Origin of the sequence: Bacillus sp. OV166 (assembly GCF_900177675.1) — a bacterium.
Taxonomy (GTDB): domain Bacteria; phylum Bacillota; class Bacilli; order Bacillales; family Cytobacillaceae; genus Neobacillus.
This window is the reverse complement of the sequence record NZ_FXWM01000001.1, coordinates 1,716,101-1,831,443: the sequence shown is the minus strand read 5'-3', so window position 1 is coordinate 1,831,443 and position 115,343 is coordinate 1,716,101. Positions and strand designations below refer to the sequence as shown.

Annotated in this window: 118 protein-coding genes, 5 pseudogenes and 2 riboswitches (2 of these 125 running past the window's edge); of the genes and pseudogenes, 32 read left to right on the top strand and 91 right to left on the bottom strand. The window is 37.8% G+C overall.

Features of this window, described 5'->3' with window-relative positions:
- Positions 1-337 carry the end of an aminotransferase A gene (locus CCK98_RS08745; RefSeq protein ID WP_088086221.1) on the top strand. The gene continues 818 nt to the left of window position 1, outside the view, so only the last 337 of its 1,155 coding nucleotides appear in the window; its start codon lies beyond the left edge, outside the window; it ends in the stop codon at positions 335-337.
- A 46-nt stretch (positions 338-383) separates the two neighbouring features.
- Here the strand turns inward: CCK98_RS08745 and CCK98_RS08740 are convergent, their stop codons facing one another.
- The 9 genes from CCK98_RS08740 to CCK98_RS08705 all read right to left on the bottom strand — a co-directional run bounded on the left by CCK98_RS08740 (position 384) and on the right by CCK98_RS08705 (position 6,830).
- A complete protein-coding gene (locus CCK98_RS08740) occupies positions 384-563 on the bottom strand; it encodes a hypothetical protein (protein WP_088086220.1) in 180 nt (59 codons plus the stop codon).
- Between the two features lie 67 nt (positions 564-630).
- Positions 631-1,485 (bottom strand): NAD(P)-dependent oxidoreductase, encoded by an 855-nt coding sequence (locus tag CCK98_RS08735; protein ID WP_256942540.1) that lies wholly within the window; start codon positions 1,483-1,485, stop codon positions 631-633.
- A gap of 198 nt (positions 1,486-1,683) precedes the next feature.
- Positions 1,684-2,157 (bottom strand): hypothetical protein, encoded by a 474-nt coding sequence (locus CCK98_RS08730; protein WP_088086218.1) that lies wholly within the window; start codon positions 2,155-2,157, stop codon positions 1,684-1,686.
- Positions 2,158-2,248: 91 nt separating this feature from the next.
- Positions 2,249-3,034, bottom strand: a complete 786-nt coding sequence (locus tag CCK98_RS08725; RefSeq protein ID WP_088086217.1) for an SDR family oxidoreductase — start codon at positions 3,032-3,034, stop codon at positions 2,249-2,251.
- Positions 3,035-3,155: 121 nt separating this feature from the next.
- Positions 3,156-3,791: an FMN-dependent NADH-azoreductase gene (locus tag CCK98_RS08720; RefSeq protein ID WP_088086216.1), complete on the bottom strand. Its 636-nt coding sequence runs from the start codon at positions 3,789-3,791 to the stop codon at positions 3,156-3,158.
- A gap of 106 nt (positions 3,792-3,897) precedes the next feature.
- Positions 3,898-4,044, bottom strand: a complete 147-nt coding sequence (locus tag CCK98_RS35195; protein WP_179195749.1) for a hypothetical protein — start codon at positions 4,042-4,044, stop codon at positions 3,898-3,900.
- A 229-nt stretch (positions 4,045-4,273) separates the two neighbouring features.
- The gene (gene ptsP / locus CCK98_RS08715; protein WP_088086215.1) at positions 4,274-5,986 is read right to left on the bottom strand and encodes a phosphoenolpyruvate--protein phosphotransferase; all 1,713 of its coding nucleotides are present in this window, start codon (positions 5,984-5,986) and stop codon (positions 4,274-4,276) included.
- Entirely contained in the window at positions 5,986-6,252 is a 267-nt protein-coding gene (locus tag CCK98_RS08710) for a phosphocarrier protein HPr (RefSeq protein ID WP_088086214.1), read from the bottom strand. The genes ptsP and CCK98_RS08710 overlap by 1 nt, the downstream gene beginning before the upstream one ends.
- Before the next feature lie 383 nt (positions 6,253-6,635).
- Entirely contained in the window at positions 6,636-6,830 is a 195-nt protein-coding gene (locus CCK98_RS08705; RefSeq protein ID WP_088086213.1) for a hypothetical protein, read from the bottom strand.
- Positions 6,831-7,077: 247 nt separating this feature from the next.
- Here CCK98_RS08705 and CCK98_RS08700 point away from each other — a divergent pair, with 247 nt between their 5' ends.
- Positions 7,078-7,266: a DUF2187 family protein gene (locus CCK98_RS08700; protein WP_066252404.1), complete on the top strand. Its 189-nt coding sequence runs from the start codon at positions 7,078-7,080 to the stop codon at positions 7,264-7,266.
- Positions 7,267-7,321: 55 nt separating this feature from the next.
- On the opposite strand, the gene CCK98_RS36100 is transcribed toward CCK98_RS08700, so the two are convergent.
- Complete coding sequence (locus CCK98_RS36100) at positions 7,322-7,441, bottom strand: DUF6254 family protein (RefSeq protein WP_246869713.1); 120 nt, start codon at positions 7,439-7,441, stop codon at positions 7,322-7,324.
- A 144-nt stretch (positions 7,442-7,585) separates the two neighbouring features.
- On the opposite strand from CCK98_RS36100, the gene CCK98_RS08695 reads away from it, so the two are divergent.
- On the top strand, positions 7,586-8,197 hold the full coding sequence (locus CCK98_RS08695) for a CPBP family intramembrane glutamic endopeptidase (RefSeq protein ID WP_088086212.1): 612 nt from the start codon (positions 7,586-7,588) through the stop codon (positions 8,195-8,197).
- A gap of 32 nt (positions 8,198-8,229) precedes the next feature.
- Here CCK98_RS08695 and CCK98_RS08690 read toward each other — a convergent pair whose 3' ends face one another.
- On the bottom strand, positions 8,230-9,279 hold the full coding sequence (locus CCK98_RS08690) for a hypothetical protein (protein ID WP_088086211.1): 1,050 nt from the start codon (positions 9,277-9,279) through the stop codon (positions 8,230-8,232).
- 192 nt (positions 9,280-9,471) lie between these two features.
- Here CCK98_RS08690 and CCK98_RS08685 point away from each other — a divergent pair, with 192 nt between their 5' ends.
- On the top strand, positions 9,472-11,625 hold the full coding sequence (locus CCK98_RS08685; protein WP_088086210.1) for an ATP-dependent Clp protease ATP-binding subunit: 2,154 nt from the start codon (positions 9,472-9,474) through the stop codon (positions 11,623-11,625).
- Positions 11,626-11,672: 47 nt separating this feature from the next.
- Here the strand turns inward: CCK98_RS08685 and CCK98_RS08680 are convergent, their stop codons facing one another.
- Together CCK98_RS08680 and CCK98_RS08675 are read right to left on the bottom strand one after the other, a co-directional pair.
- A complete protein-coding gene (locus CCK98_RS08680) occupies positions 11,673-13,367 on the bottom strand; it encodes a M3 family oligoendopeptidase (protein ID WP_088086209.1) in 1,695 nt (564 codons plus the stop codon).
- 104 nt (positions 13,368-13,471) lie between these two features.
- Entirely contained in the window at positions 13,472-13,912 is a 441-nt protein-coding gene (locus CCK98_RS08675) for a MarR family winged helix-turn-helix transcriptional regulator (protein WP_088086208.1), read from the bottom strand.
- A gap of 355 nt (positions 13,913-14,267) precedes the next feature.
- Between CCK98_RS08675 and CCK98_RS08670 the strand changes: the two genes are divergently transcribed.
- Positions 14,268-15,503: an MFS transporter gene (locus CCK98_RS08670; protein ID WP_088086207.1), complete on the top strand. Its 1,236-nt coding sequence runs from the start codon at positions 14,268-14,270 to the stop codon at positions 15,501-15,503.
- A 26-nt stretch (positions 15,504-15,529) separates the two neighbouring features.
- On the opposite strand, the gene CCK98_RS08665 is transcribed toward CCK98_RS08670, so the two are convergent.
- Positions 15,530-16,054, bottom strand: coding sequence for a hemerythrin domain-containing protein (locus CCK98_RS08665; protein ID WP_256942292.1), 525 nt, complete (start codon positions 16,052-16,054; stop codon positions 15,530-15,532).
- A gap of 212 nt (positions 16,055-16,266) precedes the next feature.
- Between CCK98_RS08665 and CCK98_RS08660 the strand changes: the two genes are divergently transcribed.
- Positions 16,267-16,614 carry a hypothetical protein gene (locus tag CCK98_RS08660; protein ID WP_088086206.1) on the top strand — a complete coding sequence of 116 codons (348 nt, stop codon included), beginning with the start codon at positions 16,267-16,269 and terminating at the stop codon, positions 16,612-16,614.
- A 140-nt stretch (positions 16,615-16,754) separates the two neighbouring features.
- Here CCK98_RS08660 and CCK98_RS08655 read toward each other — a convergent pair whose 3' ends face one another.
- From CCK98_RS08655 to CCK98_RS08640, 4 genes are read right to left on the bottom strand one after another with little or no spacing between them, the layout of a single operon-like run.
- The gene (locus tag CCK98_RS08655) at positions 16,755-17,039 is read right to left on the bottom strand and encodes a ferredoxin family protein (RefSeq protein WP_066252392.1); all 285 of its coding nucleotides are present in this window, start codon (positions 17,037-17,039) and stop codon (positions 16,755-16,757) included.
- Positions 17,039-18,334 (bottom strand): FAD-dependent oxidoreductase, encoded by a 1,296-nt coding sequence (locus CCK98_RS08650; protein WP_088086205.1) that lies wholly within the window; start codon positions 18,332-18,334, stop codon positions 17,039-17,041. Before CCK98_RS08650 ends, CCK98_RS08655 begins: the two co-directional genes overlap by 1 nt.
- On the bottom strand, positions 18,327-19,358 hold the full coding sequence (locus CCK98_RS08645) for an electron transfer flavoprotein subunit alpha/FixB family protein (RefSeq protein WP_088086204.1): 1,032 nt from the start codon (positions 19,356-19,358) through the stop codon (positions 18,327-18,329). The genes CCK98_RS08650 and CCK98_RS08645 overlap by 8 nt, the downstream gene beginning before the upstream one ends.
- A 34-nt stretch (positions 19,359-19,392) precedes the next feature.
- Positions 19,393-20,217 carry an electron transfer flavoprotein subunit beta/FixA family protein gene (locus CCK98_RS08640; RefSeq protein ID WP_088086203.1) on the bottom strand — a complete coding sequence of 275 codons (825 nt, stop codon included), beginning with the start codon at positions 20,215-20,217 and terminating at the stop codon, positions 19,393-19,395.
- A 386-nt stretch (positions 20,218-20,603) separates the two neighbouring features.
- On the opposite strand from CCK98_RS08640, the pseudogene CCK98_RS08635 reads away from it, so the two are divergent.
- Positions 20,604-21,188: pseudogene (locus tag CCK98_RS08635) on the top strand (ZIP family metal transporter); the annotation flags it as partial.
- A 66-nt stretch (positions 21,189-21,254) separates the two neighbouring features.
- Here CCK98_RS08635 and CCK98_RS08630 read toward each other — a convergent pair.
- The 6 genes from CCK98_RS08630 to CCK98_RS08605 form a co-directional block, all read right to left on the bottom strand.
- A complete protein-coding gene (locus CCK98_RS08630) occupies positions 21,255-21,497 on the bottom strand; it encodes an aspartyl-phosphate phosphatase Spo0E family protein (RefSeq protein ID WP_088086201.1) in 243 nt (80 codons plus the stop codon).
- A 271-nt stretch (positions 21,498-21,768) separates the two neighbouring features.
- A complete protein-coding gene (locus CCK98_RS08625) occupies positions 21,769-22,302 on the bottom strand; it encodes an acireductone dioxygenase (RefSeq protein WP_088086200.1) in 534 nt (177 codons plus the stop codon).
- A 30-nt stretch (positions 22,303-22,332) separates the two neighbouring features.
- Entirely contained in the window at positions 22,333-22,962 is a 630-nt protein-coding gene (locus tag CCK98_RS08620) for a methylthioribulose 1-phosphate dehydratase (RefSeq protein WP_088086199.1), read from the bottom strand.
- Positions 22,956-23,630 carry a 2-hydroxy-3-keto-5-methylthiopentenyl-1-phosphate phosphatase gene (locus CCK98_RS08615; RefSeq protein WP_088086198.1) on the bottom strand — a complete coding sequence of 225 codons (675 nt, stop codon included), beginning with the start codon at positions 23,628-23,630 and terminating at the stop codon, positions 22,956-22,958. The genes CCK98_RS08620 and CCK98_RS08615 overlap by 7 nt, the downstream gene beginning before the upstream one ends.
- A complete protein-coding gene (gene mtnW, locus CCK98_RS08610) occupies positions 23,627-24,838 on the bottom strand; it encodes a 2,3-diketo-5-methylthiopentyl-1-phosphate enolase (protein WP_088086197.1) in 1,212 nt (403 codons plus the stop codon). The genes CCK98_RS08615 and mtnW overlap by 4 nt, the downstream gene beginning before the upstream one ends.
- Before the next feature lie 72 nt (positions 24,839-24,910).
- Positions 24,911-25,019: riboswitch (SAM riboswitch) on the bottom strand.
- A gap of 83 nt (positions 25,020-25,102) precedes the next feature.
- Positions 25,103-26,278, bottom strand: a complete 1,176-nt coding sequence (locus CCK98_RS08605) for a pyridoxal phosphate-dependent aminotransferase (RefSeq protein WP_088086196.1) — start codon at positions 26,276-26,278, stop codon at positions 25,103-25,105.
- 118 nt (positions 26,279-26,396) lie between these two features.
- Between CCK98_RS08605 and CCK98_RS08600 the strand changes: the two genes are divergently transcribed.
- Together CCK98_RS08600 and mtnK are read left to right on the top strand one after the other, a co-directional pair.
- Positions 26,397-27,182, top strand: coding sequence for a carbon-nitrogen family hydrolase (locus CCK98_RS08600; protein ID WP_088086195.1), 786 nt, complete (start codon positions 26,397-26,399; stop codon positions 27,180-27,182).
- 68 nt (positions 27,183-27,250) lie between these two features.
- A riboswitch (SAM riboswitch) is annotated at positions 27,251-27,404 on the top strand.
- Positions 27,405-27,507: 103 nt separating this feature from the next.
- Entirely contained in the window at positions 27,508-28,692 is a 1,185-nt protein-coding gene (gene mtnK / locus CCK98_RS08595; RefSeq protein ID WP_088086194.1) for an S-methyl-5-thioribose kinase, read from the top strand.
- A gap of 34 nt (positions 28,693-28,726) precedes the next feature.
- Here mtnK and CCK98_RS08590 read toward each other — a convergent pair whose 3' ends face one another.
- From CCK98_RS08590 to CCK98_RS08560, 7 genes are all read right to left on the bottom strand, one after another.
- Positions 28,727-29,311: a metalloregulator ArsR/SmtB family transcription factor gene (locus CCK98_RS08590; protein WP_088090348.1), complete on the bottom strand. Its 585-nt coding sequence runs from the start codon at positions 29,309-29,311 to the stop codon at positions 28,727-28,729.
- 128 nt (positions 29,312-29,439) lie between these two features.
- A complete protein-coding gene (locus CCK98_RS08585; RefSeq protein ID WP_088086193.1) occupies positions 29,440-31,734 on the bottom strand; it encodes a transketolase C-terminal domain-containing protein in 2,295 nt (764 codons plus the stop codon).
- A complete protein-coding gene (locus CCK98_RS08580; RefSeq protein ID WP_088086192.1) occupies positions 31,734-32,747 on the bottom strand; it encodes a 2-oxoacid:acceptor oxidoreductase family protein in 1,014 nt (337 codons plus the stop codon). Before CCK98_RS08580 ends, CCK98_RS08585 begins: the two co-directional genes overlap by 1 nt.
- Positions 32,748-33,025: 278 nt before the next feature.
- Positions 33,026-33,745, bottom strand: a complete 720-nt coding sequence (locus tag CCK98_RS08575; RefSeq protein ID WP_088086191.1) for a lactate utilization protein C — start codon at positions 33,743-33,745, stop codon at positions 33,026-33,028.
- A gap of 2 nt (positions 33,746-33,747) precedes the next feature.
- Positions 33,748-35,172, bottom strand: a complete 1,425-nt coding sequence (locus tag CCK98_RS08570; RefSeq protein ID WP_088086190.1) for a LutB/LldF family L-lactate oxidation iron-sulfur protein — start codon at positions 35,170-35,172, stop codon at positions 33,748-33,750.
- Positions 35,173-35,218: 46 nt separating this feature from the next.
- Positions 35,219-35,938, bottom strand: coding sequence for a (Fe-S)-binding protein (locus tag CCK98_RS08565; RefSeq protein WP_088086189.1), 720 nt, complete (start codon positions 35,936-35,938; stop codon positions 35,219-35,221).
- A 309-nt stretch (positions 35,939-36,247) separates the two neighbouring features.
- Positions 36,248-36,976 (bottom strand): FadR/GntR family transcriptional regulator, encoded by a 729-nt coding sequence (locus tag CCK98_RS08560; protein ID WP_088086188.1) that lies wholly within the window; start codon positions 36,974-36,976, stop codon positions 36,248-36,250.
- A gap of 328 nt (positions 36,977-37,304) precedes the next feature.
- Between CCK98_RS08560 and CCK98_RS08555 the strand changes: the two genes are divergently transcribed.
- Both CCK98_RS08555 and CCK98_RS08550 read left to right on the top strand, forming a co-directional pair.
- Positions 37,305-38,999: an L-lactate permease gene (locus CCK98_RS08555; protein WP_088086187.1), complete on the top strand. Its 1,695-nt coding sequence runs from the start codon at positions 37,305-37,307 to the stop codon at positions 38,997-38,999.
- Between the two features lie 125 nt (positions 39,000-39,124).
- The gene (locus CCK98_RS08550; RefSeq protein WP_088086186.1) at positions 39,125-40,870 is read left to right on the top strand and encodes a B12-binding domain-containing radical SAM protein; all 1,746 of its coding nucleotides are present in this window, start codon (positions 39,125-39,127) and stop codon (positions 40,868-40,870) included.
- A 20-nt stretch (positions 40,871-40,890) separates the two neighbouring features.
- Here the strand turns inward: CCK98_RS08550 and CCK98_RS35190 are convergent, their stop codons facing one another.
- Together CCK98_RS35190 and CCK98_RS35185 are read right to left on the bottom strand one after the other, a co-directional pair.
- Positions 40,891-41,028, bottom strand: coding sequence for a hypothetical protein (locus CCK98_RS35190; protein WP_179195748.1), 138 nt, complete (start codon positions 41,026-41,028; stop codon positions 40,891-40,893).
- The gene (locus tag CCK98_RS35185; RefSeq protein WP_166257651.1) at positions 41,028-41,189 is read right to left on the bottom strand and encodes a hypothetical protein; all 162 of its coding nucleotides are present in this window, start codon (positions 41,187-41,189) and stop codon (positions 41,028-41,030) included. Before CCK98_RS35185 ends, CCK98_RS35190 begins: the two co-directional genes overlap by 1 nt.
- A 136-nt stretch (positions 41,190-41,325) precedes the next feature.
- On the opposite strand from CCK98_RS35185, the gene CCK98_RS08545 reads away from it, so the two are divergent.
- From CCK98_RS08545 to CCK98_RS08530, 4 genes and pseudogenes are all read left to right on the top strand, one after another.
- On the top strand, positions 41,326-41,679 hold the full coding sequence (locus CCK98_RS08545) for a DUF3905 domain-containing protein (RefSeq protein ID WP_088086185.1): 354 nt from the start codon (positions 41,326-41,328) through the stop codon (positions 41,677-41,679).
- Positions 41,680-41,818: 139 nt separating this feature from the next.
- Positions 41,819-42,273: pseudogene (locus CCK98_RS08540) on the top strand (sugar diacid recognition domain-containing protein).
- Positions 42,240-42,528: pseudogene (locus CCK98_RS08535) on the top strand (heterodisulfide reductase-related iron-sulfur binding cluster); the annotation flags it as partial. The pseudogenes CCK98_RS08540 and CCK98_RS08535, both read left to right, overlap by 34 nt.
- Before the next feature lie 153 nt (positions 42,529-42,681).
- Positions 42,682-42,885 carry an alpha/beta-type small acid-soluble spore protein gene (locus CCK98_RS08530; RefSeq protein ID WP_088086184.1) on the top strand — a complete coding sequence of 68 codons (204 nt, stop codon included), beginning with the start codon at positions 42,682-42,684 and terminating at the stop codon, positions 42,883-42,885.
- 43 nt (positions 42,886-42,928) lie between these two features.
- Here CCK98_RS08530 and CCK98_RS08525 read toward each other — a convergent pair whose 3' ends face one another.
- From CCK98_RS08525 to CCK98_RS08510, 5 genes and pseudogenes are all read right to left on the bottom strand, one after another.
- Entirely contained in the window at positions 42,929-43,891 is a 963-nt protein-coding gene (locus tag CCK98_RS08525; RefSeq protein ID WP_256942291.1) for a hypothetical protein, read from the bottom strand.
- 117 nt (positions 43,892-44,008) lie between these two features.
- Positions 44,009-44,116: pseudogene (locus CCK98_RS37000) on the bottom strand (anti-sigma factor domain-containing protein); the annotation flags it as partial.
- A gap of 14 nt (positions 44,117-44,130) precedes the next feature.
- Positions 44,131-44,877 carry an RNA polymerase sigma factor SigI gene (sigI, locus tag CCK98_RS08520; RefSeq protein ID WP_088086182.1) on the bottom strand — a complete coding sequence of 249 codons (747 nt, stop codon included), beginning with the start codon at positions 44,875-44,877 and terminating at the stop codon, positions 44,131-44,133.
- 244 nt (positions 44,878-45,121) lie between these two features.
- Positions 45,122-45,598 (bottom strand): hypothetical protein, encoded by a 477-nt coding sequence (locus CCK98_RS08515; RefSeq protein ID WP_088086181.1) that lies wholly within the window; start codon positions 45,596-45,598, stop codon positions 45,122-45,124.
- A gap of 232 nt (positions 45,599-45,830) precedes the next feature.
- On the bottom strand, positions 45,831-47,411 hold the full coding sequence (locus CCK98_RS08510) for a peptide chain release factor 3 (RefSeq protein ID WP_088086180.1): 1,581 nt from the start codon (positions 47,409-47,411) through the stop codon (positions 45,831-45,833).
- Between the two features lie 201 nt (positions 47,412-47,612).
- Here CCK98_RS08510 and CCK98_RS08505 point away from each other — a divergent pair, with 201 nt between their 5' ends.
- The 3 genes from CCK98_RS08505 (at position 47,613) to CCK98_RS08495 (ending at position 50,296) form a co-directional block, all read left to right on the top strand.
- Complete coding sequence (locus CCK98_RS08505) at positions 47,613-47,873, top strand: hypothetical protein (protein WP_088086179.1); 261 nt, start codon at positions 47,613-47,615, stop codon at positions 47,871-47,873.
- 142 nt (positions 47,874-48,015) lie between these two features.
- The gene (locus CCK98_RS08500; RefSeq protein ID WP_256942290.1) at positions 48,016-49,749 is read left to right on the top strand and encodes an AAA family ATPase; all 1,734 of its coding nucleotides are present in this window, start codon (positions 48,016-48,018) and stop codon (positions 49,747-49,749) included.
- A gap of 124 nt (positions 49,750-49,873) precedes the next feature.
- Positions 49,874-50,296, top strand: coding sequence for a YkvA family protein (locus CCK98_RS08495; protein ID WP_256942289.1), 423 nt, complete (start codon positions 49,874-49,876; stop codon positions 50,294-50,296).
- Positions 50,297-50,322: 26 nt separating this feature from the next.
- Here CCK98_RS08495 and CCK98_RS08490 read toward each other — a convergent pair whose 3' ends face one another.
- Together CCK98_RS08490 and CCK98_RS08485 are read right to left on the bottom strand one after the other, a co-directional pair.
- Complete coding sequence (locus tag CCK98_RS08490) at positions 50,323-50,463, bottom strand: YjcZ family sporulation protein (RefSeq protein WP_088086178.1); 141 nt, start codon at positions 50,461-50,463, stop codon at positions 50,323-50,325.
- Positions 50,464-50,496: 33 nt separating this feature from the next.
- A complete protein-coding gene (locus CCK98_RS08485; RefSeq protein ID WP_026566235.1) occupies positions 50,497-50,592 on the bottom strand; it encodes a YjcZ family sporulation protein in 96 nt (31 codons plus the stop codon).
- 254 nt (positions 50,593-50,846) lie between these two features.
- On the opposite strand from CCK98_RS08485, the gene CCK98_RS08480 reads away from it, so the two are divergent.
- On the top strand, positions 50,847-51,653 hold the full coding sequence (locus tag CCK98_RS08480; protein ID WP_088086177.1) for a glycerophosphodiester phosphodiesterase family protein: 807 nt from the start codon (positions 50,847-50,849) through the stop codon (positions 51,651-51,653).
- 64 nt (positions 51,654-51,717) lie between these two features.
- Here CCK98_RS08480 and CCK98_RS08475 read toward each other — a convergent pair whose 3' ends face one another.
- From CCK98_RS08475 to phaQ, 5 genes and pseudogenes are all read right to left on the bottom strand, one after another.
- The gene (locus tag CCK98_RS08475; RefSeq protein WP_088086176.1) at positions 51,718-52,146 is read right to left on the bottom strand and encodes a CotY/CotZ family spore coat protein; all 429 of its coding nucleotides are present in this window, start codon (positions 52,144-52,146) and stop codon (positions 51,718-51,720) included.
- A 221-nt stretch (positions 52,147-52,367) separates the two neighbouring features.
- Positions 52,368-53,198 (bottom strand): undecaprenyl-diphosphate phosphatase, encoded by an 831-nt coding sequence (locus CCK98_RS08470; protein ID WP_088086175.1) that lies wholly within the window; start codon positions 53,196-53,198, stop codon positions 52,368-52,370.
- Positions 53,199-53,431: 233 nt separating this feature from the next.
- Positions 53,432-53,815: pseudogene (locus CCK98_RS08465) on the bottom strand (C40 family peptidase); the annotation flags it as partial.
- Between the two features lie 465 nt (positions 53,816-54,280).
- Positions 54,281-54,880 carry a hypothetical protein gene (locus CCK98_RS08460; RefSeq protein WP_179195747.1) on the bottom strand — a complete coding sequence of 200 codons (600 nt, stop codon included), beginning with the start codon at positions 54,878-54,880 and terminating at the stop codon, positions 54,281-54,283.
- Positions 54,861-55,298 (bottom strand): poly-beta-hydroxybutyrate-responsive repressor, encoded by a 438-nt coding sequence (gene phaQ / locus CCK98_RS08455; RefSeq protein ID WP_088086172.1) that lies wholly within the window; start codon positions 55,296-55,298, stop codon positions 54,861-54,863. Before phaQ ends, CCK98_RS08460 begins: the two co-directional genes overlap by 20 nt.
- Positions 55,299-55,510: 212 nt before the next feature.
- Between phaQ and CCK98_RS08450 the strand changes: the two genes are divergently transcribed.
- Complete coding sequence (locus CCK98_RS08450) at positions 55,511-56,227, top strand: alpha/beta fold hydrolase (protein WP_256942288.1); 717 nt, start codon at positions 55,511-55,513, stop codon at positions 56,225-56,227.
- A 75-nt stretch (positions 56,228-56,302) separates the two neighbouring features.
- Here CCK98_RS08450 and CCK98_RS08445 read toward each other — a convergent pair whose 3' ends face one another.
- The 8 genes from CCK98_RS08445 to CCK98_RS08415 form a co-directional block, all read right to left on the bottom strand.
- Positions 56,303-57,370 (bottom strand): alpha/beta fold hydrolase, encoded by a 1,068-nt coding sequence (locus tag CCK98_RS08445; RefSeq protein WP_256942287.1) that lies wholly within the window; start codon positions 57,368-57,370, stop codon positions 56,303-56,305.
- A 2-nt stretch (positions 57,371-57,372) separates the two neighbouring features.
- Entirely contained in the window at positions 57,373-58,101 is a 729-nt protein-coding gene (locus CCK98_RS08440) for a hypothetical protein (RefSeq protein ID WP_088086170.1), read from the bottom strand.
- A 19-nt stretch (positions 58,102-58,120) separates the two neighbouring features.
- Complete coding sequence (locus CCK98_RS08435; protein WP_256942286.1) at positions 58,121-58,720, bottom strand: hypothetical protein; 600 nt, start codon at positions 58,718-58,720, stop codon at positions 58,121-58,123.
- A 69-nt stretch (positions 58,721-58,789) separates the two neighbouring features.
- On the bottom strand, positions 58,790-58,963 hold the full coding sequence (locus tag CCK98_RS34750; RefSeq protein ID WP_179195675.1) for a hypothetical protein: 174 nt from the start codon (positions 58,961-58,963) through the stop codon (positions 58,790-58,792).
- Positions 58,953-61,553: a bifunctional acetaldehyde-CoA/alcohol dehydrogenase gene (gene adhE, locus CCK98_RS08430; RefSeq protein WP_088086168.1), complete on the bottom strand. Its 2,601-nt coding sequence runs from the start codon at positions 61,551-61,553 to the stop codon at positions 58,953-58,955. Before adhE ends, CCK98_RS34750 begins: the two co-directional genes overlap by 11 nt.
- Positions 61,554-61,858: 305 nt before the next feature.
- The gene (gene ppc, locus CCK98_RS08425) at positions 61,859-64,618 is read right to left on the bottom strand and encodes a phosphoenolpyruvate carboxylase (protein ID WP_088086167.1); all 2,760 of its coding nucleotides are present in this window, start codon (positions 64,616-64,618) and stop codon (positions 61,859-61,861) included.
- Between the two features lie 177 nt (positions 64,619-64,795).
- Positions 64,796-65,986, bottom strand: a complete 1,191-nt coding sequence (locus CCK98_RS08420) for a cadherin-like beta sandwich domain-containing protein (RefSeq protein WP_179195746.1) — start codon at positions 65,984-65,986, stop codon at positions 64,796-64,798.
- Between the two features lie 91 nt (positions 65,987-66,077).
- Entirely contained in the window at positions 66,078-66,527 is a 450-nt protein-coding gene (locus CCK98_RS08415) for a CoxG family protein (protein WP_088086165.1), read from the bottom strand.
- Between the two features lie 420 nt (positions 66,528-66,947).
- Here CCK98_RS08415 and CCK98_RS08410 point away from each other — a divergent pair, with 420 nt between their 5' ends.
- Positions 66,948-68,309, top strand: a complete 1,362-nt coding sequence (locus tag CCK98_RS08410) for an IS1182 family transposase (protein WP_088085959.1) — start codon at positions 66,948-66,950, stop codon at positions 68,307-68,309.
- Between the two features lie 133 nt (positions 68,310-68,442).
- Here CCK98_RS08410 and CCK98_RS08405 read toward each other — a convergent pair whose 3' ends face one another.
- On the bottom strand, positions 68,443-69,624 hold the full coding sequence (locus CCK98_RS08405) for an LL-diaminopimelate aminotransferase (RefSeq protein ID WP_088086164.1): 1,182 nt from the start codon (positions 69,622-69,624) through the stop codon (positions 68,443-68,445).
- 183 nt (positions 69,625-69,807) lie between these two features.
- On the opposite strand from CCK98_RS08405, the gene CCK98_RS08400 reads away from it, so the two are divergent.
- On the top strand, positions 69,808-70,452 hold the full coding sequence (locus tag CCK98_RS08400) for a YitT family protein (RefSeq protein WP_088086163.1): 645 nt from the start codon (positions 69,808-69,810) through the stop codon (positions 70,450-70,452).
- A 55-nt stretch (positions 70,453-70,507) separates the two neighbouring features.
- On the opposite strand, the gene CCK98_RS08395 is transcribed toward CCK98_RS08400, so the two are convergent.
- The 6 genes from CCK98_RS08395 to pabB all read right to left on the bottom strand — a co-directional run bounded on the left by CCK98_RS08395 (position 70,508) and on the right by pabB (position 76,978).
- Positions 70,508-71,086, bottom strand: a complete 579-nt coding sequence (locus CCK98_RS08395) for a hypothetical protein (RefSeq protein WP_088086162.1) — start codon at positions 71,084-71,086, stop codon at positions 70,508-70,510.
- 447 nt (positions 71,087-71,533) lie between these two features.
- Entirely contained in the window at positions 71,534-73,183 is a 1,650-nt protein-coding gene (locus CCK98_RS08390; RefSeq protein ID WP_256942285.1) for a copper resistance CopC/CopD family protein, read from the bottom strand.
- A gap of 161 nt (positions 73,184-73,344) precedes the next feature.
- The gene (locus CCK98_RS08385) at positions 73,345-74,115 is read right to left on the bottom strand and encodes a nucleotidyltransferase domain-containing protein (protein WP_088086161.1); all 771 of its coding nucleotides are present in this window, start codon (positions 74,113-74,115) and stop codon (positions 73,345-73,347) included.
- A 2-nt stretch (positions 74,116-74,117) separates the two neighbouring features.
- Positions 74,118-74,984 (bottom strand): aminodeoxychorismate lyase, encoded by an 867-nt coding sequence (pabC, locus tag CCK98_RS08380; protein WP_088086160.1) that lies wholly within the window; start codon positions 74,982-74,984, stop codon positions 74,118-74,120.
- The gene (gene pabA, locus CCK98_RS08375) at positions 74,978-75,580 is read right to left on the bottom strand and encodes an aminodeoxychorismate/anthranilate synthase component II (protein WP_088086159.1); all 603 of its coding nucleotides are present in this window, start codon (positions 75,578-75,580) and stop codon (positions 74,978-74,980) included. Before pabA ends, pabC begins: the two co-directional genes overlap by 7 nt.
- Positions 75,581-75,586: 6 nt before the next feature.
- On the bottom strand, positions 75,587-76,978 hold the full coding sequence (gene pabB / locus CCK98_RS08370) for an aminodeoxychorismate synthase, component I (protein WP_088086158.1): 1,392 nt from the start codon (positions 76,976-76,978) through the stop codon (positions 75,587-75,589).
- A 181-nt stretch (positions 76,979-77,159) separates the two neighbouring features.
- On the opposite strand from pabB, the gene CCK98_RS08365 reads away from it, so the two are divergent.
- From CCK98_RS08365 to CCK98_RS08350, 4 genes are all read left to right on the top strand, one after another.
- Positions 77,160-77,855: a response regulator transcription factor gene (locus CCK98_RS08365; protein ID WP_088086157.1), complete on the top strand. Its 696-nt coding sequence runs from the start codon at positions 77,160-77,162 to the stop codon at positions 77,853-77,855.
- A 124-nt stretch (positions 77,856-77,979) separates the two neighbouring features.
- Positions 77,980-79,206 carry a cell wall metabolism sensor histidine kinase WalK gene (locus CCK98_RS08360; protein WP_306298924.1) on the top strand — a complete coding sequence of 409 codons (1,227 nt, stop codon included), beginning with the start codon at positions 77,980-77,982 and terminating at the stop codon, positions 79,204-79,206.
- 69 nt (positions 79,207-79,275) lie between these two features.
- Positions 79,276-80,058 carry a PepSY domain-containing protein gene (locus tag CCK98_RS08355; protein ID WP_088086156.1) on the top strand — a complete coding sequence of 261 codons (783 nt, stop codon included), beginning with the start codon at positions 79,276-79,278 and terminating at the stop codon, positions 80,056-80,058.
- 130 nt (positions 80,059-80,188) lie between these two features.
- Positions 80,189-80,590 carry a hypothetical protein gene (locus tag CCK98_RS08350; protein ID WP_088086155.1) on the top strand — a complete coding sequence of 134 codons (402 nt, stop codon included), beginning with the start codon at positions 80,189-80,191 and terminating at the stop codon, positions 80,588-80,590.
- A gap of 79 nt (positions 80,591-80,669) precedes the next feature.
- On the opposite strand, the gene CCK98_RS08345 is transcribed toward CCK98_RS08350, so the two are convergent.
- The gene (locus CCK98_RS08345; RefSeq protein WP_088086154.1) at positions 80,670-80,864 is read right to left on the bottom strand and encodes an IDEAL domain-containing protein; all 195 of its coding nucleotides are present in this window, start codon (positions 80,862-80,864) and stop codon (positions 80,670-80,672) included.
- A 363-nt stretch (positions 80,865-81,227) separates the two neighbouring features.
- On the opposite strand from CCK98_RS08345, the gene CCK98_RS08340 reads away from it, so the two are divergent.
- On the top strand, positions 81,228-82,076 hold the full coding sequence (locus CCK98_RS08340; RefSeq protein ID WP_088086153.1) for an alpha/beta fold hydrolase: 849 nt from the start codon (positions 81,228-81,230) through the stop codon (positions 82,074-82,076).
- 52 nt (positions 82,077-82,128) lie between these two features.
- Here CCK98_RS08340 and CCK98_RS08335 read toward each other — a convergent pair whose 3' ends face one another.
- From CCK98_RS08335 to CCK98_RS08325, 3 genes are all read right to left on the bottom strand, one after another.
- Positions 82,129-83,361 carry a multidrug effflux MFS transporter gene (locus tag CCK98_RS08335; protein ID WP_088090343.1) on the bottom strand — a complete coding sequence of 411 codons (1,233 nt, stop codon included), beginning with the start codon at positions 83,359-83,361 and terminating at the stop codon, positions 82,129-82,131.
- Between the two features lie 238 nt (positions 83,362-83,599).
- Complete coding sequence (locus CCK98_RS08330; RefSeq protein WP_088086152.1) at positions 83,600-84,199, bottom strand: response regulator transcription factor; 600 nt, start codon at positions 84,197-84,199, stop codon at positions 83,600-83,602.
- A complete protein-coding gene (locus tag CCK98_RS08325; RefSeq protein WP_088090342.1) occupies positions 84,196-85,335 on the bottom strand; it encodes a sensor histidine kinase in 1,140 nt (379 codons plus the stop codon). Before CCK98_RS08325 ends, CCK98_RS08330 begins: the two co-directional genes overlap by 4 nt.
- A 334-nt stretch (positions 85,336-85,669) precedes the next feature.
- Between CCK98_RS08325 and CCK98_RS08320 the strand changes: the two genes are divergently transcribed.
- Positions 85,670-86,449 (top strand): alpha/beta fold hydrolase, encoded by a 780-nt coding sequence (locus tag CCK98_RS08320; RefSeq protein ID WP_088086151.1) that lies wholly within the window; start codon positions 85,670-85,672, stop codon positions 86,447-86,449.
- A gap of 77 nt (positions 86,450-86,526) precedes the next feature.
- Here the strand turns inward: CCK98_RS08320 and CCK98_RS08315 are convergent, their stop codons facing one another.
- From CCK98_RS08315 to CCK98_RS08290, 6 genes are read right to left on the bottom strand one after another with little or no spacing between them, the layout of a single operon-like run.
- Positions 86,527-87,600: an alpha/beta fold hydrolase gene (locus tag CCK98_RS08315; protein ID WP_088086150.1), complete on the bottom strand. Its 1,074-nt coding sequence runs from the start codon at positions 87,598-87,600 to the stop codon at positions 86,527-86,529.
- A gap of 21 nt (positions 87,601-87,621) precedes the next feature.
- The gene (locus CCK98_RS08310; RefSeq protein ID WP_088086149.1) at positions 87,622-88,188 is read right to left on the bottom strand and encodes a polyhydroxyalkanoate biosynthesis repressor PhaR; all 567 of its coding nucleotides are present in this window, start codon (positions 88,186-88,188) and stop codon (positions 87,622-87,624) included.
- A gap of 22 nt (positions 88,189-88,210) precedes the next feature.
- On the bottom strand, positions 88,211-88,834 hold the full coding sequence (locus CCK98_RS08305; protein ID WP_088086148.1) for a hypothetical protein: 624 nt from the start codon (positions 88,832-88,834) through the stop codon (positions 88,211-88,213).
- Complete coding sequence (locus CCK98_RS08300) at positions 88,818-89,300, bottom strand: hypothetical protein (protein ID WP_088086147.1); 483 nt, start codon at positions 89,298-89,300, stop codon at positions 88,818-88,820. The genes CCK98_RS08305 and CCK98_RS08300 overlap by 17 nt, the downstream gene beginning before the upstream one ends.
- Before the next feature lie 36 nt (positions 89,301-89,336).
- Positions 89,337-90,116, bottom strand: a complete 780-nt coding sequence (locus tag CCK98_RS08295; RefSeq protein ID WP_088086146.1) for an SDR family oxidoreductase — start codon at positions 90,114-90,116, stop codon at positions 89,337-89,339.
- An 18-nt stretch (positions 90,117-90,134) separates the two neighbouring features.
- On the bottom strand, positions 90,135-91,367 hold the full coding sequence (locus CCK98_RS08290) for an AMP-binding protein (protein WP_088086145.1): 1,233 nt from the start codon (positions 91,365-91,367) through the stop codon (positions 90,135-90,137).
- Between the two features lie 253 nt (positions 91,368-91,620).
- On the opposite strand from CCK98_RS08290, the gene CCK98_RS08285 reads away from it, so the two are divergent.
- Both CCK98_RS08285 and CCK98_RS08280 read left to right on the top strand, forming a co-directional pair.
- Positions 91,621-92,391, top strand: coding sequence for an alpha/beta fold hydrolase (locus tag CCK98_RS08285; RefSeq protein WP_256942538.1), 771 nt, complete (start codon positions 91,621-91,623; stop codon positions 92,389-92,391).
- Positions 92,392-92,484: 93 nt separating this feature from the next.
- The gene (locus tag CCK98_RS08280; protein WP_088086143.1) at positions 92,485-93,288 is read left to right on the top strand and encodes an alpha/beta fold hydrolase; all 804 of its coding nucleotides are present in this window, start codon (positions 92,485-92,487) and stop codon (positions 93,286-93,288) included.
- Between the two features lie 206 nt (positions 93,289-93,494).
- Here CCK98_RS08280 and CCK98_RS08275 read toward each other — a convergent pair whose 3' ends face one another.
- The 6 genes from CCK98_RS08275 to CCK98_RS08250 form a co-directional block, all read right to left on the bottom strand.
- Positions 93,495-94,115: a YitT family protein gene (locus CCK98_RS08275; protein ID WP_088086142.1), complete on the bottom strand. Its 621-nt coding sequence runs from the start codon at positions 94,113-94,115 to the stop codon at positions 93,495-93,497.
- Positions 94,116-94,283: 168 nt separating this feature from the next.
- Positions 94,284-95,447: a tryptophan synthase subunit beta gene (gene trpB, locus CCK98_RS08270; RefSeq protein ID WP_088086141.1), complete on the bottom strand. Its 1,164-nt coding sequence runs from the start codon at positions 95,445-95,447 to the stop codon at positions 94,284-94,286.
- Between the two features lie 184 nt (positions 95,448-95,631).
- Complete coding sequence (locus tag CCK98_RS08265; RefSeq protein WP_088086140.1) at positions 95,632-96,825, bottom strand: ABC transporter permease; 1,194 nt, start codon at positions 96,823-96,825, stop codon at positions 95,632-95,634.
- A complete protein-coding gene (locus CCK98_RS08260) occupies positions 96,822-97,514 on the bottom strand; it encodes an ABC transporter ATP-binding protein (RefSeq protein ID WP_088086139.1) in 693 nt (230 codons plus the stop codon). Before CCK98_RS08260 ends, CCK98_RS08265 begins: the two co-directional genes overlap by 4 nt.
- Positions 97,511-98,641 (bottom strand): efflux RND transporter periplasmic adaptor subunit, encoded by a 1,131-nt coding sequence (locus tag CCK98_RS08255; RefSeq protein ID WP_088086138.1) that lies wholly within the window; start codon positions 98,639-98,641, stop codon positions 97,511-97,513. The genes CCK98_RS08260 and CCK98_RS08255 overlap by 4 nt, the downstream gene beginning before the upstream one ends.
- Positions 98,641-99,312, bottom strand: a complete 672-nt coding sequence (locus tag CCK98_RS08250; protein WP_179195744.1) for a Yip1 family protein — start codon at positions 99,310-99,312, stop codon at positions 98,641-98,643. Before CCK98_RS08250 ends, CCK98_RS08255 begins: the two co-directional genes overlap by 1 nt.
- A 364-nt stretch (positions 99,313-99,676) precedes the next feature.
- Here CCK98_RS08250 and CCK98_RS08245 point away from each other — a divergent pair, with 364 nt between their 5' ends.
- Positions 99,677-100,777 (top strand): AI-2E family transporter, encoded by a 1,101-nt coding sequence (locus CCK98_RS08245; RefSeq protein WP_088086137.1) that lies wholly within the window; start codon positions 99,677-99,679, stop codon positions 100,775-100,777.
- An 85-nt stretch (positions 100,778-100,862) separates the two neighbouring features.
- On the opposite strand, the gene CCK98_RS08240 is transcribed toward CCK98_RS08245, so the two are convergent.
- The 9 genes from CCK98_RS08240 to CCK98_RS08205 form a co-directional block, all read right to left on the bottom strand.
- A complete protein-coding gene (locus CCK98_RS08240; protein WP_088086136.1) occupies positions 100,863-101,618 on the bottom strand; it encodes a YgcG family protein in 756 nt (251 codons plus the stop codon).
- A complete protein-coding gene (locus CCK98_RS08235) occupies positions 101,618-102,178 on the bottom strand; it encodes a LemA family protein (protein WP_373408526.1) in 561 nt (186 codons plus the stop codon). The genes CCK98_RS08240 and CCK98_RS08235 overlap by 1 nt, the downstream gene beginning before the upstream one ends.
- A 173-nt stretch (positions 102,179-102,351) precedes the next feature.
- Positions 102,352-102,909, bottom strand: a complete 558-nt coding sequence (locus CCK98_RS08230) for a hypothetical protein (protein WP_179195742.1) — start codon at positions 102,907-102,909, stop codon at positions 102,352-102,354.
- Between the two features lie 2 nt (positions 102,910-102,911).
- Positions 102,912-103,544: an SCO family protein gene (locus tag CCK98_RS08225; protein WP_088086134.1), complete on the bottom strand. Its 633-nt coding sequence runs from the start codon at positions 103,542-103,544 to the stop codon at positions 102,912-102,914.
- Between the two features lie 105 nt (positions 103,545-103,649).
- On the bottom strand, positions 103,650-105,332 hold the full coding sequence (locus CCK98_RS08220) for a cbb3-type cytochrome c oxidase subunit I (protein WP_088086133.1): 1,683 nt from the start codon (positions 105,330-105,332) through the stop codon (positions 103,650-103,652).
- Between the two features lie 14 nt (positions 105,333-105,346).
- Positions 105,347-105,814 (bottom strand): cytochrome c oxidase subunit II, encoded by a 468-nt coding sequence (locus CCK98_RS08215; protein ID WP_088086132.1) that lies wholly within the window; start codon positions 105,812-105,814, stop codon positions 105,347-105,349.
- 15 nt (positions 105,815-105,829) lie between these two features.
- On the bottom strand, positions 105,830-105,979 hold the full coding sequence (locus tag CCK98_RS34740; protein WP_142292138.1) for a cytochrome c oxidase subunit 2A: 150 nt from the start codon (positions 105,977-105,979) through the stop codon (positions 105,830-105,832).
- A 217-nt stretch (positions 105,980-106,196) separates the two neighbouring features.
- Positions 106,197-107,138 (bottom strand): heme o synthase, encoded by a 942-nt coding sequence (gene cyoE / locus CCK98_RS08210; RefSeq protein ID WP_088086131.1) that lies wholly within the window; start codon positions 107,136-107,138, stop codon positions 106,197-106,199.
- Between the two features lie 245 nt (positions 107,139-107,383).
- Positions 107,384-108,367, bottom strand: coding sequence for a D-glycerate dehydrogenase (locus tag CCK98_RS08205; protein WP_088086130.1), 984 nt, complete (start codon positions 108,365-108,367; stop codon positions 107,384-107,386).
- A 206-nt stretch (positions 108,368-108,573) separates the two neighbouring features.
- Here CCK98_RS08205 and CCK98_RS08200 point away from each other — a divergent pair, with 206 nt between their 5' ends.
- A complete protein-coding gene (locus tag CCK98_RS08200) occupies positions 108,574-109,470 on the top strand; it encodes a DNA glycosylase (protein WP_373408525.1) in 897 nt (298 codons plus the stop codon).
- 101 nt (positions 109,471-109,571) lie between these two features.
- Here the strand turns inward: CCK98_RS08200 and CCK98_RS08195 are convergent, their stop codons facing one another.
- From CCK98_RS08195 to CCK98_RS08170, 6 genes are all read right to left on the bottom strand, one after another.
- Entirely contained in the window at positions 109,572-111,074 is a 1,503-nt protein-coding gene (locus tag CCK98_RS08195) for an amino acid permease (protein ID WP_088086129.1), read from the bottom strand.
- 102 nt (positions 111,075-111,176) lie between these two features.
- On the bottom strand, positions 111,177-111,455 hold the full coding sequence (locus CCK98_RS08190; RefSeq protein WP_088086128.1) for a YokU family protein: 279 nt from the start codon (positions 111,453-111,455) through the stop codon (positions 111,177-111,179).
- 2 nt (positions 111,456-111,457) lie between these two features.
- Complete coding sequence (gene ablA, locus CCK98_RS08185; protein ID WP_088086127.1) at positions 111,458-112,867, bottom strand: lysine 2,3-aminomutase; 1,410 nt, start codon at positions 112,865-112,867, stop codon at positions 111,458-111,460.
- 70 nt (positions 112,868-112,937) lie between these two features.
- The gene (locus CCK98_RS08180; RefSeq protein WP_088086126.1) at positions 112,938-113,417 is read right to left on the bottom strand and encodes an N-acetyltransferase; all 480 of its coding nucleotides are present in this window, start codon (positions 113,415-113,417) and stop codon (positions 112,938-112,940) included.
- A complete protein-coding gene (locus tag CCK98_RS08175; protein ID WP_088086125.1) occupies positions 113,405-114,925 on the bottom strand; it encodes a M81 family metallopeptidase in 1,521 nt (506 codons plus the stop codon). The genes CCK98_RS08180 and CCK98_RS08175 overlap by 13 nt, the downstream gene beginning before the upstream one ends.
- A 21-nt stretch (positions 114,926-114,946) precedes the next feature.
- Positions 114,947-115,343, bottom strand: partial view of an aldehyde dehydrogenase gene (locus CCK98_RS08170; protein ID WP_088086124.1) — the end only. It continues 1,064 nt past the right edge of the window; the window shows 397 of its 1,461 coding nt (coding positions 1,065-1,461); its start codon lies off the right edge, out of view; it ends in the stop codon at positions 114,947-114,949.

Genomic DNA, 115,343 nt, shown 5'->3' with positions numbered 1-115,343 from the left:
GGCGGCCGTTACAACAGGTATTGATGATGCGATTGTGATGAAAAAGGAATATTTAAAAAGAAGGGATTATGTTTTCAAGCGATTATCTACTATGGGACTTGATGCCGTCAAACCGGACGGAGCGTTTTATTTCTTTGTGAAAATTCCTGATACCATCGCATTAAACAGCTTTGACTTTGCCCTTAATCTTGTTCAAGAAACAAAAGTGGCCGTCGTACCTGGCAGTGCTTTTTCTGAATATGGAGAAGGTTATTTCCGGTTATCGTTTGCTTGTTCTATGGAATTATTAGAACTTGGCCTAAATCGGCTGGAACAATATTTACGAAATTGGAATTAAACGAATTTTACCCTCACATTTAATGTGAGGGTATTAATTTTAAAAATTATTGGCCTTTATATTTCCCATTGTTTTTAGGAGCCTTTTCTTTTTTAGCTTTTTCTTTATGTGCTTGATTTGCTGCAGCTGATCCAAATTCATTGGCGAATTCTTCGTTCGCTACTGCAGAATCAAACCCCTTTTTGTTTTTTTGTTCCGCGTCGTTCTTTTTTGTCCGTTTAGCCATTAACAATTCCTCCTAATTCAAGGTTTCTCTTATAGTTTCAAGAAGATGGGAGGAATTTATTCAACTATTAGTTCTTCCAATATTTATAAAGCGCATGTGTGCCGCTATTTTCTTCTCCCATTTCGGATAATTGGTCGTATAAAGATTTAGCTAATGAGAGACCTGGTACTTCCATTCCCATTCGTTCAGCTTCATCTATCGCTATTTTCATATCCTTTATAAAATGCTTTATGTAAAAACCAGGTCCAAAATTTCCGGCTAACATTCTTGGTGCAAGATTGCTTAGAGACCAGCTTCCAGCAGCTCCAGTTGTTATACTTTTCAGGACATTTTCTGGATCCAGCCCAGCTTTTTCAGCATATATAATTGCTTCACAAACACCTATCATGTTAGAAGCAATTGCAATTTGATTGCACATTTTTGTATGCTGGCCAGCACCTGGTTTGCCTTGGTAAACCACGTTAGTTCCAAGCATCTCCAATATAGGACGAACCCCTTCAAATGCTTCACTTTCACCGCCAACCATGATGGAGAGTTTAGCTTCCTTTGCGCCTACATCTCCACCAGAAACAGGTGCATCAATCGCCTGAATTCCTTTCCTTTTAGCCTGTTCATAAATTTTAATGGCAAGTGACGGAGAAGAGGTTGTCATATCGATAAGATAGCTTCCAGATGTCCCATTGTGAATTAAGCCATTTTCGCCGAAATATATTTCCTCCACATCGGTTGGATAGCCGACCATTGTGAAAGTTACAGATGCTTTTTCAGCTACCTCTTTCGGCGTTGCGGCCCAGACTGCGCCATTATCCAATAGGTCTTGTGCTTTTTCCTTTGTCCTTGAATAAACAACTGCAGAGTAGCCCGCCTTTAATAAATGTCCTGCCATACTTTTTCCCATTACGCCTGTGCCAATAAATCCAATTACCGTATTTCTGGAGTAAGCAAATTAATCTTCCCTCTCTTTGGAATTTTCCTTATATATTTTAGCATTTAAATTTAGTTTGATAAAAAATTATGCATAAAAAAACCGGAACGTCCCAGTCGCTCCGGTTTTCGTGCTCCATCTCCAAAATTATGCACAAATATATTTTGCCCTTTCAACCGAGAACATAATCACTTTTTATAACTCTGAAGAAAAATTTGTTAAATAAGCTCGACCGAATACTTCTTGATTATTAAACACTTCAATCGAAACAGCATTATCCTTTTCAATCATGTTTTTAAGGTCAAGAATATGTAAATCTTCTCTTAGGGGCAACGGATCCATAAAAATATATTTCTCACCTTTTCCTTTTACTTCTAAATATTCACCGTTCAACACTTGATCTTCTCCGTATACTATTTCTCGTTTACCGATTGCGGCAGCTAATTTATCATCGTGAATCGTAACTTTCACTTTATATAATTGTTGCCCTGCTAATATTTCATTGTTAATTCGAAAACGGAATTGAAGTTCATTATTTTTTGTTAACAAGGCGTCGGCATAGCGGTTTACAATTAATTCATTGGAAAAAAGCAAACTACAGCCGCTTAGCAGAGAAGAACTGCATACTATTAAGATCAATACAGTAATGAATCGAATATTTTTCAGCATCTATAACACTCCCTTAATATTTTTACCATAGCCATAATACATCGGTAATAAACGTAAAGAAAGGTTAATATAGGAAAAAACAATTGGCTTATTATATCGCTTTGATCATCCCTCCATCTACTAAAAACGAACTGCCTGTCATATAGGAATTAGCATCAGATAATAGGAAAGCTGCAACATTTGCAAATTCCTCTGGTGTTCCGTATCTCTTTAATGGAATTCCCTCCTTTGCTTGCAATGCGATAGTTTCCCGATCGACTCCAAGTTTATCTGCATTTACTTGATCTAAATGATTGACACGGTCAGTTGCAATCCGGCCAGGAGCAATGGTATTAATAAGAATATTATATTGAGCCAGTTCTGAAGCAAGAGTTTTTGCTAGTCCAACTATTCCCGTCCGAAATGTATTCGAGAGTATTAAGCCTGGAATTGGTTCTTTAATCGAAGTAGAGGCGATGTTCAAAATTTTCCCGCCCTGCTCTTTTAAATAGGGCAATGAAGCCCGGATCATTCGAACATATGATAATAAATTCAATTCAAAGGACTTCTGCCATTCCTCATCTGATAACTCCTCAAACGCCCCTGCAGGAGGGCCTCCAGCATTATTAACTAGTAAATCAATTCTTTGAAACGATTCTGCTGTTACTTTTACCAGCTGATTAATATCATTTACATTAGTTATATCAGTTTTTTGGTAGGCTATCTTTCCCATACCAAGAGATTCAAGCTGACTTGCTTTTTGTTTCAGCGTTTCCTCTTCCCGGCCAGAAATCATAACATTTGCTCCCTCTCTTACTAATCGTTCAGCTATTGCAAACCCTAAGCCCTGGCTGGAAGCAACCACCAAAGCTGTTTTACCAGTTAAATTCAACTCCATTGTTTACAATTCCTCCTTCATAAATATATTCTTAGTATACAGGATAAATTGAGGAAATACTTGCCAAAAAATCATACAAAAAGAGACAGATTTAATCTGCCTCTGTACCTATACTGAGTTTTTAGAATGAATGTGCAAAATCCCTTGCACGTGCAATCGCATTTTCTTTTATTTCTTCAGCCTTGTCAGGCATTGCATTATGGCCTTCCACAAACAGCCCCTCCAGGGATGGAACTCCAAAGAAACTCATCATCACACTGATATATCGGTGTCCCATTTCCATCTGTGCTGCAGGCCCCTCTGAGTAAAATCCACCCCGGGCTTGAATATGCAATGCTTTTTTATCCGTTAAAAGTCCTATTGGGCCCTGTTCCGTATATTTAAATGTCTTGCCCGCAACTGATACAGAATCAAGATATGCCTTCATAATTGGCGGAAATGAGAAATTCCATAAAGGCGTGACAAACACATATTTATCCGCACTAACAAACTGCTCACTTAACTCGTTAAGCCGGCCAACCTTTTGCTTTTCTTCCGCTGTTAATTCATCAAAGCTTTGACCAGAACGAAGTTTTCCCCAGCCGCTAAAGACATCTGCATCAATGTGAGGTATATGTTCTTTATACAAATCTAGATGTATTACCTCATGGCTGGAATTGATTTGTTTATAGCTATCAATAAATTCCTTACCTACCGCCATACTATAGGACTGTGTTTCATTGTGAGGATGTGCCGTGATATACAAAACACGTACCATTTAAGCTCCACCTTTCCTTTGAATAAAGACAATAATATTATTAGTTAAAATAAGAGAAAATAATCAAAAAGGATTTGCCCGAAGACAAATCCTTTTCATGCATCATTTATTCATTTGTATCAAGAGAGTAAGGGTTGTGACCAATGTTAATTCTCATTTCATCAGTCAACTGGAATGGTTCATTTAACAATGCCTCATTGGTTGCTTGACCTAGTAGTGAACTTCCATCAAAATGTACAGGTTTTTGTTCCATACTTTCATTCACCTCCACCATTTCAAATTTACCATGTCCAATAAAATACTTGCCTATTCCTGTCCATCTATCATTCTAAAGTACTGGTCGAAAAATAGGTACTATGTATTAGTTATTATTATACTCAAAAATCCATAATAAAAAAGAAAATACTGTGAAAAATCAAAAAATAAATGAACGACAGAAAAAGACCGGCTAATCATCAGCCGGTCTTTTTTGAGTATTGTGTTTACTTTGTGGCACCATTTACTGCTTCAATAACCTGCGCAGTTGTTTGCATATTTAAAACTTGTTGAGCTAGCTTCTCCATATCAGATTTTTTCAAATTCCTGATTTGTGAGCGAGCTTTTAAAATTGAAGTTGCACTCATAGAAAATTCATCAAGTCCAAGACCTAAAAGAACCGGAATGGCCGTTTCATCTCCTGCCATTTCGCCACACATCCCTGTCCATTTTCCTTCTGCATGTGCTGCATCAATAACCATTTTTACTAATCGTAAAATGGATGGGCTATAGGGCTGATACAGATATGAAACACGTTGGTTCATGCGGTCGGCAGCCATCGTATATTGAATCAAATCATTAGTTCCAATACTAAAGAAGTCTACTTCTTTTGCAAATTGATCAGCTAAGATAGCAGTTGAAGGAATTTCAACCATTATTCCAAGTTCAATTTCATCGGAAACTTTTTGACCTTCAGCAAGAAGCTTTTGCTTTTCTTCTTCAAGAATCGTTTTTGCCGCACGGAATTCATCCAGTGTTGCAATCATCGGGAACATGATTTTTAAATTCCCAAAGGTACTTGCCCGTAACAAGGCTCTCAACTGGGTGCGGAATATATCCTGCTCTTCTAAGCATAATCGAATTGCCCGGAAGCCTAAGAATGGATTCATTTCCTTTGGTAAGTCCAAATATGGCAGTTCTTTATCCCCGCCAATATCTAAGGTACGAACTACAACAGGTTTTCCTTTTAATCCTTCTAAAACGGCTTTATAGGACTCAAACTGTTCTTCCTCAGTTGGAAGCTGGTCTCTTCCCATATATAGGAACTCGGTCCTGTAAAGACCAACACCTTCCCCGCCATTTTCAATTACTCCCTTTAAATCCTTGGGAGTACCAATATTGGCGACCAATTCTACATGATGATCATCATTCGTTACCGTTGGTTCGTTAACAAGCTTGGCCCATTCAGCTTTTTGTACCTCATACTCATCATGAACTTTACGGTATTGTTCAACAAGCTCTGGAGTAGGATTTATATGTACTTCACCTTTTAAACCGTCAACAATAACTAGATCCCCATTATTGATTTCCTCAGTAGCCGTTTTTGTTCCAACTACTGCTGGAATTTCCATAGAGCGAGCCATAATTGCTGAATGTGAGGTACGTCCACCAATATTTGTTGTAAATCCTAAGACATATTGTCTGTTTAATTGTGCTGTATCTGAAGGTGTTAAGTCCTCTGAAACAATGATAACTTCCTCAGCAATCATGCTTGGATTAACCAGTTGAACACTTAATAAATGGGCTAATACACGCTTCGTTACATCACGAATATCTGCTGCACGTTCTTTCATATATTCATTATCCATTTGTTCGAACATCATAATGAACATATCTGCCGTTTCCTTTAAAGCAGATTCAGCATTCACTTTATCAGACTGAATTTTTTCTTCAATAGGTGTATTTAATTCAGGATCACTTAGGACAAGTAAATGTGCTTCAAAAATTGCAGCTTTATCCGCACCCAAGTCAACTTTGGCACGGTCACGAATTGCTTCGAGTTCTGCTTTAGATTTTTCCATTGCCCGTCGAAAACGGTCAACCTCTGCAGCAGCATCGTCAATTGTTTTTTGTTCAAAAGATAAATCTGGTTCAACAAGACGGTAAGCTTTCGCAATTGCGATACCGTTTGATGCTGCGATCCCATGTAAAAAAGTCATTATTCAGCCAATCCTTCTTTTTTCAATGTCTCTTCAAGGCTATTTAAAGCATCGTTTGCATCGTTTCCTTCTGCTGAAATCGTAATATCTGCACCTTGGCCAACACCTAGAGACATAACACCCATAATTGATTTTAAATTAACTTTTTTACCTTTATATTCTAAATGAATCTCAGAATCAAATCGGCTAGCCGTTTGTACTAATAAAGTTGCTGGTCTTGCATGTATCCCTGTTTCTGCGATTACCTTAAATTGCTTTTCTGACATGATCATCAAACTCCTTTAATATATATAAAAATATAAACTTGCTTCATTAAAAATAAACATTTCTCATCATTTAGTCAACTAAATCTTTAATTGGCTAAAGAGTTAAATTCAAATCTTTTTCGCTTATTTTTTCCAAAAGGAAAACAAATATGTTATGAATTTACACCCTCATGATAATGTTTTTTGTTTATTCAATTGATAGAATAGCACTTTCCACTTTATCAAACAACTGAAAAATCAATTTTATATCATTTGTCACAATTCTGTCAAAAACATTCATAAACTATCATATCCCCCCCAAGAAAAACATTAAAATCTGTCACTTTCGACAGCTTTTGATTATTTCAACAATTCTAATGGAAAGATCTTGGAAAAAATTGCGATTAGCTTCTAGGTTCTTTTAGATAATGATACAAAACATCCCCGCCCCTCTGACCAATTCCGCGGAAATACTTAAAATCATTCCTTTTTACCAGGACCTGACGAAATTCCATGAAATCGTCATTTGTTACATAATACTCTGAAATTTCACCTGTCATTAGTCGATCCAAGATTTCAGTGATCATTTCTTCCTTCATTCTGTCGCACCACCTTTACCTGTTTATATTAACGTATATGACTTTTATTAAGCCAATTTTCGAAACTTACGATAACTTTTGAAAGCGTTACCGATTCTTTTATGGCCTATTTTCTCATATAATTAAAATGTTTATAAAGAATTAACATAATTGTCAAATAAAAGCCTTTACGAAATGAATAAAGTAGTGCAAACTGTTATTTAACTGGATTTTATTATAGTTTTTGAGGTAAAGGAGAGAGACTAAAATGAGAAAAGCAGAAGTAGGAAATATCATAGAATTCCGCGGTGGTCTAAAGGGGATTGTTGAAAAGGTAAATGAAAATTCTGTCATAGTCGACCTAACATTTATGGACAATTATCGTGATTTAGAATTGGATCAACGAACAGTTGTTAATCACAAAAACTATAAGGTTGTAAAAGAAAGCGCTTATTAATTAATAGAATTATAGAAAAGGCAGTCTAACCATGGCTGCCTTTTTTTTTAAACCGTTATTCGCCTTTTCCAGCTTCCTTTGATAACTGCTTTAAACTTTTGACTTTCCCATGAGGATTTTGATCTTGTTTCCTAACTGTCCATTCTCGTTCTTGTTCACTCTTTGATTTGCTCATCCCTTTCACTCCCTTCTTTATTATTTTTTTCTTTTCTTGGTGTTCTAACCTATAAAAATGGGGAAAGGGGTGATGTAATGATTTCCATTTGAAAAACTAATTTGATAAAATAAATTTTATTGTTTCGAAAAGGAGATCGCGATAATGAAAAAATTCTTCCTAGACCCTCGCATACTTATTGGTTTTATTATTGCTCACGTTCTTTTATTTTTTTCATTTCATGATAGAGCGATCTTTTGGTATATATTTTCAGGATCAGTTCTGGTACTCATCGCATACTCAACCTTTCAAGACGAGGTGGATGATGAAGTATCATTTATTCAATTTATCCTAATAGGATCAATATCCGGTTTCTTATTATATTTTGTCTTTCGGGCTGGTATATGGGGAATGGAAATACTTCAGCTGCCAATTGGTACAAGCATTAAAAATCTCTATTATTGGTATGCCCCATCCTTATTTTGGCAGTACCTTGCGCTTGTTTTAGTTGCGGCACCTGGCGAAGAACTTTTCTGGCGTGGATTTATCCAAAAAAGACTCTCGAAATACTTAAATCCGGTTGTAAGTATTTTGTCTGCATCAATTCTGTACGCTTCCGTCCATATTTATTCGGGCTCATTTTTATTAGTTCTTGCTGCCTTTATTTCTGGTTTTGTGTGGGGATATCTTTATTTTTTAAAAAAGAGTATGCCTTTGGTTATTGTTTCTCATATCATTTTTGACCTTTTGATTTTTATTATTTTGCCTTTTAATTAGAAAAGCAGTGTGTCTGGTGGACACCTGCTTTTCTATTTTCTTATACATGGTGTAAATGGTTTCATCCATAGTAAAATAAAAAAAATCATGCAGATGTAACCAAACAATGGATACAAATAGGATAGCAACGTACCGTAATTCACAAGACTAATCAGGTAGGAAACAATAAAAATAAGCGTAACCGACACCATTGTCGGAATGGGCAAATATTGCTTCAATTGTCGGTCCAGTCCAAAGACATTTCCAATCACAGAAGTAAAAATCTCTCCATAAATAACGAGAACAAAAATCCAATAAAAAAAAGGGGCTAAGTTTTTCATAACAATTGCCATTGGAATATTATACTGTTCCAAATTAGGAAGCATGATTAAAGTGAAATGACCAGCAATCAATATCACGGTTAAAGCAGCACCCCCAAGAATCCCTCCCCATTTGATCGTCCAATCATCCTTTACCTCTGTTGCAATCGGTACTAAAACGGCTTGTGATAGCCCCAGATTCAATGCCACATATGAAAATGGTGCTATCACACTTTTCCAGCCATCGTTGGAATGAGGAACAAATAATAATTGATTGAGAAAGTTGGGCATTTGAATGGAATAGAACATTAAAATTATGCTGAATGTGATCATTACCGGAACAACAAACGTGTTGACAGCAAAAAGACCTTTTGTTCCAACTAGCATGACTAAAAAGGATAAAAAAATTGTCAGGAAAACACCGACTGCTTTGGGCAGATTTAACTGTTCCTCAAAAATTGCCCCAGCCCCTGAAAGCATCACTGCACTAACACCAAGAAGCATAAATAGCATAAAGACGTTAATGACACGACCAGGCCATTTGCCAAACAAGTACTCATTAAACTCTTGATAAGATTTTGCATCTATAAGTGCAGCCATTCTCATTAATTTTGAACCCAATGAAATAAAGAGATATCCGCTCATCAATATACTTATTAAGCCAAAGAAACCAAACCGCGAAAAAAATTCAACGATTTCTTTTCCCGTGGCGAATCCAGCGCCTACTACAGTGCCTACATAGACCGCCGCAATCTGAAATGCTTGAGTCCAATCCCTTTTCACATCATCTCCTCCTTAACATCAATATATGATGATAAGGACAAACAAAGACGAGCTTTTTTCCTGAAATAGCAAGCATTACCAAAAACAAATTTCTTGAAAGTCAAAAAAGGTCAGAGTATACTATCGTCATAAGGTCAAATATAGTCAAAGTCAAAGTGAAAATATGAATCTTTACAAGGAGGTAATTTGCTTATGCTTTGTCAAAAATGTAATGAGAACCATGCAAACATTCAATTAAATATGATTATTAACGGACAACGTAAGGAAATCAAACTCTGTCACGAATGCTATACAAAAGAAAAGCAAACTTTAGGTGCAGGTTTTGGTCCAAAGATGAATTCTTATCCAAGCTTCCCATTTGAAAATCTGTTCATGAATAACGCTTCTCATGATAAGGATGATAGCATTCATCCTCCACAACAAACGGGAAGAAAAACCGGAAAAGGTGGCTTTATTGAGCAATTCGGACGTAATTTAACCCAAATGGCAAAAGCGGGGTTGATAGATCCTGTCATCGGCCGCGATGGAGAAGTAATGCGTGTCATTGAAATACTAAACAGACGAAATAAGAATAATCCGGTATTAATTGGTGAACCAGGGGTCGGGAAGACTGCAATTGCTGAAGGTCTTGCCCAGAAAATTTCTGAAGGAGATGTCCCAGGTAAGTTACGGGGGAAAGAGGTATATTTGCTTGACGTCGCTTCTCTTGTTGCCAATACAGGAATCCGTGGCCAATTTGAGGAAAGAATGAAGCAAATCATTTCCGAATTACAGGAGCGGAAAAATATTATCCTTTTCATCGATGAGATTCATCTGCTAGTAGGTGCTGGCTCTGCTGAAGGCTCTATGGATGCCGGCAACATTTTAAAGCCTGCCCTTGCTCGTGGAGAACTTCAGGTGGTTGGTGCAACCACATTAAAAGAATATCGCCAAATCGAAAAAGATTCTGCTCTGGAACGGCGCTTCCAACCAGTTCATGTACTTGAACCGACTGCCGAAGCTGCGATTGATATATTAAAAGGGATACAAAAGAAGTATGAGGATTATCATGAAGTCGTCTATTCTGATGAAGCAATCCTTTCCTGTGTTCAATTGTCTCAGCGCTATATTCAAGACCGCTTTTTACCTGACAAAGCCATCGATTTGCTTGATGAAGCTGGCTCGAAATTAAACCTAGTTTCGGATTATAAGAGCAATGAACAAATTGAAATACGTCTAAAAGAGATTGCTGCTGAGAAGGAAGAAGCACTTAAAAATGAGCAGTATGAAAAGGCAGCATCCCTTCGCGATGAAGAAACAAACCTTGAAAAGTCTTTACATTTAATATCAAGCTCTGAAAGACCCATCGTTGATGTAGGGCTTATACAAGAAATCATCGAACAAAAAACAGGGATACCTGTTGGAAAGCTGCAACAAGATGAGCAGCTAAAAATGAAGGCATTAGAAGTAAATCTTAACCAAAAGGTTATTGGCCAGGAAAAGGCTGTAAATAAAGTTGCTAAAGCGATTAGACGTAGTCGAGCCGGCTTAAAATCAAAGCATCGCCCAATTGGTTCCTTTTTATTTGTTGGACCAACCGGCGTCGGAAAAACAGAGTTGACCAAAACCCTTGCTGAGGAATTATTTGGATCTAAGGATTCGATGATCCGCCTTGATATGAGCGAATACATGGAAAAACACAGCGTCTCCAAATTAATCGGCTCACCTCCTGGCTATGTAGGTCATGAAGAGGCTGGACAGCTAACCGAAAAAGTGAGGAGAAATCCATATAGCATTATTTTATTAGATGAAATTGAAAAGGCACATCCAGATGTCCAGCATCTGTTCCTGCAAATTCTTGAAGATGGCCGACTCACAGACAGTCAAGGAAGAATTGTCAGCTTTAAGGATACTGTTATCATTATGACAAGCAATGCTGGTGTGGGCCACAAGACAGTTCATGTTGGATTTGGTACAACAGAGGCGATCGAAGAAGCAAGTATACTTGACTCGTTAGGCGGCTTCTTTAAGCCAGAATTCTTAAATCGTTTCGATAGTATCATTGAATTCAATTCACTCGGTAAAGAGCATATCCTCTATATTGTCGATTTAATGATTAGTGAATTACAAGTAACACTTACTGAGCAAAAGATTGAATTAACCATTACAACAGAAGCAAAAGAAAAGCTAGCTATGCTTGGGTACCACCCCGCATTTGGGGCACGCCCGCTCCGCCGCGTAATCCAAGAAGAACTTGAAGATAAAATTGCTGATTTTATCTTAGAGGAACCAGATACTAAAAAATTATCTGCCGTTGTTGAAGAAAATCAGCTCAAAGTAGTTTCTAAAGTAACTTCTCTTAAATAGGTCAAAAGCGAAGCCATTTCTTGAACGGCTTCGCTTTTTTCATTTAACTATAGATTTTTATCATCCACAGATTTTAACCAATCATCAATTACACCCACAACTGACTCTACACAACCAACTTCAAAAGGAGAGATTAGATTTGCTGCCTCGACTAACTTTGTGAATGACATACTCCCGCCTAGCTTACAAAGCTTCACATAATCTGCCCAAGCTTCATCTTGATTCTCTCTTGAACGCTTCCAGAATTGGAAAGCACAAATTTGGGCGAGCGTATAATCAATATAATAAAATGGCGAATTATAGATATGCCCTTGGCGCTGCCAGAAGCCGCCATTCTCTAGGTATTCATTTCCGTCATAATCTTTATGCGGCAAATATTTTTTCTCAATCTCACGCCACTGGAGCTTACGCTCTTTTGGAGTAGCTTCTGGGTTTTCATAGACCCAATGTTGAAATTCATCAACCGAAACCCCATATGGCAAGAATAATAGGGCATCACTTAAATGTGAAAACTTGTATTTATCGGTGTCTTCCTTAAAGAACAAGTCCATCCATGGCCATGTGAAAAATTCCATACTCATCGAATGAATTTCACATGCTTCATAGGTTGGCCATGCGTATTCGGGAATCTCAAAATGACGGCTTGAATACACTTGGAAAGCATGACCTGCCTCATGTGTCAGGACATCAATATCCCCGGACGTTCCGTTAAAATTAGAAAAAATGAAAGGTGCTTTATAATTTTCTATAAACGTACAGTAGCCTCCGCCGGCTTTACCCTTCTTGGCAACAAGATCCATCAAATGATTATCTTGCATATAGCGAAAAAATGCCCCCGTATCTTCTGAAAGATCTTCATACATTTTTTGCCCATTTTCTATGATCCATTCCGGAGTACCTTTTGGAGTGGCATTACCAGTTTGAAAATTAAAGCTTTCATCATAGTACTTTAATTTATCCAGTCCGATTCTTTCTTGTTGACGTACTTTTAATTTTGTCGCAATCGGAACAATGAAATCCTGCACTTGACTGCGGAAATTGGCGACCATCTCAGCATTATAATCTGTTCTCATCATTCTGTAATAACCAAGTTCAACAAAGTTATTAAATCCAAGTGATTCGGCAATTTCTGTCCTTACTTTCACCAGATCATCATAAATTCGATCAAACTCTGCTTCATGTTCAACCATAAAACCAAATTTCGCTTCATTGGCTCGTTTTCTCATTTTTCTGTCAGTCGACTGCGCGAATGGTTCTAATTGTGCTAATGTTCTCTCTTCCCCTTCAAATTCTATCTTTGCCGAAGCCATTAGCTTCGTATATTCCGTTGATAGGCGATTTTCCTTCTGAAGTAAGGGCACAATTTCAGGTTTAAATGTTTTAAGTTGTCCTTCAGCTAGGGCAAATAGCTGCTTTCCCCATTTCTCTTCTAATTCAGGACGGAACTTAGAATTTACAAGCACTTGATAATACTTAGTTACTAACCCTTCAACTTCAGGCTGGATTTCATCCATAAAATCCTGTTCATCCTTATAAAACTCATCATTTGTATCAATAGAATGACGAATATAACAAAGGTTGAACATAGTACCTAGATCATTTCTTAGCTTATTAATCTCATTCATTACCCTGCTTTGTTCTTCAACCGATTCAGCATTTTTTAGGCTCTCAAGTGCCAAATGAAATTTTTCAGTTACTTCATCTAAATCCGGTCGTGTGTATGTATAGTTCTCAAACCCCATTGAACCATCCCCTTTTTGTACTTTGCTAATATTTCCAATCTATTTTATTATATACTATCCACTAACATTCCTAACAACAAAAAAAATACGACCCAATGGCCGTATTAGAACTTTCCAGCAGGCAACCCTAGTTTTTTCAACAGGTCAATTGCTTCCAGTTTTTCAGTTTCAGTCAGTGATGACATGAGTTTATCAATTTGCTCAGCATGTTCAGGAAAAATATCCTGGATAAACTTTTTCCCATCTTCAGTTATTTGTGCATAAGTGACTCGTCGGTCCTTCGGACAGGCAATTCTTCTTAACATCCCTTTTTGTTCAAGTTTGTCGACCACGTAAGTAATGCTTCCGCTTGCAAGTAATATTTTCCCGCCTATTTGCTGCATTGGCTGATCACCTTTATGGTAAAGGAGCTCCAAAACTGCAAATTCAGTTGGATTTAAACCACTGGCCTGGATTACTTTATTTACATGCTCGTTAATTGCTTTATACGCTCTTGAAAGGACTATAAAAAGCTTTAATGAATTAGCAGTTGAATTATTTTCCATAAAAAACTCATCCTTTTAGGTTTATAAATTAGACTTACTTTGAGGTATCAATATGAATAAAATATCTTGATTTCAAGATTATTATAAAAAAATTTTTAAGAAATGTCAATTCACTCTAAAAAAATCAGGAATATTTCGTATCCAAGAGAAATAGATGCATGATAGGAATTTTTTAATTAGATGGCTTGTTAAAGGTCATTGTTGATTTTAAGACTACGTTGATCGGAGCCGAAATCAACGGCCAAGTTAGACAGAGCCTATAAAATAATTAAAATAAAATATTTCTTATTTTTATGGTTCGGTAGTAAGATATGGTTATAAAAACATTTAGTCTTTTAATAAAGAAGGGATTATTATGAGTTCACAAGCTGTTTTACCTGCAAAGGCTCCAAAGTCTTCTGAATCAACCATGTATAAAATTCTTTTTATTATTGGATTGTGCCATTTATTGAATGATGCAATTCAAGCTGTGGTGCCAGCCATGTTCCCTATTTTAGAAAAATCAATGGGGCTAAGTTTTACCCAGCTTGGTATTATTGCTTTTTCCCTAAATATGGTCTCATCTGTTTTGCAGCCAATGGTCGGCTACATAACTGACAAGAAACCCATGCCTTTCGCACTGCCGATCGGACTGACTTTCACTCTAGTCGGTATTCTTGGATTAGGGTTTGCTTCAAACTTTGGACTAATTGTCTTGTCAGTCCTTTTCATCGGTCTTGGTTCAGCAGTATTTCACCCGGAAGGTTCCCGGGTTGCGTATATGGCTGCAGGAAATCGACGCGGACTGGCACAGTCGATTTATCAGGTCGGTGGAAACACGGGTCAAGCATTGGCTCCACTAATAACTGCACTAATATTGGTTCCATTGGGGCAGATTGGTGCATCCTGGTTTACGATTGTCGCAGCACTAGCAGTGATTTTATTAATTTATATTGCAAATTGGTATAATCACAGGTTGATAGCTTCACCAAATATACTAAAGAAAAAGAGAACTAGCTTGTCTAACAATGTAGCAATAACTAAAGAGGTAAAAAATACCTTAGCATTGATTTTATTATTAATTTTTGCAAGGACTTGGTATTCTTCTGGAATTACCAACTTTTATACCTTTTATGCGATAAAAGAATATGCCCTTACGATTAAGCAATCCCAATTATTCCTGTTCGCTTTTTTAGTTTCCGGTGCCGTCGGTACTTTTTTTGGAGGTCCTCTTTCAGATCGGTTTGGTAAAAAAACAATCATTTCCTTTTCAATGTTAGCAACGATTCCTTTTTCAATTTTAATTCCACAGGTACCACCAACGTTGGCATTTATTTTCTTAATACTTACTGGGTTTATTTTAATGACTAGTTTTTCTGTAACGGTAGTATATGCACAGGAATTAGTCCCGGGGAAAATTGGGACGATGTCTGGGTTAACAGTAGGACTTGCGTTTGGAATGGGTGCAATTGGTTCTGTAGGACTCGGCTATATAGCAGACTGGATTGGATTACAGTCGATGATTACATGGCTCGGTGTACTTCCGATTCTAGGCTTAATTGCGTTTCTCCTTCCAACTGACCAAAAGGTTAAAGAATGGAATCAAAAGTAAAATAGGATGGGCCAGAGGCCCATCCTTTATTTTATGTCTTGGATTTTACGGTATAATTCTTCCTTTTCCTCTTCTGTAAGCATTCTTTCTGCCATTGGGAACAAAACATTTTCCTCTTTGGAGAAATGCTCTGTTAAAATAAAGTAGGCATTTTGAATTAGTTCAGCTGTTTTTTTAGTTTCTTCCGTAGACGCAAGACCACTTTCTGCTTTTCCAAGAAATTCTCCAATATTTGCTTTTGCCTGCTCATGTTCATATTCCATAACAGCTATTGGTCCAGATGTCGTCCCGATATATACACCCATCATAGGAAAAAGAACGCCTTCTTCTCTTCCTGAATGAGGGTCCAATGCTGCTTTAAATTCTTTTACTTTTGTAATTAATGCAGCAAAGTTAGTTTCTACATCTATTTCTTGATCAATTTTTTGTGTTAGGTCATACAATCCTTCTAATTGTCCTAATAACGGAGGATGTTCACTTTTTAATTGCTTAAGTCCTTTACTTAGTTCAGCTTGGGGCATTCCACCAAGAGCACTCATACAGCCACTCATCAACAATCACCTCTATCTCATTCTATTGCTTCAAGTATAAAATCAACCATAAATTTATGTAGTGACTTAGCTCACAATTACGATTAGGTTATGAATTTTTGTCAGTTTCATGAAAACTCGTTAATTTTTTTAAAATTTTAACATTTATCACACAAAAAAAGTTTAAATGTTTCATATAATAGAGATAGAACATAAAAGGGAGGGAAAAAAATATGAAAACCCCAAATTATCACGACTTTTATCAAAAGGCATTAATACCCATTGGTGTAAATGACCTAATTTCCTTACAGGAATCCGCAGCATACTACCCTAACTCACCTTCGACACATTGGCTTATTGCCGTAGAAGGGGTACAACTCCCACAGTCAAAAATATACTATCATTGGAAAGTAAGTATATATCCTGCCGATAGTGAAGGTGATTTCAATTGGAAAAAACCATATTATTGCTCACCGAGTATGGAGTTAATGGATCATGCGAACTCATTTGCATCTTCGCTTGTCACAGCCAGCAAAAACGATAAACTTTCCTCAGCTACCATACTAGAGAAAATAAGCTAACCCCCTAAAAACTTACCTTCTGCTTCACCTTCTTTTTACGTTCACTTGTGAAATAACCCACATATAGTATTATTAAAATATCTACATAAATTAAGGAGCTGTTTGCATAAAACGCAAACAGCTCCTTTTTTATTTCCAATTTACGCTAAGCGGAATACAATCCCATGTCCGCCTTTTGGATATTCCCATTTAATGTTCTGGTATGGGCAGCCGATCCGGCAGCTTCCACATTCATGGCATCCTTCGTAGCCTACCTGCATCCGTGTTCCTTCCCACTTATAAACCTCAGCAGGGCAAAATACTGTACAAATTTTATCGGGACATTTTGTCATGCATACATCATGATCCAGTACGGTCAAATGAGACTTTGTATCACACTTAAAACGGAGGAGATACTGTTTTTCCTCGATATTCTTCGTTGACATTATTTCACCGCCTTCCAAGCACGATAGATATCTTGCAATACTCTAATTGTTCCTCTTTCCGCAGTTACACTCTTCATTATTTGTTTTTGTTTTTCACGCTTAGGAGTCCCATCAACTGTAAAGAATTTGCTCATCGCTTTATTCATCATTGGAACATAGTCATTAAAGTATTGTGGGTATTTCTCAAACGTATGTGCAGCATCCTTGTACTTCTCTAAATCCTTCATTATGAAACTACTATTAAGCGCATCACGGTAGCTATTTAAGCTTGATTCACTGAAGTCCCCACTTTTATGTGCCTGAACTACGGCTTCAGCAGCCATCTTTCCTGATGACATCGCCATGTTCGAACCTTCCCGATGAATGGCATTTACTAGCTGTGCTGCATCACCGACGACAATAACTCCATTACCAGCTACTTTCGGTACCGAACGATAACCACCTTCAGGAATAAGATGAGCAAGATACTCAGCAGATTCCCCACCTGCAAGCATTGGCTTGACCATCGGGTGAGTTTTTAAGTAGTCTAGAAGCTCATATGGCTTGATTTTCGCTTTTATCATGCTCGATAGTGTTGTACCAACTCCGATATTCAAGCTCTCTTTATTCGTGTAAACAAAAGCGGTTCCAAGATTACCCTTTGTTGAATCACCAAAGATTTCAATTGTACAACCCTGGTTATCTTCCAAATTAAAACGGTCATTTATTTTTTCTTTTGGTAAATTAACAACTTCCATTACTGTTAAGGCTACTTCATCTGGACGAAATTCTTTATGAAAGCCTAACTGTTTTGAAAGAAGAGAGTTAACACCGTCGGCAAGCACCACGACATCCGCATATACCTCTCCATTCGGACGATCGGTACGAACCCCGACAACCTTGCCATTTTCAACGATACATTCAGTTACTACCGTTTCATTAATAAGTAATGCCCCAGCGTCTACTGCCTTTTTTGCAAACCATTGGTCAAACTGAGCCCGAAGGACTGTAAAGTTATTATATGGTTCCATACCCCATTCAAGACCTTTATAGCCGAATTGAACGACAGATTCCTTATCCATCATCCAAAAGCGCTGTTCAATGACAGGTCTCTCAAGTGGTGCTTCCTTCCAAAATTCAGGAACTAATTCTTCCATTTGTTTGCGGTACAATACCCCGCCCATTACGTTTTTTGCTCCTGGGTATTCTCCACGTTCAATAAGCAAAACGTTTAGTCCATTTTTGGCACACGTGAGGGCACATGCACTTCCTGCTGGACCTGCCCCAACGACAATCACATCAAATTTTTCATGCATAGCTTATTTCACCACCTTTTTCAGTTCTAAGCTGCTTAAATTCCTCGATAAGTTTTGGGAGAATTTCCATTGCATCTCCTACGATTCCATATGTTGCAACATCAAAAATTGGTGCATTTGGATCTTTGTTTATAGCGATAATTAAATCCGAATTTTTCATGCCGACAACGTGCTGAATTGCACCAGAAAGTGCAATAGCAAAATAAATTTTTGGTGTAACTGTTTCACCAGTTTGGCCAATTTGAAGATGGTGTGGCAGCCAGCCTGCTTCAACCACATCACGAGTACCTCCAACAGTCGCTCCAATCGTTTCCGCAAATTCATATAGGCGCTGGAAGTTTTGCACATCTCCCATTCCTTTTCCTCCACAGACGATAACATGTGCATCAGCTAAATTGGCCTTTTTTGTTACGTCATTCACAATTTGTAACACTTTTGTACGCATATCTTCTTCTTGCAGTGATATTTTTTCTTCAATAATTTTACCTGTTCTTCCTGATACCGGTTCTAGTGCCTTCATTACCTTTGGTCTAACGGTTGCCATTTGCGGGCGATGTTTTTTACATAGGATTGTCGCCATGATATTACCGCCAAAGGCAGGTCTGCTTGCTTCTAGTAATCTATTATCAACATCCACATCAAGCATTGTAGTATCCGCAGTTAATCCTGTGTTTAAATCTGTTGCTACGGCACTAGCTAAATCTTTACCGTTTGGTGTTGCGCCATAAAGGATAATTTCTGGCTTATATTTTTCAGCGAGGAGCATTACGCCCTTCATATATGATTCAGTACGGTAATTTTTCAATACAGGGTGGTCGACCATGTATACGATATCTGCACCATAAAAAATAATTTTATTTGCTAAAGGTTTAACTTCATTGCCTAGTAAAAAGCCCGCTAAAGGAACTTGTAATTTATCCGCTAGTTTCCTTCCAGCACCAAGTAATTCCATAGAAACGCCTTCTACTTTACCATCGTTTTGTTCGATGAATACCCAGACTCCCCGATAATCGTCTAGATTCATGTATATTCCCCCCCATGACAAAAGATAATCGTTATTATTTAGATGATTGGATTGTTAACAGGTCCTTTTTCTCCATCAACAGCGCCATTAGCTGGTTAACCTGTTCATCACTAGTACCCTCTAGTCTTTTCCCGCCTTCTGGACGTGGTGGCGTAAACATTTTTCCAACAATGGTTGGTGAACCTTTTAGTCCTAGTTGTGACCGTTCTACATTTTCAAAGTCACTTACTGCCCAAATAATTGGTTCGTACCTTGCCGCTTTAATCATGTTCGGCATTGGCGAATAGTCGATGTCATTAATTTCTTTTTCAACCGTCAATAAACATGGAAGATTGGATTGAATCAATTCATAGCCATTGGTTAATTTCCGTTTAATGAGAACGGTGTTTTCTTTCTGATTGACTTCAGACACTTCAATTACATTAGTTATTGGCGGGATATCCATTCTTCTTGCAATACCAGGTCCAACTTGTCCCGTATCACCATCAATCGCGTGCTTCCCACAAATAATCATGTCAACTGGGTGTTCCTTATTGATTTTTTCTAAAGCTTTCGAAAGCGCATAACTAGTTGCCAGTGTATCTGCCCCTGCAAAGGCACGGTCAGAAATTAAATATCCTTTATCAGCACCTATTTCCACACTCTTCTTGATAATATCAGTCGCTTGGGGCGGTCCCATTGATAAGACGGAAATGGTACCTCCTGTTTTTTCCCTAATTTTTACGGCCTCCTGAACTGCATGGGCATCGTAAGGGTTCAAGATGGCTGGTGCACTGCGACGGTCGAGTGTGTTGGTTTTAGGATTAATTTTAATAATTTTTGTATCTGGTACTTGTTTGACACATACGACAATATGCATGTAGGACTTTCCCTCCTCGATATGATCTGAGATTATTGAAAGCGTTTGCTTCCTATGGTTTAAAAATGCTTTTATTTACGATATATGAATCGCAACACAAGCATAGTACCAAACATTGTTAGTTTTCTTTTTTTCTTTCTCGATTTAACCTAAAACTAGTGATCATTTAACATTCTTAAAAATCTTATGCAGTAGCTAAGCAGTGGTTTGTAAAAGTTGAAGTTATTACAGTTTGTGGTAAGATATGAAGTTAATCGTGATGTGAATATTAGATAAAGTAGTACTAATATAACTATATGAAATATTAAGATATAAACAATGATAAAAATCACAGCTACTGTCTAATATTGTAGATATTTGATTTGGATTAATTGGACAAGAAAGGAGTTGGGTTGATCCCTGAGGCATTAAGAACAGGAGGCTTTGGTTCACTTTTTGTAGGAGTTTGTTTAGGAGTATGGGTGCTGACTACTTTGGAAAAAAATATCCCTCATATTGACTTACAGCATAACAAAAAGGGAATTCAATTTGATGAGAAGGCGTTGTTAATTATATCTGCAATTACCCTTCATAATATTCCTGAGGGATTGTCAGTTGGCGTAAGCTATGCATCCGAACAGGGGGATACTGGAAATTTAATTGCTTTAGCTATTGGGTTTCAAAATGCGCCGGAAGGCCTACTTGTCGCATTATTTTTAATCAATCAGCGAATTAGTAAACTGAAGGCCTTCATTATTGCAACCTTAACTGGAGCCATTGAAATCATTACTTCCTTATTAGGGTATTTTTTAACCTCATTTGTTCAAGGGCTAGTCCCCTATGGTCTATCATTTGCTGCTGGTGCCATGTTATTTATTATTTATAAAGAATTAATTCCTGAAAGCCATGGCGACGGAAATGAGCGCGTTTCCACCTATGCGTTTATCTTGGGGTTGCTTGTCATGGTGTACATAATTGATATTTTTTCATAAGAAATTTTTATCTTTAACTAAGCGGCTGAACAAATTTAAACTTATCACTCTCTTACTTAATTATCGTTAGACTAAAATCTTCGGCCAAACCATGATCATTTGTTTAAAGGCAAATTTAATTTCTTCATTTGGCCTAGAGATTTGGTCCATTACTTTTTGATACTCATTTATTAATTCATCTAGCTCCTGGCTATATCTTATTGTCATCTCATTGGTAAACCCCTGTGTATTCGCGCTATTTATCATTAATTCCCTTTTAGCCTTTATCTCTTCAATCATTTCAATCTGTGTATTACTATACTCGCACACGATTATCCCCCTACCTCTTACTCTATTACTGTAAACAACAAAAAATTAGACTACTTGATGAATTATGACAAGAATTATTATAAAAGTAAACACAATCGCAAAAGTAGACAAAACATCCTATTTCTTTCGTTATTCGACAAATCCCTCAAATAAATTCTTGTTTTTACGACAAAATCCTTCTAGTTTGCAAGCGTTTTATTCCATTTCACCATTCTTATAGACACAATAAAAAAACTGGCTTGCAATAATCTACAGCCAGTTTTAGTATCCGTTATTGATTTACTTCTTCTTTTTCGTAAATAGGTACCCATCCCTCGGTGGTAACAAAAATCCTTACAGCAACCACTTTCCGATCTTCTTCAAGGGTAAAATAGTGCCTTGTATTTTCAGGTACAGAAATCAAGTCTCCTGGATTGAGATGTACTTCAAAGAACTCACCATCTTTACCTTGGATGACAAAGACACCGTGGCCGCTGACTATGAAACGAACTTCATCATCTGTATGATGATGCTCATTTTTAAAGTTTGTCAGTAATACATCCAAATTTGGAGTATTTTCTGATAAAGAAATGACATCTTGAGCTTTGTAGCCACGTCTAGCAGAAATATCTGCGATTTCGCCTTCAAATGCAGCTAGAATTTCTACCTTTTCTTCATCGCTTAAAAGATACTTTTCTACGAGTTCAGCGGGAAGCTTACTAATATCCCAATTTTCATAAATAACTTCCTGCGACTCCAGAAAGCTTGCAACCTCTTCTAGTTCATGAATTTGCTCTTCTCTGGTTTGAAAAGTAATATAAGCCATTCTTCATCATCCTCTCATTTTTAATATTTTTTACACGACTTTAAATAATTGATATGGTTTATGCTCTAGTAAACGTAACTGGTAGCGGAATAAAAACTCTGAGGCTTCAAGGATTTTTTTAGCCTCAAAGGCATTTCTACCCCATACCGTTATTCCATGGTTGCGAATCAAGATAGCTCCAGTATCTCCTGAAACATGTTCAGAAAACTTATTAGCAAGTGTCGGGATATGGGCATAATTGTGAATAATTGGTATTGTTAAGACTGCGTCCTCTTCCCACTTATCAAAGGCCTTGATTAACTCTTGACCTTTAAATGTGACCTCACCATTATCACCATAAACTTCTGAGATCACATTATTATCAATCGTATGCACATGGAGACTGCAGCCAGCATTGGTTCGACGGTAAATTTCGACATGAAGAAGTGTCTCTGCTGAGGGCTTTAAATGTGTTTCTTCAACTGCACGGCCAAATTCATCAACGAGTAAAAAATCTTCATCTGTTCGCTTGCGTTTATCTTTTCCACTTGCTGTTACTAAAAATTGAAGCGGATGATTACTTACTTTAATCGCCAGGTTACCGCTCGTACCCATAAACCAATCACGCTCAGCTAACTCATCCTTTACATCGGCTAATTCGTTCCATCTTTCATTTAGCATGTTAGTTCATCCACCTCAATTCTTTTGTTAATTTCCTCGATACAGTCGAAAAAAGATGTAAATCCTTGATGATTGATTCCCCATTCCACACATTTTTCCTGAAGTAAATCTCTTGCTAACACAAAGTCCGCATGTTTTGCTGCCTCGAGATCAGTTACCGAATCTCCAATAACAATTTTGAAACGGTTTTCCTGAGTGTTTAATTTACGAATAATACTTGGTTTACAACATCCGCAATCATTGTTACATAATGAATCACATTCATTCGGCCATAGAATTTTTATTCTCTCGTCTGTAAAATCCGATTCATTGCAATAAACTCCATCAAATGGACCATATTTCTCCAAGATTGGATAAACAAAGAAGTCAATACCGCCACTAACAATATAAAATGGAATACCTTTTGCACGCGCAAATTCAACAAACTCTCCAAATCCTGGGCGAATCTTTGCATTTTCAATCGCAAACTCAGTCAGTTCATCCTTTAACTTACTTGGTAATAAGGAGAAAAGTTTCCCGACTCCTTCATTGATCGAAATCTCACGTGAGAGGATTTGATCTTTGATCCGTTCCCACCCTTGAGGAGCAAACTTTTCCATTATGCTAATGATGTTATCACTTTCAGTTACCGTTCCGTCAAAATCACAAAAAATCACTGGTTTTGTCATACGGTCACCTCTGCATTACCCCATAGTTTTAGTGCCATATGGAGCTCAGGATGCTGTTTTGCACCTTCGGCTAATAACTTTCCTTTAAGGTTGGTATCAATCGCTTGACGGAACGCAAGGCCCCCTCCGCGTGCACCATCTGGATGGCCATGGACCCCTCCGCCTGCATTAATGACAGAATCAATACCGAAGTCATGAATTAATAAAGGAACCAAGCCTGGATGAATTCCCGCTGATGGAACTGGGAATGACTTTTTAAAGACATCTTCTACGGTTAACTCACTTGCAATCGACAGTGCTTTCGTCTTCTCTAACGCCACGGTTCCATATGGGGATGGGAACAACGACAAATCAGCACCAGCATAACGAAGCAACTTTCCAAGCAATAATGAATGGGATAATCCATAAACTGGAGATGATGTAAAAGCACCACTAACTGCAGGGTGTGCCATAAGCGGTAAGGCAATTTCATCGTCTTCTCTTAATTCCTGCAGGACGTCTATGCCATAGGAAAACACATTAAACAGTAAGAGGTCCGCTCCAAGCTCTGCAGCCTTCCTTGCTTTTTCCTTCAGCTGCGATGTTCTACCCGTTAGGTTAACTGCATACAAAGTTCGATGTCCTGTTTGGTCAAATACTTCTTGCAATGCCTTTTTTCCTTCGACAATTCTTTTTTCAAATGGTGTTAGCTCATTTTCAAAAAGGATTTCATCATCCTTCACAAAATCTACACCACCAAGGGCTTGTTGCTTTAATTGCTCAACTAAAAATGCGAGATCTTTACCGAGCACTCCTTTAAAGATACTCATTAAAAGCGGTCTATTATAAACGTTTAATTTCTTCCGAAGACCTTCAATTCCAAACCTTGGGCCAGGGAACTGACTCTTTAATCCATCATCAAACTGTAAATCTAGTAATTTTATTTTTCCATCTAATGAAAGCTTACCGAAAACGGTTGTTAAAATAGCAGGCAGGTCATTAGAAAAATTAATCGCTGGATAGGATATGCGGATTAAAGATTGGTCACCTTTTTCTGCAGGAATCGTTTCAACTGATACCACACTGCCTTTATGCTTGCGTAATTGGCTTTGCTCTAGTTCAGGCAAGTTCGTCCATGAACCTACAGTTAATCCAAGTGCAATCGCTTCAGCCTTTTTGGTTGGCTTTTTTTCATCATGCAGTAAATATGTAGCAATTATTTTAGACATTCAAAAACACGTCCTTTCAAAAAACATAAAAAACCTCTTCAACAAAGAAGAGGTTAGCCGCAAACTAACATCTTCTCATCTATCAGCTTGTTGCTGCAAGAATTAGCACCGTGCCTAAAACTGGTTTAAGTCGGTTGCCGGGCTTCATCGGGCTTTTCCCTCCGCCTGCTCTTGATAAGAAAACGATTCGTATTTTATTAAATTTATAATGTTGTTTAACTTTAATTTGCATTATCGCAAGAAAAATAAAAAATGTCAATCGATTTAACAGAATATTTCCAAACGACTAATTCTTTCAACAGCTTCGGCTAATCGTTGTTCTGATGTTAATAACCCAACACGGACATATCCTTCTCCAAATTCTCCAAAGCCAATTCCCGGTGCAACCATGATATGTGCTTGTTCAAGTAAAATGTTAGCAAATTCCTCAGATGTTTTGCCCTCAGGAACTTTGAGCCACGCGAAAAAGGAACCCTTTGGCGCGGTGACATTCCATCCCAATGAACGAAGCCCATCAATCAATACATTACGTCTTCGCTCATAAAGATCGTTTAGTTCCCGTACACAATCCTGAGGGCCCATTAAAGCCTCAGCCGCTGCCTCTTGTACAGCCCCAAATAAACTAACATAAAGATGGTCCTGTAAAAGTTCGATGCTTGAAATCACACTCTCATTCCCAACAGCAAAACCAACACGCCAGCCTGCCATATTAAAGGTTTTTGATAAAGTATATATCTCTATCCCAACCTCTTTAGCCCCTTCAACCTGCATAAAACTTATTGGTTTTTCACCATCGAAACCAATAGCACCATAGGCAAAATCATGAACAACACAAATATCATGATCACTCGCTAGCTTAATAGTCTCATCAAAAAATTCATGAGTAGCTGTAGCTCCTGTTGGATTATTAGGATAATTGAGGAACATTAACTTTGCTTTTGATAAAACAGACTTATCCAGTTCGCAATAATCCGGCAGAAAGTTATTTTCCTCTCGTAACGGCATCGTAACCATTTCAGCTTTTGCAAGAGCAACCCCAGACCAATAATCCGGGTAACCGGGGTCAGGTACAAGGATGGTATCCCCCGGATTTAATAAGCATTGAGGGATTTCGACAAGTCCTGCTTTACCCCCAAACAAAATTGCCACTTCTTTATCCGGATCAATGGTCACTCCATATTCTCTTAAATAAAAATCAGCGGCAGCCTGTTTTAAATAACGATGTCCCTGAAAAGGAGAATATTTATGATTTAATGGATTCACTGCTGCATCTTGAAGTTTTTTAACAATATGAGAAGGCGTTGGCTGATCGGGGTTGCCTTGCCCTAAATTAATCACATCAAACCCTTGTGAAATATACTCCCCTACTTTTTTAACAAGTGAAGCAAAAAATTGCTTCGGAAGACTAGTTAATAGTTCTGATGGTGGAAATTGCTTCATTATTCTCACCTGCTTAATTATTTATAAGAATCATTATGAATTTCTAGTCACAAATGATATAACTTTTATAATGGCTTGTAAAGAAAAAATTCCGAAATTTCAAACGAGGTGAAGATTCGTGAAATTAAAAATTTCATGTCTGCAAATGGATATCGTCTTTGGCAATCCCAATAAAAACTACCAAACTGCCGAAAGACTCATTGAAAAAGCACTGATTGAACAACCCGATATCATTGTCCTTCCAGAACTATGGACAACGGGTTATGACTTGACCCGCCTTAATGAAATTGCAGACCCAAAAGCAGTACAAACGATTGAATTTCTGAGAAATGCAGCACAAAAAAATCAGGTTCATTTCGTTGGCGGCTCAGTTGCAAACCGAGAAGAAACAGGAGTAAAAAATACTCTCCTCATCATTAATAAAGATGGCACGCTTGTACACCAGTATAGTAAACTACATCTTTTTAAACTCATGAATGAGCATGTTTTCTTAGAGCCTGGCGCTGAGAAGGGACTTTTCCAACTTGATAATCACCAGTTTGCTGGGTCGATCTGTTATGATATCCGGTTTCCAGAGTGGATACGCGCTCACACATCAGAAGGTGCAGAAGCACTGTTTGTTGTGGCCGAATGGCCTGCACCCAGATTGTCCCACTGGAGGGCCCTTTTAATTGCAAGAGCAATTGAAAATCAATGTTATGTAATTGCCTGTAACCGTTCTGGAAATGACCCAAATAACCATTTTGCTGGTCACTCAATGATTATTGACCCGTGGGGTGAGGTCATTGCTGAGGCTGGAATGAAGGAAGAAATCCTATCGGCTGAAATTGAGATGGACTTAGTCAAGGAGGTCCGTAAGCAAATTCCTATTTTCACGGATAGAAAACCAGAATTCTATAAATAATAATTTTCAAAAAATATTGACACTTTCTCTTTGTTACTGATATGATTTTTACCAGTTAAATAGATTTTCTCTTATCACGAGCTGGCTGAGGGATTTGGCCCTTTGAAGCCCAGCAACCGACCGGAAACCCATTGAAATGGGGCGCTTTTTGCGCTGGGGATCCCCCCCTTTAAGGCACGGTGCTAATTCCAACAGAAGGATTATCTTTCTGAGAGATAAGAGGTGCGACAGACAATATTGTCTATCAGCCTCTTTCAGATGAGAAAGAGGCTTTTTTAGTGCCTGCGTGCATAACTAAGCCTCCCTAAAACGAGGAGGAACCATAATGAGTCTACTAAAACAAAAAACATACCAGCCTTTAACAAACGAGAGTGCAGTTGAACTGGCACTTGAATTGAAAATTTTTGACCAGCATGCAAAACTTTCCTGCAAGGAGATTGGCGATGGGAATCTCAATCTAGTCTTTCATATTGTTGATAAATTAGAAGGAAAAAGTGTTATTATCAAACAAGCTCTCCCTTATGCAAAGGTAGTTGGCGAAAGCTGGCCATTAACTTTGAAAAGAGCAAAGATTGAAGCGGATGCCTTAAAAATTTTCGGACAGATTGCTCCAGATTATGTGCCCCAAGTTTTTTTCACAGATGATGTCCTAGCTGTAACCGTAATGGAGGACCTTTCCCATCTTTCGATCGCAAGAACTGGCTTTATCAAAGGAGAAACCTATCCATTAATTTCAAAGCATCTAGGTGAATATCTTGCAAAAACACTATTTTACACTTCTGATTATGGATTAGGCCCTTCCTTAAAAAAGGAATATGTACAACAGTTTATCAATCCCGAGCTTTGCAAAATAACTGAAGATTTAATCTTTACCGATCCTTTTATTGATGCAGAAACCAACGATTTCGAGGAAGGACTGCGTCCTGGAGTCGAAGAGCTTTGGCAGGATGAAGAACTAAAATTTCATGTAAATATTTTGAAGAAACGCTTTTTAACAGAGGCTGAAGTTCTCCTCCATGGTGATCTTCATACCGGAAGTGTTTTTGCCGATAATTATGAAACAAAAGTAATCGATCCTGAATTTGCTTTTTACGGACCAGCTGGATTTGATATCGGCCAAGTATTTGCAAATCTTCTCTTTCAGGTAATAGCAAATGTTGAACAACGTGATCTTTTCCTCAATCATATTGAAACGGTATGGAATGTATTTGAGGATCAATTTACACAATTATGGAATACGGAGAATAAAGACGATTACGCTAAATCCACTACATATTTAAACTATAATTTAACTAAGTTTTTTGAGGACTCGATCGGCTTTGCAGGCTGCGAATTAATCAGAAGAACAATTGGTCTTGCTCATGTTGCTGATTTAGATGGGATCGAGGAAGATCAACCTAGAATTACTGCTAAGCAGAGAACATTAGATCTCGGTACAATCCTAATTAAACAGCGAAAAGAAATAAAGAACCTTTCTTCTTTCATAACGACTGTAAAAGAAGCATTATAATAGGAAAAGCAATCTGAACTTTCGGATTGCTTTTCTAGTCAAGTTTTGCCCACATTTCTTCTGGATTTAGTTCATAAATACCATTTTCGCGGAACATGTAATGATTTATGATAAACTCTCTGCGAATAGTTGCATAATCATCATGGAATTGTTTTATATACTCGTTTAATTGTTTTTCTTCGTACTTTTCACCTATTTTTAACTCACGTACCATGTGTTCGAACACGATTAATTTCTTCTTCCGTTGGGCAGGAATGTTCTTTAGTTTCCCATTTTTCATAAAGAAGTTCTCGATAATTTTTTGTCTCTCGATACTTGACTCGACCATTTCATCCAACTCCTTCCCCTTTTTTTCTAACAGCTCTGTAAACACCTTTGCCTGCTGGTTAATCAACGATTCATTTAGGTAAAAGTAAATCGTATTCTTGACTCTTCTGTCATACACCACATGGATCTCTCGTAATTTCTTTAAATGATGGGTAATCGTAGGTGCGGACAAGCCAAGCTTTCCTGCTATTGCCTGCCCATGGAGTGGACCTTTTGCTAATATAGCAACGATTCTAATCCGTGTGGGATCCCCCATCGTTTTATAAAACGCAACAACACGGTCTAATTGTATCAATGCACTACCTCCGCTTCATTCTAATTCGATATACATCTAATTAGATATATATCAAATTTAAAAAGCCCTGTCAATGACCAACAAAAAAACACATCCCAAAGGAAGTGTTTTTTGATTTGCTTTTTTTACAGCATAGGATTTTCATTCTTTGCTTTGAGTCTCTGCCATCTTTTCTCAACTTCTGCCTCAAATTCTTCTAGCATTGGCTTGTTTTCATCTTTAAGTAGGTGTTTTGTTTTCCCCATATATTTTAACCAATCAGAAAGTGGAATTCGCTTGTTCTTCTCTTCTGGATTGTAAGTTATGGTTGTAACACCTTGTTCTACCTCATAAAGCGGGAAGAAGCAAGAATCTACAGCAGCTTCGATAATCTTTGCACCAAAACGGTCATCAGATTTCCAGTTTAGTGGGCATGTGATGAGAAGTTTTCCATATACTGTTCCAACATTTTGTGCGTACCATTGTGCTTTTGCACCTTTTTTAACTAAGTCCTGTGGAAAGGCTTCCGAACCAGTAAACACATAAGGAATATTGGTAGCAGCCATAATTTGCGGAGTATCCTTATGGTGGAAAGCTTTTCCTCGCTGTGCTTTTCCAACTCCTGATGTACTTGTCATATGACCCAGTGGTGTTGAATAAGACATTTGTGAACCTGTATTCATGTAGCCCTCATTATCATATTCAAGCATAATCAGTTTATGTCCGCGAAGAGCAGTACCAATCGCTGAACCCATACCAATATCCATACCACCATCACCAGTAATCATAACAAATGTGGCGTCATCCGATACTTCAATTTCGCCGCGTCGTTTTAATTCCATGAATGCTTCAACAGTACCTGAAAGCGTAGCGGCACCGTTTTGGAACAAATTGTGCATCATCGTTTGCTTATGGGAGGTGCTAGGATAAGATGTTGTTGTTACATAAGCGCATCCCGTTTGGAATAGAGTAACAATGTCTCCCTCAATCCCTTTAAAGAATAACTCGAGTCCAGCAAAAATTCCGCACCCTGGACATGCCCCGTGACCGGAGGCAATCCGTTTCGGTTTACCAGTTAAAGCACGTAACGGCGGGACTTTCACCTTTAATTTTTTGGTTTCTTCATCCATTTTCACATCAATTAAACCTGTTTTAAAAACATCCCCGTGCTGTGGCAAAATAACAGGCTTAAGGATTTTTTCAGGATTACCTGGAATATGACCATAGTAATCAAATGGCTTTTCAGCATAGCCTTTTTCCTTTGCATCAAGTGCCATTTCAAAGAAAGCCTGCGCATCAGTTGCATAGAAATCCTTACCGCCGAGACCAAATACGCGGCTTAACACGATCGTCTGGTTGTCTTTGTCATCTTGAAGTGCAGATTTCACTTCATGTGTAAGGTTAGGACCATTTGCTCCGTAAGAATCCGCACGTTCCCCAACTAATAATGATTTTACATTCTTAAGGGCTTCACGAATTTCCTTTGCAGGGAATGGACGGATAATATTCGGGCTAATTACACCTGCATTAATTCCTTTTGCACGAAGCTGATCCACTACATCTTTAGCAGATTCTGCCGCAGAGTTTAATAGGAATAATGCTACATCTGCATCTTCCATTTTATATAAATCTAGAACTGGATATTCTCTTCCAGAAAGCTTAGCATATTCCGCAGCCACTTCCTTAAATACCTCACCAGCATTGTACATTGCTTCTGATTGTTGGTAGTGATTGTTAATGAAGTCATCACCACTCATATGAGCACCAATCGTTACTGGCTTCCTCAAGTCTCTAACAAAGTTGTAATCGGTTGGACATTCACCTACAAATTGCTGTACAACACTGCGGTCCTTAAAGAATTCCACTCGACGCTTTTGGTGGGATGTAAAGAAGCCATCATAAGCAACAATAACTGGTAAGCGAACCTTTGAATGTTCGGCAATTTTAAGCGCCATAATATTCATATCATATACAGCTTGCGGTGTTTTTGCTGTTAAGATTACCCAGCCTGTATTTAATGCATAATAGAGATCAGAGTGATCGCCACGAATATCAAGCGGACCACTGACGGCACGAGTAACTAGATTCATAACCATTGGAAAACGAGTCCCTGATTGGACAGGCATTTGTTCAAGCATATATAAGAATCCATTTGCACTGGTTGCATTGATAACACGTGCACCAGTTGCCGCAGCACCGTAGCAAATACCTGCTGAACCGTGCTCGCCATCTGCAGGAATCAGTTTAATATCATGCTCCCCGCGCGTTTTCATTTGATCTAAAAATTGAGCAACCTCTGTTGAAGGTGTAATTGGAAAATATCCCATAATATGATAATTGATTTGTGCTGCCGCCATAGCAGCCATTTCATTTCCAGATTCAAAAGTTGAAATTTGTTCTGCTACACCTTTTGTTGTTAATTTATCTTCTAAAATAGCCATTATTGGATTCCTCCTGCAATATAAGGAAAGTTTTGCTTTACGCGGTTATTATCTGCATACCCAAGCATTTCACGAAGATCACCGAGTGCGTCGGTTGGGCAAGCTTCCACGCATTTCAGGCAGCCTTTACAGTATTGGTAATCAATACCTTGAAGGAACATTTGTTTTCTTCCACGCTTATCTTCTCCTTCTTCCCAAACGAAGCAAAAGTCAGGACAAACGTTGTCACATGCAGCACAGTGAATACATTTGTCTTGTTGGAACTCCGGAAGGAATCCTTGGCGTGAACCACTTAAATCTTTAAAAATACTATTTGCTTGAGAAACCATGACACCACCGATATCCTGAGTCAAGTATCCAAGCTGTGGAAGTGGACGTGTGAAGGCTTTTCCTTCAGCCTCCTCTGGCACTTTATATGTTTTAAATTGAACCTCATTATAACCGTGGTCAAAAGTGCGGATATTTGGTTCAACAAGATGCGGGTATTTCTTCGTAAACGTTTTCCGAATCACGTCTCTCATGGATTCAGGATCTAAAAAATCACAAATACGATATAATGCTCCGAGCATTGCCGTATTTACTTTAGTTTTTTCCTCTACGGCTATCTGTAGGGCATCAACAATCGCTAGTGTACCGTAATCTAATTGTAAATCCGTTTTAACTTCATCAAAATCCCTTGCTGTATTTACTAAGACTATACTATCAGCATTCAAACCGCTAACAACATCAACCGTTCTATATAAGGCTTCATGGAAAACACCAACAATATGTGGTTGTTCAATTGGACTATGATCTCTAATTTCTACATCTGGTTCACAAAAGCGAATGAAACTCTTTACTGGAGACCCTTTTTTCTCAGAGCCGTAGGATGAAAAATTGGATCCTTTCAAGCCAAGACTTAAAACACCAGCCTCCGCTAACATTTTTCCAGCTAAGTTAGCTCCCAGCCCCCCAATTGATTCAAGACGGATTTCAAAAAATCCTAATTCATTTTTTTTCGGTAAAATAGACATAATGTCCCTCCCTAACTTCGTTCAATAAACTAACACGAAATAGACATAAAAATTTAACTTCCCAAAAACTATTGTAAGACAACTATTTTTATTACGCTGTGATAAAAGTCAAACATAATGATAATTATTTTGAAACAGATAAAATTTTTATTGAATAAGCGTTATCATATATGACTTTAAAGAGCTTTCATAATTATATAACAGGTATATTTATGTTATATAACAGATTAAAAAAAATGATCTGCATCCATTTCCGGATACAGACCATTTCATTTTGTTTAAAGATCGTTAATAATAATATAGGAAGCTTTTACTGGCCCATGGACACCAACAACTAGATTCAATTCGATATCCGCAGAGTTACTTGGTCCGGTAATAAAATTGATGCAGGAAGCAACATGCCCCGTTTCCTTGTGAATCTCCCTCATCTTTTGAGCAGCTTGCGTAATCCGTGGAACTAAAGTGCTTTTCGGTACAAGTGCAATATAGGTTGCTGGTAAAAAGCTAATCGTTCTTCCTTTATTCTCATTGCTAAACAAAACCACCGTTCCGGATTCTGCAAGTGTTATTTCACTTATGGTAATCCCGACATTAGCCTTTTCCGCTTTCGCGATATTTTCTTTCCCTTTGGTGTGATTCCATTCATATACTTCCATTTTCCGGCTAGGCCATTCTTGCTTAAAGAGAGGATCCAGCCCCCACTGAGAAAAGCGCTCATCTTTCCAGGTTACAATTGGACCGCCACCATAGCCTGAAACCACTTTGTTAAGAGTAGTTGCTAAATCTTTGCTGTCTGTTACATAGAGGTTTGTATGGATTTTCTTACATTGTTCTGTTAATACCTCTAACAAATCGTCCTGAGTAGCATCCTTTAACACCTCATATTGGGGCTGGAATTTCCAAGTCGGCCTTTCAACCGCAGAGGAAATTCGTGGGCGTTCAAGGCGGTCGGCAATTTGATTTAAAAATTTATCCCGATTTTGAATCGTCCCTACCATGATTATTTGCCTCCTTTTTCACGGTTTTTAAACCAATCTCTGAATCGCTCTTTATTTGGTGCCGGAAACTCACGAATATCTGTCCAAGCCTTTAATGGACCTGGCCCTTTTGATATTTTCTCTCCAACCGTAAACGGGTTCAATGCAGCTGGTGCCATTTTCGAACCAAGCTTATACAAGAGTGGTGATGCTGCCCCTAAACCAAAAGCCTTCATTGCCAGTTTCTCGGAAATAGGTGCTTTTCCTTCTTTTTCGACAATGATTTCACGGTGTTTGTGGAGAAGGTTATGTAACGGTATTTTTACCGGACATACCTCAGTGCAAGCACCACATAGAGTTGATGCGTAAGGCAATTCTTTGAATTCGTCATATCCACCTAATAAAGGAGACAGAACCGCACCTATTGGGCCAGAATAGATCGAGCCGTAGGAGTGTCCGCCCACATGACGATACACTGGGCATACATTAATACAAGCAGCACAACGGATACATTGCAATACCGACTGGAATTCCCCGCCAAGAATGTTGGATCTGCCATTATCGACAATGACAAGGTGGAATTCCTCCGGACCATCCGTATCCAACGCTTCTTTGGGTCCTGTTAGCACGGTAATATAACTGGTTAATTTTTGCCCTACGGCGCTTCTCGTTAATAAACTAACAAGAACTTCCATCTCTTCAAAGGTAGGGACAAGTCTTTCCATACCCATAACGGTAATTTGTGTTTTTGGTAACGCGGTAACTAAATCAGCATTTCCTTCATTCGTCACTAAACTAAAAGACCCGGTCTCTGCCACTGCAAAGTTACATCCGGTTATACCAATATCGGCTGATAGGTATTCCTTCCTAAGCATTTCACGTGCATGCCAGGCTAATTCTTCTGGTTTTGAAGTTTTTTTATAACCAAGTTTTTCAGTAAACACGTCGCGAATTTGCTCTTTATTTTTATGCAGGGCCGGCACGACAATATGAGATGGCGGATCATGATCATCAACTTGAAGAATGTATTCACCTAGATCCGTTTCAATTACCTCACAGCCTTCTTGTTCCAGCATTGCATTTAAGCTGATTTCTTCTGTTACCATTGATTTGGATTTAACAATTTTCTTTGCTTCTTTTTTCTTAACTATTTCACGAATATAATCATTAGCTTCTTCCTTAGTCTGAGCAAAAAATACATGCCCACCCCGCTTAGCTACATTCTCACTTAATTGCTCTAAGTAATAATCTAAGTGCTCTAACACATGTTGACGGATTTCTTCTCCATGTGAGCGCCATTCTTCCCAGTTTCCTAATTCTTCTGTTGCAACACGCCTTTTTACGCCCATACCGTCCTGTGCTCCTGCAACGGCACCCCGCATGAAGTCATCATGGATCCCTTTATCAACACGTTCTTTAAACTGATCCGTGCTAATCTTCATTGACATACGACCATTCCTCCACTCAAGTAAATTTTATTAAGCAAGTAAATAACTATCCACGACTATTTAATACCTCAGCAATATGCAGCACTTTGATTGGCTTTCCTACTCGATCTATCCGTCCACCGATATTCATTAAGCACGCTGCATCAGCACCGATAAGGTATTCAGTACCAGTTTCTTCAACATGGCGAACTTTTTCATCGACCATTTGCTCTGAGATTTGTGCCATTTTAACAGAAAAAGTTCCGCCGAAGCCACAGCATTGTTCCTTTCCAGGCAATTCAGTAAACTTAAGGCCTTTTACATTGCTTAATAGAATCATAGGAGCTTTTTTAACTCCTAACAATCTCGTCATGTGACAAGAGGTATGGTATGTTACACTTCCTTCAAAACGGGCACCAACATCTTCAATTTTCATGACATCTACAATAAATTGTGTAAGTTCAAATGACTTTTCCGCCAATTTTTTTGCTTTTGGTTCCCAAACAGGGTCGCCCTTAAATATATGTGGATATTCGTGGAACATTGTGATGCAGGAACCGGATGGAGATACTATGTACTCGGCATCTATAAAAGTATCAATCATACGCTTCATTGCTTCTTTTGATTCTTTAACATAACCACTATTATATGATGGCTGTCCACAGCATACTTGGGATTCTGGAAAATCTATCTCACATCCAAGCCTTTCAAGCAATTCCACTGTTGCTTTTCCTACATTACTTTGAAACATATCTACAATACATGTCGCAAAAAGTGTAACCTTCATGTTTGTCTTCCTCTCCTAAATATCTGTTTTTCGTCAAATCATACAGGTGAACTGGTCATCAGATGACTTGAATAAAAAATATATATTACTTAATCTCTACTTTACTACAATACAAAAAAACACGCTGTAAAGAAAGTGCTTTCAAAAAAAATTTTATTATTTAAAGGCTATTTTATACTTGGCTGTTGTTTTCCGCTTCAATCAACATAGTGCCAAAATCAACATTTAGCTTTAACAGCGCTATTAAAAAAACATGCGTTCCTAATAAATTGGAGCCACATGTTTTTAATAAATCACTTTGCCAAAATACTACCTAGATAAATTGGTGGATTGGAAATATTTTTGTAGTAGAGCCTCAACATTTTCTAAGTGAATAAGCATAAACTTGCTTGCCTTATCTACATCTTGCTCTTTTATTGCTTCATAAATAGCAATATGTTCATTATAAAGACGTTCTACCGTTGTTTGCTTAGAAAAAAGCCATACTCTTCTAGTTTCCTTCATTGTTTCTTCCATTAATCCAGAAACATGATTCATTAAGCTAAGCAGCAGTGGGTTCTGTGCTGCATCTGCCAAAGCAAGATGAAATTGTAAATCAGCTTTTTCACCGAGTTCCTCATCCCCATTTGCATGTTTCATTTCTTCCAATGCACTCTCCATAGTTATGAGCTGCTGATTGGTTCTCTTTTTAGCAGCTGCAGCTGCTGTACCTATTTCAATGATCTTACGAACCTCTAATAATTGAGCTATATCCTCTTTATTCATTAACATAGCTGTTGATAGTGGAAAGGTTATTTGATCTGTTTCAAACTCATTTACAAATGTACCTTCTCCTTGCTTCATTTCAATGAGGCCCATCGCTCTTAAAGAGGTTAATGCTTCGCGAATGGCAGACCTCCCCACTTGAAAATTTTCCGCCAGCTGTTGTACTGAATCCAGTTTTTCACCTGGTTTTACTTGACCCGTTCGAATCATTTCATAAATAGCTTCTGCTACTTCTTCATATATCTTCTTTGGTTTAATCTTTTTATAATTCACCCATCCAGCCCCTAACAACCATTTCGTAATTTGGACGCATCTTTATTATACATTTTTTTGATAGAACTGCATCTAACATCTACGCTATCTTAAATAATAAAGTTTTTTATCTTCTTTACCGTAAAAATAATAAAAAGTCATATTTTAAAAAAAAAAGATTGAATTTCTTCCAAATCGTCCATATAATTCATTTTAGCACCAAGAGACATCTAGTCATCAGATGACCATAAAGCTATTTGAAAGCGGTTGCTAAAATTAAGGAGGGTAGATACCATTTCTTGGGGGAAGAAAAAATCAAAAAAAGCTAATTTGGGGGGATTAAGCTATTATGACATTTACTCAAAATTTTACAGCAGTGGGAGATAATCTCGTGCTTTCCGCAGTTGTTGCACTAATTCCAATTCTATACTTCTTCTGGGCATTAGCAATTAAACGGATGAAAGGCTATCTTGCTGGATTATCAACTCTAGCCATTGCCTTAGTAATTGCAATTGTTGCCTATAAAATGCCAGCAGGGATGGCATTTATGTCTGCATCCCAAGGAGCTGTATATGGTATCCTACCAATTGGCTGGATTATCATTACTTCAGTATTCTTGTACAAACTTACTGTAAAGACAGGACAATTTGATATTATCAGAACTTCTGTTGTATCTATTACTGAGGATCGCCGTTTACAAGCACTATTGGTAGCGTTTTCCTTTGGTGCGTTCCTTGAAGGTGCAGCCGGTTTCGGAGCACCCGTCGCCATATCAGCGGCTCTTTTAGTCGGTTTAGGATTTAATCCTTTATATGCTGCTGGGCTTTGTCTAATTGCAAATACTGCGCCTGTCGCATTCGGAGCAATTGGTGCGCCAATCATTGCCATGGAAGGTCCAACTGGAGTTGCTGCTACTGAAATCTCCAAGATGGTGGGCCGCCAGTTGCCATTTCTATCTGTCTTTATCCCATTTTACTTAGTATTTATTATGGCAGGCTGGAAAAAAACAAAAGAAGTAATGCCAGCCATTCTTGTTTCGGGAGTTGCCTTTGCCGTGACACAGTTTTTTACTTCTAACTTTATGGGACCAGAGCTTCCAGATATCTTATCAGCACTTGTTTCATTATTCGCACTTGCCATCTTCTTAAAATTCTGGAAGCCAAAAACTATTTTCCATTTTTCTTCTGAACAAGAGCTTGCTGCTACATCAACCGCAAAGAAATTAAAAACCCAAGACGTAAAACATACGGGAGGGCAAATTTTCAAGGCATGGTCCCCTTTCTTATTGTTAACAGGAATCATAACTTTATGGGGCATGCCTACTATTAAACTAGCATTAACTGGTCATTATGAAGGTGCAAATGCTATCTTAAAAGCTATTAATTCCATCGGACATGCATTAACCTTTATTCCAAATGTACCATTAATCAATAATAAAATTATTAACAGTGCTGGTGCTCCAATTCCTGCCATTTATAAACTTGAGATTCTTGGTGCCGCAGGTACAGCAATTTTAATCGCTGCGTTCTTGACAAAATTCATTGTTGGTATCTCTTGGAAAAATTGGCTCGTTACATTTGGTGAAACCATTAATGAATTAAAGTATCCAGTTATTACAATTGCTGCTGTTGTTGGTTTTGCGTATGTCACGAATGCCTCTGGAATGAGCACTACTCTTGGAATGACTCTTGCCAAAACAGGTTCATTACTATTTCCGTTTTTCTCACCTTTCCTTGGCTGGCTTGGAGTGTTTATTACTGGTTCTGATACTTCTGCAAACTTATTATTCGGTAACCTGCAAAAAATCACAGCAACTTCCGTCGGAATGGACCCAGTACTTGCCCTTGCAGCTAACTCTTCAGGCGGGGTAACTGGAAAAATGATTTCACCACAATCTATTGCAGTTGCCTGTGCAGCTGTAGGATTAGCAGGAAAAGAATCCGAGTTATTCCGCTTCACTATTAAACATAGCTTTTTCCTTGTCATTATAGTAGGAATTCTTACCTTCCTACAAAACGGTGTATTATCTTGGATGATATCTTAACCTTTTCAACACATGAAAGCTCATGCCCAAGCGGCATGGGCTTTTTGATTGTTTGCTTCCTATCCTTTTGGTCTAAAATAAGTTATAATAATATATTGTTTTCATTTATGTAAAGGAGTTTTTTTATGAATGTTATTTGTTCTACTTTGAATGCTAAGTATATACATACTAACTTAGCGATTCGATATTTAAAGGCTTATGCAGCACCAGAATTCAATATACAGATTAAAGAATATACAATAAAGGACCCGGTCTTAAATATCGTAACAGATCTTTATCAACTGAATCCTGAAGTCATTGGATTTAGCTGTTATATATGGAACATCGAGGAAACCATTAAAGTTGTAAATTTGATAAAAAAAGTAGATCCATCGATAATTATTGTTCTAGGCGGCCCGGAAGTAACTTATGATACCCGTGAATGGATGGAGAAAATACCTGAGGTTGACTTTATTGTTATGGGTGAAGGAGAACAAACCTTTAAACAGCTTCTGGCTGAAATCCAAAAAAACCGTAACTATAAAAAAGTACCTGGTGTCGCCTTCCGTGATAATCAGCAAGTTGTCATTACTCCCCAAATGAATAAGCTAGACCTTAAGGAATTACCGTCACCCTATCGCTTCCCTGAAGATATCGCTCATTTAGGCAAAAGAGTCACCTATATTGAAACTAGTCGCGGTTGTCCATTTAGCTGCCAATTTTGTTTGTCGTCTATTGAAGTGGGTGTCCGTTATTTTGATCGTGAAAAAATTAAAGACGATATACTTTATTTAATGACTCATGGAGCAAAAACCATCAAATTTGTGGATCGAACATTTAATATTAGCAGGAGCTATGCTATGGAAATGTTCCGGTTCTTAATTGATGAACATCTTCCCGGTACCGTCTTTCAGTTTGAAATCACTGCAGATATTATGCGGCCTGAAGTAATTGAATTTCTCAACCAAGAAGCACCTAAGGGACTTTTCCGCTTTGAAATCGGAGTCCAATCAACTAATGACTTTACAAATGAACTTGTGATGCGCAAACAAAATTATTCAAAACTTTGTAGAACCGTCACAATGGTAAAGGAAGGTAAAAAAATTGATCAGCATCTTGATTTAATTGCTGGTTTACCAGAAGAAGATTACGCTTCTTTTCGAAAAACGTTTAATGATGTTTTTGAGTTACGTCCTGAAGAACTGCAGTTAGGTTTTTTAAAAATGCTTCGAGGAACAGGAGTCCGACTACGTGCTGCTGAACAAAAATATGTTTATATGGATCATTCTCCATATGAAATATTAAGTAATAACGTACTCTCATTTAATGATATCGTTAGAATCAAGCAAGTCGAGGATGTTTTGGAAAAGTATTGGAATGATCACCGGATGGATGAAACAGTTGAATTCTTAATAACAAATGTTTTTCCATCCCCTTTTGATTTCTTCCAACAGTTTGGTTCCTACTGGGAAAAACAAGGCTGGTCCAGAATTGGTCATCAGCTTGAGGATTTATTCCGCAGACTTCATGCGTTTTTGGGCCATCAAAAGGTTAATGACCTAGATGTAATAATAGGCCTGATGAAATATGATTACCTAAAGAACCATAAATATAAACCGAGAAAACCTTGGTGGGAAGCTAGCTTTGATAAGGAAAAGAGAACACAAATTTACAAACAAATTTCTGAACACCCTTCGATGTTAGGACCATCGTTTATTGATTTAGGCCTTGATGAAAAGGACTTATATAAACATACCATGTTGGAAGAAATATCCTTCGATATAGCATTGTATCAAACAACTGGTAAGATTAATAAACAGCCTTCCAGTGTATTAGCTTATTTTGACCCCATGAAGGGCCGAACACTAATATTTTCATTTCTTGAGAACTAACTAAAGCCGGCATTGCCGGCTTATTTCTTTTTATTGTTTTTCTTCTCTTTATGTGAGACCTGGAGAATATCATATAATTTTGTGCCGTTAACATCGCCAAATTCAATGCTGAATTCTTCAGTCGGAATACGGGGTGGAGTTTTACGGCGGCTTTTCATTAGCTTCTTCCCTTTTTTCCTAATTTTGAATTTCGATTTTGAAACCTTATAGCATTGTTATTATCGGTAAATTCCGCAGAAAATTCACTTTCCTGAACATTTTTATGTGGTGTTTTTGTATATTTTTCTACTGCATCAAATTCTGCTTTGCGCTTAGCCATGGAATAATCCTCCCTTAAAAATTAATCTTACTACCATAGTTTTGAACAAATATAGAGTTATCATTCCTTTCCTTATTTTTCATAAATAAAATCCCATGACTCGAAGAAAATAAGAAAAAACAGGAGTGATGCAAAAATGAAAAATGCGAAGAATACACAGTCTGCGGATCAGGTAAGCATGAATGAAACGATGCCACATCAAATTAATGCCCCAAGCTTTGAAGGTACTGGAATAAAGATGGAGCCTCCTTTTGTAAATAAACATGGTGTGACAATTGGTGATAGTATATACGCCTCTTCTAATTCACCATTAGAAACCTGGACAAAAGATACAGACCCCGCTATCATGGCTGGAGATGAATGGGTTCACCCTACAAACGATATCGGCTGGAACACAGCCGAAAATCGTGATTTATTAGAAAGTAAAAAGAAACCACAAGCTTACCCTTTTATGCATCCCACAAAAGATGTTAGTAAAGGAAGCGATTAATTTATAATTTGATCACACTCTGGGATATCCACCCAGAGTGTTTTTTTTAACATACACCTCAAAATAAACATTGATATAATAAAAGTGAGCATTTTTCGCGTTGCTATTACCTGAGTTAGCAGAAAAAATAGTTAAAGAAGTGAGAAAATTAATCGGTGAAGATATTATTGTTGTTAACACAGACGGGTATATCATTGCAAGTACAGACTTAGAACGTGTCAGGACCTTCCATGAAGGGGCATTGGTTACTGCACAAAAAAGCAAAAGCAGATTATTACAGAAGAAGATCAATTAAAGTTAACAGGTGTGAAAGCAGGGATTAATTTACCAATCTTCTTTCAACATGATGTAATTGGAGTTATTGGAATCACAGGTGAACCAGATAAAGTCACCCCTTTTGGTGAAGTGATCCGAAAAATGACGGAACTCCTCATAAGTGAAAATTATTATACTGAGCAGTTTGATTGGCACACGCGTGCTGTAGAATCATTCATTATGGATTGGGTTCAAGCTAAAGAATGGAACGACTCATTTTTAAGCAGAGCAAAGCTTTTATCTATCCAAGACGGCTTCTCCAGTCTATTAAAGGTGTAGAGTATGCAGAAAATGAAAGACGCCGACCGTTGCTGTGGTTCGGCAGGAATATATAATATTATTGAGTCAGAAATGTCGATGAAAATGCTTGATTACAAAATGGTACAAGCAAAAGACACACATCCATCAACTATTGTTACTGCCAACCCTGGCTGCTTATTGCAAATGAAAGTTGGGATTGAAAAAGAAGGACTCTCTGAGAAAATGAGAGGTGTACACATCGTTGACCTGCTATTAGAAGCAGTTAAAAAATAATGAAAGAGGAGCCGAAGGGCTCTTTTTTTATTCTTATCAAAATTTAAAATCCAAAACCGAAAAACATTACCACTTATAAATCACAAAAATAAATAAATAATACTTATACAGAGCTGAAATTATCTCTGTACCGAAAAGAAGGAGTTGAATAAAATGGCCAATAGCAGTAACAAGTTGTTAGTGCCTGGGATTGAACAATATTTAGACCAGGTAAAATACGAAATTGCCCAAGAATTCGGCGTTAATTTAGGTTCAGATACTGTTTCAAGAGCAAACGGGTCTGTAGGTGGCGAAATTACAAAACGCCTTGTTCAACAAGCCCAAGCACAAATTTCTGGACAATTCACTCAAAAATAATTTAATAAATATGGAAAAAAGTCCGGGATAATATATCCGGACTTTATTTATCCTTTTGATTGTGATTATATTTTTGGTAACTTTTCCCATTTTGTTTTTCGCTGTTTTTCTCTTTATACTTTTGGTTATATTCCCCTTGATGTTCTCCGATATTTCTGCCTTTCCATTTTTGACTGTCTTTCTCTTTTTGACTGTCTTTCCATTTTTGACTGTCTTTCTCTTTTTGACTGTCTTTCTCTTTTTGACTGTCTTTCTCTTTATTTATTTCGTTGCTTTTTGATTTTTGATTTCCAGATGATTTTTCCCTTTGATTATTTTGCTTTTTGGGTTGTTGTTGTTTCTGTTTTAGTTGATCATCTTCGATCTTTTTTAACTGCCCAGGTGGTATGAATTTGCCGTTTAACCATATTTTTTCAGTTTGCTTTTTATTTCCTGCAATCCCATTGTTTTCGATGGCCTTATTTTCTGTTTGTTTTTTGAATTGACCTAAGGGATTTGTGTTAGCCGAACTTAAGGGTATAGCTTTCCTATCAAGTTTTCCGCCCTTATCTTTTGTCTTCTCATTTTGATTAATAGAACCCTGAACTTTGTTTTTCTTGTATTTCCCAGTTGTGATACCAAGCTTATGAGCTTTTTTCCATTCACTTTTCGTAGCTTTTAAAACTGTAATTCCAAACTTTTGTTTGTTCAATGACGCCTTGATCTCATCAATATTCTCTTGAAGCTTTTTATCAATCTTAACTTCAGCCTCTTTTGTCCGGACCGTGGAAATAATAATGTTTTCCTTAGTATTCAAGTAGCCTTCTTTTTTCATTTCAGCCAAAATAGTTTGAGCTACTTTAGAAACATCCTCTTTTTCCCATTTATTCAATTGGGAAATAATCTCTTTTCCTTCTTTGTTATAACCAGTTACCTCTACAACCTGCATTTTTTTATTAATACTTAACTCAATACTTGGATTTACATCGATGGACATATAGGCATATGCCTTATTATTTTGATACATGGGAAAAAACGAACCGAGGAAGATAAATAATGCTGCCATTAGCACCCAAACTGGTTTTAATTTAAAAACATTTTTTAATGTATTAAAATGATTCGTAGTTTTAACACTTTCAATCGAAAAAAAATGGATTTCTTCTCCAATTACATATGGCTGATTTTGTCTCTTGGCATGCAAAAACTCACCTTCAGGGGTTAAAAGCGTTAGGAATGCATCATCTATTTCCATTACAACTCCCTTTTTCATGTTTCAAGCACCCCCTTTATGTAATCTTTCATAAAGATATAATCACCCGCTAAAATAAGTGCAATGGCAATAATATATTTCCTGTTCCGTTCAATTGTCTTTCTGCTGACATCTACCATTTTTTCTAATTGCTTAATGGGAAGACGCTTGTTCGTAAATAACAATTCTTTTAATCCCTGATTTTCTACTAACATTTTCGCTATTATAATGGCATTTTTTCGGGCGTCGAAGTGCTTAGGTGAATTCTCAACTAAGTCACTGAAACTTAAATCAAAGGTATTCAATAATTTTTGAAAGTGAAGGATTTCATCTTTCCTTAGTTGATCATCATTCTTTTTATTGTAGTCATCAAGTGAGAGCTCGTTAACAATGATTGTTCCTACTGACTCTTCGTCTTTGGTATCATTAGTTAAATCAAAACTTAGGTGTTGATTTTTTGACTGTTTACGGATATAGTCAATAACTCTTCTTTTGATTATGACTTCGGAAAAACTCAATAAAGAACTTCCGCGCTCAGTTGAGTATTTCTCAATCGCTTCGTTAAATGCGATGAGACCAATGCTAAATTCATCATCGGTTTCATAGATATATCGTCTACATACTGAAGACACTGTTTTTGCAATAAATGGCTTATAAGCACTGATAATTTCGTCAAGTAGGTATTGCTCACCTTGTTGAATTAAGAGAACGGTTTCTTCCAAAGTTCTTTTTTTCTTTTTGGCCATAAACAATAAACTTAGCATTTGCTCACCTCTATTCGACCAATTATAACATAATGCTGTTATATTTGACTTTATGGGTGTAAAGCATTTAGAAAAAGATAGCACCAAGAATGCCTATCATTTCCTGTTTATTGTTTAGAGGATTATTGCCTTTTTCTTTTTACTACATAGTTACGTTTCTTCTGAACCAGTTTGTGGGGGTTATAATAAAAAAAATTTTCCCAATAAAAAGCTTCAAACCAGATATATCCTGATTTGAAGCTTTTTATTCGATCATTTTTTTTCGAAGCTTTATAGACATTAAAAATTTTAATACAAAGCCAATTAGCAGCCCTGGAATTAAAAACAACATCGGTAAAAATATAGGGCCTGGGTGAACTTTTAGAATCGTGACTTTAGGTGACAGCATTAAACCCACAGTGACGAAGTACGCACCGAAGACAAATGGTAAAAATGTGTATTTTTCCTCTTTAGGCATGGCAGAACGATAACCATCCCACATGGAAAACATATAGACACATGGATAAAACATAAGCCATTGATAATTTAGAACCGCATGTGCCCTGTCAATTTCTCCTAAGAAGCTCAACATAATTCCCATATTAAAGTGACTTTTGGCATTGATCATTACTTCTAATGCAACGAACAATATTCCTTTGATATATTGACCCATTAACAATTGACTAAAACCAGGAAAAGCAATATTCCATAAAACAGCTTCGAGTTTGCTCATTTTTTTCATCGTACAATCCCGCTTCTCATGGCATATTTTTGTAAGCTAAAAAACACTTCAACTTAGCTTATCCAGATTATGTAAAAAAATAACAGAAAATCAATATTATTTCCCAACCTTAATTCTTTTTTAGGATGCGTAAGTAGTATTGGACAAATCTAACCCAATCTCAGCGAACTAGTCTGAATTTCCTGTTTTATCAATCTGTAAAAAAGGGAAGGTATCAAACCTGCCACTTTTCTTAAGTCTCCTGATCCATTGGATTATAGAGTTTAACTGTTGGATTTTTCTCTTGAAACCAACGGAGAGCAAAGTCATTTTCAAACAAAAATACATAATGGTCATATCTGTCTTTAACTAGAAGAGAACGGGAACTCGATAAATTTTCATCGACGGTTTCACCCTCAACCCAACGAGCTATTTTCGACCCCATCCGTTCCATTAATACTTCTGCATTATACTCATTTCTCATTCGATGCTCAAAAACCTCAAACTGCAATTGACCAACTGCACCTAATAAATAGTCATCCATTTTAATTGTTTTATAAAGCTGAATTGCTCCTTCTTGGACGAGCTGCTGAATTCCTTTATAAAATGATTTTTGCTTCATCACGTTTTTGGCAGAAACTCTGACATACAGTTCTGGTGTAAACTGAGGCAGTCTTTCATATTGAAAGTCATCCTTTCCAGAGGTCAGTGTGTCGCCAATTTGGTAAGTGCCTGTATCGTATAAGCCGATAATATCTCCACTAACTGCCTCATCTACCGTATTTCGTTCTTCCGCCATAAACGATGTCGATTGAGAAAGCTTTATTTGTTTATTCAAACGCGGAATATTCACTGTCATTCCTCGCTCAAATTTTCCAGAACACACTCGTACAAAAGCAATCCTGTCTCGGTGTGCCGGATTCATATTTGCTTGAATTTTAAAGACAAAACCTGAAAATTGGTTCCCTAATGGATCAATTTCCCCAATGGATGAATTACGCGCCTTTGGGGGCGGAGCAAACTCTAGGTAAGACTCAAGAAATGTTTGGACACCAAAGGCAGTTAGCGCACTACCAAAGAAAACAGGTGTCAGGTTACCAGCTGCTACTTTTTCCGCTGAAAATTCATTTCCAGCCTCATTAAGCAACATGATTTCATCAAGTGTTTGATCATAAAGTCCCGACGTTTTTAGCTGGTGGTCCCCGGCTATTTCCCCGTCTTCATTTAATGGAATAAATCGTTCTTCCTCATCGACACGGAACTGTTCAACCCTATTGTTAAATCGATCATAAATTCCAAGGAACTCTTTCCCCATCCCAATCGGCCAGTTCATCGGATATGATTCAATGCCGAGAACCTCTTCTAATTCAGCCAAAAGTTCAAGTGGCGGCTTGCCTTGGCGATCAAGTTTATTCATAAATGTAAAAATTGGAATACCACGCATCCGGCATACTTTAAAAAGCTTGAGTGTTTGTGCCTCAATCCCTTTTGCAGCATCGACGATCATCACAGCACTATCTACAGCCATCAAAGTACGGTACGTATCTTCACTGAAATCTTGGTGGCCAGGAGTATCCAAAATATTGACACGGAATCCATCATAGTCAAATTGCATTACACTGGAGGTTACCGATATTCCCCGCTGCTTTTCAATTTCCATCCAATCACTTGTAGCAAACTTTCCCGTTTTTTTCGCTTTTACAGTGCCCGCATCACGAATGGCACCGCCGAATAATAATAATTTTTCAGTTAGCGTGGTTTTACCGGCATCAGGGTGGGAAATAATCGCAAATGTCCGGCGTGACAATACATCTTCTTTAAAATTGTTACCCATTTCGTTTTCCTCTCTTTTGACAATAAAAATTTTTGTCCATAACCTCAATCTTATCTCTGAAACGCTAACTTTGCAATATTTCAATATGAATCAGCATCGATTATTTCTTTAATCCCGTGTTCAGAAAGAATATAATGAAGGTACGCGGAAATCATTGTATTAAGGACCGTTCATACATAATCACAACGGAGGTAACGGGAAATGAATATTATAAAAATTGATCAACAGACCATAAATTTATTGCATAAAGCCTTTGATATTGTTTTAAAGGAGAATAACATTTCTTATAAAAAAATTGGAATTGCTGAGGAAGGCGAACAGCTATTATTTTTGTATGAAGGAAAAGACAAAAAAGTTCATGTTTTTAAATGGAGTAAAGCATCGAGTATAGGTGCAAGCATTGGTGTGATTGCTCAGAGTGTATTGATGCCAATTATTCCACATCTACGTCTATTATCCTAATCTTTATTAAAGACACCACACTATTCAAAAAAGTGCTGGTGTTTTTTCATTACGACACAAGAGTTTCCCAACGATTCCCACATCCATTTTTCTGGAAATACCTTTATAATAGAGTAGTATTCTGTTGAAGGAGATGAAGGCATTGAATCAAAGTATACGAAAAGTTTCAAAGTTTATTCCGCTAATTGCAGCGTTTATATTAGTTATTGCAGGAACGATCTGGGTCGTCCAGACCACAAATAATGAAGTCGCTATTCCCTTCTCTTCTGTTGAGAAAACCATTCAAGATCAACAAGGAAAAGTAGTTAAACTAATTGAAAAACCTGATGGGAGCCTATATATTCAAACAAGGGAAGGCGAATTTATTTCCCATGTTCCTCCCAATAGTCAAATGTTAGACAAACTGGTTGGAAAATATAATATCGAATACTCATACTCCACTAGCAGTAAATATGGAAAGTGGATTTTGGGTGGTGTTATTCTTCTTCTGGCTGGAGCAGCATTGGCTCTTCAAAAAACAAAGGGCAGCCTCGGATTAAATAATTCAATGAAAGATAGTGTCGCCAATTCTCGCGCACTTCCTTCTATTAGCTTAAAAGATGTAGGTGGCCTCGGAGACGAAATGAAGGAAGAAATATTACAAACACTTACTACCCTAAAAGAACCGGAACGAGCAACAAAATTAGGAATTAAACCACCGAAAGGCATACTCTTGTACGGACCTCCTGGAACTGGTAAAACCTTACTTGCTCAAGCAATTGCTCGTGAACTAAATGCTTCATTTTTTACAGCCAGTGGATCAGCTTTTAATGAAATGTTCATTGGTGTAGGGGCCAGTCGGGTCCGTTCCTTGTTTAAAACTGCAAGAAAGCAAAGTCCAGCTGTTATTTTCATCGATGAAGTAGATGCTCTAGCTGCTAAAAGAAAGGCACATGGTGGCGAGGAAGCAGAAAAAACATTAACTGAATTACTTGTACAGCTTGATGGCGGACATTCAAATGATGGAATTCTATTTATTGCTGCAACCAATAGAAAAGACTTGCTTGATGAAGCCTTTCTGCGACCAGGAAGAATCGACTTCTCCTTTCATGTACCGCTGCCTGACACAAAAGGCAGAAGAGAAATCATTGGTATTCATGCTAAAGGTAAGTCTTTTGCTAAAGATGTACTTTCAAAATTAGATGAATTAGCAGAAAGCACCTCTGGTTTTTCAGGTGCAGAGCTTCAGTCCCTTTTTGAAACGGCAAGTAGGAGAGCCGTTCGAAATGGGCAGGATATGATTAAGAAGCATGATCTTGACTATGCCCTTGATAGAACCATCTTAGGGAGTACTTCCCGTTCATTGCAAGACCTTGAAACAAAGCGGAGGGTTGCCATACATGAAGCAGGTCATGCCATTGTGGCATCACTAACGAAGCCAGGTTCTGTTAGAAAAGCAACCATTATCCCTCGCGGTGAGGCGCTGGGTTATGTTGCACCCATTCCAAAGGAACTACACTTGTCGACAACCAGTGACTTACTAGAGCGTGTGGCAATGGTATTAGCCGGCGGAGTTGCCGAAAGAATGCATTTGGGTGAACACAGTATCGGAGTTGGTGGAGACGTGCAGCAGGCAAAACAAATCATTGAACAAATGGTGGATACCGGAATGCTTCAAGAAGGATTCCAGTTGACCTTCAATAAACAAGATAAAGAAGAAAAAATGCAAGAACTATTTGGCAAAGCATTAGAAAAAGCAGAAAACCTCATTAATAGTCATCATAATCAGTATCAGCAATTAGTCGAGGCTTTATTAAAGAAAGAAACCCTTGAAGGCTCTGAAATCGAAGATATTGTATGGGGAACGCAGACTAATTTAAATGAAAACATTGTTTAATATAGTAGTAGAAAACCAGGTGCTCATGCGCCTGGTTTTTGTTTTTTTTGTGATTTATTATCTCATGGTTTTTTTAATTTGGTGGAACACTAAGGATGGTCTTTTAAAAAAGGAAGTGGACAGGTTGTTAAGTAAAAAGAAGATTTTTGAAAAAGAGCAGCAAAAATATAATGTCAAAGCTAAAGATTTCCTCGGCGATCAGCAAAAAACACAAGGCTTACTAAACAAAGCAATAAAAATGGCAAATGAGAAAAAACAAAACTTAGAAGAAGTTTGGGAAAAATTGCAATTATTTTTTGATCTGGTTAAATCTTATTCGAAGGGTGAATATAAAAATGTCTCTCCCAGTACAATTCTTACCGTTGTCGGAACCCTGCTTTATTTTGTTTCACCACTTGATTTAGTACCAGATTTCATCATCGGGCTTGGCATATTGGATGACGCCGCCTTGATTGGCTTTACAGTAAAAAAAATTTCCAGCGAATTAGATGCATTTAGTAAATGGAAACGAGCCAATATATTTGCACAAGAAAACCCGCTTGATTAACCAAGCGGGTTCACCTATTTATATTCTTATCTAAAACAAGCTGCACCTACAATAATCAAGAGGATAAATAATACTACGATTAAAGCAAATCCGCCGCCGTAGCCACAGCCACCGCCGTAGCCACCGCCGTAGCCACAGCCACCACCATATCCACCATATCCAAACATTTTCATGACCTCCTTTTTATATTAATAGAAAACTTAGTAGCACCATGAAGCCCCAATAATGATTAACAAAATAAATAAAACGACTAGTAGGGCAAATCCGCCGCCGTAGCCACCTGCTGCACCAGACATTTACATTACCTCCTTTTCTGATTTCCATATATCCTATTCACATGGATAAAAATGTGCGATAGACACATATCCAAATTACCCAGTTTTGAAAAAAAAGAAGAAGCCCATTCTTAGCAACAAAAAGCAATTATCAAAATAGAAAAGTATGATCTAGCTGAATTCATTTTAATAAAATTCTCTTTGTTTAGTTGACAATTGCCACTGTTTTTCATAACATGTTCACAAATATATATATTTAGATTGGAGTCCCAAACTTGAGGAATGCCGCAACCCTTTTGTTTCTGATTTTCATGGTATCTTATCGATTGATGACACGGTTAAGCTTAAAGGATAAACAACACTCTCCCTTGAAAATTGGCCATAGAGGTGCAGCTGGATACTGCCCTGAGAATACATTTGCATCTTTTAAGAAAGCCGTAGACTTAGGTGTAGATTACCTTGAAATCGATGTCCAAATGACAAAAGACGGTGAATTGGTCGTGATTCATGATTCAACCGTTAACAGGACAACGAATGGGAAAGGGAAGGTAAAGGACCTCACCTTGAAAGAAATTCAAAACCTTGATGCAGGAAGTTGGTTCCATAGTAAATTTGCTGGTGAGAAGATCCCTTCCCTCGCTGAGTTTTTCGATGAGTTTGCAGGAAAAATTGGTATTTTACTTGAATTAAAAAAACCCTCACTTTACCCGCAAATTGTAGAAAAGACTGTCGAAGAACTAATCAAAAGAAATTTAACATCAGGAGAAAATCATATAATTATTCAATCATTTGATCGTGGTTCACTTAAACGTTTTCATGAACTGCTTCCTTCCATCCCGATTGGAGTTTTAGTAAAGAATTCGGGTGTAAATATTATTTCAAATAAAGATTTAAGGTCTTTTGCAAGTTATGTTTCTTATGTAAATCCTAAAATAACCATGGTTAATAAAAGGCTTATTAAAAGAATTCATCAACATGGATTAAAAACGATTATATGGACAGCGAAAAAAAAGAATGAGGTAAATACTTTAAAAAATCTACATGTCGAAGGTATTATTACTGACTTTCCAGATTTGTGTTAAGAAAATCGATTAGGGTCTGGGTCTATATTTTATTTCCTGATTAGACCCTAATCTGCTCATTTTATTAACATTTCGGTTCAACAATGGGAAGTTCCCGATTAACTAATCTCGGGGATAAAGGTTGAATACTGCAAAAACAAGATAGATCAACTAAAACACAGTTATTCGTTTTTATTAATGAAAATACTTCGTCACAAAGGTCTACTGGAAAACCATCTATATCTACAGGCAAAAGCAGCGATAGCTTTGCACAGCAATGCCATGAATCAAGTTTTTCTAATCTGAATACTTGAGTAGTAAAAAATAGACCACTCTTCGTTTTCCCCAATACCTCAAATGGACATTTACTATTAGAAAGGACAAAGGGAATGGTATCAAACCCAATTTCATCGCATACAAATTGAAAACCTTCAAAGGATAATCTTTGTTGTTCATCAAGCAACTGTTCCATTTCATTACATAAACAATGCTCCTCGCACCGTCCTTTTTCCATGTCTTTCCCTCCTTCCGTCCCGTTGAACAATCCACTTATTTTAAAATATTCTATTCAGCAATTGTGGTATAGGCAACTTTCTTACGGAAAACGGGTAAATGACTAATTATTTCTAGATAGGTTCTTACCCGTTTATGTTTATTTGGGTAAATAAACATAAAACTGGCTGCAAAGTTTGTAACAAAAAAAAAGCAGCTTACATTTTGTAAGCTGGCTAAAATTTAAAAGAAAATAATATAAAGAATTAATGCCAAAACAATGCGATAAATTGCAAACGGCAAAAGTTTAATTTTGTTAATTAGCTTTAAGAAAAAGCGGATGGATAATAACGCAAAAATAAAGGCACTAATAAATCCTGCAATAAAGAATGGCAAGGCATCAATCGTCATATATTCCCAGTTTTTTAATAAGGAGAGTAAACTTGCACCTGCCATAATTGGCACAGCCATGATAAAGGTAAAATCCGCTGCAGCACGGTGACTCATTCCCAGTAATACGCCACCTGAGATAGTTGATCCGGAACGAGAAAATCCAGGCCATAAGGATAAGCATTGAAATAAACCAACAGCCAAAGCTTGTCCATAGGAAATCTGATCAACTGTTTGTGTTTTCGGATGTTTTGGACCAATAATATCTGCAAGAATCATTAATATAGCACCAATTACTAAACCAATTAAAACCGTTGCGGTTGAAAATAAGTGGTCATCAATATAGTCATTGAAGAGAACGCCTAGAACACCTGCAGGAATTAATCCCACAATAACTTGTGTTAATTTAAGACGGCCTTGCTCGTTAACAACTTTCTTATTGAAGCGGCCTAGACCTAATAAATCGATGAAGCGGTCCTTAAAGGTGACGACAACCGCAAGAATCGAACCAAGTTGAATAACAATTTTAAACGTGTTGGCTCCATGCTGCGTCAAAAACTTTTCAGATTGCAACCACATATCATCAACGATAATCATGTGCCCTGTGGAGGAAACTGGTGCAAATTCTGTTAAACCTTCTACTAATCCAAGGATAATGGCTTTAATAAAAATTAGTAATTCCATGTTATGATTTACTCCTAACCTATTGCGACAGTATCGTAAGTCATGATGATTTACAACCTATTTATTCTACTCATTAACTAACTACTTTGCAATATTTTTTTTATTTTTACCTCTCGTTATTAATAACGACGTAATTCATGTAATAGTTTCATTTATTTACTTTTCTCCACAAACAAAAATGTGGCCCGCTAAATTACATGGCCACATCAGACAATTTCCTCTACAGCATTTAATTATTGTTTGCCGTTGATGATTCTCATGACATGTCCATTAAATTTCTTTTTATAGTAACCACTCGTTAAATCTGCAATCGCAATCCCCGTCGAGCTTTGTGAACCAATGAATTTACCTCCACCAAGATATATCCCCACATGTCCGTCTATTTTATAAGTATCAAAGAATACAAGGTCCCCAGGTCGTGCTTCACTCCTTGATACTCTGATTCCAGTATTTTTCAAAATATCGGTATGGGCACCAACTTTAATCCCTGCCTGTCTGAACGCCCATGCAACAAATCCAGAACAATCAAATCTTCCATTGGCAACATCATAAGAATTTCTTCCCCCGCCAAAAACATAAACAGAGTTCCCTATGTACTTATCACCTGCGTGGATGACAATATTAAGTGCTTCATTTGTGGTAGTTGGTATCGAAACATTAATATTAACAGGTTCGGTATTCTCATCCTTAGAGGTATCACTTTTTATTTGTGCTTCCTTTGATGCAAGCGTACCATCTTGCATTTGTAAATCTGCCATTACAGTAAGTTTTTCTTGCTTTTACACCCCTGCCTTCTTAATTCCAATAAAGCAAACCTGTATCATCCTATTTTCTCTTAAATAGAAGTATAACTTCTAAATTTGTCAACTAGGTAATAATAATATTACATTAACATTTCATCGGTAACTTTTGGAAAGGATTTAACAAAGTGTTCATTCTTAGCTAAACTCTAAAGTCCAACGAAAATAAAAGAACCACAATCTCTTGTTTCTTAATGAAAAGAGATTGTGGTTCTAATATAGAATAAAATTTACCTATGTGGATCCTCAAAGTTTATTATTCTCCTTAGAAGGTAAAAATAATTATTGCGGTTTAATGAATTCTTTAAAGCTGGATTTGCTTCTGTCAACAAGATTCAAATGAGAATCTTTTGCAAATTCAACATATTCCTTCCTTACTTGGAGCCATGCATTTCGGCGTTCACGTCCATAAGCTACACTAGATTCTGCACTTTTTTCAATATTATCTTCCATTTGTTCAACAACATGAAAGATAGACTTAATTGGTGTAAGAGCGAGGTTCTCTAATTGTCCTGAAACCTCTACAAATTGTTTCTTAAGTTCTTCAGTTTCGGGTATTGGTAACACCTCGTCCTTGACATCTTCTTTACCGAATGGTAATTGATGAATCAGTTCTGAGACTATTTCCTTGTTAGTTGTTTTCGACTGTTGATACAAATTTGAAACGGATTTCCTAAATTGCTTATTAAATTTGATGACTTCCTTTAATACATTAATATATGCATCCTCACCATTTTCCCGTAACTGTTCTGCACGTTCACGTGATAGCTCGAATTGATCCCAAAATGTGTTAACAAATGAACCTACGGCTACCGATTCCTCTACTGCTTGATTAATTGTTTCTACTGCAGATAGAACCGTTTCATTTTTCTTCTGTGCCATCGTCATTCCTCCTCTGTCTATTATTGACTTTCTCTATGGAATCCTTCTTATGAAATGAAGGCATATAGAGCTCAAAGAAACTGGAATACATTTTGAAAAATTGATCCAATAACGATTGGTAGGATTCTAGTTGATTGGCATATCCCTTTAAGTATTTAATCCCGGCATTAGTTATGGAGTACCTTCTTTTAGCAGGACCACTCCCGTTAGTATCCCATTCAGATGATAACAGCTCGTCCTTTTCAAGTTGTCTTAACAACCTGTATAAATTTCCCTGATCAAGTGTCTTAAACCCGAATGCCTCTAGCTTCTGGCTAAGCTCATATCCATGAAGAGAAACCTTACTAAGAAGTAATAAAATAAATGGTAGCACAAAATTTTTTGAAGCATTAATTGATTGATTGTCTTGATTCACCATATCTTAATCACCTCACTCTATATGTATTTTACACTTATGGGTAATATTTTGTCAACATAGTAAATAAATATGAATAAAAGTAAAATATCAAAGTTTACATTTACCTACTTTGGTAATAAACTAATAAAAATAGAAGGTGCTGTGAACTGGAAAAAGCAAAAATTAGTAAGTCGGGGGTCCCTTATTTACACTTGGGTAAGGGGGAACCATTGGTGTTGATCCATGGTTTAGGTGAAGTAAAAGAAGGTTGGGAAGACCAATATGAATTAGCAGATCAATTTGAGTTGATCATCCCTGATTTACGCGGTCATGGGGCGTGCAATAAATCGGATGGAATTTCGATTCGAAATTTTGGTTCAGACATAATTGGTTTACTGCAGGAGTTAGAAATTGAAACTGCACATATTCTTGGTCTATCAATGGGTGGTGCCGTTGCACAGGAAATTTACCGTCAAGCTCCCGACCGCTGTCGTACACTCCTATTAATAAGCTCATTCCACTATTTCCCCAAAAAACTAAAGGGTTTATTATTTGATTCACGAATAGGAAAACTTGAACGAATTACAACATCAGGTAAACACTCGGAATTTGCAGCACGCATGGCACTTTACTCTTGGAATAAAGAAACGCTTGAAAAATTCAATAAGTTTTTCCAACCTAAACAACATATTTTTATTGACTCCTTGGTAGCATGCTTTGAAGTCAATAATTTATCGTTATTACCGATGGTAAATGTTCCAACCCTTATTGTTGGGGGACAATATGACTCTATATTGCCGATTTGGATTCAAGCCTGGATGCACAAATTAATCCCGCATTCTGAATTTATTATTATGAGGAATACCGGTCATCTTGCCAAACTGGAAGCAAAAGAGCGATTTAATAACCTCCTGCGAAAATTCCTCGTTCAACAAAAAAGAGCTTCATAAATGATAAGCGGAAAGGATGGGGTTCTTCCCGCTTATCAATTATTCCTATACCCTATCAGTTTATGAGAGAAAATCCTAAATTTCTTGCGAACGAGAGGATAGCCACTTATCTGCGAAAATAGCAAATTTCCCAGTTAAGGCTAGTGAGACATGCCCGCCTTCAAAAACCTGGTAGGTTTTATCTTCACTATATACCATGTCAATAACAGGAAGGCTTTGCTTCTCTAATATCAGCGTATCTCTTGAAGTTGAGAAGACAAAGAAAGAGCAAGTGATATTTTTTAAATCTACTTTTCTACCGCCAATTTTAAGCTCTCCTTTAAGGAGTTTGTTATCTTTATATAAATCATTAAATAGCTGTTTGAACGCTGCACCCGAAAACGATGCCGAGTCTTTTGTCCATTTATCCATCCGCCGCCACTTTTCAACATAATCTGCATCATGCGCTCGGGAAATTAGGTTTATCATGGGACTCACATAGACTGGAGAGAGTCCTCTGAACAATCCATACATAATTTCTGATGGGATTACTCCATACACTTCAGAAAGACGATCAAAGTTAATTACCCCTTTTTGCAGCCCTTTTAACCACTTATCCGGAACAATGCCAATGCTAAAGTCAATTGGAACTGTAGCAAGGACTAAATTCTTAATCGGTAATTTCGTTAGAGAAGCAAAGATGGCGGCAACAGTCCCTCCTAAACAATAGCCAATCATCGATATTTCTTTTGCCACGGAATGTCGTAAGGCCCGTTTGACGCCATTTTCCAAATAATCAAGGATATAATCATCAAGGGTTATTTCACTATCTTCGTAACCTGGAGAACCCCAATCTAGAAAATAGACATCATATCCTCGTTCTGTTAGTCCGCCTACTACACTGCTCCCTTCGCCGATATCTAAAATATAAGGTTTATTAAGGAGTGAGTAGACTATAAACAATGGAACCTGATACTTTTTTTCTTTTGCCGGATGATAATATAAGGTTGATTTATTTTTTTTCCAAATAATCTCTCTTGGTGTAGAGACAATATCCGGCTTCGGTTCTGTTAAGACTTTATAGACTCTATTCCACCTTGCTGATTCTTTTCCAACATCCAGAAGTGGTATAAAATATGTAACTGATGCATTAGAACTCATCATTTTCAACCCCTTTCATCCTTCGTGCCAGCACCAGTAAGAGTCAGTTCTTTTTCCTTGTCTTTTGTCTTTCCTTTTTGCATAAGACTTTTCAATTTTGCTAGCTCCTTCTTAATATCCGATATCTCTGTTATTCCTTGTTTCAATTCCTGGAAATCCCCTTGAATTTTTACAGATTCAAATGTATCACTAATTCCTTTTAACTCCGCTTTGATTCCCTTAATGTCCTCTATTTCTTTGCGCAACTCCTGAAGATTAATTTGGATAATTTTTATATCTACAAGACCCTGCCGTAATTCTTGAAAATCTTCTTTAAGTTTTTGTGTTCCCGTTATTTCTTCGGCCATTTTTTGGAATTCATTCTTCATTTGTTTAACGATGCTCACCATCTCTTGAAACATAGCCGAATTTTCGTTATTTAACGAACCTAAACTATCCTGCAAATTCCAAATTTGTTCTTCTAAAATATCAATTTTTTCTTCCGTTTGAAGCGACAACTTTGCTACATTAGCAACATCTTTTTTCGTTGGAATATTCATTACCCCAGCCATGAGTTCTTGGTTTTTTCTTAACAGCTCCATGTACCGTGCATGGCTTTCCGTACCAACCTTTAACAAACGAACAAACTCATTATTATCAGTTATCTTGTATAACAGACCATTCAATTGGTTTTCCCACATTTCACTAATTCTTCTGAATCTTAGAAATGGATCATATACTTTTTCCTTAGACATTTATGATCGCTCCTTGTTATTATGATTTTGTATGTTCTTCTACTTTTTCCATGTATTTATTTAATGGGAACATTAGTGATTTGATTTGTCTCGCAAAAAGATTGACAAACCCCTTTTGATTTTCATAGATAAGGTTACCAGCTTGTTTAACGGTTTTTATATATTGCTTCCTGCTTTTTTTCCTTACAGCAATATATTGATCAATAATTTCAAGGTATTTATCCATAGCTTGATTGTGGGTAATCGTTTGAAAAGGTTTGTGTAGAATCAACATAGTTCTTTTTTGAATTTGATCAATCTGGACATTGATTTCTTCATACGACCTTAACGGGAAGAAATGCTGCAGAGTAGTGGTGGACATCAAAAATTCCTCCCTTGTAGTTCTTTCCCATTCGGCAAATTCCTTATTAAATTTTTCTGATATTGCTTTTATATTGCCTTGATTCCTTTTGATGCTGTCAGCAAAAAACATTGCCTCTTTCAGGAAAACCTCATCCCGGAAATCCCCTCGCTTGGCCCATTCGTCTAATTCATTAAATGCTTTGTGCCAGAGGATATCTAAGCTAGAAAGTTGTGCTTCACTGGCGTCTTTTTCTATTTCGTTTTTGTCAGTCATCATTACTCGCATCCTTTCAAGAAATATTAGTGAAATCCTACTATTAATTTAAAACAAATAAATATCTCCTTTTTAAACCTCCACTTTTTCATGTTCTTTTCGGAGCATTCTTCTAAGTAGCTTGCCTACTGATGATTTAGGGAGTTCGTCTAGAAATTCAATTTCTTTTGGCACTTTATATGGTGCAAGATTGATTTTTGCAAAAAATTGTTTTGTTAATGTCTGGTTTTTAAGTTTATATCCCACTAAATGCCTGATGGTATATCTCCGCAAGTTCGCTAATAAATGGTTGTTTTGGATTGGCAATTGTGTCTTGGTCGTCGAAGGCAAGTTCTGCGAGAGCTGTTACTTTGCTTTCAAATTCTGTTTTATTGACTCCGTTTGCTTCGATACTCATTGGAATTTCCAGGTCCTCAGCAAGCTTAATAATTTCCTGAATTAGGCTTTCAACACCTTCCTCCGTTGTACTTGCAGGCAGGCCAAGCATGTTGGCAATTTCAGCATAGCGCTCGTCTGCAATAAAACTTTCATATTTAGGGTAGGTCATGAATTTATTTGGTTTTGCTGCATTGTAACGGATTACATGCGGCAAAAGAATCGCATTGGCACGTCCGTGCGGGATATTAAATTCTGCACCTAATACATGGGCAAGGCTATGATTTATCCCTAGGAAAGAATTGGCGAAAGCCATCCCAGCAATTGTCGATGCATTGTGCATTTTTTCGCGAGCTAGTTCATCACTGCCGTCCCTATAAGCAAGTGGCAAATACTTAAAGACAAGCTGAATTGCTTTCAATGCAAGTCCATCTGTATAGTCATTCGCCAATACTGAGACATAGGACTCAATTGCATGTGTCAGGACATCCATCCCTGTATCAGCAGTAACCTGCTTTGGAACGGTCATGACAAACTGCGGGTCGATAATTGCAACATCAGGTGTCAATTGGAAATCTGCAAGTGGGTATTTAATATTTGCATTATTATCTGATATGACAGAAAAAGCTGTGACCTCTGAACCCGTCCCAGAAGTAGTCGGAATCGCAACAAATTTTGCTTTTCCACGAAGAGCTGGGAATTTTACAACTCTCTTACTTGGGTCAAAAAACTTTTGCGTTAAACTATGAAAATCAGTTTCTGGCTGTTCGTAGAATAACCACATTGCTTTCGCAGCATCCATTACTGAACCACCACCAAGGGCAATAATACAATCCGGCTGAAATTTTCTCATTCTTTCCGCACCAGTCATAACCGTATCAATGCCCGGTTCTGGTTCAATTTCGGAGAATGTTTCAAATTGGATTTTACTTGGATTCTTTTTAAGATAATAAAGAACCTTGTCGACATAGCCATTTTTCACAGGGCTTCCGCTGGTGACAATAAATGCCTTTGAGATTTCTGGGATTGAAGCAAGCGTTTGAATTGAATTTTTCTCAAAGAAAATCTGTGATGGCACTTTAAACCACTGGGTAAACGTTCTTCTTTTTGCAACCTTTTTAATATTTATCAGATTTTGTGCTCCAACATTTTGTGACACCGAGTTCCCCCCATAAGTTCCACATCCGATTGTTAATGACGGTAATGATGTGTTATAAATATCCCCAATTGCCCCATGGGTCGATGGTGTATTGACCATGATTCGGCCGGCTTTCATCCGTAGTGCGAAAATATCTACTAAATTTTGATCAGCTGTATGAATCGCAGCTGAGTGTCCAAGTCCACCGTATTCCAATGTTTCCTCAGCAATATGCATGCCTTCTGCAAAACTATTAACCTTATAACAGGCAAGAAGCGGGCTTAGTTTTTCACATGAAAGCGGATATTTCGGACCTACTCCCTTTAATTCAGCAATGAGGATCTTGGTATTTACCGGGACATTTACTCCTGCCAATTTAGCTATCATCGAGGCGGGCAATCCAACGATTAAATGATTGATAGAATTGGTTTTTTCAAAAACTGCAACCTTTTCCACCATTAATCGCTCTTCTTCATTAAGAAAATAACAATTATTTGCTATCATTTCTTGCTTTACTTCTTCATAAATTTCTTGATCGATTATAAGAGCTTGTTCAGAAGCACAGATCATGCCATTATCAAATGTTTTTGATAAGATAATGTCGTTAACTGCGCGTTTGATGTTAGCGGTTTTTTCAATATAACAAGGGACGTTTCCAGCGCCAACTCCAAGTGCAGGTTTGCCTGAACTGTAAGCCGCCTTTACTAAATTTGGTCCACCTGTTGCTAAGATGAGGGATATCTTCGGATGCTTCATTAAGGCCTGAAAAGCTTCGTGTGAGGGAACTTCAATCCATTGAATACAATTTTCTGGAGCCCCTGCCTTAATAGCGGCTTCCTTAAGTAATTTTGCTGTCTCAGTACAGCATTTTTGCCCAAATTGCGGAAAAGCAAAAATAATTGGATTCCTTGTTTTAAGCGAAATCAATGATTTAAAAATAACTGTGGACGTCGGATTTGTAATCGGAATGACCGCCGCAATGACACCAACTGGCTCGGCAATCTCTACCATTCCTTCATTTTCGTTTTCGTTAATGACACCAACAGTTTTCATACCTCGAATATTGTTGTAAATAAACTCTGTGGCAAACATGTTTTTGAATACTTTATCTTCATAAACACCTCTTCTAGTTTCACTAACGGCAGACTTTGCTAGATTCTTATGATTTTGAAGTGCGATGAGAGCCATTTGTTTGACGATTTCGTCGATTATTTCTTGATTGAAACAACGGAATTCACCGAGCGCCTTCGCACCGTTATTAGCTAATGTATCAATCATTGAAGTAATCATCTGTTTATCTACTGCCCTTTCTTCAACTGCCAACTAATATCTCCTCCAAATTCATTTCATTTCGGAAATTCGACTGAATATAGGTTTGTTTATAATTCAAATGCTATTAAGGCCACTCCCTTTTCTTTAACTGGCTAAAATATATCACGGTCGATAAATCGAAATTTGTCGAATTGCGCACAAAAATGAATGAATACCCATTCATTTTTAAAAAATTCACTAAATGTTCGAAATTTACGCAACATGATATTTCATCACCTTCGCTTTTGACAGGAAGAAATATATGAAAAAAGCCATAAACTCTTCTTTCGAGAGAGTTTATGGCTTGTACTTCAATATCAACCAGTATTTCGTAATCCTGCAGAGATCCCACTAATTGTCAGCAAAACTTCAATTAATAGTTCTTCATTAGGCTCTTCTTGATTTCTTAGTTCCTTTATTAATTCAACTTGTAAAAAGTTTAGCGGATCGACATATGGATTTCTTCTATATACCGATTCCTTTATATTTGGTGTATGATCTAACAATTCATTATCACCTGTTATTCTAAGGAGAACTTCTTTTGTTGTTTCGTATTCTTCAAGAATATTAGTAAAGATTCGTTCTGCAATGGTCTGGTCTTTCACAAGGGATAAGTATTCTCTTGCTGTCGTAATATCAGCTTTCATTAATGCCATTTGCAGGTTATCAATCGTTGATTGGAAGAACGGCCATTTTTCATACATTTGCTGAAGCATCTGCAAATTTTGTTCTCCATTAGCTACAAATCCTGCTAAACCAGTACCTGCTGCGTACCATGCTGGAAGCAATTGACGGCTTTGAGTCCAAGCAAACACCCATGGAATTGCCCTTAAATCTTCAAAGCGGCCCTGATTTTTTCTACTCATTGGCCTTGAACCGATGTTTAAGTCTCCGAGCTCTCTTAGTGGTGTCGCTTCCGTGAAGTAGGCAAGGAAATCTGGATCTCCAAATACAAGTGATTGATATTTGGTCAAAGCCAAGCTTGAAATTTCTTCAATCGACTCAACCCATATTGGATCACGTTGAAAACCTTGCTTCGCTTCTTTTGATATATGTGTTGCCGTTAAGAGCAGCGTGGAAGTAGCCTGTTCCAAACTCCGATAAGCAATATCCTCAAGTAAATAGCGTGAAGATAAAACCTCGCCTTGCTCCGTAATTTTAACCCCGTCGCCAATGGTTTCTGCCGGTTGAGACAGGATACTTTTATTTAATGGACCGCCGCCACGGCCTAGCGAACCACCACGGCCATGGAAGAACTTAAGTCCGATCTGGTACCTCTTTGCCATTTCATGAATTTCAATTTGAGCTTTATATAGTTTCCAGTTAGCTGTCAATGTACCACCATCTTTGCTTCCGTCCGAGTAACCAAGCATTATTTCCTGCTGATCCCCCATTATTTGCAAATGATTTCGATAGACAGGCATCTCAAATAGTGTTTCCATAATTTCAGGCCCAGCAGTTAAATCGTCAATTGTTTCTAGCAAAGGCGCCACATGTAAATGACTTTCTAAGGTCCCATCTGCGTGAAGTCGATAAATCCCAGCCTCTTTAGCAAGAACAAGTACCTCTAGTAAATCACTTGGGGATTTTGTCATGCTCACAAGATAAACGGAAATGGACCGCTTCCCAAATTCTTCGTGTGCCTTCTTGATCATTTGGAAGACTTTAATCATTTCCTGAGTTTCCGCCGAATAATCTTCATTTAATAATAGAAGCGGGCGAGGATCCAATAGGATATTTTGCAGTATTTTTAGTTTTTCATCTTCCGCAAGCCCCGCATAATTATCGGAGATACTGACTTTGCGCAATATTTCGGTCATGGCTGCTTCATGTTCACCACTATGATTCCGAATATCTAGTGTCGCTAAATGAAAACCAAACAATTGAACTTGTCGAATCAGCTTTTGAATAGTCATTAATTCATGTGCTGCTGGATGATGCTTTTTCAAACTTTTTTTAATAATAAATAAGTCTTCTAGTAGTTCATCGGAAGATTTATAGCCCAAGTCCGTTTTACCTACTTGTTTTACTCGTTCAATAATGATAGCAAATGCTCGACGGTACACTTCCGTTTGAATTGGCCATTTTTTTTCATCGGTTAAATATGTATCTTCTAGTTCAATCAACTTAAGAAGATCATTACTTACCTCCACTCTTGAAGTGGAATGACTGTATCGTTTCATTAAATCAACGAGAACATTTTTATATTTTTTTAAGACGAGTCTTCTCTGCCTATTTAGTGTCTCCCAAGTAACATCGTGTGTAACATTGGGATTCCCATCACGATCTCCACCAATCCATGATCCAAAACGGAGAAAATTTGGAACTTCCCATTGTGTTTGAGTGTAATTCTTCTCTAAACAATCTGCCACTTCCTGATGGATTTCAGGAAGAACCTCGAAAAGGGTCTGATCAAAATAATATAGTCCGTTTCTCACTTCGTCTAAAACCGTAGGCTTAGTTTGCCGTAATTCATCCGTTTGCCAAAGAATTGAAACTTCATTAAACAATCTCTCTTCAAGCTTTTTTCTTTCTCTACTTGTTAATAACGGATGATCGAGACTTTTTAGGATAACAGCAATCCGCTGCTGAATTTCAAGAATTGAACGCTTAGTTGCCTCTGTTGGATGGGCTGTAATAACCAGTTCAAGTGACAAAGTATTAAGGATATCTTGAATGACATCTTCCTTAATATTGTTCTCTTTAAGCGAAAGAATAGCACTCTCTATTGAAGCGGGTTGGACAATAGTTTCATCCTCTAGTTGGTACTGTCTCCGTCTACGAATACGATGATTCTGTTCTGCGGCATTAATTAAATGGAAATACATGGAGAATGCTCGAATAACTTGTTTCCTTAAAGGTGCGCTTAGACTAGCAATTTCTTCCTTTAATGCATCATAGATAGCTTGATCAAAATGTTCTCTTAATGTCTTACACATTAAACGTATTTTTTCCACTTTATCCAATAGTTCGGTACCACCGTGATTGAGCAGAATCTCTCCAAGCATTTTAGCCAGTAATTTCACGTCTTGTCGCAACGGAAGACTGCTGTCATTCAATTTCAATTCTATAGTCATACTGCCACCTTCCCTTAATCGAAAATTCGGTAAATTTTTTATTTATTAATATAACATAATTTTTTGCATCATGTTAAAAAATAAGTGCTGTTTTTTAAAAATAAAGTTTATTCTGATTCAAAAAAACCTGCCAAATGCAGGTTTCTTCAAGTAAAAAAAATATAAAAGTTCTTCATTTTAAGATTCTTTATCAAATACCAGCACATATGTTTTTCGATCATCTTCGTTTGTTACGACAATAGAAATAATCGTTTTCGAGTCGTCTTCTAGCTTAATTGTTTCCTTAGTACTGCCTTCAATCAAAATTTCTGAATTGCTGGATTTTGCAATCGGGTTAAGAGTTACCTCGTCTATATCACTTGACACGGTTACATGGTAGGTAAACTCATCACTCGTAAAGGTGCTATCCCAGGATCCTTCTGAAACTGACAATGAGGAAAGTAACGCTTTACTTGTTTTTTCTACGTTCAAAGAACTCGCCTGTTGTGATGTAGGTTGGGTAGAATTGGGCCGATTATTTGGTTGCGATGTTGATTGGGAAAGACCCGGTTTATTATTCTGATTTGAATTGGCATTGGTATTGGTTTTGGTATTGGTTTTGGTATTGGTTTTGGTTTTGGTATTGGTTTTGATATTGGTTTTGGTATTGGTTTTAATCTCAGCAGCTGCTCTTGTAATGTGTAAGGTATAAATTCTTTTCTCACCATTTTCAGCTGTTACAGCTATAATAATATCCGACTCTCCGACGGGAAGTTCTACTGCAGCGCCATCTTTTGTTACTAAAGTTTCATTTACCTTAATAGTTGATGTTGTTTCAACAGATGTAGGTTTAATGGTAATCACAGGAACGTCATTTGGAACAACTACCTTGTAGTCTGTACCAGTAGAAGAAAAGTTTGGTGATAACTGCCCTTTAGATAGGTTAATACTTTGCAAAAGATTATTATCATTTTCATCTCTCATTAAAGTCAGGTTATAGGTATTGGTTGAGTTACTGCCATTATCCACGGAAATAATAAATTTATTCTCACCTGTTTGAAGGGAATATGCACCGACAACTCCACTTATAACCGTCTGCCCATTTAATGTAATCGATGAATCTGGATTGCTGCTTTCTACTAATAACTTAATCGATTGAACCTCGTTTTTTACTGTGGCAGAATATTCCTTTGAATCTGCTGAAAACCGCTGGTCTAGCTTAATTCCTTCTATCTCTATTTTTGATAGTTTGCCTTCTTGTTGGTCCTCTTGGACTGGAGCCGTATTTGTTTCAGCATATGCTGTTGGTATGTAAGTTCCAACCCCCATCCATACCATTGAAATTACAAGCATTACATTTAGGGCTTTGCTTTGAATCGGTTCTTTCATATAGTCAATCCTCCTGTCTACTATCTTTGGGGATAGTGGAATTTGGACTAACTTTATCATTCATAGCTTAAGTTTATCTTAAGTTAAATTTTTATCTGCGATGAAATTCTTCTAGCTTTGAAGAGATTACTGATGCTACTTCTTCATCCGATTTTTGGAGCGCTTTTTTAAATAGCGAATTTGCTAAGGAGCCCATCGGCCCTGATGCATTGATTTCAAGAAAGCCTGTCACTCGAGTTTTATTTCTATTTATTGCTTTTGCTTCAAAGTAGCCTTCACCTAAATACTTTTCGTTTGACCTTTTTAATTCAAAACTTACCCTGGCAGGTTCATTCCACTCTTTAATATCAATCAATAAACTAACCTTCTTTTTCATAACGCCGAGGTCACTCTTAAATTCCCAGCAGATTTGACGTTCGTTTATTTTTTCATGTTGAATATAACCTGGTACAAGCGGTGCCCAATTATTTTCGTCTCGAATAAAGTCCCAAATCACTTCAATCGGGATATCTAATTCAAGATGTTGTAAATCGCTTAGCATTTGTATCCCTCTTTCGTCGTCAAAGTAAAAGACCTTCAAAGTGCAGAAGGTCCTTTTAAAAAATATATGTGGAATTTTTTGTTTATAGAAGAGGCAAGTATCAGTTCACCAGAAAAATCCTAACACTAAAGATGTTAGGATTCCAGACTGTCGACAAATCCGAAAAACTTGGGTTTGCCGGCAGTCTTTTTTATGTCTTTGTTAAATTGTTTGTTGATTTGCGCTCCAGGCGCTTCGCTTTCCGCGGGCGTAGCGGGGAGCCTCCTCGGCGCTTAAGCGCCTGCGGGGTCTCCCCTGCTCCGTACTCCCGCAGGAGTCTTCGCGCCTTCCGCTCCAATCAACAAGTTTTAAAATCAATAATGACCTTTAAATCAGTCCTTTGTATAATTAAGATACAGACATATAGATGAGGTGGATGAAATGCTAACTAAAAATACACAGATGAATCGTGATCAAATAGAAATGATAGCTTTAGAACAAGTTGTACCCGCGAACCACTTGGTTCGTAAGATAGAAGCTGCTATTGATTTTTCATTTATCTATTCACTTGTTCAAGATATGTACTCATCTGAACGGGGACGTCCGAGTATTGACCCTGTGGTATTGATAAAGATGGCTTTCATTCAATATACCTTCGGTATTCGCTCTATGCGTCAAACCATTGCAGAAATCGAAACGAATATGGCATATCGTTGGTTTCTCGGCTTTGGTTTTTATGATAAGGTACCTCACTTTTCAACGTTTGGTAAAAACTACGAGCGACGCTTTAAGGATACTGATTTATTTGAACAGATATTCTATCGTATTTTAAAGGAAGCCTCAGAAAAGAAATTGATTAGTAGCGAGCACGTATTTATTGATTCTACACATGTTAAAGCTAGTGCAAATAAGCGTAAATTTGAAAAGAAAGTAGTTCGAAAGGAATCGAAGGTTTATGAAACACGTCTACAAGAAGAGATTAATAAAGACCGGGATGATCACGGAAAAAAGCCATTTCCTCCAGATAAATTTGAAAAAGAAGAATTAAAGGAAATTAAAGAAAGTACCACTGACCCAGAAAGTGGTTATTACGTAAAGGATGAGCGAACGAAACAGTTCGCATATTCATTTCATGCGGCTTCGGATCGAAATGGTTTTGTTTTGGGTGCAATTGTAACCCCGGGGAATATCCATGATAGCGTCATTTTCGAGCCACTACTTGAGAAGGTCATTGAAAAACACGGGAAACCTGAAGCTGTTGCTGCTGATGCTGGATACAAAACACCTGCTATTGCTCAATTCGTAATTGAAAATGATATGACTCCTGCATTACCATATACACGACCTCGTACGAAGGACGGTTATATGAAAAAACATGAGTATATTTATGATGAATACTACGATTGTTATATCTGTCCGCAAGGACAAATACTGAAATATGCAACGACGACGAAGAATGGAAAGCGTCAATACTTCTCTAATCCGTTTGAGTGCCAAAATTGTCCTTTACTTTCAGAATGCACGCAGAGTAAAGAACATAAAAAATTGATTGAGCGACATGTTTGGGAACATTACATAGAAGAAGCCGATCATCTTCGTCACACACAAGAAAATAAAAGCATTTACGCAAGACGTAAAGAAACGATTGAACGGGTCTTTGCGGATGCTAAGGAAAAGCATGGTATGCGTTGGACAACCTTAAGAGGCTTAAAAAAATTGTCCATGCAAGCGATGCTTACTTTTGCTGCCATGAACTTGAAAAAGATGGCCAGCTGGACGTGGAAAGGTCCAGAATTGGCGTAATAATAGTCAAAGGTAGGTCTAAATTTTGCTCTTATGAGCAAAAATCCAATAAAAAGGCATCCGAATGGGCTCATTCGAATGCCTTTTGTCTACAATCTGAAATCCTAACACTAAAGATGTTAGGATTCATTAATTATTTTTTTAATGAGTATCCCATTAGGAATTCATGAATCCGTTCTGCCGCCAGTGAAAGGCGATCTGGAGGTTGTACCATGGCGATTCGGACATATCCTTCACCAAGATCTCCAAACGCATCCCCAGGAATCACTGCCACACCCGCTTGATCAATTAATTCAAAGGCAAACTCACGGGAATTCCATCCTGCAGGAATTCTTGCCCACACAAACATGGTGGCAGGAGACTTAGTTACTTGCCAGCCGCTTTTTTCAAGCCCAGAAATCAACGCATCGCGACGAATTTCATATTCATTCACCTGTGTTTGAAGGAATGAAAAATCTGAAGTTAATGCCATCACAGCTGCCATTTGGATTGGATAAAAAACTCCATAATCAATATGGGATTTAAAGGAAGCCAAGATATCGATAGCTTGCTCATTGCCAACAACATAGCCTATCCGGCAACCCGCCATATTAAAGGTCTTTGAAAGCGAATTGAATTCAATTCCAACCTCTTTTGCACCGGGAACCGACAAGAAACTTATTTGTGGATTCCCATCGAATACCAACTCAGAATAAGCAAAATCATGAACAACCAAAATATCATGAAGTTTAGCAAATTCAACTACCTTTTCAAAAAAAGCCTTATCCGCTAATGCTGTGACTGGATTCCCAGGATAACTGATAATCATCATTTTCGTTTTATGTAAAACTTCTAACGGGATTTCATCCAGCTCTGGTTGAAACTTGTTTTCTGCTAATAACGGCATTGGGTAGATAACACCACCCGCAATGTTTACGCTAGCCTCATAGATTGGATACCCTGGATCCGGCACCAGCACATAGTCACCTGGATTAATTAAGGCTGTAGCCAAATGGGCGAGACCATCCTGCGACCCCATCAACTGCAATACCTCACTACTGGGTTTAAGTTCAACAGCATATCTTTGCTTATAAAAAAAACTAACTGCCTCATTAAATTCAGGTATCCCTTTCAGTGTGTAGCCATACTTACTGGGGTCTTTAGCGTAGTCACTTAATGTTTCCACGACAAATGAAGGCGGTGGAAAATCTGGACTCCCTACACTTAAATCAATTACATCTTTACCATCTTTGATAGCCTCTTGTTTCCGATTAGCTATTTCTTGGAAAATACTTGCCGACATCCTTTTTACTTTTTCAGAAGCAACGAGATTCATAGATATCCCCTCAATCACAATTTTGATAAATAATAATTTCAACTATTCAAATATATTTCAAATTATATCAGTGTAATGATTACAATTCTATATTTCTAATTAACAATTGATTATTATTGATTCATCCTTTAGAATCTTATGATAGGTTTAAATATTCGAAAAACGATGAGTAAGCGGAGGTAACTGAAGATGAAATTCTTTCAGTATTTCTTATTTTTTGCAGGATTAACCTTTTTCGGCTTGGGAAATGCGATTGCCGTTAAGGTTAAATATGTTGGGTTACACCCATGGGAAGTACTAAATGTCGCCCTATATCAGCATTTTGGTTTAACTATTGGTACTTGGGGAGTGATTTGCGGGTTAATTCTGATCTTCATTTCCTTTTTTGTTGCACGGAGCTATATTAGCATAGGTACAATCCTAAATGCCCTATGTATTGGACCTATCATGGACTTTTTTCTCTGGTTGGATATTCTCCCAAAAGCAACTGGTACATGGTTGGATTACCTCATTCTCCTTAGTGGAATCATGATTACAGGGATTGGTGGCGGCATGTATGTAGCAGCAGGGATTGGCGCTGGTCCACGTGATGGCTTCATGCTTTCGATTTCTGATAAAACAAAGTTGTCAGTAAGTCAAGCACGCATCATAGTTGAAAGCATTGTATTAATGATCGGTTTATTATTAGGTGGTCCTGTGTTTATTGCTACTTTCCTTTATACATTCATTCAAAGTCCTATTTTCCATCATTCTCTTAAGCTATTTAAGTCATTAGTAGAAACTGTCAAAAGGAAAAACAGCAAAACGCAAGAAGGTATTGTTATTTAAAGTAACGGAAATTAAGCACTTGTTGGAAGTGGTGACTTAATTTCCGTTATTTCAGTTAAATAACTTCGACACTATCAGGAGTAAACTCTTTATAATATTTTCGATGGGAATCAGTGATGAAGGTCGACAATTTCCCTTCATAAATTAATTCTAAGGGTGCCGACTCCTTTATATCATGGGGAGTTACAAGGGATAGAGGCTTTTGACTTTTGATATCAATCCCGGATTCTTCCAAGATGGCTGCAACAAAATGGGAACAAAAGAAGGCATTTTTGCGGGTCATCTCCATATTCAGCATCACAGCAATTAACCCAATGAGATTGTACCTGTATTCTTCCTTATGGTCTTCCATATCCCTTAATTTACAGATCATTTTTTGAAATTGTTTTTCGGTAATCGTAATGCAATAAATAGCACAATCGGCATTCCTAAATAGACCACCACGTACGTTTTCTTCCACAAATCCTGCAAAGAAAGGATTTCTTGGATTTCTTCTCCCAAAACTATAAACCTTGTTGAATTGTTCATCAATCACAATTGAGGCATGATTAAGTGGTTTTTTTGTATAGAGCTTAATCATTTTCCCTAAAACTGTACCCGTGTCCGTTAGAAGAACATAAACTTTCCTGCTCATTTTTAAAACCCCCTATTCGATTGGGAGGAAAATATAGTAAATTCTAACCCTTATATTTTCTATAAGTTAATCATAATTAATTCAAATAAAAGGGAAAACAATCTGCAGATTTATTTTCTTCTAAGACCTAAGCCTTAGGAACAGTCTTTTTTTTGCAAAAGGATGCAAATAAATATCCAAAATACTCCTAATATGATAAGGACTGATAATATTATGATAGTTCATTCTTATTTAGAATTATAACAGTTCTAAGGGAAAATTTAGTATTTTTTACAAATAAAAGTATTAGCCATTACAAAATATTAATTACTTTATATAAGAAAAGCTTATAAAAAAACAGAAGATACACTTGGCATCTTCTGTGTTAAATATTTTTACGGATTGCCATAACCAAGGCTTCTAATGAAAGCAATGAAGCTATTCCTGATTAAATTAGTGATAAGTTTTTTATTGACTTCCCACTAAAACTTTGAAATCAGTGTCGATACTTTCTAACGACTTGGTTAGAACATGGACATGTACGTTCCAATGACCTGCCATGCTAAAATGCAAACCCTTCACTTCATACTTGCCATCAACCGTTTTTGTTAAACTAACAGTTTCTTTTCCCATGTCCATTTCAAGCATGGTAAAGGTTAAGTGAATTTGTTCAATTTCTTTAATTGGCTTCCCTTCTCGGTCTTTTAAGGTAATCTCAAATAAATTCACTCCAATAATATTAGGCGTTGCTTCTAAAGTCACTTGCTTGCCTTGGTTCACTATGTTAGTTTCCTTAAATTGTCCCGGAGATTGCATGGCTGTTGGTAAATTGGTTAAAACAACGGATAGGACTAAGATTAACAAACCAAGGGTAAGCTCACCCTTTAGAGATGCCTTCAGTCCCTTAGTGGTTCCCCTTTTTCCTTTAATAAAATTCACAGCTGCAAGGAGCAGCATCACCAAAAACAAAATAAGTTTCCACATTAAGGCTTTTCCATAGTTCGTTTGGACAAGTGCTGAAAGGTTTGGAATATATAAAAAACTGGCAAACAATCCAGTTAAAGTTAAAAAAAGAACAAGGATCATTCCCCATTTGGAGAAACTTTTTATCATTTCCAAATAATTTTGCTTTATCTCTGTTTTTTTACGTAATGAAAGCAATGAGACAAAACCAGTTAAACTTCCGATCCAAATCGATGCAGCAAGTAAATGCAGAAAATCCATTGCTATTGTTAATAACGGATTTGGTTGTGCTGCGGCATGACTGGTCAATGCCTTTGTCAATAACAAGGCTGCCCCAAGACAAAAGCAAGTCCACAAAATAGCTCGTTTCGTGCTCTCGGCCATGCCTATAAAAGAAGTGAGCAGGGCAAGAGTTATAAGGAGAGCTATTTGAATAACCCAAAATTGACCATAATTTGTGTTCATTAAGATATTTTTGATGATTGAGAAGTTAAACACTTCACTCCAAGGATAACCAGATTCAATCGTTGCCTGTAATGGCAGACTTAACAGAATACTAAGAAATAGAAGAATCAAACCTGTGCTTATTAGCTTACGGAACTTCTTATCGACTGAACCTATTTCCCGTAATTCCTTGGGCACAATAACCATATAAAAAAAGATGAGTCCGACATAGAACGCATTGCTCAGATATTGCAGCCAACGGATAATGATTAGATCCGCTTTAGGGGTGTACCCTTTCGTTTCATTATCTAAGGAGGTAGAGTCTTGACCTTTTTCACCAATTTGAAAAGGAATTACACCTTCAACAGGATGGCCGTCGCTTGAAACCACCTTCCACTTTATTCGATAGGATCCATTTGGAAGGTCCTTCTTTAATCCGCTCTTTAGGATAAAAGGTTGCTTGGGGTCAATCCGCCCATTTTTTTTATCGACTCGATTTCCTTCTGAATCAAAAACCTTAATTGAGTTAAAGGCAGGCTGGATAGTTTCATCAAATTTTATCGTTACTTCGGATAGGGCTTTTTCCACCGTCTCATTTTCTAATGGTGTAGATTTTTTTATATAGGCGTGTGCTGATGAAATAGACGGAAATAAAAGTACAAACAGGGACAGGATAACAAGAAATGTGCTGACTTTTTCTTTTATTTGCAATCCATCACTCCCCTTATTGTTAGAATCGTGTAGTAGTTGATATATATATCACATGCAATAAAGTTTTCACTGTCGATACTATAATAATGATAAATTAGAATATTAACAATATCTTTATAGGACCAACTTGTGAATAATTGTTGAACTTTTTACAGTAATATTTAAGCCCAAACCTCATCGAGGACTTCTCTGAATAAATCATCTAGAATTGGGGTCATATCCTCTTTGGGAGCTCTAAGGGTTTTGGTGTATTCCTCAAGCCGGTTGATCTCTTTCTCCAAAAAGTCATTAATGGAAGTAATCTTTGGTTCGAGGTTTAGTTCATCTCCGCTAATTTTCCTTTCTAACAAGGAAAGGATTTCCTGCTTAAGTGGCCCCTCAACAAGGAGTTCCTCTATCAATTTCTGAAATTCAATCGGCGGTACTGAATTATATCTTTCAATCCACATACAAGCTAAAACTGGACGGAGGACATAAAAGTACTTTTTAATTTTCACTTGATCGCTTCGGAGGTAATCACGAAAATTACCTTTTGCCATATTTAAGTAGTGATATAGTGCTGACTGTGGCAAAAACACTTGATTTTGAATTGCTTTCAATTTATCTACCAACGAAAAAGCCTGATAATAAACTATCCCCGAATGGAGCCACTCCATTAGCGGGGGATTTGATTTTCTAAAAAGTTGGAGAGCTTTACGCAATTCCCAGCCATTAATATCAAGGAGATCATTAATTGGCAGTTCAATCACATCTCGCTTTTGGTCAATGCTCAAATACCAGTCCTTTTTATGGACATAAATAAACCGGACATCGTAATCACTATCCTTGGATGGGAAGCCCCATGCTCTGCTTCCTGACTCTACAGCAAGACAGATTCTTACTCCATATTCTTCTTCAATTTTTTTGATTTCTGTTAGTATTTTTTCTTTCAAGGTTATTCACTCCCTAAACCATTCCTTGACCACAGACTTTGACAATAATGGCGATATTCGCGATGTAATTGTTGAACTACTTGTCCCTGATTACCTGGTAATTGATGATCCTCAAATGTAGTAATTGGGACGATTTCTTGTATAGAATTGGTCACAAACATCTCATCGGCCTCATGAATGTGTTTTAATAAGTACAATCCCTCTTTAACACAAAGATTAAGTTTCTTCGCTAATTCGATAACAAACTGCCGTGTAATCCCATTTAAAATACCTGTTTGTACTGAAGGAGTATATAAGACGTTACCTTTTACCCAAAAGATATTAGAGACGATCCCTTCAGCTAAGTATCCATCCTCAGTTTGGAAAATCCCTTCAATATCAGCAGCATTTCCAATCTCTCTTTTTGCCAGAATATTATTCATAAAATGATGTGACTTTACTCGTTCAATTCCTTCTGGACTGTTCCGTCTCAACTTCAATAAAACAGCCTTTTTTTCGGATAATTCTCCTGCCAGCGGTAACGGCTTAGGAAAAATAAGGATGTTCGGTTCCTTGTAAGGTTCCACCTGCAAACCAACATCACCTATTCCGGCTGAGACATTTAAGCGGATATAGGCATTAGATAAATTGTTTATTTTCAGTAAATCCTGCAAGATTCTATTCGTTTCTTCACGATGAAATTGGTAGGTAATGTTAAGCACCTCTAAACCTTGATTTAGACGTGCTAGATGATCATCTAATAAAAAGGGAAACCCTTCATACACTCGAAACGTTTCAAATAATCCCATTCCATATAAAAAACCATGATCCAACGGGGAAATCATCGCATCTTCTTTTTTTAAAAATTGTCCGTTTAAATAAATCACCATACGTAATGACCCTTTTGCATTACAATATTTTTATAATGATGGACGAAATTGCGCAAAAGATCTTTTCCCGAAGTAGTCAAAATAGATTCAGGGTGAAACTGAACTCCTTCAATTGGTAATTCCTTATGACGAATCGCCATAATTTCCCCGTCTTTTGTCCATGCAGAAATCTCAAAACAATCTGGAAGAGTCTCTCTTTTGACAATCAATGAGTGGTATCGTGTCGCTGGAAAAGGATTCGGTAAACCTTGAAAAATCGTCTTTCCATCATGATACATATCGGATGTTTTCCCGTGCATGAGTCTTTCTGCTCGAATAACCTCTCCATTAAAAGCTTGGGCAATTGCTTGCTGACCTAGACACACACCAAATATCGGGATTTTTCCTGCGAATGCTTTAATTGCATCCAAGCTTATTCCCGCTTCATTTGGACTACATGGCCCTGGAGAAACCATTAAGAATTCAGGCTGTAGTTCTGAAATCTCGGCAATTGACGTTTGATTATTTCGCTTGACCACTAATTCTTCTCCAAGTGCGCCTAAGTATTGCACTAAGTTAAAGGTAAAGGAATCATAATTATCTATCATAAAAATCATTTTTGCTTACTCCTCTGCCATTTCTTTTGCTTTCCATAATGCAGCAGCCTTTTTCATCGATTCTTTGTATTCATGCTTTGGATTAGAATCAATAACAATCCCGGCACCAGCTTGAACATGTGCCATTCCATCTTTAATGAGCATAGTTCGGATGATAATGTTTAATTCTAGATCACCACTAAAATCAATCCAACCGAGTGATCCCGTATAAATTCCCCGCTGGACAGGCTCAAGCTCTTCTATTATCTCCATTGTTCGTACTTTAGGCGCACCTGTAATGGTTCCACCGGGGAATACAGCATCAATAATATCAATGCTAGATTTGTCTTCCGCCAATTCCCCTCTTACATTGGAGACGATGTGCATCACATGTGAGTATTTTTCAATGACCATAAATTCATTGACCTCAACTGTTCCGTACTTACATACCCTTCCAAGATCATTCCGCTCTAAATCCACTAGCATTACATGTTCCGCTCGTTCCTTTTCGTTTTCAATTAATTCATTGGCCAGTTTGATATCTTCTTCGTGGTTCTTACCTCTTGAACGAGTGCCGGCGATGGGTCGGGTGCTTACTTCTTGTCCATTTTTTTTAACAAGCAGTTCTGGTGATCCACTTACAAGCTGAAATTCTGGTGTATGAAGATAGGCCATATATGGAGATGGATTTAAGGATCTTAATTGTTCATACACTTTAAGTGCCTCAACTTCAATCGGTTTTGATTGGCGGACTGCTAGGTTCACCTGGAACACATCGCCTTGTGAAATATAATGTTGGACTTTTGTTACTGCCTGTTTAAATTCATCTTCTGTCATCGAAACCTCTAATTGATCCATGTCAATCTTATCTGCTTTATGAGGTGGATTAGATGATGATTCATGAAGCCAGCGTTGTTCCCAAAATGCTAACCGTTTATCAATATCCTGATCGTTTTCAGCCACTATCAACAGCCATAATAGGTCTTGTTCATGGTCGTAAATAAACCATTCCTTTACTATGAAAAAGTAAATTTCCGGCATTTCTAAATCATCACTTGCTATCTCAGGCAGTTTTTCTATGTTACGAGCATGATCATAGCTGATGTAACCAATCGCACCGCCGAGGAAACTCGGTAGACCTTCTATTTTATCAACATGATACTGGCTCATCCATTCCTTCAATAAGAGAAGCGGATTTCCTTCCAACCTCTCGGAACCCTTATCATTGTGAATTTCAAGTATACGGTTCTTACCTTTGATAATCGTTTCAGGCTGGAACGCAGCAATACTGTAACGCCCGCCACGCCCACTTTCCAATAGCACATGATGGGTGCTATTCTCAGCAAGTACACGAAACTGACTGGAAAATCTTGAATAAGAATAAGGAATTTTTTTACTGTACAAATGAAGTTGATGCAAAGATTCCACCCCTAATTGTTTTTCTTTATATATCATACTTGAAATGGGTGTCAGGCACCACTGAAGAATTGTTAACTGACACCCATGGAGAGAGAACTTTTATTCAGTTATTAATGAAGGATTTTTTGAACTTTCTGTGGAATTTGGTAATAAATTAGTTGATTTATCTGGAGGCTTGCTTATGAAAAAGAATTCAATAATGGTGGTTGAAGACGAAGAAAAGATTGCAAGGTTATTGGAACTGGAACTAGAATACGAAGGTTATACTGTCACCAAAGTAATGGACGGACTGGAAGCTTTCCAGGTCTATAAGAATGTAAACTGGGATTTGATTTTGCTTGATGTTATGCTGCCCGGTATAAGTGGAATTGAACTGCTCCGCCGTATTCGTCTTCATGACAAGAATACACCGGTTCTTTTACTAACTGCCAAGGGCTCGGTAGAGGATAAAGTATCAGGTCTTGATTATGGAGCAAATGATTATATCACTAAGCCTTTTCAAATCGAAGAGGTTTTAGCTCGAATCCGCGCAGCTTTAAGGACAAAGGCAGTGGAACAAACGCAGGAAGACAGCAATTCTTTAACTCTCGCAGACTTAAAAATCAATCCAAAAACAAGAGAAGTATTTAGAGGAGAAGAACAAATTGAATTAACTCCTAGAGAGTTCGATTTGCTTGTTTATTTAATGACCAATAAGCGGCATGTGCTGAACAGAGATCAAATTTTAGAAGCTGTCTGGGGTTATGATTTTATTGGCGACACTAATGTGGTAGATGTCTATATACGCTACGTCAGAAGAAAAATGGAACAGCCGAATAAACCTGCATTAATTCATACCGTACGTGGCGTCGGTTATGTCTTGAAGGAAGCAAAATGAAGCTGAGTAATAAAATAAACTTGTATACAACTGTCTTATTTGCCACTCTTTTAATCTTAATGCTGTTTATTTTACCTTCAGCAAATTAATTCTAGATAGCGAGCTAAATACTTCCGCAAAGGAAATGGAAAAAACCACAAATGATATCGGTAAATCACTAGGTTCCGTTTCTGAAGCTGAACTTTTACGCTCTTACGCACCCATCAATGGAATGATTCAGTTTGTCACTTCCGATGACAGCCCATTATCTACAGTCACAAGCCCTACAGAGCAAAATTTAATTGAAAGAAAAGCACAGTTTAATCAAGGAGAAGTTAGTACTTTCATTGTTTTTCAAAAAAGGACCTATACCTTTGAATCAATGCCAATTATTTTACTAGATGGGAATGTTGCTAATCTTCAAGTCACAAAAAGTATTAAAACAGCAACTGATAATTTAAATATCCTTCGTCTTGTCTTAATTTTGGTAACATTTCTTGCGTTAATTCCTGTGGTTGTTTCTAGCCGAATTCTGAGTAAGTTGATTACCAATCCAGTTACATCAATGATTAAAACAATGAAAGAAATTAGACAAAGCGGCCGCTTTAAACGACTAACTTTTGAGGGAAAATCTAAGGATGAACTTTTTCAAATGGGCGAGACCTTTAACCATATGATTGATTTGCTGGAAACAAATTACGAAAAACAAAAACAGTTTGTTTCAAACGCATCCCATGAATTTAAAACACCTTTAACAATTATTGAAAGCTATGCAAGTCTTTTAAAACGGAGAGGTTTAACAGAACCAGAGCTTTTTTCCGAATCAATTGAAGCTATTCATTCAGAGGCAATCCACATGAAAGAAATGACCGAGCAGCTGTTACTCTTGGCAAAGCATCATGAGCAGTGGAATATTCAGATAGCAGTGCTTAATCTTGCCGAATTTTTGCAGGAAACAGTTAATGCTTTTCGAAGTGGATATCAAAGAGAAATTTATTTTCATGCGAAAAATAGTCCCCAGATATCTGTTGTTACAGATGAAAAAAAACTAAAGCAGTTGCTGTATATCTTTCTTGATAATGCAAGGAAATACAGTGATGAAGTTATTACAGTCACTACTGGAATATTGCACGATGAGGCTTTTATCAAAGTAGCTGACAAAGGAATTGGCATCGATAATGATGAGCTGACAAAGGTCTTTGATCGGTTTTATAGGGTTGATAAAGCTAGAAATAGAAAAAAAGGCGGTTCAGGGCTTGGCTTATCATTGGCAAAGGAAATTGCAGATGCCATTGGTATCAGGATTCATCTTGAAAGTGAAGAAGGGGTTGGAACCACGGCAACTCTTTTTTTAAAAACTGATAAAAATTAATCCATTTCTCAGTAATTTCTAATCTTTATATTAGAAAATAAATGTACTTATACGTGGTGAGGTGAAAAAATGAAGAAAAAAACATGGATCTGGATTTTGATAAGCTTTCTACTATTTATTTACCTACTTTTTTTTAGTTGGCAAAAATTTGGACCTAACAACGTCTCCGCTGAAATTTTATCAAAGCAGGAAGCAAAAAATCTTGTCCAAGATCGCTATCAGGGAACTGTTACACAAATAAAACTAGCTGACGGGCAATTTCATATAGAATTAGAAAAAGAAGAAAATCTTTATAGTATTAAACTCGATGCTATCAGTGGTAAAATCTTATCGTTTATCAAAAAAGGAACCAACTCTCCTCCTGCTAATCAACCTCCTGCTACACTTCTTTCTGAGGATGAAATTAAAAAAATCATCTTAGCTGTTGCAAATGGAACCATTACATCATTTGAAAAAATAGAAAGCGATAGCGGGACGATTTATAAGGCGCTTGTAAAAGAAGGAAATAAACAAACTACACTAACAGTACATGCCGTTACAGGTAAAATCCTTTCTTCGACCACTTCAACGATCAATGAATCCCCTAAAAGACTTACTGAGGCAGAGGCGCGGGAAATTGCTAAAAAGCAAGTGAATGGGACTGTTAATCATATTTGGCTTGAGACGAAAGGCGAACAAACCTACTACCTGGTAGAAATAGAAACTAAGGATGACAGAGAAGCAATCGTGCAAATTCATGCAATAACAGGCAATGTTATGTCTGTTACATGGGACGATGATAACAAAGATAATGATAATAATGATGACTCGAGAAATCGTAGCAAGGATGATAAAAAAGAAGACGATGACTAATTAATCAAACAGAGCAGTATATTTTCACTTACAATTATTCTCATTAATTTCTAATGTTTCTCCTCTATTTGCTCTAATCTTCACTGGATATTCTAGAAGTATAGAAACAAATACAAAGGAGGAATTATTAATGAAAAACAAACTTATTGTTGGTGCATTATCAGGGTTGCTTATTTTTGGTGGAGCAGTGGCTGTGGGAGCTTCAAAAAAGGATACTCGAGTGGATGACTCGATTCATCAGGATGACAAAAAGATAGGATCAAAGGTGAATGAGAAAAAGGTAGAAATTGAAACAGAACATGGTCAAACAGTGATAAAAGTAAAAGCTGATGATAATAGCAGTAGTGACATTACAACTGCCGATGACGGCGCTCATCAAAACAGACACAGCGGTGATGACGATAACAAGGCCGATGACGGTGCTCATCAAAACAGACACAGCGGTGATGACGATAACAAGGCCGATGACGGTGCTCATCAAAACAGACATAGCGGTGATGACGATAACAAGGCCGATGAGGATAATAGCTGAGCTGAAAACAGAAAGAAGCCCATCCAATGGTTGGATAGGGCTTCTTTTTTAATAGTAATAGGATTAGTTAGTAAATGATTTAAGAAATTTTCTTTAGCTCTTCTGTTAACCTTAGGAATAATTCTTTATCCCCATGTTCTAATGTTTGGTCGATTTCCTTGCGGATTTTCTCCCTCTTAAACTCTAGCAGGGCATTGTTTAGAAACATCTCAGCAACTACAGCATCTGTATTCTCATCCGAATGTTGTGGTGAATTAAGTAATTTCTTTTCCATGGAAATCAACTCCTTACGTTTTTTCTAATTATACAAGGAGTTTTCTAAAAATTCAAACACTTTATTTCAAAAATCTAAAAAAAATTTTTACCAAATGATCAAAAACACAAAAAGCTGGTGTCAGGCACCGCAAAAAGACACTTTCCTCATTTGTCCACGACGGATGGACGCACACCAAAAATATCCATTTTTATTAAGTATTATCAGATTTGTATAGGTTTTTTGTGCTAACTTTTTGGAAATTTTTATTTTAGAACTATGTTTGGGCTGTTTTGCTATCTGCAGATTTTTTTTGTGTATGTATCGATTTTTGGGGAACATTATACTCATCTATTTTATTGACGGAGCAGGTGAGGGATTTAGATGGAACAAACAGTCTTATCAGGTTATCGACCAGTTAATAACATTAATGTATATTATGAATTTTATCCAAATCATACATCGGAAAAAACGTTTGTATTATTACATGGGTTCCTTTCTTCAACCTTCACATTTCGCCATTTGATCTCATTATTGAAGAAAGACTACCAGGTACTATCCGTTGATCTTCCCCCATTTGGGAAAAGTGCGAAATGTAACCGTTATGTCTATTCCTACAAGAATTTAGCCCAAACTGTCATAAAACTTACGGAGTCTTTGGGGTTAAAAAAAATGACCTTTATTGGTCATTCCATGGGTGGGCAAATTGTATTAAATATCCTTCATATGATGCCAGAGCTAGCAGACACAGCCATTCTACTCTGCAGTTCAGCTTATCTTAAACGCTCTAAATTGCCCTTAATCTTGACTAGCTACCTTCCCTATTTCCATCTCTTCGTAAAATATTGGTTTGCACGGACTGGTGTAAAAAAGAATCTTCAAGACGCACTATTTAACCATGCCATTATCAACGAAGAAATGATAAATGGGTACTTACAGCCTTTTTTAGAAGATGAGATTTTCGTCGCGCTTACAAGAATGATTCGTGACCGTGAGGGGGACTTGCCCGTTGAGATCCTAAACCAAATCAAAACACCTTGTTTATTACTTTGGGGGGATCATGATAAATCGATGCCGCTTAATGTAGGAGAAAAGCTAAATCAAGACCTAACCAACTCTGAGTTGATTGTGTTAAAAGATACTGGCCATGCCCTTCCAGAAGAGCGCCCTTTGGAAGTATTTGAATATATTAAAGGCTTTATTGATAATTACAAAACGGCAGCTGAAGCGTAGCTGCCGTTTTTACAGTAGAATATGAAGCCGAAATTTACTTACCTTTGTAACCTCAATTTGTTTGGTTTCTGGTATGGACAAGAAACATGTATAAAAGGACCGCTCCCCCACCAGCAGAAGAGATGACAATTCCCATTGGTATCGCTGTATGTTCTCCTCCTAATCCCACAAGGGGAGCAACAATTCCTCCAAAGGAAAGCGACATGACTCCTAGAAGAGCAGATGCACTGCCTGCTGACTTACCTTGTTTTTGCATAGCAAGGGAAAATCCTGCCGTATTAACAACCCCGACACTGGTTACCACAAAGAATAGTGGCAGTAAGACAAATAGTAAGTCAGCATGTAAAATCAAAAGAAGCAGTAGTATAATTCCACCCAAAAAAGACATCCCGATTCCAAAAACGAACAGCTTTGACTCGTGTATTCGACCAGCCAATCTTCCTGTCGTTTGACTAGCAATCATGATTCCAATTCCATTTATAGCAAAGATCAGACTAAACATTTGCGCAGAGGCGCCATATATATTCTGCACCACAAAAGGTGAGCCTGAAATATAAGCAAACATAGCAGCAAAAACAAGTCCTTGTACTAATGCATATCCCATGAAACTTCGATCCAGAATGAGGTTTTTAAAGGTAATAAATGTATTTTTCAACCCTCCTGCAGCCCTTTTTTCTTCAGGATGTGTTTCTGGAAGCCAGAAAAATACAACAAAGGACATCAGCAATCCGATTATACTTAAGACGATAAATATACCTTGCCAAGGTACAATTTTTAAGAACTGTGCACCCACCACAGGTGCTAGAATCGGAGCGAGGCCATTAACCAATGCAAGCAACGCAAAGAATTTGGTTAATTCTGAACCTGAATATAAATCCCGAACAACCGCCCGTGAAATAACAATTCCAGCGGAACCTGCGAGCCCTTGAATTAATCGTAAAATAATAAATGTCCAAATCGAGGGACTAAACACACATAATAGTGAAACAACAAAATAAGTGATCAATCCAATAAGCAACGGCTTACGACGCCCATAAACATCACTGAGTGGACCAGAAAACAGCTGACCAAAAGCTAATCCCAGCAAGAAAAAGGTTAAACTAAATTGAACCAGTGACGGATTTGAGTGAAAATCTTTTGCTAACTCAGGTAGAGCAGGTAAATACATATCAATCGACAAGGGACCGAATGCTGCTAACGTACCGAGGATAACAGCCATCCATAACCGTTGGGAGCGGGGCATTACCTTGCTGCCATCTATCTCATCTTTTATTGATTCTCCCATCATAAAATCAATCCCTTTCTGTAATAAACTTCCTTTACTTACTTTCTATTATAGTAAACTACACTTTTCAAAAAAATAAAACTTATTTGCAACCTTAATAGAGGATTGTCACCTGATTATAATTCAAGAAAAATTTAATCATTTATTTAGGATTTACATTTCCCCAAGTTTCTGACCTACTTAGATAATGCGAAAAAAAAGAGTGTTTTAACGGTGCCTGACACCGTAAAAACACTCTTTATTTGAACCAGCCTTTTTCTTTAGATTGAGTAATTGCTTCGATTCTATTTTTAACTTCAAGTTTGTCGAGGATGATCGAGATGTAATTTCTAACAGTTCCTGTTTTGATGCTAAGTTCTTCCGCGATTTCTTTCGTGTTTTTTCCGTCAGCTACAAGCTCTAGCACCTCTTTTTCCCGGTCAGTTAACGGGTTTTCTTCTCCATATACATCGTCCATTAATTCTGGCGCATAAATTCGTTTTCCTGACATCACACTTCGGATGGAGTTAGCCAACTCTTCACTAGGACTATCCTTCAACAAATAGCCGCTCACACCTGCTTTTAATGCCCGTTGGAAGTAACCTGTCCGGGCAAAGGTGGTTAAAATGATAACTTTACAGCCAAGACCCTTCAACTCTTCAGCCGCCTCCAGTCCGCTCTTGCCAGGCATTTCAATATCCATAATACAGACATCAGGTTGAAACTTTTTCACCAGCGCAACGGCCTCTTCTCCGTTTGAGGCCTTTCCAACAACTTCCATGTCATCTTCTAAATTTAGTAATGAACCAAAGGCTCCTAAAAGCATTTGCTGGTCTTCAGCAATAACGATTTTAATCATTTTTTATCCTCCTTATCCAAGCCAGGTTTGACATCATTTGGTACACTTATGATTAATGTTGTTCCCTCTTTTGTCAAAATGTCTAGACTGCCATTAATAAATTCCAGCCGTTCTTTCATGCCTATCAGCCCATGACCTTCTGCTAACTTTTCCTTCTCTCCCTTAAAGATACCATCATCCTGAACTCTTATTACCAATTCCTTCAACGTTTGTTCCATCGATATGGAACATGACTTAGCTTCACTATGTTTAACGACATTATTTACGGCCTCTTTCAAACACATGCTTAAGATATTCTCCGTTAACAGCGAGACATTTGATGGTGTAAAATCCCCTACACGCACAAAATTTATTTGGGCAGCGTTTAGGATTTGTTCAACACGGAGGATTTCGTCCTTTAAGCGGATCCCACGCATCGAAGAAACCATTTTTCTAACTTCACTTAATGCCGTCCGAGCTGTTTGCTGAACATCCTTCAATTCATTCCGAGCCTGATCAGGATCTTTCGAGATTAACTTTCGTGCCAAATCTGACTTCAATCCAATGAGTGAAAGCTTTTGACCGAGTGTATCATGAAGGTCCCGGGCAATCCGCTGCCGCTCTTCTATTTTGACTAGTTCCGAAATCCGTTTATTCGCATCCACTAGCTTTTCTTCAAGCTGCCCTCTCTCCTTCCGGTTATGGATGCTAAACGGGAGAAGGATAACACTAATCCAGATAATGATTACAAAGGGCAATTGCTGTAGAAATAATTTTTCATGCATAACGATACTGAAGTTAATTGATACCGACGTACTAAACAAATGAATAAAATACAAGGTCAAAAAGGCTATCCTATCTTTAATATTGCCGATAAAGTATGCAAGAAAAAAAGCAAAATAAACATAATTGAAAAGGCTGTTCGCAGTGATCGAAATACCGATCAAGATCAACGTCCATAGATAAACAGGCCAGCCTTTTGAAATAAACGCAATTCGGTAAAAGATAAAGAATAGCAGCGTGAGTAAAATACCTACAACAATTTCAATTGTGGAAGGTGATTGAAAAATAAAGTAAAACGGCAATATACCAAGAATCGTCCAAATATACGGTGCAATACCATTATTTTTTTGAAATGTCATATACTTTTTTATCATGAGCGAAACCTCATTTTCACTTAAAATCCTCTTATCCATCTATCATAACTCAAAGCAGCCTAGTTTTTCTCCCTTACAGGATTCATTTTAGCTAAAAACTTTACTCCTTTAAACCTGACAACATTTTTTCATTTTAGTTACCATCTGCATTCCTTCCTCTTGTTTTCTCACTTTAAAGGATAAAAAGACTACGTGTACCTTTATATGTGTATTACACCCATATGTAATATTTTCCCACAAGCAATTATATAATAAAATAATCAGAAGTATTTATGTATACACCGTTCAAATATTGGGAACATAAGTTGTATAAAACAACTAGGAGGAATGTAGGTTGAGTAAAATATTCAATAGTTACTCCGAGATTCCTTATTTGCGTCTTGGCGCCGGTGAGCCGTTAGTCTTTATTCACGGTCTTGGTGAGGTGAAGGAGGGTTGGTCACATCAGTTTGAATTCGCTAACCAGTTCGACTTAATTATCCCTGATTTACGCGGACATGGAGAGTATATTTCACCTGGGGAGATATCGATAGAAAACTTTGCTCGTGATGTAATCAGTTTAGTGAAAGGGCTTGGATTTGAAAGCGCACACATTTGTGGATTGTCTATGGGTGGAGTGGTAGCGCAAGAAATATATCGTCAAGCACCTGAAATGTGCCGTTCCTTAATGCTTGTAAGCACTTTACATTATGCTCCAAGAGAACTAGGCAAACTTTTTATAAAATTCAGGAAATTACGTGCAGAAAATAAAGCTCTCGAGGCTATAACAGAAAGTTCAGCAAAGGTCTGCCTCTATTCTTGGTCAAAGGAAAATCTCGAAAACTTTTCAAAATTTTACAAGCCTAACAAAGAATTTTTCTTTAAAGCAATGGAGGCATGTCTAAAAGTAAATAATTTAACTTTACTCCCTAAGATAAAAGTTCCAACCTTAATTATTGGCGGGCAGTATGATTCCGTAACCCCTATATGGATTCAATGCATGATGCATAAACAAATTCGCCATTCAGAATTTGTTATTTTCAGGAATACTGGCCATATTGTAAAGTTAGAGGCGAAAGATGAATTTAACCAAGTTCTACGGACATTTTTGAACAAACATAAAACGGCAAGTTAGAGAGGAAGGATTCTCCTTCCTCTTCTACATTGCCTACACTTATTATATATTTCCTTGTACCAAACTTTATTACGCAATCATTTTGAAAGCGGATTTGAGCGACTGGATGCCCATTGATCAACAATTCCCGCAAATAAGCCAGATAATGCAAGTCCAACATGGCCTGATTCAACGCAAAGATACGTTTTATCCTTACTAGATACTAAATCCATAATTGGCTTACTTTGTTCTTCGAGAACTAAATTGTCTCTAGAGCCAGAGATTACAAATAGATTGGCATCAATATTACGTAAATCTGCCTTTTTATTTCCAACTACAAATTCCCCTTTAACCAGCTTGTTATCTTTAATCAGGTCATTTCCTAATTGTTTACAAGCCTCACCGGTAAAAGGAACCTGATCAAGAGTCCACTTATTCATTCGACGCCACTTATCCACATACCGCTGATCGTGGACTCGATTTAAAAGCATCGTATAGTTAGTAAAATAAATTGGTGATCCAACCGCTCTAAACATCATTTCAACATATTTTGGTGGAACAACCCCATAAACATCAAGGAAATGATCGATGTTAAAATCTCCCTCTTTGAGGCCCTCAGCCCATTTATCTGGCCCGATAAATGTAGAGAAATCAATTGGTACGGTTGCAACAATTAAATTTTTTATTGGTTCTTCCGCAATCGATGCATAGATTGCGGCAATCGTCCCGCCTAAACAGTAGCCAAATAATGTAATTTCTTCTACTCCTGAATGGCGTACAGCCCGTTTCACCGCTGTTTTTAAATATTTCTCGATATAGGTGTCAAGACCGATTTTTTTATCTTCATAGCCTGGTGTACCCCAATCCAATAAATACACATCATAGCCCATGTCGGTTAGGTTCTTAATAACACTTGTCTTTGGGTCTATATCTAAAATGTAGGGTTTATTAAATAACGAATACACGAAAAACAACGGAATCTCATACTTCTTCTGTTTTGCAGGATAATACCATAAAACTGATTTATTTTTTTTCCATACTTCAGTTCTTGGAGTCTGACCTGTCTTAGGCTCAGGTTCACTCAAAATCTTATAGACATTAGCCCAACGTTCCATTTCTTTCTGATAATCCAATTCGGGAATGAACCCCTTTAATGGTGTTTCAGTTGACAATGTCATACCTCCGTTTCATTTTTATTTGGATGAGCCTGATCCAGTTAACTCTTGTTCCGTACTTCTGTCTTTAAGAATAAGACCCTTTAAAGTCTCAAATTCTTCTTTAAAATTTGTTAATTTCATGATTTCAAACTTCATTTCTTGAAGTTCGGCGTGTAATTTTTTTGTGTCTGTCTGCTCTTTTTTCGTTTTTACTAATTCCGTTTTAAGCTGCTTAGTCAGTTTAATAATTTCTTTGGAAATTTCTACAACACTCTCAATCTCTTTGCTTTGCGTCTTCATGGAATCTTGCAGTTCCCAAATTTGTTCCTCAAGTGCTTCAATTTTCTCTTCCGCTTGGATCGTTAAAGTCGCAACATTAGAGACATCATTTTTAGTAGGCAAATTTAGTACACCAGCAAGTGCTTCTTGATTCTTTTTTAATTCCTCCAGAAAACGGGAATTAATTTCAGTCCCAAATTTGGACGTTTTCACGAAATCTTTGTTATCAGTCAACAGATAGATAAAATCATTAATCTGTTTTTCCCACAATAAACTTAACTTATGAAGGGATTCATATGGATCGTAAGGTTTTTTACCTGACATTACTTACACTCCTATATTGTTATTATTTAGGTTGCTCGGTTACGTCCTTCATATAATTTTGAAATGGCAGCATCGCTGTTTTGACTTGTTTAGTCAACATGTTCACAAATACTTTTTGATTTTCAAATAAAACATTGCTAGTTTTCTTTACACTCTCAATATATTTTTCTCTGCCATTTTTTCGATAAGCAATATATTGTTCAACTGTTTCCACATATTTATCTAGTGCTTCCAATTGACCAGTTATTAACGCTTGAGTAGGTGTTAATAATAGATTTGCAGTTTTATTTTGAATGTCATCTACTACTTGGTTAATTTCTTCATAGGATTTCACTGGAAAAAAGTTCTGTAGTGAAGTTGTGGTCACAAGTAATTCTTCGCGTGCTGCTTTCTCCCACTTTTTAAGTTCCATGCCAAATTGAGCAGCAATCGTGATTGCATTTTCCTGATTCTGTTTAAGCTTTTCCACATAGTTCTTTACAGTCTCTAAGAAAAGTTCATCCTGTTTGTTAAAGCGCTCTGCCCAGGCATCCAATTCATTAAAGCCAAGTTTCCATACAAGGTCTAGACTTGTTAAATCCTTTTCCCCATCTACCACAGTTTCTTGGTTTTCAACTTCTAGTACAGTTTCAATTTTTTTCGTCATTGTTATTCTCCTCCAAATTTAAATGATTTGTAAAAAAAAATTGTTTTAATTCTAAAAGCTCTGATTCTAGGCTTTTTATCTTGCAGTCGTGGATATCCTTTACTTCCTTTTCTAAAACGGATAGTAGGGCTTCACATGACTTCCGAACCATTCTTAACTGGGCATTATTCTTCAACTGGCTTTGTTTAATCTCGTAGATCGCATCATCAAAAAAATCTAATTTTTCCTCATAATCTACGATTCTTACAGAAATAGCACTTATTTCATCCTTATTCGGAAGGTCTAAATGCTTTAACCACCTAGTTGTTAACCTTTTGTGAATTCTTATCTGTTTCACATGTACTTCCAATGCCCTCCCAAAAGCCAAAGTAAAGCTGCGTTTGTTGGTATGGGCATGGATTTGTTCATTCCATTTTTTTTCAAGCTTTTTATAAAAAGCATCCATTTCTTGATGGGTGTACTTCATTTATACCCCTCTTAACTGCCTGTCAGTATCTACCTTTTACTGTACACTGGCAGTCGTGCCCCCGTCAACGACAAGTACATGACCATAAACATAGTTAGAAGCATCCGAAGCTAAGAAAAGTGCAGGTCCTTTCATATCATCATCAGAACCAAAACGGCCTGCTGGTGTTCTCTCAAGTATTTTTTCACCTGAATAGTCCAAAATGGTTTTAGCCATTTTAGTCGGGAAAAATCCAGGGGCAATTGCATTCACATGAACATTAAATGGTGCTAATTTAACGGCTAAATCTTTCGTTAATGTAATGACTGCGCCTTTGCTTGCAGCATAACCAATCGCATCCATTACTAATGGATCTTGACCGCCCATGCCAGCAATTGATGCAATGTTGATAATCTTACCAGCCTTTTGCTCCACCATTATTTTTCCAACGGCTTGGGAAAATAGGAACACCGCCTTAAGGTTAATATCCATTACCTTATCCCATTTATCGGCAGGCATCTCTAATGCAGGTGCTCCCCAGCTGCTACCACTGTTATTAACCAAAATATCAATCCGTCCAAATTCCTTCATGGTTTCGTCGACGACAGCTTGGATTTCGTTTGGATTGGATACATCACATTTTAATGCAAGCGTGCGAACCCCCTTTTCTTTGAGGGCTTCACTAAATTGCTGACAGGCTTCAAGATTACGCGAACAAATCACCACATTTGCTCCTGCTTCCGCATATGCGACCGCGATTTGCTGTCCTAAGCCTCTTCCGCCGCCAGTGATAATAGCCGTTTTCCCTTTTAAACTGAAAAGTTCTTGATTATTCATCGATTTTCTCCCTCTCTATTAAGCTTTAACCCCTGATTTCTCCTGGTCTCTTAATACTCTTCTAAGGAGTTTTCCGACAGATGATTTTGGAAGCTCCTCAAGTATTTCTACTAGTTTTGGTGCCTTATAAGGGGCAAGGTTTTCCTTACCAAATTGTTTGATATCCTCAGCGGAAATAGTATATCCCTCTTTCAATTTGACAAATGCCTTTACGGTTTCACCGCGGTATAAGTCTGGGACACCAATGACTAGCACCTCTTCGATAGCTTCTAGATGATGAAGCACTTCCTCGATTTCACTAGGATAAACATTGTATCCGCTTGCAATAATCATATCCTTCTTCCGGTCTACAATATAAAAATAGCCGTCTTCATCCATTTTTGCGATATCACCTGTAAACAGCCAGCCATCCTTTAATACTTTGGCTGTTTCTTCTGGGCGGTTCCAATAGCCTTTCATCACCTGCGGACCTTGGATAATTAATTCACCTTCTTCTCCAACTGGTGCCTCGACATATCCGTCATCCGTTTCAAGAACTATTCTTGCGACCGTACTTTGGACAGGAATTCCAACACTTCCATATTTTCTCGGGACGAATGGTGGACTAAAAATGGCGGTTGGAGCTGACTCGGAAAGACCATAGCCATTATAAAGCATTGCACCTGTTTTCTTCTCGAAGGCTTTTACAGTTTCAACGGGCAGCGGTGCTCCACCGAAGCTTATGTAGTATAAATCATTAAATCCGCTTTCTTCTAAACCTGATTGACTGTTTAATGCAGTAAACATGGTTGGAACAGCTGACATTTGAAATGGTTTTTCACGCATTACGGTTTCCATGATTTCTTTAGAATCAAAGCGAGGTAAAACGATTTGATTTGCCCCTTCCCTAATACCGCATAGCGCAATGCTAGAGAGTCCATAAACATGGAACATTGGCAGAACCGTAATCATCTTCAAATCATCCGGTAAATTTTTACATGGTCGATAGCTAAAATCACAAACTTGGGTGACATTGGATAAAATATTATAATGGGTAAGCATAACACCTTTAGAAACACCAGTCGTTCCTCCTGTGTATTGTAAAAGTGCTACGTCCTCATAATGATTAATCTCAACCTCTGGAATATTTACTTTCTTATGCAGGAATTCATCAAAATAATGATCGCCTTCAGCAAGGTCTATTCTATCTTCACCGAAACTGACAACGATTACCTCACTGTCCAAATGGTGAAATATGTAAAACCAAAACATAAAACCTACTACCCTCAAGACGTCCAAATGAACCTCAAAAATAAAAAGTAGTATTCTCCTATAATAATTCCACTTATATTTAGAATTTTCCTAGTGTGGTGTCAGGCACCAAATAAATACACCTGTCCACCAAGGGAGGACAGGTTAAAATAGTACATTTGTATTATTCTGAATTTTATAAAATTGTCACTTTACAAATAGTGGCAACCCCATTTATGATAAAAAGCAATAGGAGGGGTTAAATTTGAGTGAAGTGTCTATTAGTTGCTCTAAAATTCCTTACTTACGTTTTGGTGAAGGTGAACCTTTGGTCTTTATTCATGGTCTTGGGGAGGTAAAGGAGGGCTGGAACAATCAGTTTGAATTTGCGGATCAGTATGACTTGATTATTCCTGATTTACGTGGACATGGTGAGTACATTACTAATGAAAAAATATCTATCCCACACTTTGCTCGTGATATTGTCAACTTATTGAAGGAACTTCATATTGAAAGCGCTCATATCTGTGGCTTATCAATGGGAGGTATGGTTGCGCAAGAAATTTATCGTCAAGCACCTCAAATGTGTCGATCCTTAATGCTAGTGAGTACATTTCATTTTGTTCCAAAATCTGTGGCAAGGCTCATAGTAAACTATCGGAGAGTTCGTTCACTTTCAATGAATCCTAGTCTTCCAAAAGACATAGCTGCACGTATTTCACTTAATTCATGGAAAGGAAAAATTTATGAAGACTTTCAAAAATTTTACAAACCAAACCATGAGGTCTTTCTTAAATCAGTTAAAGCCTGTCTAGAAGTCAACAATTTAAATTTACTTCCTAAAATTAAAGTCCCTACGTTAATCATGGGGTCGCAATATGATTCAGTAATTCCTGTATGGATGCAACTTTTAATGCATAAAAAAATCCGACACTCTGAATTTGTCATTATAAGGAATACTGGTCATATTGCAAAGTTAGAGCAAAAGGATTCCTTTAACAGGATTCTTCGCAACTTTTTGAAAAAACACTCAAAAGTAAGTTAAGGGGAGGATGATTCCTCCCCTCTTCTATGTTCTTTACTATTGCACATTATCATATAATTTACCGTTATCTATGAAAAGGAGGAGTTTTTTAGAATGCCAATAACCAACGGGAATGGAATTAATCTTTATTATGAGATTCATGGTGAGGGTGAACCCTTACTATTAATTATGGGGTTGTCACTAAATTCAAAATCTTGGTTTAGAACTCTACCTGCTTTAAGCGAGCATTTTAAGGTAATTATTTTTGATAATCGCGGTACAGGTCACAGCGACAAACCAGATACTCCCTACTCCATCGAGAAAATGGCAGAAGATGCAAGGTGTGTCTTGGATGCTGCCGGTGTTGACTCAGCTCATGTATATGGCATATCCATGGGTGGGATGATTGCACAAAGATTAGCACTTATGTATCCCACACGGGTCCGTTCGCTTGTTCTAGGTTGTACAACCTCAGGCGGAGTAAATCATGTACAACCTAGTGCCGATGTCTCAATGTTAATGCTCTCAAGGGGCTCCTCTATTGCAACACCAGAAGAAATGGCATGGGCCTCGGCTCCAATCCTTTACAGTCAAGCATTTATCGAAAATCAGCGGGAATTAGTTGCAGAGGACATCCAAAAAAGAATAGAGATACCTGTTCTTCCCTATGCATATATACTTCAGCTCCAGGCCTGCTTAGCCCATGATACTTACAGCGAGATTGACCAAATCAAGGTTCCTACATTGGTGATCCATGGGGACGAAGATAAATTGGTCCCATACCAAAATGGGGTAACATTAGCAGAAAAAATTCCGAATGCTGAATTTTTGACTATACAAGGTGCAGGTCATATCTATGTAACCGATGCCAATGACTTAGTGAATGAAAGAGTGTTAGAATTTTTAAAGAAACAATAGCTCTCTAGTTACCTAAAAAATGCCCGATCACATAGGTGACCGGGCATTTTCGTATAGTAAGATAAGCTTTTCTTACTCTCAATTAAGCTTTTACCTTCGCAATCTCTTCATCTCTAAGCACTCTTCTTAGCAATTTACCTACTGAGAAAATCGAAATCGTCATTTATAACAAGTAAACACCAAGGAAAAACTTTAAACTTTTTAAATTAATGAGCCTGAATAGAAATATCAATAGTCTTATAGGCTATGAGAAAGGTTGCTAAAGAGTAAAATGCCTCTTTAGGACCAAATATGAAAATGGAACTTCCAAATATGAGTATATTAAATAACAGAATAATTTGCCCTATTGAAAAAGAGGAACGTTTACTAAACAGAATGGCCAACACCTCTGTCCCATCAAAACATCCGCCAAACCGAATGGTTATTCCAACTCCGAGTCCTAAACTAATACCTCCAAGGACAATCACCACGATCGGGCTATCAGTTATGACAGGAAACGGTTCTAATAAATAGGTTTCAATTGATAGGACAAGAATAGCAAATAGGCTTAGCATGAGAAATCTTCTACCCAGAAATCGATAGGCAATTAGGAAAAAAGGAGTATTTAATATCAACAAAAACAATCCTATTTCTTGACTTGTAATATGTGAAAGAAGGATGCTTATTCCAATAATCCCCCCGTCAATAATATGATTTTCTACCAAAAATAATTGCAAGGAAATAGCGACCAGAGATGCCCCCAAGAAAATAATAAAAACCCGCTGATAAAAAGGGAACCCACCTGCCCTGCTAAAATCAATATAGAATTTTATTTTTTTCCTATACATACTTGTCCCCTTTTGAATCCAAAGTACGGTCACATGTGTTCTAAAATTATATTCAATTTATAGAGAAAAATTCTTTATAGCTCAAATGAATAAAAAAAGAGCCGCTGCAACAAATTCACATTTGTTACTAGCGACTCTTTTTTAGGTCAATATTTTAATGCTGCTAAATTATTTTAACATCTTAAATACTTGCTCCACATCTTTATCGCCACGGCCTGATAAGTTAACAATCAGCACATCGTCGTTTGCCAACTCTTTTGCCAACTTAATGGCGTATGCTACAGCATGAGAACTTTCTAACGCAGGAATAATGCCTTCAGTCTTGCTTAATACTTGAAACGCCTCGAGTGCTTCTTGCCCGGTTACGGTTACATATTCGGCTCGCCCGCTGGTTTTCAAATGGCTATGCTCAGGACCGACACCAGGATAATCAAGTCCTGCTGCAATCGAATACGTTGGTTTAGGCTCGCCATTCTCATCAAGTAACGTTAAACATCTAAAGCCATGGATCACAGCTGGGACCCCTTCAGTCATCGTCGGTGCCTCAGCTGGTTCAACTCCAATTAAGCGCACATCATTTTCGTCAATATAATGGGCAAAGGCACCAATGGCATTGCTCCCGCCTCCTGCACAGGCAATTACAGCTGTTGGAAGCCTGCCTTCTTTTTCAAGGATCTGACGTTTCGATTCTTCGCTGATAATTGCTTGGAAGTGTTTGACCATTGTTGGATAAGGATGAGGACCCACGGCCGAACCTAATAGATAGAAGGTATTTTTATAGTTTTGCACCAAGTCGCCCAAGGCTTCATCGACGGCATCCTTTAAGCGGCCCTGCCCTTTATCAACAGGTACAACTTTGGCTCCTAATAATTCCATTCGAAAGACGTTGAGCGCTTGGCGTTCCGTATCCAATTTACCCATATAAATAATACATTCCATCCCAAACATGGCACATGCGGTTGCAGTTGCCACACCGTGCTGGCCTGCACCCGTTTCAGCAATAATTCGCTTTGCACCCATTCGTTTTGCTAAAAGAATCTGACCAATTGCATTATTAATTTTGTGTGCCCCTGTATGATTCAAATCTTCTCTTTTCAGATAAATTTTTGCCCCTTGATTTTGCTTGGTTAAATTTTCAGCGAATGTTAACGGATTCTCTCTACCTACATATTCTTTTAGGTAATATTTGAATTCCTCAATAAATTCCGGATCATCTTTATAACGGAAAAATTGCTCCTCTAATTCGTTCATTACTAGTTGTAAATCCTCTGGTACAAAACTTCCGCCGAACTCTCCAAAATAGCCTTTATTCTCTAAACTCACTTTCTCCATGCTCTGCTCGACTCCTTCTAATATATTATTCTAGCTCAGCCACAATTTAATTATATTAACTGAATATTCCTATAATTATTTTATCATACACTGCATTTTCTGCAAACATTTAACTATATAGCAATACATAGAAAAAGCCTACACAGCGTGTAGACTTTATTAACTAGATTACTTAAAATATACTTTACTCATATCTCAATGAGTCAATCGGGTCAAGTTTGGAAGCTTTATTTGCTGGAAGCAGTCCAAACACAACACCAATTACCATCGAAAACAACACGCCGCCTAACACTACTTGCCAAGACACCAAGGATGGCCAGCCAGCAAAGAAACTCACTATAGTTGACGTTCCCCAGCCTAGTAATATTCCAAGGATGCCGCCAATAAAGGTTAGTGTCATAGATTCTATTAAAAATTGGGTCAATACTTGGCCTCGAGTTGCACCTAATGCCATGCGGATTCCTATTTCCCTTGTTCTTTCTGTCACCGAAACAAGCATGATATTCATAACACCAATCCCGCCAACAAATAAAGAGATACCGGCAATACTCCCGATAATTAAGGTCATGATTTTTGTAATTTGCCCTACTCCTTGAGCGATTTCCTCCATATTGATAACCTGATAAGACTTTTCCGTATTATGCAGATTATTCAAAAGCTTAGCAGCCTTTTTACCTGCAACCTGCAATTGCTCAGCAGACTCTGCTTGAAGGGTTACTTGAGTAAAATCGCTGCTTCCGTATATAGTTTTCCATGTTTGGAAAGGTAGATAAACTTCCATTGAACCAAAGGAAAAAAGGCCGGTTGGTTTTTCTAAAACCCCAATGATTTCAATTGGTTGATTGGCTACCGTAACAATATCTCCGACGGGATTTTTCCCTTTAAATAATTCCTCCTGCAATTTGTTACTGACTAACCCCACACGGCGCCCGCCCAGAAAATCAGAAGCTGAAAAATTTCTTCCCTCTGCTACTTTCAACTCATTTAAATGGATATAAGCTTGATTTATACCGGTGGTAGTCACATCGCCTGTTTCCTTTTGAAATCGAAAAGTAGACAATTTTGTGCTTGATGCAACCACACGATTAATTTCCGGAATTTGTTCAAGCGCCCTGATATCATCCTGTTTGAAGGGAGCTTGCTGAAATACATTAGGGTTTGCGCGCATTTCTTCATCAGAAGGCTGATAAAATATCTCAATAGTATTCCCTGGACCAGTAATCTGTGATTTGAGCATCGCCTCTCCGCCCTGTCCGATTGCTACCACGATTATGACAGCACCCACACCAATAATAATTCCAAGCATCGTAAGAATGCTTCGCATCTTATGGGCTTTAAGTGAGCTTAAAGCCATAAAAAGATTTTCCATAAAACTCATAGGGCCGGCCCCCTAACACCCATAGAAGGCGATTGAATCATTCCATCTCTAACCATAATCGTTCGGTTCGCGTATTCCGCCACTTCTGATTCATGGGTAACGACGATAATGGTTACACCTTCCTCATTAAGTTCCTTAAATTGTTCCATAATGTCCTTGCTTGTCTTCGAATCAAGAGCACCCGTGGGCTCATCCGCTAAAATCAACTTTGGTGTATTGACAATTGCTCGCGCAATAGCTACACGTTGCTTTTGTCCCCCAGATAGGGAATTGGGAAGATGGTTCATTCGATCCGAAAGACCTACTTTTATTAGTGCCTCTTCAGCACGGGCCTGTCGCTCTTTTTTTGAGATTCCAGCATAAATCATTGGCAGTTCGACATTTTTTAAAGCTGATAAGCGCGGCAGCAAATGGAACTGTTGAAAGACAAAGCCAATCGATTGATTTCTAACTCTCGCCAATTCTTTGTCATTATAATGAGATACATTTTCCCCGCCAAGGTAATACTCTCCCTCAGTCGGTTTATCCAAACAGCCGATAATATTCATTAAGGTTGATTTCCCAGAACCTGATGGACCCATAATGGCAGCAAATTCACCTTTACGAATCGTGAGACTGATACCGTTTAAGACATGAACGCTCTCTTTTCCAAGCAAAAACGATCTTGTGATGGATTCTAGCCGGATCATTTGATTGTCACTTCCAACCCATCCTTAATATTGTCGGGTCCATTAACGATGACTTGGTCTCCTTTTGAAACACCTTCAAGGATTTCAATTTTCTTTCCTGATGTGATGCCAGTTTTGACATTCTGCTTATTAGCCTTGCCATCCTTTACAAGATACACATATGGCTTATCTCCATCATCAAATAATGCATCGAGCGGCAGGACCATCGCTGTCTTTTTGTCCGTTTCAATCTCCATAATGACTTGGAAACCTGGTTTTAACGTTTTGGTATCACCGGAAATTTTTACTGTTACGGGATACTGTACAGCCTGGGTGCCATTTTGCAAACTAGTTTGGTTCTGCTCTGGCAAAATAGCAGTCTTGGTAATTACACCCTGCCACTCTTTTCCAGGTACTGCATCTGATCGGATAATCACTTTTTGTCCACTACTAACTTTTAGTGTGTCGTATTCAGACAAAAGTCCCGATGCAGTCATTCCTTCTAACTTACCAATATGTATAATAGGATCGTTTGCTGCTTCGATCGAAGATGATACTGGCTTTTTTGATGCTAAAACGATTCCATCCATTGTACTCTTAATCTCTAAGTCACCCTGGCGTTTGCTAATCAGGTCTTTTTGAACCTCTGTTTGTTTTAGTTCTATATTCGCTAACTCTTTTTCCATCTCAAGTTGTTCAAATTCAGGGGCAAGCTGTTTTTTCGCTTCTTTTTTACCTACTCCAACCTGCTCACTCAACGTTTTTTCTTTCTCTTCTAACTGCTCTATTTTTTTATCTATTTGGCTTATTTTTAGGTTAGCTGATTGGATCGATAATTTATTTTGCTCGATTTCAAGCTCGAGCTGTGCGTTCTGCAATTTGGCCAAGACTGTTCCTTTCTTTACTGTTTGACCTTCTTTTACTAGCAGTTCCTTGATCTCCCCTTTATCAGGAGTTGCATACACAAGTTGTTCCTCTGGAAGTTTCACGGTACCGGGAATCATCAAAAGTGAGGAGATCTCCTCTTGGCTGATTTCTGCGGTTTTAACGGAAGGTCCTTTTGCAAAAACTTGCCGGTAGACACTGACAGAAATCATAATGATGACCAAACTAATTACACCTAGCGCGATCCAAGTTTTCTTTTTCATTATAACTTCGGCGCTCCTTGCAATAGAGTTCCTATCAAACCAAAGCCAATACTAATTAGGAAGAATATAATTGCAATCGTCCATGCAAGCCCTTTAGAAAATTGTGCTGTTTTATTCAGTCCAAGTGCAGTTAATACAACTGACCAAATCCCAAATACCTCGATAGAACCTAAGACACCTGCTTTTTCTTGATTCAACAGCCCTGCTAAACTAGTAATATATATTTCTGGGTTTCCACCGATTGCAAAGCTAATTGCCATATTTAAAATTAGACCTGCTGCACCGATTATCATGATATAAGTATTCATAGAAAATAATTGTTTAAAAGAAACCGTTGAACTAGCGATTCTTGCAATTGCTAATTGAATCGCACTGCTGATTAACACACCAAAAATAGGCGTAATGATACCTGTTACCATAACGGTTACTTTGGTAATGGTTAACACCAAATCTATCTGGTCTTTTGGCACTCCCTGTTCAATTAAAGTATCCGCATCCAAAGATAGCGCCATAAAGGCCATTCCGATCACATAGAGGAAACTAATTACAATAAGCGGTACCCATATCTTCGGGCTTTGCTTAATCCTCTCAAATTGCATACCTGGACTTGTAAACATTCCCAATAACTTCGGATTCTCATTCAAAGAATTCACTTCTTTTTGCAATTCCATGTTTAACACCCCTATTCCACTTATGTAAAATATTTCTATTAAGTATACGATAAAATGAGGCGAAAGTTTCATTTTTTTTCATGGTGCCTGACACCATGAAAAATTCTATAATTTGTCTTCTGTTCCATGTTTTTGATATAATTTTAGCTATATTAAAAGAAAAGTCTGTGTTAAAGGTCATTGTTGAATTTATAGCCAGGTTGATTGGAGCGGAAGGCGCGAAGACTCCTGTGGGAGGACGGGGAAGGGGAGACCCCGCAGGCGCTTAGCGCCGAGGAGGCTCCCGGGCCGCCCGCGGAAAGCGAAGCGCCTGGAGTGGAAATCAACAGCCAAGTTTAAAAGACCAAAGAAAAAGGGGTACATAATGTCAAAAAGAAAATTCCAGTACGGGTTAATCCAGATCCTACTAATTTTAACTATCATCTTTGTTTCAACAAAGATTTCATTTTTATTCATGCCGATTGGGATCTTTTTCTCTACTCTTTTTTTCCCAATTCTTATTACCGGATTTCTATTTTTCTTACTAAATCCAATCGTTAATTTTCTTCAGCGTCAAAAAGTGCCAAGAATTCTTGCCATCCTCATCATTTATATCGTGTTTATTGGCATTCTGGTATTAGCGATTGGCAGCTTGGTCCCTGCCATCACAGAGCAATTCACCGCCCTTGCGAATGCACTTCCTGATTATGCTAACAAGACCTTGCAGTATTTTGATAATCTATCACGCAGTTCTGAATTCAAATGGATCATGAAAGAGCAAAATGACCTTTTGGAAACAGGTAAACAAAAACTGATTGCCTACGCAAATACCTTACCGGATAGGGTTACCGGTGGCATTACAAATATACTCGGTGTGTTTGCTAATATTGCGGTCATTTTAGCCACCGTTCCTTTTTTATTATTTTACATGTTTAAGGATGGACATAAGTTCCCTAAGGCCCTCACTAAATTCCTCCCTGCAACATATAGAGATGCCGGGTTGATTATGTTGAAAGAGACTGGTGAAACACTTTCCTCCTATATTCAGGGACAAGTCATTGTAGCCCTGTCAGTAGGAACTCTTGCTTTTGTTGGATACTTGATTATTGATTTGCCATTTGCGCTAGTTATGGCCTTAATTGTAGCGTTTACCAACATAATTCCTTATGTCGGGCCAATTCTCGGCGGTGCCCCTGCTGTGATTGTAGCTCTTTTTGATTCACCTACCAAAGCCTTATTGGTTATCGTGATTATCGTTATTGCTCAGCAGGTTGAAGGCAATGTCTTATCTCCGCTCATACTTGGAAAATCATTGGATACCCATCCAGCTACAATTATTATTGTTTTACTCGCTGCAGGAAATTTAGCTGGGATCTTAGGGATGGTGTTGGCAGTACCGTTCTATGCCGTAGTAAAAACGATTGTTTTAAATGTAATAAAGTTCCTAAGGGCTCGAAAAATGGCAACGATAACTGACGAACCATAAGAATTTATTAATAAAAATTAATAGAATATAAAAAACTGTTAGGAGAAAGGCCTCCTAACAGTTTTTCGATTTTCTGGCAAGGGTATCACCATCCTCGGCCTGCACCACCGCCACCGGATGAACCTCCTCCGCCCCCTCTAGAACCACCACTACCACCGCCTCCTCTACCTCCACCTCTGGAGATTATAGATAAGAGAAGGTAGGTGAGCGTTCCTCCAAAAAACTTAAAATCTAAAAACACAACGCCAATAATAACAATGACCATTAACCAACCAGGAATACCCAATCCTTTTTCACCGGTTGCCTTAGTCTGTTTACTTACGTCTCCTTCATTGCCATACTCAGCGAGGACTTCTTTTGTTAGAGCTTTATAGGTTTCAACAATTGCTCGATTTGGCTGTTGATTTTTTAAAAATGGAATGGCATATCCATCAAGAATTCGACCTGCTTTTCCATCCGGAATTCTGCCTTCCAATCCATAGCCTACTTCGATCCTTACTTTGCGTTCTTGCATAGACAAGACGAGCAATACACCGTTGTTTTCCTGTTTATTTCCGATTCCATATTGCCGAAAAGCTTCATTTGCAAACTCTTCTATCGTTTGGTCTCCTATTGTTTCTACTGTCAAAACTGCAATTTGTGCCGTTGTTTGGTCTTCAATGTTCCTGCCTAAATTAATTAATTCTGCTCTTTCTGTTTCGTTTAATACATTGGCAAAATCCTGTACGTAAATGTCTCCAACAGGTGCCGGAATTTGGACATCCTCAGCTTGTGCATTTACAGCACAGAGAAAAAAAGTGATAAACACCAACAAAAGGCTGAAGATCCGTTTTGTTTTCATTATTGATCGTCCCCAAAGTCAACTTTTGGAGCCTCTTTGGCACTAGGGTCCGCTTTAAAATATTCTTTTTCATCAAACCCAGTTATACCTGCAATAATTGCCCCAGGAAATCTTTTTACTTTTTTATTGTACACCGCCACTTGATCATTATAATCTTTACGTGCGACAGCTATTCTGTTTTCTGTTCCTGCAAGTTCATCCATTAATTGGGTAAACTGCTGATTTGCTTTAAGATCGGGATAATTTTCTACGACTACAAGTAGACGGCTTAACGAACCTGAAAGTTCTGCGTTTGCTGTGGCTTGTGCCTGCGGCGTATTCGCACCGGCTAGTCTTGCACGTGCATCTGAGATTGATGCAATCACTTCTTTTTCATGCGAAGCAAAACCCTTCACTGTATTTACTAAGTTCGGAATTAAATCCAGCCTTCTTTGCAGTTGGTTTTCAATTTGAGAATAGGACTGGTCCACATTTTCCTCTAAATTGACAAAAGAGTTATAGCTGGAAATTAACATTGCACCAAAAATAACAATCACTGCTACAATTATTCCAATCACCATATAACCTTTTTTCAAAATCATCACGTCCCTTCCCTTATAGTATATTTCAATTTCAAAAATTTTTCCTTTTCCAACAGTTATCATTTATAAAAAGCACCAAAATTACATTCATATTTTAGCCTTTTCACAAAATAGAGCCTAATCCATATAGGCTTAGGCTCATCTGTATTTAATTATTCATATTTCGATGGATCAACAAAAGCGATATAAACCTTATAAATCACCATGCAGATTGCCGTCGTCAAAAATCCCCAACCAAGCGTGATTTGCTCGATTACAAGGTAGTTATTACATAATTGCACTGGCGAGTCAATGTACAACCAGCCCATTCCAAAAAACAAGATGGCAAAAAAGTAAAAAGTAATGTCCTTCCCAATTGGGCGAAGTTTTTTCCAGCTATCCCTTAGTGGTATACCAGCTAGTAATGGTAAACTGACAAATTTAAATAGTTCCATGCTTTGTTCATTCAATGCTTCATCCATTGAACGAGGCAGCGTCCAGTAAACAACTATGATAACAAACAACAAAATTCCTGGTACACCATTACCATTCCATTTTTCAAAAAAGTGAGGGAATCGCAGTTGAAAAAATCGTGCAATTAGAAATCCTGTAAAAATTAACAAAGGCATTTGCATATGCATGTGAATAACCATGACTGATTCCATTAAATTTGCAACAGGAGAAAGTATTAAGGCAAGAAGTAACAATAAGCCATAGATTGATTGCTTCAAGATTACTCCCCCGCTTCCTTCTTAAGAATACCTACAAGCTTATTAGCAGCTTCAGCAATCTTTTTATAGTCTAAGACATCAAGCAGACTGCCATTTTTATCCACTAAATAAAAAGCTGAATTATGTGCAAAACTTCCATTTCCGTCAGGAATAACAATAACACCAAATTCTTTTAACAACGAATCCAATTCAGCTTGATTTGGTATTCTTGCCATCCTCCATGTTTCTCCATCACTATTAAAATAGCCTCGGTATTTTTCTAATGTACCTGGATCATCCCTGACAGGATCAAAACTTATGCTTAAAAATTCAATATCTTTGCCCATATATTTGCTTGGTATCTTATCGTAAACCTTAGACATGTTCATTTCTAATTGCGGGCAAACTGTTGTACAAGACGTATAAAGAAAGGTAATAAATACATACTTGCCCTTAAACTCAGAAATAGAATAATTCCGCCCCTTACTATCCTCAAAGTTTACTTCTGGGAATTTGGGCTTATCGCCAATTAGTTTATTGACCCGTGCCGTTTCTGACGTAAATGCTCGGAATCCATCGGTTCCTATATAGAACAACGCACACCCAAATAAGATAACAAGCAAACACGCAAATGTATTATGCCGAGTTTTGATCACGAAGATCACTTCCCAAATTATTGATTTTGCAATTATATATGACTAAATTAAGAATAAAGAGATAGCCCAAACCAACGAGCTATCTCTTTTTTAATTAATAATATATTACCAAGTTTTGAATGGTGGTGATCCCGGAGGTGCATTAACGATAAATTCAGTTAATGGGATGACATAGGCCATTGCAACAACTAATAGCATTATCACAACACAAAGGCCCCAACGCTCTGTCCAATATGGAGTTTTAGTTGCATTATCTTCTTCCTCAGCAATAGGAAATTCTGTTTCTCCCTTTGGTGCAAAAAACATCATATTCATTACTGCATACACTTGAAGAATAACACCGATAATTAATAAGGTGCCGCCAACAGCTAAGCACATTAAATATGGGCTCCAGCTTAATGCTGTTGCATTGTCTCCATAAGTTGTAAAAGAAGTTCTACGCGGGGAACCAAGTAATCCAACCCAATGCATAGCACCTGACATAAAGATCATTCCTATTGTCCAAATCCAAGTTTGGATCACACCTAATTTATTTATTTGCGGTGTTAATACACGTTTTGAAATATATGGAACTAACCAATAACTAATGCCAAAGAACGTCATCACTACAGACATGCCAAGCGTTAAGTGAAAATGTCCAACAATCCACATCGTATTATGAACGACCTGATCCAATTGGTTAGTGCTTTGAGCAATTCCACCAGCACCAGCAGGTATAAAGGCAATCATCGCAATCATTGGAGCTAGGAAACGAACATCGCCCCATGGCATTTTTTTATACCATCCGATTAAGCCTTTTCCACCTTGTTTTCTTGCTGTACGTTCAAAAACGGCAAACATGGCGAATGCTGTCATTAAGGACGGGAATCCAATCGCCAAACTCATAAATACGTGCATAAATTTAACGGCTGGATCAATTCCTGGGTCAACAATTTGGTGATGGAATCCACCTGTAATATTCATAACTACTAAGCCAATAATAACAACACGGGTTAACGTATCACTCCAGCGTTTTCCACCAATAATTTTAGGTACAATGACATACCATGCGGAAACAGCAGTTAAATACCAAATATTAACTAACGTATGTCCAAAGGCCCAAAATAGTGTACGTGCCACCATAACATTGATTGTTTCGACCCAGCCAAATGACCAAGGAATAATCATAACTATTACTTCTATCGCTACAGGTATGGAACCGAAAAATAATAGGACAAATACTCCAGTAGCAAAATAAGCAAGGATTGGTACATGCTGTCCTTTGTTATTCTTTCTCCAATTCGCAACTTGGATAAAGGCACCGAAAGCACACATCCAAACACCAACCACAATTAATGCTAAACCAATATAAAACATTGGTGCAGCTGCCATTGGCGGATAGAAAGTATACATTACAGATGCATCACCCATAATGATTGGAATTACTGCTAAAACAAACCCGACAATCTTCAATCCAAAGCCAATCCAAGCGATCTTTCTTACTTTAGGAAGAATCCCCCCTAAAGTATGTGAAAGACTGGCATAAAAATAACCAATCGTAAAGAAAGCAGTTAATACAACAACTAATATTAAACCATGTGCTGTCAGAACTTGATAATAGTTTATCCATGATGGTAATTCCAGAATTCCGGCACGGTTCAGTCCCTGCACAAGGCCAAGAATTCCGCCAAGAAGTAATGCTATAAATGCTACAAATATATATGATTTCGTTAATAGGGCATCTTCCTTGCTGATTCCCATCACTCTACCTGCTTTATCTTTAAATGTCTGTGATTTTGCTGTTTGCATTTTGCTTCCCCCCTTTATTTAACCGTAATTGTTGTACTCATCATTTGGTGACCGGCACCGCAATATTCATTACATAACACTAAATACGTTCCCGCTTTATTAAATTTTTGAGTGATTTTTTGAATAAGTCCTGGCATGACCATTGCATTTAGGTTCGTACCTGCAACTTCAAATCCATGGACAACATCTTTTGAGGTTAATGTAAAATGCACTGTCGATCCAGCAGGGACTTTGATATTACCTGGATTAAAACTGAAAGCTTGTAATGTCATAACTACTTCATATTCATTTTCGCCAACCTTGGTAATACCCGGTTTATCGAATGGCGCTGTTTGGTCTACCTTTTGTGGATCAATTAGTTCATTATTACTCGGTGGTCCCATTTCCAAGGCAAATGCTTGATAGCCAGTAATAAGCATGAATATCATGATCATACCGAAACTCAAGGTAAGCCATATTTTTTCATCAAGATGCATTTTCATATCTGTCATCCCCTCCTATACTCTAGCCATATAAAGGCCATATAATATTAAATACGTAGCGAGAATTACGACCCCAACCAATCCTACATAAATCCATGTTCCTTTTAATGGAGCCTCGTGCCCTTCGCCATGCTTTTTTTTGTTGTTAACTTTTGTATCCCCCACTGAAAATCAACCCCCTTATATTTCATACCTTAATAATAGATGGGAATGATTATCATCGAAGTGAACTGTATCACATTTGCTTAGCTTTTTTCGTGAACACCCAAAAGGAACTGCCTTTTTTCAAACACAAAAAAGCTACTCCATTAGTTTGCAAATAACTTGCATACTTTCGGAACAGCTTTCACTTATCTATAGTTTGAGTTTCATTTGATCTCGACTAACTAAATACCGGCAATGTAACAATTACCATCAAGAGAAACAATATTGTTATATAATTAACGGAATATAGAAAATTCACATGTGCCCATTTTAAATCATCTTTAGTAAAAAATCCGCTGATACTCACAACCAACCATCCAACGTTAAGCAACGTAGCAACCACTATAAAAGTATTTCCAAGCATCGTTAAAAAAAATGGTAATGGAAATAAGCAAGCAATATAGATCACCATTTGCCGTTTAGTCACAGCCAATCCGCGAACAACGGGAAGCATGGCTACTCCAGCTGCTTTATATTCTTTATATTTCTTTACGGCAATCGCAAAGGTATGCGGCATTTGAAAAATAAACAAGATAAGAAACAAGATCAATGGGACTCTTTGAAAACCAGGTGCGATGGCTGTCCATCCTATTAAAGGTGTAACGGCACCAGAAACACTTCCAATTACTGTATTAATTGTATACCGCCGTTTTGACCACATGGTATATAAAATAACATAGGTAAACCATCCGACAAAGGAGTATATCGCCGCTTCAACGGTCGTAAAGAGTAAAAGGATTTGACCTAATATACTTAGAGCAATACCTATTGTTAAAACTGCGTTCAAAGAAATATTCCCCGTTACTGTTGGACGACCCTTTGTTCGATCCATTACAGTGTCAATATCAACATCGTACCAGTTATTGAGCACGAGTGCCCCAGCCATTACCATTGTACTTCCGAAAATTGTTAAGAAAAATAAATCCAGGTGGGCTGTAAATGAAGCATTGGTAAAATGTAAGGCTAACCAGAATCCTGCAAATACAGGCAAAACATTAGCGATTAATACATTTGCTTTAAAAAGTAACTTTAGATCATTCATTATGTTTGATGTATTTCGTTGATTCAATATCGTAACTTTTCCATCCTTCTGTAGAGAAGGTATCTCATTATTGGTCATCTAATATCCTCTCCTAAGAAGTCTTCCAAACAAACCAAAGTTAATTCTATCATACTACATTTCGATTATCTCACAAAATCCGGTGTCAGGCACCTAGAAATGGCTGTTGGATATTTCCATTTGGAACTTCTAGTATTATTCTTTTGTCCTTTCTACAAAAACTCCATACCCTATGTTTTAATCGTAGATTAATAAAACAGGCGTGGAGAATCCTTTGTTTAAGAAGATTCTTCACGCCTGTTTATTTAGTGAACTTCGGTTAAAACATCTTGATTAATTAATGAAAGCGGCTGTTTACCCTGCAATCCAAGGACTAGATTTTCCGCTGCAACTTTGGCCATTTTCAATCGAGTTTCGTAGGTAGCTGACCCAATATGCGGCAGGGTGACTACATTATCCATTGATAAAAGTGGGTGATCTGGACTTACTGGTTCCTGTGCGAAGACATCTAACCCTGCAGCTAAGATATCCCCATTTTGAAGGGCCTGAACCAAGGCATCTTCATCCACAGTTGCTCCACGCGAACCATTAACAAAAATGGCGGATTTCTTCATTAGTTTAAATTCCTTTTCTCCAATTAGCTTAACTGTCTTTGGTGTTAGTGGTGTCATTAAGCAAATGAAGTCTGCGTGCTGACAAATTTCTTCAAGGGAACAGTAGGTTGCTTGATAAGTTTGTTCGGCTTCTAAATTTCGTGAGCGATTGTGATACAAAATGGGCATATCAAAGCCAAAATGCGCACGTTTGGCAATGGCTGAGCCAATCTCTCCCATTCCGATAATTCCCAATGTCTTATGATGCACATCCACTCCATACAGATTCTCACCCACTTGCGATGTCCACTTCCCTGACTTTACAATCTGATTTAATTCCGGCATTCTTCTAGCGGTTGCTAGTAATAAACCAAAAATGGTATCGGCAACACTATCATTTAAAACCTCTGGAGTATTAGTAGCCATAATTTTTCGCTTAGTTATTTCAGGAATATCTAAATTATCGTAGCCAACTGAGATATTGCTGACAATTTTTAGTTGAGGCGCAAGCTCTAAAAACTTTTCATCCACTTTTAGTCCAGAGCCCAGAATCCCTTCAGCATCCTTTAATTCTTTATAAAAGCTAGGAAGTGACTCCGAATCTAATTTTTCAAAATAAATAACTTCACAAATTTCACGTACATATTCTATAACAGTAGAATCGACTTTTTTATAGACAATAACTTTTGGTTTCAACTAAGATTCCTCACATTCAGAATTAGATTCTCTATCATTCAGCGATTAACATTACTACATAATCAATATACACGTAATTGCATGAATAATAAAAAAATTTGAATGTAACAGCAAGATAAAAAAATATTTTTTTTACTTTTATGATAATAATAGAATATAGCAAAAGGAAGGGGTAGGAAAAATTGTCCAACACACTTGGGGAAGAAATTAACGAAGTTAATGAATATATTGTCATTCCATTGCCTGAAGCGTTTGATATGAAAGCAAACTTTGGATACCTGCAGCGGAATAAAAATGAATGTATGTATGAAATTGAAAATGATAACATTACAAGAGTCATCGCGATTGGCGAAATTCAAACACTTGTACAAATAAAAGTAAACGAGAAAAACCAAATGGTTGTTCACTTTTTAAAAGGTAAACCGCGCGATCCTAATAAGGTCGTCCATTATATTCGAGAATGGTTTGACCTCGATAACGATTTAACTCCCTTTTATGAAATTGCCAAAGCCGATCCCTTACTTAAAATGCCCGTAAAAGACTTTTATGGATTACGCCTTATCGGCATTCCCGATTTGTTTGAAGCTCTTTGCTGGGGGGTCTTAGGCCAGCAAATTAACTTAGGATTCGCTTACACATTAAAGAGACAATTCGTTGAAAAATTTGGTGAGTCCATTGAATGGGACGGCAAAAATTATTGGATATTTCCGTCCTATGAACGAATTGCACAACTCACACCAAAGGATCTCGCAGATATTAAAATGACCGTCAAAAAGAGTGAATATATTATTGGAATTGCCAAATTAATGGCGAGCGGCGAATTATCCAAAGAAAAATTAATGGAAGCCGGTCATTTTAAAGAGGTCGAAAAAAGCTTAATTAAAATACGCGGGATTGGCCCATGGACTGCCAATTATGTGCTGATGCGCTGCCTTCGTTTTCCGACTGCCTTCCCGATCGATGATGTCGGTCTAATTAATGCGATAAAAACGCTACTAAATATGGATAGAAAGCCGACCAAAGAAGAAATCCTTGCATTATCAATCCCCTGGGCAAATTGGGAATCCTATGCAACCTTCTATTTATGGCGAGTTCTCTACTAGTCAAAAAGCACTAGCTAGGTTTAGCTTGTGCTTTTTGGCAGGTGCCATAACTATTCTATTTTAATTCACCCTATAGAATTTATACCCTTCCTCTAAACCTTCTATTTTGATGACATCTCATCAAAAGAACATTCCTTTAGTGGAACGACCTTCGATTTATGAACGAGTTTATACCCGAGCCATAATGCCAAAAAGATCGGTAAACCAATATACGACACTGCTACTCCATACCAATCAATCTCACTTGCTAAAAAAGCTTGATAATTTTGGCCGAAAATGACAAAGACACACATTGCAAAAGCGAGAATCGGACCAAGCGGGAACAATTTCGCTTTAAATTTCAAATCATTCATGTCCCTGCCCTGGGCCAAATATGCTTTTCTAAAACGATAATGGCTGACTGCAATTCCTAGCCATGCAATAAATCCGGTTAAGCCTGACGCATTTAATAACCATGTATACACTTGATCTCCAAAAATGGACGTTAAAAAGGCAAAGCCTCCGATAATCGTCGTCATGACAAGGGCATTCATCGGAATTCCGCGATCATTTACATTTTGTAAAAATTTAGGAGCCTGGCCGTCTTTTGCCATGGACCAAAGCATGCGTGTCGATGCATATAAACCGGAACTACCTGCCGATAAAACCGATGTCAAAATGACCGCATTCATCACAGATGCTGCAAATGCAATGCCCACTTTCTTAAATACAAGGGTAAAAGGGCTGACAGCGATGCTATCGACATCCCTGCCTAACAGGTTTGGACTTGTATAAGGAATGATTAGGCCAATGACAGCAATAGCAACGATATAGAATAGAAGAATACGCCAAAATACTTGTCGAATCGCCTTTGGAACGTTTTTCTCCGGCTCTTCACTTTCTCCTGCAGCAATCCCCACGAGTTCCGTACCTTGAAAGGAAAAACCTGCAATGAAAAAAATACTTAAAATGGACAAAAGGCCGCCATGAACAGGAGCATCTCCTATAGTAAAATTTTTAAACCCGATAAACTGTCCGCCAAGAATACCGAAAATGGTAAGCAAACCGACTCCAATGAAAACGATGATTGTCACTACTTTTATTAAAGAGAACCAGTACTCGGATTCTCCGTAACTTTTAACCGACAAGGCATTCAATAAAAAGATTAGGCCTAAAAACAGTGAACTCCAGACGATGCTCGGTACATCCGGAAACCAGAACTTCATAATAATTGCTGATGCAGCTATTTCAACCGCCAGTGTAATAGCCCAGTTGAACCAATAATTCCAACCAAGCGCAAAACCAAATGCCGGATCGACAAAGCGACTGCCATATGTTGAAAATGATCCCGAAACCGGCATTAAGGTAGCCATTTCTCCGAGACTTGTCATTAAAAAGTAGACCATGATGCCGATAGCCCCATAAGCTATTAACGCTCCACCAGGTCCAGCTGTTTGAATGGACGCCCCTGTCGCTAGAAATAACCCTGTCCCGATTGACCCTCCAATAGCAATCATCGTCATGTGACGTGCCTTTAGATTGCGTTTAATATGCTCTTTACTTTCCTTATTATTCTGATGTTTCTGATTATTTTGGTCATTATTATAGTTGTTGATTGCTTCCATTCTTGTCCTCCTTAATTTTTCATCTATTAGCATCTATCTAACTTTTTAGAAAACATATGCCATCTCCCACTTAATATTGAAAAATGAGAGATGGCTCGCTAATTATTTCGAAAAATCAAAGTAGTTTCGCTTCAATAAGCGTGGAGCGGCCATAAGTGTTTCATACGTCATACTTTTTTCAAGCTTTGAGCAATCAATTAAAAATAGATGATCCTCAATTTCTTTCACCGTGTTATCTGTTTGATAGGTCATACCGCATTCCAAGCAATGAATGGATGGTGTATCCTTAATTTCGATCGCATTTGTTCCATCTGGAAGTTCCCAATACACTTTGTTGCTCGTTTCACGTGCTGTGTCAGATTCGCACCATTGACAAATCAAAATTATTCCTCCTTTGCTCCTACTGTTTCATATTTCTTCATTTGTGATTGGAATTTTTTCTCTTTTAACTCGTCACGTTTATCACGTTTATCTTTTAATGAACTATGCTCAGTATTTTCCTTATACGTTTTGCGGCGATCTAACCGTTTTAATCCTTCTGGTGTAAGGTTAAATTTCGTATCATCAATAATGGATAGAACACCATTACTTTCAAACTTTTCAAACACTTCAGGATAAACCTTTTTGTAGTAATCCTCTGCACTGCCTGACTGATAATTTGTTGGTTCTGGATAAGATGTAATGACACCTTCAAAGTTACGTAGTACGACTTTATTAGAACTTTGAGAAATGATATAGTTCGGCTGCAATGGAATTTTACCGCCTCCACCCGGGGCATCAACAATAAATGTCGGAACGGCATAACCCGATGTATGGCCGCGAAGTCCCTCCATAATTTCCAATCCTTTGCTGATTGGTGCACGGAAATGGCCAATCCCTTCTGATAAATCACATTGGTAAATATAATATGGACGAACGCGAATTTTAACAAGGTCATGCATAAGCTGTTTCATGATCGGCACACTGTCGTTAATGCCTGCTAAAATAACCGCTTGGTTACCAACAGGTACACCAACATTTGCAAGCATTTCACATGCACGCTTCGATTCTTCAGTAATTTCAATAGATGTATTGAAATGTGTATTCAACCAAACTGGATGATACTTTTTCAAGATATTGCAAAGATTTTCTGTAATTCGCTGTGGGAACACGACAGGTGCTCTTGTACCGATACGAATAATTTCTACATGCGGAATCTCACGTAAATTCTTTAAAATATATTCTAAAATATTGTCATTAATAAGGAGCCCGTCTCCTCCGGAAATTAACACATCTCGAATTTGTGGGTTAGATGCGATATAATTAATCGCTGTGTCTAACTGTTTCTTTGGTACGCCCATTCCGATTTGTCCGGAGAAGCGTCTTCTTGTGCAGTAACGGCAGTACATGGAGCATTGGTTTGTGACTAGGAACAACACGCGATCCGGATAACGATGTGTTAACCCAGGTACTGGTGAATCTTCATCTTCGTGAAGGGGATCTTCTAAATCATATCTTGTTTTATGCAATTCCGCAGAAATCGGAACAGACTGCATTCGAACCGGACATCTTGAATCATCAGGATCCATAAGCGATGCATAATATGGCGTGATGTTTAATGGGATTGTTTTTGTTGAGATTAAAACCCCTTCTTCTTCCTCTGGTGTTAAGTTAACTACTTTCTTTAAGTCTTCTAAATTTTTGATAGTATTCGTCAATTGCCAAACCCAATCATTCCATTGCTCATCCGTTACATCCTTCCAAAGCTCGATTTCTTTCCAATGTCTTTTCGGTTTGAATAAATTGTTCCTCATCATAAACTCCTCCTAAAATTAGCCTATATTTTATTGACCATTTTTGATGAATTTTCCTCTCATTACTATATTAAGAAATGAGGTATTCCATATAATAGCGATTTTCCCCTTCACCAAATTCATCGAATCTCGTCTCTTTTATGACAAACCCTAATTTTTCATATAACTTGACGGCTGCCTTGTTTTTAGTACTGACCGTTAAACAAACCTTACGAAAACCATCTTGTTTTAGAATCGGATAAATTTCCTGTAAAAATAATTTCCCGATTCCTTTCCCTTGCTGGTCGGAGCGGACATAAAACCCAAAAATATAGGCTTTATGAATATCATTGTAAGCTCTCATCACTTCGCAAATCGCAATCGGCCTTGGATCATTTTGCTGCCGGTATTGGATCAGTTTCCCGTAGCGTGTAAGCGGGACAAGGGCTTGTTCATCTACTGCTCCTAATCCCGGAAACGCATCTTCCTCAAGCTCCATCATCATTTTTAGCTGTTCTGGATTCAATGAAGCTGGTACTTCGACATAATAGGTTTTGTTCAATGTTTCCATTTTTCTGTCCCCCTCACTTCTACTTCATATTGGATATCATTCAGCGGCCAAATTGGCTTTGGTATGTGACGATACGTAAAAGTTGTTAAACGGTTGGATGCAACACCAGGTGCATCCACATAAATGATACGGCCAACAATCGGCTCAAACGCTGCCCGAAAATGATTTTTAGCCTTTAACCCAAGAATTCTCTTTGCCTGCGGCTCAAGACCAATATGACGAAACATTTCCGGATCATTCGCTGACATCGGCCTTCCAATGAGGAGGATATCCATCTCTCCAACGCGAATGTGAGCCGCCCCTTTTAAATCGACTTTTAAATGCTGATTGAACGGCCCAGAATTGTGAAATACACCGTCTGATAAGGCCACTACCGTTGCTTCGACCTGTACGGGCTCCCCAAATTCAGGCGATACTTTCCCTCCAAGAGACAACAATACCTTATTTCCAACTCCCTTCTTGCGGCAAGCCTCAATAGATTCTGGATCGTAGAGTCCTCCAAACAGCGTGTTAGGAATGTTCATCTTCACCATCTCCCGAAGCAGCTCTGTTGTATCCCCGCTCCCGCAGCTTAGAGGATTATCCGAGATGTCCGCCAGTACTACCGGCTTGTCATCTTCAATCAACATCGCCAAATCGAGCCCATCTTTCACACTGGGCAAATCCATGATAAATTCTTCTCTTACACTCCAGAACAAGGAAGCTATCTTTTGGGCAGTCTCTTTTCCTTTTTGTGGATCGAGCGAAACAACAAGTACGCTTGCACCGACCATGGGAATATCCGAGTAAGGAAAGCCACCAAATACAGACACATTATAAATGCCTTCTTCCTCTTCGGCTTGTTTCGCCCACTCTATCATTTTGTGCATCGGCCCTTCTGCAGTTCTCATATTGATAGAGGGAGGCATCATCGGCAATTTTTCAAAAGAAGCGTAGTAAGTCACACTTTCCTTTAATTGTTTTATCAAAGCGATTGCCCCATGAATGCCTTGTTCGTACATATCAATATGCGGATATGTTTTAAATCCAAAATGAAGCGGTGTGTAATCAATCATTTTTTCGCTTAAATTGGCGTGCATGTCCAGCGTCGTCGCGATTGGAACATTCAATCCGATAAGCCCGCGAATTTTTCCCAGTAAATGCTCTTCCGGATCAAGGAGGTGCTCCACGACCATCGCTCCATGCAGTGCAAGCAATAATCCGTCCAGCCTTCCAGCCTCCCGGATTGACTGGAGCATTTGCTCTTCGATGATTGAATACGCTTCTGTTGATACTACGCCCGATGGGACCGCTGCCGCACAAAGCAGCGGCACGATTTCTATATCCTCTTCCTGTTTCAATATATCTAAAAACCCGCCCACTTCCGTTTTCGTACCAATATAGGCATCATAAATTTCATCGCCGATAAAGTATCCTTCATTTCGAAACTGTTCGATTTCAGTTTTCATCGGGCTGAAACTGTGGGATTCATGGTAAAAGAATGCAATACCGATACGATGTTTTCTCATGTTCTCCCCCATCCCGTTCATTTAATAGTTCGTATAAATCGACTTCCACTCTGTCATGACATCGAATGCATGATGGGAAACTTCACGGTGCCCATTTCCGGACATTTTCATGCCTCCAAACGCCACTCCCATTTCGGCATTGGATGTTCCGTTATTAATATAGACAAGTCCGCTTACTGCTTCCTTTGCAGCACGGTTCGCATAATGAAGGCTCTCTGTATAAATAGAAGTTGATAGCCCATAAATTGTCCCATTATTTACCTCCATGGCCTCCTCATATGAATCTACTTCAATGATGGCAAGAACGGGACCAAATATTTCTTCCTGTGCAATGGTATCATTTGGTTTCACATTCTCAATGATTGTCGGCTCATAATAATAGCCGCCCAATTCTTTGACACGCTGCCCACCTGACACA

Excerpts from the sequence above, each read along its gene's own strand:
- CCK98_RS08580 (WP_088086192.1), bottom strand. The coding sequence starts at position 32,747 with ATGTCTATTTTACCGAAAAAAAATGAATTAGGATTTTTTGAAATCCGT.
- CCK98_RS08585 (WP_088086193.1), bottom strand. The coding sequence starts at position 31,734 with ATGGCTATTTTAGAAGATAAATTAACAACAAAAGGTGTAGCAGAACAA.
- CCK98_RS08350 (WP_088086155.1), top strand. The coding sequence starts at position 80,189 with ATGAAAAACAAACTTATTGTTGGTGCATTATCAGGGTTGCTTATTTTT.
- CCK98_RS08415 (WP_088086165.1), bottom strand. The coding sequence starts at position 66,527 with ATGCTAAGCGATTTACAACATCTTGAATTAGATATCCCGATTGAAGTG.
- cyoE (WP_088086131.1), bottom strand. The coding sequence starts at position 107,138 with ATGACCAATAATGAGATACCTTCTCTACAGAAGGATGGAAAAGTTACG.
- CCK98_RS08260 (WP_088086139.1), bottom strand. The coding sequence starts at position 97,514 with ATGATCCGGCTAGAATCCATCACAAGATCGTTTTTGCTTGGAAAAGAG.
- CCK98_RS08655 (WP_066252392.1), bottom strand. The coding sequence starts at position 17,039 with ATGTCAACGAAGAATATCGAGGAAAAACAGTATCTCCTCCGTTTTAAG.
- CCK98_RS08550 (WP_088086186.1), top strand. The coding sequence starts at position 39,125 with ATGAATGTTATTTGTTCTACTTTGAATGCTAAGTATATACATACTAAC.
- CCK98_RS08680 (WP_088086209.1), bottom strand. The coding sequence starts at position 13,367 with ATGGGGTTTGAGAACTATACATACACACGACCGGATTTAGATGAAGTA.
- CCK98_RS35190 (WP_179195748.1), bottom strand. The coding sequence starts at position 41,028 with ATGAAAAGCCGCCGTAAAACTCCACCCCGTATTCCGACTGAAGAATTC.
- CCK98_RS08340 (WP_088086153.1), top strand. The coding sequence starts at position 81,228 with ATGGAACAAACAGTCTTATCAGGTTATCGACCAGTTAATAACATTAAT.
- CCK98_RS35185 (WP_166257651.1), bottom strand. The coding sequence starts at position 41,189 with ATGGCTAAGCGCAAAGCAGAATTTGATGCAGTAGAAAAATATACAAAA.
- mtnW (WP_088086197.1), bottom strand. The coding sequence starts at position 24,838 with ATGTCTAAAATAATTGCTACATATTTACTGCATGATGAAAAAAAGCCA.
- CCK98_RS08325 (WP_088090342.1), bottom strand. The coding sequence starts at position 85,335 with ATGATAAAAAAGTATATGACATTTCAAAAAAATAATGGTATTGCACCG.
- CCK98_RS08335 (WP_088090343.1), bottom strand. The coding sequence starts at position 83,361 with ATGGGAGAATCAATAAAAGATGAGATAGATGGCAGCAAGGTAATGCCC.
- CCK98_RS08360 (WP_306298924.1), top strand. The coding sequence starts at position 77,980 with ATGGAAAAAACCACAAATGATATCGGTAAATCACTAGGTTCCGTTTCT.
- CCK98_RS08625 (WP_088086200.1), bottom strand. The coding sequence starts at position 22,302 with ATGGCTTATATTACTTTTCAAACCAGAGAAGAGCAAATTCATGAACTA.
- CCK98_RS08725 (WP_088086217.1), bottom strand. The coding sequence starts at position 3,034 with ATGGAGTTGAATTTAACTGGTAAAACAGCTTTGGTGGTTGCTTCCAGC.
- CCK98_RS08505 (WP_088086179.1), top strand. The coding sequence starts at position 47,613 with ATGAATATTATAAAAATTGATCAACAGACCATAAATTTATTGCATAAA.
- ppc (WP_088086167.1), bottom strand. The coding sequence starts at position 64,618 with ATGACTATAGAATTGAAATTGAATGACAGCAGTCTTCCGTTGCGACAA.
- CCK98_RS08515 (WP_088086181.1), bottom strand. The coding sequence starts at position 45,598 with ATGAAAAAAATGAGCAAACTCGAAGCTGTTTTATGGAATATTGCTTTT.
- CCK98_RS08245 (WP_088086137.1), top strand. The coding sequence starts at position 99,677 with ATGTCAAAAAGAAAATTCCAGTACGGGTTAATCCAGATCCTACTAATT.
- CCK98_RS08555 (WP_088086187.1), top strand. The coding sequence starts at position 37,305 with ATGACATTTACTCAAAATTTTACAGCAGTGGGAGATAATCTCGTGCTT.
- CCK98_RS08645 (WP_088086204.1), bottom strand. The coding sequence starts at position 19,358 with ATGAATCTAGACGATTATCGGGGAGTCTGGGTATTCATCGAACAAAAC.
- CCK98_RS08280 (WP_088086143.1), top strand. The coding sequence starts at position 92,485 with ATGCCAATAACCAACGGGAATGGAATTAATCTTTATTATGAGATTCAT.
- CCK98_RS08570 (WP_088086190.1), bottom strand. The coding sequence starts at position 35,172 with ATGTCAATGAAGATTAGCACGGATCAGTTTAAAGAACGTGTTGATAAA.
- mtnK (WP_088086194.1), top strand. The coding sequence starts at position 27,508 with ATGAGTCTACTAAAACAAAAAACATACCAGCCTTTAACAAACGAGAGT.
- CCK98_RS08195 (WP_088086129.1), bottom strand. The coding sequence starts at position 111,074 with ATGGAAGCAATCAACAACTATAATAATGACCAAAATAATCAGAAACAT.
- phaQ (WP_088086172.1), bottom strand. The coding sequence starts at position 55,298 with ATGGTGAATCAAGACAATCAATCAATTAATGCTTCAAAAAATTTTGTG.
- CCK98_RS08220 (WP_088086133.1), bottom strand. The coding sequence starts at position 105,332 with ATGCAAACAGCAAAATCACAGACATTTAAAGATAAAGCAGGTAGAGTG.
- CCK98_RS08395 (WP_088086162.1), bottom strand. The coding sequence starts at position 71,086 with ATGAGCAGGAAAGTTTATGTTCTTCTAACGGACACGGGTACAGTTTTA.
- CCK98_RS08470 (WP_088086175.1), bottom strand. The coding sequence starts at position 53,198 with ATGGAATTACTAATTTTTATTAAAGCCATTATCCTTGGATTAGTAGAA.
- CCK98_RS08345 (WP_088086154.1), bottom strand. The coding sequence starts at position 80,864 with ATGGAAAAGAAATTACTTAATTCACCACAACATTCGGATGAGAATACA.
- CCK98_RS08240 (WP_088086136.1), bottom strand. The coding sequence starts at position 101,618 with ATGAAAACAAAACGGATCTTCAGCCTTTTGTTGGTGTTTATCACTTTT.
- CCK98_RS08620 (WP_088086199.1), bottom strand. The coding sequence starts at position 22,962 with ATGCTAAATGAAAGATGGAACGAATTAGCCGATGTAAAGGATGAGTTA.
- CCK98_RS08670 (WP_088086207.1), top strand. The coding sequence starts at position 14,268 with ATGAGTTCACAAGCTGTTTTACCTGCAAAGGCTCCAAAGTCTTCTGAA.
- CCK98_RS08695 (WP_088086212.1), top strand. The coding sequence starts at position 7,586 with ATGAAAAAATTCTTCCTAGACCCTCGCATACTTATTGGTTTTATTATT.
- CCK98_RS08490 (WP_088086178.1), bottom strand. The coding sequence starts at position 50,463 with ATGTTTGGATATGGTGGATATGGTGGTGGCTGTGGCTACGGCGGTGGC.
- CCK98_RS08275 (WP_088086142.1), bottom strand. The coding sequence starts at position 94,115 with ATGTATAGGAAAAAAATAAAATTCTATATTGATTTTAGCAGGGCAGGT.
- CCK98_RS08565 (WP_088086189.1), bottom strand. The coding sequence starts at position 35,938 with ATGAAGGTTACACTTTTTGCGACATGTATTGTAGATATGTTTCAAAGT.
- CCK98_RS08525 (WP_256942291.1), bottom strand. The coding sequence starts at position 43,891 with ATGTATCAAAATAATAAGGCATATGCCTATATGTCCATCGATGTAAAT.
- CCK98_RS08675 (WP_088086208.1), bottom strand. The coding sequence starts at position 13,912 with ATGGAAAATAATTCAACTGCTAATTCATTAAAGCTTTTTATAGTCCTT.
- CCK98_RS08485 (WP_026566235.1), bottom strand. The coding sequence starts at position 50,592 with ATGTCTGGTGCAGCAGGTGGCTACGGCGGCGGATTTGCCCTACTAGTC.
- CCK98_RS08615 (WP_088086198.1), bottom strand. The coding sequence starts at position 23,630 with ATGACAAAACCAGTGATTTTTTGTGATTTTGACGGAACGGTAACTGAA.
- CCK98_RS08665 (WP_256942292.1), bottom strand. The coding sequence starts at position 16,054 with ATGAGTGGCTGTATGAGTGCTCTTGGTGGAATGCCCCAAGCTGAACTA.
- CCK98_RS08420 (WP_179195746.1), bottom strand. The coding sequence starts at position 65,986 with ATGAAAGAACCGATTCAAAGCAAAGCCCTAAATGTAATGCTTGTAATT.
- sigI (WP_088086182.1), bottom strand. The coding sequence starts at position 44,877 with ATGCTAAGTTTATTGTTTATGGCCAAAAAGAAAAAAAGAACTTTGGAA.
- CCK98_RS08305 (WP_088086148.1), bottom strand. The coding sequence starts at position 88,834 with ATGACGAAAAAAATTGAAACTGTACTAGAAGTTGAAAACCAAGAAACT.
- CCK98_RS08235 (WP_373408526.1), bottom strand. The coding sequence starts at position 102,178 with ATGGTGATTGGAATAATTGTAGCAGTGATTGTTATTTTTGGTGCAATG.
- CCK98_RS08510 (WP_088086180.1), bottom strand. The coding sequence starts at position 47,411 with ATGGGTAACAATTTTAAAGAAGATGTATTGTCACGCCGGACATTTGCG.
- CCK98_RS08730 (WP_088086218.1), bottom strand. The coding sequence starts at position 2,157 with ATGCTGAAAAATATTCGATTCATTACTGTATTGATCTTAATAGTATGC.
- CCK98_RS08530 (WP_088086184.1), top strand. The coding sequence starts at position 42,682 with ATGGCCAATAGCAGTAACAAGTTGTTAGTGCCTGGGATTGAACAATAT.
- CCK98_RS08575 (WP_088086191.1), bottom strand. The coding sequence starts at position 33,745 with ATGGTAGGGACGATTCAAAATCGGGATAAATTTTTAAATCAAATTGCC.
- CCK98_RS08310 (WP_088086149.1), bottom strand. The coding sequence starts at position 88,188 with ATGTCAGGTAAAAAACCTTACGATCCATATGAATCCCTTCATAAGTTA.
- CCK98_RS08545 (WP_088086185.1), top strand. The coding sequence starts at position 41,326 with ATGAAAAATGCGAAGAATACACAGTCTGCGGATCAGGTAAGCATGAAT.
- CCK98_RS08720 (WP_088086216.1), bottom strand. The coding sequence starts at position 3,791 with ATGGTACGTGTTTTGTATATCACGGCACATCCTCACAATGAAACACAG.
- CCK98_RS08300 (WP_088086147.1), bottom strand. The coding sequence starts at position 89,300 with ATGAAGTACACCCATCAAGAAATGGATGCTTTTTATAAAAAGCTTGAA.
- CCK98_RS08445 (WP_256942287.1), bottom strand. The coding sequence starts at position 57,370 with ATGATGAGTTCTAATGCATCAGTTACATATTTTATACCACTTCTGGAT.
- CCK98_RS08410 (WP_088085959.1), top strand. The coding sequence starts at position 66,948 with ATGCTAACTAAAAATACACAGATGAATCGTGATCAAATAGAAATGATA.
- CCK98_RS08460 (WP_179195747.1), bottom strand. The coding sequence starts at position 54,880 with ATGGCACAGAAGAAAAATGAAACGGTTCTATCTGCAGTAGAAACAATT.
- CCK98_RS08640 (WP_088086203.1), bottom strand. The coding sequence starts at position 20,217 with ATGCATATTGTCGTATGTGTCAAACAAGTACCAGATACAAAAATTATT.
- ptsP (WP_088086215.1), bottom strand. The coding sequence starts at position 5,986 with ATGACTTTTTTACATGGGATCGCAGCATCAAACGGTATCGCAATTGCG.
- CCK98_RS08705 (WP_088086213.1), bottom strand. The coding sequence starts at position 6,830 with ATGAAGGAAGAAATGATCACTGAAATCTTGGATCGACTAATGACAGGT.
- CCK98_RS36100 (WP_246869713.1), bottom strand. The coding sequence starts at position 7,441 with ATGAGCAAATCAAAGAGTGAACAAGAACGAGAATGGACAGTTAGGAAA.
- pabC (WP_088086160.1), bottom strand. The coding sequence starts at position 74,984 with ATGGTGATTTATTTAAACGGACAATTTTTAAAAAAAGAAGATGCGATG.
- CCK98_RS08295 (WP_088086146.1), bottom strand. The coding sequence starts at position 90,116 with ATGAATAATCAAGAACTTTTCAGTTTAAAAGGGAAAACGGCTATTATC.
- CCK98_RS08290 (WP_088086145.1), bottom strand. The coding sequence starts at position 91,367 with ATGTTTTGGTTTTACATATTTCACCATTTGGACAGTGAGGTAATCGTT.
- CCK98_RS08175 (WP_088086125.1), bottom strand. The coding sequence starts at position 114,925 with ATGAGAAAACATCGTATCGGTATTGCATTCTTTTACCATGAATCCCAC.
- CCK98_RS08265 (WP_088086140.1), bottom strand. The coding sequence starts at position 96,825 with ATGAGTTTTATGGAAAATCTTTTTATGGCTTTAAGCTCACTTAAAGCC.
- CCK98_RS08255 (WP_088086138.1), bottom strand. The coding sequence starts at position 98,641 with ATGAAAAAGAAAACTTGGATCGCGCTAGGTGTAATTAGTTTGGTCATC.
- CCK98_RS08440 (WP_088086170.1), bottom strand. The coding sequence starts at position 58,101 with ATGTCTAAGGAAAAAGTATATGATCCATTTCTAAGATTCAGAAGAATT.
- CCK98_RS08710 (WP_088086214.1), bottom strand. The coding sequence starts at position 6,252 with ATGTCAGAAAAGCAATTTAAGGTAATCGCAGAAACAGGGATACATGCA.
- CCK98_RS08250 (WP_179195744.1), bottom strand. The coding sequence starts at position 99,312 with ATGGAATTGCAAAAAGAAGTGAATTCTTTGAATGAGAATCCGAAGTTA.
- CCK98_RS08740 (WP_088086220.1), bottom strand. The coding sequence starts at position 563 with ATGGCTAAACGGACAAAAAAGAACGACGCGGAACAAAAAAACAAAAAG.
- CCK98_RS08355 (WP_088086156.1), top strand. The coding sequence starts at position 79,276 with ATGAAGAAAAAAACATGGATCTGGATTTTGATAAGCTTTCTACTATTT.
- CCK98_RS08180 (WP_088086126.1), bottom strand. The coding sequence starts at position 113,417 with ATGGAAACATTGAACAAAACCTATTATGTCGAAGTACCAGCTTCATTG.
- CCK98_RS08330 (WP_088086152.1), bottom strand. The coding sequence starts at position 84,199 with ATGATTAAAATCGTTATTGCTGAAGACCAGCAAATGCTTTTAGGAGCC.
- CCK98_RS08435 (WP_256942286.1), bottom strand. The coding sequence starts at position 58,720 with ATGATGACTGACAAAAACGAAATAGAAAAAGACGCCAGTGAAGCACAA.
- CCK98_RS08475 (WP_088086176.1), bottom strand. The coding sequence starts at position 52,146 with ATGGAAAAAGGACGGTGCGAGGAGCATTGTTTATGTAATGAAATGGAA.
- CCK98_RS08660 (WP_088086206.1), top strand. The coding sequence starts at position 16,267 with ATGAAAACCCCAAATTATCACGACTTTTATCAAAAGGCATTAATACCC.
- trpB (WP_088086141.1), bottom strand. The coding sequence starts at position 95,447 with ATGGAGAAAGTGAGTTTAGAGAATAAAGGCTATTTTGGAGAGTTCGGC.
- CCK98_RS08215 (WP_088086132.1), bottom strand. The coding sequence starts at position 105,814 with ATGAAAATGCATCTTGATGAAAAAATATGGCTTACCTTGAGTTTCGGT.
- CCK98_RS08685 (WP_088086210.1), top strand. The coding sequence starts at position 9,472 with ATGCTTTGTCAAAAATGTAATGAGAACCATGCAAACATTCAATTAAAT.
- CCK98_RS08405 (WP_088086164.1), bottom strand. The coding sequence starts at position 69,624 with ATGAATCTCGTTGCTTCTGAAAAAGTAAAAAGGATGTCGGCAAGTATT.
- ablA (WP_088086127.1), bottom strand. The coding sequence starts at position 112,867 with ATGAGGAACAATTTATTCAAACCGAAAAGACATTGGAAAGAAATCGAG.
- CCK98_RS35195 (WP_179195749.1), bottom strand. The coding sequence starts at position 4,044 with ATGGAACAAAAACCTGTACATTTTGATGGAAGTTCACTACTAGGTCAA.
- CCK98_RS08365 (WP_088086157.1), top strand. The coding sequence starts at position 77,160 with ATGAAAAAGAATTCAATAATGGTGGTTGAAGACGAAGAAAAGATTGCA.
- CCK98_RS08650 (WP_088086205.1), bottom strand. The coding sequence starts at position 18,334 with ATGCATGAAAAATTTGATGTGATTGTCGTTGGGGCAGGTCCAGCAGGA.
- pabA (WP_088086159.1), bottom strand. The coding sequence starts at position 75,580 with ATGATTTTTATGATAGATAATTATGATTCCTTTACCTTTAACTTAGTG.
- CCK98_RS08700 (WP_066252404.1), top strand. The coding sequence starts at position 7,078 with ATGAGAAAAGCAGAAGTAGGAAATATCATAGAATTCCGCGGTGGTCTA.
- CCK98_RS08605 (WP_088086196.1), bottom strand. The coding sequence starts at position 26,278 with ATGAAGCAATTTCCACCATCAGAACTATTAACTAGTCTTCCGAAGCAA.